Raw genomic sequence first — 115,343 nt, forward strand, 5'->3', positions numbered from 1 at the left:
TTAAAAAACGCCTCGAAGTTATAATCTTTTGGGACAAATAGTTTTGAGACATTTCTACAGCCTAAACCGTAGTATCTAAACATATCATCGGATAAAGCTTCTAATTGCTCATGAGTTTCATTGCCTGTAAGTACTGCAACCGAATTTCGGTTCTTTCTTACAATAGAAGGCTTGTCCTTGAAGTAATATTCAAAATAGCGTGCCGTGTTATCACTACCTGTGGCGATAACAGCATCAAAATTCTCTAGCTTGCCTTCAGTGAATGTGATTTTATCTTTAAAGCCAGGTTCAACAACTTCTAGATACTTTGCCAAAAACGGCAGAAGATGCTTATCGTTAGATGACTGTTTTACTAAAACCTTATGCCCAGAAATTAGCACGGAAAGGAAATCATGAAAGCCAACTAATGGAATATTACCAGCCATAATTATGCCGATGGTTTTTGGTTCCGATAGATTGAAGTTATACTTTGATATCCATTGCTTAATATTATTATCTGTCAATGCCTTACACCAAGACTCCAAACTAAACAAGATGTTCGCTTCGGTAAACCAGCCATTGTGTTCTTTTGCTAATTTAATTTGATGTTTAAAACCCTCAAAAAACAAATCGTTTGATGTAACAGTGTCATCTTTTGTGATACCATCGGTTTTAAATTGACATAAAAACCGTCCTAATTTTGCGAAAGCGTTAATTCTTTGTTGTAAATCCATGTAGTGTTTGGTAAACCGCCATTTTGGCTCTATTTTTGCACTTCGTATTTTGTAGCGAGCTACAAGAGACTGCAAAATTAAGCAATAAAAAGAAGAATTAAATTATGGCAATAATAATCACAGACGAATGTATTAATTGTGGAGCTTGTGAGCCAGAATGCCCAAATACTGCTATTTACGAAGGTGCCGACGATTGGCGCTATTCTGACGGTACAAGCCTAACAGGAAAAGTAGTTTTACCCAATGGAAAAGCAGTAGATGCTGAGGAAACACAAGAACCTATAAGTGATGAAATTTATTACATTGCACCAGATAAATGTACGGAATGTATGGGCTTCCATGAAGAGCCTCAGTGTGCTGCGGTTTGCCCAGTGGATTGCTGTGTGCCAGATGAAGATGTGGTAGAGTCGGAGGCAGAACTGTTAGCTAAGCAGAGCTTTATGCATCCTGATGAGTAAAAGGTTAATCACAAACGATAAATGAATATTAATCCTGAGCCTTTGGCTTGGGATTTTTTGTTTTTGGTAATTAATGGTTCTTGCTAATGTAAATGTTGTACTTTGCAAGTGGCTATTAATCAAATATTTATAAATTATGAAAACAAAATTCTCAATTGCACTTTTTATGGTCTTTGGACTTCTAATAATTGGATGTAAACAACAAGAAGAAAAAATTGAAGTCAAAGAAGTTGAAGTTGATCATTTAAACGATCAGTTTCCAGATGCACAACGAGAGGTTAAACTGACCATGGATAGTATTGCCCAAAGTGCAAGAGAAGGAGATTTAGATAAACTTATTTCATTTCATGCCTATGGGCCAAAATTTACAGAATTTAAGAATGGTGAAGTTAGAAACGGAGGAGAAGAGAGCGAAAAATTTGAACGTGGTACGTTTGGAGCCGTCACAGAAGTTGTAAAATTCGATTTAAATGATATGAAAATTGCTGTTTACGGAAAGGTAGCAAATGTGACGCTTCATACAGATTTTCATTTAAAATTCGGTGAAAACTTAGCTGTTGTTAACGAGCAAATGACATTACTATTTCTTAAAACTAAAAAAGGCTGGAGAATTGTGCATGAGCATCATTCTACCTTAAACCAAGAATAAAAAAGTAAAATAATTGTTTAATTAATCCTGAGTCTTTGGCTTGGGATTTGTTAATAAAATCTTGTTGAGAAACAACTATAATACTAACTTTACAACATGAAAAAAGGAAATAAGCTACCAATTGGCATAGGTGTGGGAGTTGCTATAGGAACAGCAATTGGAGTTGCAACTGGTAATCTTGGATTATGGCTGGCAATAGGTGTTGCTATTGGTGCAGGTTTGGGTTCCGCCATGCAGGCTAAGGATACCAATGATAACGAAGATAACTCTTAAGGTATTTGTACAGCTTTATTGAAACTTCCCTCAACACTTCGCTTCAAACTTTCAGTTTCAATAATATCTGCACAGTACATAAAGTTTATATATCATCTTGGAAACCAATCTTCATTAAATGACATAAACGTTATTCTTTAATGGTAATAAATGTAGTTTGCTTACATTAAAAAAAACTTTTTTTTGTTAAACGTTATTTAAATGTCTAGACAACCTATAATAATAACAATGAAATCATGACATCTGCGACAGTCATAGGTTGTGGCATTATTGGCCTAACCACTGCGGTTAAACTGCAGGAAAGCGGATTTAAGGTTGCCATAGTAGCCAAAGAAGGTTTTGAGAATACCCTATCTAATAAAGTAGGTGCTATATGGTTTCCTTTTGAGATACAGCCAAAAGAAAAGGCCAATCGCTGGGCAACACTTGCTTACAGGGAATATCAAAAAGACATAACAAAGGATAATGGAGTGACGTTTATTCCTTTTATAACTGCTTATAATGATGATAGTAATATGGATTGGATCCAACAGTTGCCCAAAGGATCTGTTAGAGAAGCATTGCCAAATGAGTTGCCAATAGGTATGGAAAAAGGATTGATGTCAACCGTTCCGTTAGCCGAACCACAATTGTATCTGCCTTATTTGTTTTCGCGTTTTAAACATTCTGGAGGCATTTTTAAAAAAGGTGCTGTTTCAAGTCTAAAGGAAGCATCAACTTTAGACAGATTTGTGGTTAATTGTACAGGTTTGGGAGCTAGGCAACTATGCAATGATGTGGACTTACTGCCAATGCGAGGCCAGATTTTACGTTGCCATAAGATGAATATACCGTCTTACGCAGATTCTACCCAAAAAGGGGCACTGAGCTATGTTATTAATCGTAGTGAAGACTGTGTTATAGGTGGTACAGACTACGATAACGACTGGAACACCAATGTAGAACCCAACGATACACGCTTAATTGTTGAACGTCTCTTAAATGGTGGTTCATCTCAAAACGCACCAGATATTATCGAAGAAATTGTCGGTTTAAGACCTAAAAGGCATGCCGTGCGTTTTGAATTTGACATAAACTTCCCTAATGTTTTTCATAACTACGGCCATGGAGGTGCGGGATTTACCGTGGCTTGGGGCTGTGCTATTGAGGTTGTTGAGCAGGTAAATAACCAATGACCTAAGATACAATTTAACATCAAATTATTTCAAATTCTTTTACATAAAACTATTCCACTAATTAACTACATTTGCACTCGAAAATTAAAAATACATGAAAGCCGGAATAGTAGGATTACCAAACGTAGGAAAATCAACCTTATTCAATTGTTTATCTAATGCCAAAGCGCAAAGTGCCAACTTTCCGTTTTGTACCATTGAGCCTAATATTGGCGTGGTCAACGTGCCAGATCCAAGGTTGGCAAAATTAGAAGAATTGGTAAACCCTGAGAAGGTAGTACCTGCAACCGTAGAGATTGTAGATATTGCTGGTTTGGTAAAAGGAGCAAGTAAAGGTGAAGGTTTGGGTAATCAGTTCTTGGCGAATATTAGAGAAACGGATGCGATACTTCATGTGTTGCGTTGTTTTGATAATGATAATATTGTACATGTAGATGGTTCCATAGATCCTATACGTGATAAGGAAACCATTGATATGGAGCTGCAGCTTAAGGATTTGGAAACTGCAGAGAAAAAGCTGGACAAAGTCAAACGTGCCGCTAAAACTGGGAACAAGGAAGCGCAAGCTGAAGAAGCTGTTCTGCTTAAAATAAAAGCAGGCTTAGAAGCTGGGATTTCAGTTAGAGCTTTAGAGTTTTCAGATGAAGATTATGTAGAGTATGTAAAGCCATTGCAGTTTATTACTGATAAACCCGTAATGTACGTTTGCAACGTAGATGAAGGTGCTGCAACAACTGGCAACGCATATGTTGAGCAAGTTCGTGAAGCCGTTAAAGACGAAAATGCAGAAGTTTTGGTTTTAGCGGTTGGTACAGAAGCAGATATAAATGAGCTCGACGATTATGAAGAGCGCCAAATGTTCCTTGAAGACATTGGACTCGATGAACCTGGCTCTGCCAAGTTAATAAGATCTGCTTATAAATTATTGAATCAACAGACCTATTTTACGGCTGGCGTAAAAGAAGTAAGAGCTTGGACGGTTGCGATTGGTGCTACTGCACCACAGGCAGCAGGAGTCATTCACACTGATTTTGAAAAAGGCTTTATTAGAGCAGAGGTGATTGCTTACAATGACTATGTGTCTTATGGAAGTGAAGCCAAAGTAAAGGAAGCTGGTAAAATGCGTGTGGAAGGAAAAAACTACATCGTTAAGGATGGAGATGTAATGCATTTCCTTTTCAACGTCTAGATTGATGTTTAGTTGTTTCAATTAGTTAGATTGTTAGGTTCTGGGGAATAAACCTTAATACTTTTTTATGCCAACAATTGAAATCAAAACGTTAATTAAAGCAGACTTAAAAACCTGTTTTGATTTATCTCGCAATATTGATTTCCATCAACAATCTTTAAAACATTCAAAAGAAAAAGCAATTGCAGGTAAAACATCTGGTTTAATTGAACTTGGTGAATCAGTAACTTGGGAAGCTACTCATTTTGGAATTAAGCAACGTTTAACTTCAAAGATCACTGATTTTCAGAGCCCTAATTATTTTGTGGACGAAATGGTTTCAGGATCTTTCAAATCATTTAGGCATGAACACATATTCACTAATTTAGGAAATAATAAAACTGAAATGATAGACAAGTTTCATTTTAAATCGCCATTTGGTATTTTGGGTAAGGTTGCAGAAGCCCTATTTTTGAGTCGATATATGACTAATTTGTTAATCACTAGAAACACACTTTTAAAACAAAAAGCTGAAGAATTGTCTGGCAATGAATAAAAAGTCAATGTTCTCAACAATATTGGGCTTTTATTGTTAATTACTTTACACCAACCATATTTCATTTTTTAAGCTATAGTCTTATATTAGCGTTCTATCAAAAATTTCGTCCTAATTCTATGGCAGAACAGACTAACTATACTGAAGATAACATACGCTCACTCGATTGGAAGGAACACATCCGAATGCGTCCTGGTATGTATATCGGAAAATTAGGTGATGGTTCTTCACCAGATGATGGTATTTATATTCTCCTTAAAGAAGTTCTCGATAACTCTATCGATGAGTTTGTAATGGGAGCTGGTAAAACCATTGAAATCTCAATACAAGGAGAACGTGTCATTGTGCGCGATTATGGTCGTGGTATTCCGCTTGGTAAGGTGGTCGATGTAGTATCTAAAATGAATACTGGTGGTAAGTACGATTCCAAAGCCTTTAAAAAATCTGTCGGGTTGAATGGTGTCGGTACCAAAGCGGTTAATGCGTTATCCACTTATTTTAGGGTAGAATCTACACGAGATGGGAAATCTGCTTCAGCAGAGTTTGAATTGGGAGAGCTAAGAGACGAAGAGTTTTTAGATGATACGTCTCGTAGAAAAGGAACTAAGGTGACATTTGTTCCGGATGATAGCATTTTTAAAAATTACAAATACCGAAATGAGTACGTTATAAAAATGCTGAAGAACTATGTGTATCTCAATCCTGGGTTAACCATAGTTTTTAATGGAGAGAAGTACTATAGTGAGAATGGACTAAAAGACCTCTTGTCTGAAAATATAAATGAATCTGATTTGCTCTATCCAATAATTCACCTTCGAGGTGATGATATTGAAGTGGCTTTAACTCATAGTAAAACGCAGTACAGTGAAGAATATCATTCGTTTGTTAACGGACAAAACACAACTCAGGGTGGTACACATTTAGCAGCTTTTCGCGAAGCGCTTGTTAAAACCATTAGAGAGTTTTTCGGTAAGAACTATGACGCTTCCGATGTTAGGAAATCTGTCGTTACGGCTATTGCCATAAAAGTAATGGAACCTGTTTTTGAAAGTCAGACAAAAACAAAACTAGGCTCTACAGATATGGGTGGAGACTTACCTACGGTAAGAACTTATATCAATGACTTTGTTAAAACCAATCTCGATAATTTTTTACATAAGAATCCTGATACTGCTGAAAAGATTCAGCGTAAGATTCTTCAGGCAGAACGGGAAAGAAAGGAATTGTCCGGTATTAGAAAGTTGGCAAAAGAGCGTGCTAAAAAAGCAAGTCTTCACAATAAAAAATTGCGCGATTGCCGTGTTCACTTTGGTGATACTAAAAATGAAAGAAATCTAGAAACCACGTTGTTTATTACAGAGGGAGATTCTGCTTCTGGTAGTATTACAAAATCAAGGGATGTCAATACCCAAGCCGTTTTTAGCCTTAAAGGGAAGCCCTTAAACTGTTATGGCTTAAGTAAAAAGATTGTTTATGAGAATGAAGAATTTAATCTCTTACAAGCGGCTTTAAATATTGAAGAATCTTTAGAGGACTTAAGGTACAATAATGTAGTAATAGCAACTGATGCCGACGTTGATGGTATGCATATTCGTTTGTTGCTTATTACCTTCTTTTTACAATTTTTTCCTGAGGTGATCAAAGAAGGTCATTTGTACATTTTGCAAACACCATTGTTTAGAGTTAGAAACAAGAAAGAAACAATATATTGTTATTCTGAAGAAGAGCGTGTTGAAGCCATAGAGAAACTAAAGCCGAAACCAGAAATAACGAGATTTAAAGGTTTGGGTGAAATTTCTCCTGATGAGTTCAAACACTTTATTGGTGACGATATAAGGTTAGATCCTGTAATGTTAGATAAAGAAATGTCTATCGAAGAGTTATTGTCCTTTTATATGGGAAAAAACACACCATCTAGACAAGAATTCATAATCGAAAACCTCAAGGTAGAACTTGATGTGGTTGAGGATACGGTATGAGAACTGACAATAGAAAAGTAAAAAATACAGTTGTTTCAATATATTTTATATTGATAGTTTTTGCAATATTGTTTCTAACGGTGTTTAAATCCCTTGATTTTTTAAAGGATGAAATATTCTTTGTGCTCATAGGGTTATTTATAGTTTTGGTAGTTTTTCATTCCATTGCAGGTTATTTTGAATACGATAGCGATGGGAGTAAAATAATTGTACTCAATAAAGGATTACTTTTGACGGAATACATCAATTATAGGGAGCGAAAGCTAGAATTTGACCGTTCTGAACTAGCGGGTTATAAAATAAAAAACTTCATTATTTATAAATCTCTGGTATTACTTGTAAAAAAATCTAATGGTAAATCCATTAAAGAACGGTTTAATGTAACCCTTGTAAAAAAAAGAAAATTAAAGTATGTGAAGCAGTCACTTAGAAAAAACTTAAAAGAAAACCTAAAGCGAAAACAAGGATAGATGGCAGAAGAACATGACGAATTGTTAAATGAAGATAATAGTAACCAGGAGACGATTACCAAGGTTACCGGAATGTACAAAGATTGGTTTTTGGATTACGCCTCTTATGTAATTTTAGAGCGTGCTGTACCAGCCATAGAAGATGGCTTTAAGCCTGTGCAACGACGTATAATGCACTCCATGAAAGATTTGGACGACGGTCGTTATAATAAAGTGGCTAATATTGTTGGTCATACCATGCAGTACCATCCACATGGTGATGCCAGTATAGCAGATGCCATGGTGCAGATAGGCCAAAAAGATTTATTGATAGATACCCAAGGAAACTGGGGAAATATTCTCACGGGTGATAGGGCTGCAGCTTCGCGTTATATCGAAGCAAGGCTGTCTAAGTTTGCCCTTGATGTGGTTTATAATCCAAAAATAACAGAATGGCAGGCCTCTTATGATGGAAGACGTAAGGAGCCTATCAACCTACCAGTGATGTTTCCTTTGCTCTTGGCGCAAGGAGGAGAAGGAATTGCTGTAGGCTTATCAACCAAGATTTTGCCACATAACTTTATAGAGCTCATTGATGCGTCTATTAAACATTTAAAAGGAAAACGCTTTACTATATTACCAGACTTTCCAACTGCAGGTATTGCAGACATTACCAATTATAATGATGGTTTGCGTGGCGGAAAAGTAAGGGTGAGAGCAAAAATTGCCCAGCACGATAAAAATACTTTAGCAATTACAGAGATTCCGTTTGGCACAACCACATCATCGTTGATAGACTCTATCTTAAAAGCTAATGATAAGGGTAAGATTAAAATAAAAAAGATAGAGGATAATACTGCTGCAGAAGTAGAAATATTAGTTCACTTGCCTTCAGGATTGTCGCCAGATAAAACTATTGACGCCTTATACGCCTTTACAAATTGTGAAACCTCAATTTCGCCACTGGGCTGTGTTATTGAAGATAACAAGCCTTATTTTGTTGGTGTAACGGAAATGCTACGTCGTTCTACTGATAATACGGTTCAGCTTTTAAAGCAAGAGCTAGAAATTAAATTAGGTGAATTTGAAGAACAATGGCACTTCGCCTCACTAGAGCGTATTTTTATTGAAAACAGAATTTACCGCGATATTGAAGAGGAAGAGACTTGGGAAGGGGTTATCAGTGCTATAGATAAAGGGCTTCAGCCATATATTAAACACTTAAAGCGCAAGGTTACTGAGGAAGATATCGTAAGGTTAACCGAAATTAGAATTAAGCGTATATCCAAGTTTGATATTGATAAAGCGCAGCAAAAAATTGATGCTTTAGAAGATCAGATTGCTGAAATGAAGCATCATTTGGCAAATCTTATCGATTATTCTATAGCGTATTTTGAAAGATTAAAGAAAGATTACGGTGAAGGCAAGGAGCGTAAAACCGAATTGCGTGTCTTTGATGATGTTGATGCTACTAAGGTTGTAATTAGAAACACAAAGCTTTATGTCAATAGAGAAGAAGGTTTTGTTGGTACCTCATTGCGTAGAGATGAATATGTTTGTGATTGTAGCGATATTGATGATATTATTGTCTTTACACAAGAGGGAAAGATGATGGTGACCAAAGTAGATTCTAAAACCTTCATTGGTAAAAATATTATCCATGTTGCTGTATTTAAGAAAAAAGACAAGCGTACCATTTACAATATGATTTATCGTGATGGCAAAAAAGGGCCTTCGTATGTCAAACGCTTTGCGGTTACTAGTATGACAAGGGATAGAGAATACGACCTAACCAACGGTAATAAAGGTTCTCTGGTATGGTACTTCTCTGCAAATCCTAATGGAGAGGCCGAAGTCGTTACCGTTTTATTGCGCCAGGTCGGAAGCATTAAAAAACTAAAATGGGACTTAGACTTTGCTGATATCCTTATAAAAGGACGTTCGTCTAAAGGTAATTTGGTAACCAAACATTCAGTAAAGCGTGTAGAGCTAAAGGAGAAAGGTGTTTCTACGCTCAAGCCTCGTAAAATTTGGTTTGATGATGCTGTACAGCGCCTCAATGTAGATGAAAGAGGTGAGCTCATTGGCGAGTTTAGAGGCGAAGACCGTTTATTGGTCATTACACAATCTGGAATTGCGAAAACGATTATACCAGAATTGACGACTCACTTTGATAGTGATATGATAGTGTTAGAAAAATGGGTGCCTAAAAAACCGATTTCAGCTATCTATTACGATGGTGAAAAAGAACGTTACTACGTTAAGCGCTTTTTAATAGAACAAGAAGGTAAAGAGGAATCCTTTATTTCTGATCATCAGGATTCGCGTTTAGAATTGGTTTTTACGGATTGGAGACCAATGGCAGAGGTTGAGTTTACAAAAGAACGTGGCAAAGACCGAAAACCTAATATGGAAGTCAACCTTGAAGAATTTATTGCTATAAAAGGCATTACTGCACTTGGAAATCAATTAACTAAAGACAAGGTGAACCAAATAAATAGGTTGGCTCCGTTGCCTTACGAAGCACCAGAAGAAGTACATGCAGATGAACTCGAAGTTGTTGACGAGGAAACAGTTTCAGTAGACTTAGAGGTTACCAACACTTCTAAAAACACGGAAAAACCTAAGGAAAGTCTTTCTTCAAAAGATGATGAAGGTAAGGGTCCTGATATTGACGATAAAGGCCAAGCGACATTGTTTTAAACTCAAGTTTTCTTTTTAACCGTTTTAAAGTTTAGGAATTCTACAAAAAGTGAGAAGGCAATTGCAAAATAAAGGTAGCCTTTTGGTATGGCGCCTACTGAGTTTCCAAAGAATTCTGTGTGCGATAAGTGTGCCGCTTCGGTAATTAACATAAAGCCGATGAGAATTAGAAATGCCAAACCAAGAACCTGCATACTTGGATTGCGATCAATAAACTTACGTATTGGGTTGGCAAAACCAATCATCACTGCAATAGAAATCATCACAGCAATTATCATTAATACAAGGGTATAGTTATGGTTTGGGTGTAAACCATTGGTCATACCTACGGCCGTAAGAATAGAGTCGACTGAGAAAATAAAGTCAATAATTAGTATTTGAGTAATGGCTTGATTTAAAGACTTTATGACCTTAGACTTTACGGCTTTTTCATCATGAGCTGGCGTCTCAACTTTTTCACGTATTTCCTTTGTGCTCTTATAGATAAGAAATAACCCACCAGCAAATAGTATAATGGCTTGCCAGCTTATTGATATGGACAGCCAGCTAGACTCATGTATATAGAAAGGCTCACTGAGACCAATAAGGAACGATACAAAGAAAAGCAATATTATACGCTGAGCCATTGCTAGAACAAGACCTATATTGGTTGCCTTGCTTCTTTGTTCTTCCGGTAGTTTGTTTGCGGCAATAGATATAAAAACAATATTGTCTATACCTAAAATAATTTCTAGGAAAGTGAGTGTTAATAAAGCTATTATGGCATCAGAGGTCAATAAAAAGTCTAGCATATTCCTTAATTAATTTTTGTGGCAACTCCTTTCTCTACATACATTGGTTTATTGGGCTTTTTTACGGCCAGCTTATATTCAAAAGTGTATGAATTATTGGTAGTTGACAATATTTTCATGTGAATCTCATCTTTCTCTGAATTGGTTTTTGGATTTAATTTTTTGAGTACAAACTCGCAGTCGTTAATCCAACGGACAGAAGATGTGTCTACTTTTCCTTCGTAATAATCTATATTGAGTGTTTCGGTTCTAATAAATCTACCTGTTTTTTCAATACCATCAATAGTATAGTTAAATTCAAACTCACCAGTTTTAAACTCATCACAGTTACGTTCTACAGAATAACATCCTGTTAGTAGCAAAAGTGGAAGAAATACGCGCAGAAGTTTCATTGTAAAGTTTTGTACAAAGGTAAAGAATAACGAAGTTAATTTTATGGCTTATAACTTTTAAAAGTACCGTCTTTGTAAAAAATCACAATTTTTTCAATATCTGAATTGCTAACTGGTTTTTCTTGCGAATCTTCACTTTGAATTTGAAGATTGGAATTTGGAGTCTCAGAGATTGTATTAGTTTTTGGGAAACTGCCTTTTCCATTCAGCAACCAATACAATTCTACATCCGGATAGGAGTGAAGCACTTTCATTACAAAATCTAAACTCGGCTTATTTCTACCAGAGAGAATATGGGAAATACTAGAGCGCTGCACACCAATTTTTTCGGCGAAACTTGAAGCAGTTTCATCGTAAAAATCCATGACTTTTTGAAGCCTAACAGTGAATTTACTAGAGTTTATCATTGTAAACAGTAATTGTTATTAAATAACGGCACAAATGTAAACATTAGTATTTCAAAAATCAATATCTAACAAAATAAATGATTAAAAAACTTAAACCTTAACTTTGAATTTTTATATTAAATTACTGAAAACAAATAAAATAAGATTTAAAAATAATAATCATTAAATTATTCTCAATCTATGTGGTTGGTCTTAGTCAATCATTATGTTTATTTGTATAACATTGTAACATTTTTAAATAAATTTATTGTTTACAATTGTAAAAACACAAATGATTACATTTGTAACCCAGAAGTTTCTCTAATGAAATTAAATCATCTTAATAGTCTTTATTCTCTAGTTAAAAATCCAGAACTATTTGGTCGCTACATCACAAATTCACATATAGAAAAGTGTTTAAAAAAGCTTCCTAAATCTTTTACTTCAGTTGTCGGATATTCAGTTTTAAACAAACCCATTTATAGTTTAACTTTTGGTACGGGATCAAAAAAAGTGTTATTGTGGTCTCAAATGCACGGCAACGAATCAACAACCACCAAAGCGCTGTTCGATACTTTTAACCTCTTTTTAACCAATAATGAGATCTCTAATACAATTTTAGACTCATGCGCTTTAATGGTTATTCCTATTTTAAATCCCGATGGTGCCGAGCGATATACACGATTAAATGCCAATGATGTTGACTTAAATAGAGATGCTCAAAGCTTATCACAGCCAGAAAGTAAAGTGCTGAGAAAGGTTTTTAATGAGTTTAAACCCGATTATTGCTTCAACCTTCATGGCCAAAGGACCATATATAATGTAGGCAATACCAGTAACTCCTCTATATTATCGTTCTCATCGCCATCTCAGGATGCTCAACGTACCTTAACCGAAAATAGAAAGCTTGCAATGGGCATCATCTCCGAGATTAATCAGTTGCTGCAAGAGGAAATCCCTAATGGTGTTGCACGCTATGATGATGGCTTTAATTTAGACTGTGTTGGTGATACATTTCAAAACTTTGGTGTGCCAACAATTTTATATGAAGCTGGTCATTTTCCTAATGATTACAGTAGGGAAGAGGTAAGGCGTTTGGTTTTTATAGCCATACTGAAAGGATTAGACGTCATTGCATCTGGTGCCAAAGACCTGAACTGTGAGGATTATTTCAACATACCCGAAAATGGGAAACAGTTTTATGACGTCATTATCAGAAATGCTTGTCTAACAAATGATTCTTCTAATTTAAACGATATAGCCATACAGTATAATGAGAAATTGATTGACGAAAAAGTTGAATTTATACCAACTATAGAGAAAATTTCTAAGTTAGATGATTTTTTTGGGCATAAGGAAATTGATGCCGAAGGATCTATGATAAAAAATGTAAATGATTTGGAAATAAAAGTGGGTTACGAAAACGATTTCGTTTTGATAAATAATGAAAAAATCTCATTAAAACCTTAAAAAAACTGTTTTTAGATACGTATTTGTTAATGAAAATCCTTTATTTTTGCATAAAGTTTAAAGATTTACAATTATGGCGAAGTTTAAATTAGACGAAGTTGACCACCAAATTCTCGATATGCTTATCGATAATACACGTATCCCATTTACTGATATTGCTAAAAAATTATTGATATCTGCAGGTACTGTTCATGTCCGTGTAAAGAAAATGGAAGAAGCAGGAATTATAAGAGGGTCTTCATTAACTTTGGATTATAAAAAATTAGGATATTCATTTATCGCCTATGTTGGTGTTTTTCTGCAAAACACCTCTCAAACCAAGTTTGTTCTAGAACGTGTGGAAACCATACCTTATGTTACAGTTGCACACATAACTACAGGAAAGTTTAATATCTTTTGCAAGATAAGAGCTAAGGATACTATGCATGCTAAGGAAATTATCTTCATGATAGATGATATAGATGGTGTTTACAGGACTGAGACTATGATTTCTTTAGAGGAAAGTATTAACGATAAAAAACGATTAATGCATACCATATTTAACGAATTATAATAAGCCTATTAATTTTATAGAGAAGCCCTTAGTATATTTGCTAAGGGCTTTTTGTTTAAAAACTTTTGATGATGATTTCAGAAACTATAAGTATTAAAGAATACAATCCATACTACAAGGCTTATATTGATAAGGCTTCTGATGTTGATATATTAAAAGGCTTAAAATCAAGTTTTGATAACGCTATGGATTTTTATTCGAAGCTGCCTTATGAAAAACATGATTATGCTTATGCGGAAGATAAATGGACAATAAAAGATATTTTGCTTCACGTTATTGATACCGAAAGGGTCTTTTCATATAGAGCTCTACGTATTGCAAGGGGAGATAAGACACCTTTAGCTGGCTTTGAACAAGATGGTTATGTAGTGAGTGGTAATGCTAAAAAGCGTTCTTTAGAAAGCCTCATAGAAGAATATAAAAGCGTAAGACTTGCTACCATATCTCTTTTTCAAAGCTTTGATCGTGAAACACTTTTAAAAATGGGTGAGGCCAGTGGCTTTCCAATTTCAGTAAGAGCACTGGGTTACATAATTGTGGGTCATGAAAATCACCATATACAGGTGATAAAGCAAAGATACCTTTAGGAATTATAATCTTTAAAAGCTTCGAGAATAAGGTCGTTATTTGCTTCGCAATCAATTTTTGGTTTTCCGATAGATTCTAAGAGCACAAAATTAACCTTTCCATGACTGTTCTTTTTGTCGTGCTTCAAGAAGTCAATAATAACGTCCTGATCTCTTTTTTCAATATTGACTTTTGAGAATGTTTTTAAAATGCCTTCCTTTATTTTTTTAAATTCATCAGTCGATAAACCACAGACCTTTGTTGATAGGTATGACTCTAGTACCATTCCTATGGCAATGGCTTCACCGTGTAATAATGGTGTTTTGTCTGCGTTGCCTAAAAAATAACTTTCAATGGCGTGTCCCAAGGTGTGTCCAAAGTTTAATGTTTTTCTTAGGCCTTGTTCTTTTATGTCTTGAGAAACTATGGTGTTTTTAATAATTACAGAATCATATATCAATTTGTCTAATTCTGAAATGTCCATATTTTCAAAATTCACCAAATTTTCCCAATAGCCTTTATCAAAAATTAACCCATGCTTTAGCATTTCTGCATAGCCGGACACCATGTGGTTAGGAGGTAAGGTCTCTAAATAAGATGTGTCAATTAAAACCATGCTACCTTCACTGATAATGCCTATTTGGTTTTTTAACACACCAAGATCAACACCTGTTTTTCCTCCAACAGAAGCATCAACCATGGCCAGCAAAGATGTAGGAACATTTATATAGTCTATACCTCTCATATATGTACTTGCCACAAAACCTCCAAGGTCTGTAACAACTCCACCACCTAGATTAATTAGTAGACTCTTACGATCAGCTTCGTATTCTGACAGAGCTTCCCAAACACCTGTGCAGATATCTATGGTTTTATGATCTTCTCCTTCTGGCATTTCCATAACCTCTACAACAATATCTTCGGATTCTAATTGAGATAAAAATTTTGGCAGACAATATTCATGAGTATTAGTATCAACAAGAATGAATATTTTAGAAGGCTTAGAAGATTTTATATATGAGCTTAATTCTGAGTAAACCTTTGAATTAAAGTGTACTATAGCATTTTTTGTAGTGATGGATTTCATACCAAAAAAGTTCCTAAATTATCGCTGTGAAAATACTCCCTTTTTTTAGAAAAAAATAAGCTTTGGTTTAAATATATTTGCATTAATATTCTATAGCCTATGATAGATCGGTCATTATTTGAAGACACAGCTACGGCCTTTGCGTTAAAATCTGATTCTGAATTAGAACGCGCTTACTTTTTATTTAAAATGATTTCCTCGCAACCTTTGGTGCGTATAGGTACTGCTGCAACTAATTTTGCTCTTAAAGCCAATTTGCCCGTTGAAGGCTTAATTCGTTCTACGGTTTTTGATCATTTTTGTGGAGGTGTAAATGAGGAAGATTGTTTGCCAGTTATAGATAAACTCTACACTAAAAGTGTGAGTTCTGTTTTGGATTATTCAGTAGAGGGAAAGGAGGCTGAAGCACAATTTGATAACGCTGTAGAAAAGATATTGAAAATCATTAATTTCTGTGACGAAAGAGAGGCTATGCCAATAGTCGTTTTTAAGCCCACTGGTTTTGGAAGGTTTTATCTTTATCAGAAAAAAACAGAAGGAAAAGATTTGACAACAGACGAACAAGCCGAATGGGATAGAATAGTTGCTAGGTTTGATGCGGTTTGTAAACTCGCCAAGGAAAAAGATGTTGAAGTATTGATTGATGGTGAAGAAAGCTGGATGCAAGATGCAGCAGATGATTTGGTTGAGGATATGATGCGTATTTACAATACTGAAAACACCATTGTTTATAATACTTTGCAGTGTTACCGTTGGGATAGATTGGATTATCTTAAGGGTTTGCATCAACGTGCTAAAGAAAATGGATTTAAAGTAGGCATGAAAATTGTCCGTGGTGCCTACATGGAGAAAGAACGTGCTAGAGCAGAAGAAAAGGGTTATGAATCTCCAATCTGTGAAAACAAAAAAGCCACAGACGACAACTTCAATACTACCCTTGTTTATATTTTAGAAAACTTAAAAGACATCTCGGTATTTATTGGTACTCATAACGAAGAAAGTTGTTACCTCTCTATGGAACTTATGGAAAAGTACAATATCAATAAAGAAGATAATAACGTTTGGTTTGGCCAATTATATGGCATGAGTGATCATATTAGTTACAACTTGGCGGCTAAAGGCTATAATGTTGCAAAATACATCCCTTTTGGACCAGTTAAGGACGTTATGCCTTATTTAATAAGAAGGGCAGAGGAGAACACTTCTGTGGCTGGGCAAACTAACAGAGAATTATCTTTATTAAAAACTGAAAAGAAAAGGCGTAAACTATAAATGCCTCATCATAAGACGAGGCATTTTGTATTTGAAAAGTTATTTGCGCTTAAAAATCTTCTGGTACCATTTCTTTTTGTTATCAGGATTATCTCCATAACCATAGCCATAACCGTACCCTTTAGCTCCTGGTTTAACTCCGTTTAACAGCATCGTCATATTTGGTAAACGTTTTTCTTCATATAATGTTTTTGCAACATGTACTAGATGTCTTTTGTCAACACCATCAGCACTTACAACATAGATAAACATATCTGCAAAATTTGAGATTAATAAAGTGTCGCTTACCAACCCAACAGCAGAAGTATCTGCTATTATATAATCATATTTTTTCTCAAAGTGCTTAAAAAGTTCTTCAACTCTGTCACTCATCAATAACTCTGATGGATTTGGTGGGATTGTGCCAGAAGGAATTATATCTAAGTAGGGATTATCTTTATGTTTTAAAACTATGTCTTGTGCTTTTACAGAAGAGTCAGCCAAATAATCTGTTAATCCTTTTTTAGGTTTTTCTTTTATATAGAGATAATCTAAGATTTTTGGTACCCTAATGTCCATTTCAACTAATAAAACAGATTTTTGTGAAAAAGAAATAGAAGTCGCTAAATTGGTACTGGTGTGCGACTTACCTTCTTGAGCTTTAGTTGACGTAACAAAAATCTTTTTAGCCCTACCATTGATACCTTTAAGCATGAAATCTACATTAGATCTAACAATTCTGAACGCTTCTGCTTTTGGTGAATAATCAGCTTTTTTAACAAGTCTAACATTTTTAGAGGACTGAGGTATGTCGCCTAAATATGGAATGTCTAAAATACTTACTAAGTCATTTTTTTGATAGAGTTTAGTATCTAACATATCAGATACATATATCAATCCGAGCGGAATCATAAGACCAAATATTAATGCTGCTAAATACGTAAGGGTTGGATTTGGCGCGACAGGCCTGTATGATGAATAAGCATCATCAACAATTTTAGCATTAGGTTGGTACATGCCTAATCTAATTGCAGATTCTTCACGCTTTTCTAATAAATATAAATAAAGTGACTCCTTTATATCTTGTTGCCTCTGTACTCCTCTCAAAGTTCTGGCTTTTGATGGCGCTACATAGAGTTGACCACTAATTCTATTGCTTTCAGAATTCAAATTATTAAGTGTAAGCTCAGACGTTTTTTTCATACTGTTCAATGAACTTTCAAGATTGTTTTTTAATTGATCAATCTGATTGTTCAACTGAACCACAACAGGGTTTTTCTCTGTGGAATTTTTTAAAACCCTATCTCTTTGGGCAACTAATTCATTATGACTTTTAATGATTTGAGATGTATTAGAATCTCCAATACCTACATTTGCGGGCAACATGTCACTAAACTTACTTTCATCATTCAATTCTTCTTGTAAATAAGAGATCATTTGAATATTTGTAGCAGTTGTAGAAATCTGTTGATCTAATTGTTTCTTTGCTTGTAGATTGAGATTGGTTTGTGAGCCAAGGTCAGTAAGGTTGTTCTTTTGTTGTACCTGTTCTGCAGTAGATTCTACCTGGCCTAATTCCTCCTGTACTTGTTCTAGACGTTTATTGATAAACTCTGAAGTTACTTTAACAACTTCTTCTTTATCGTGTAATACATCGTTGTTATATTCTTTAATAAGTTGATTTAGAAAGTCAACTGCTTTTTGGGCTACTGTTTCTTTTAATTCTAACGTAATAACACTAGAGCCTTTTTCCGTATATGCACTGACACTTTTTTGAAAGTAACTAACAAGCCTAGATACTGGTGTGATGGTTATTTTTAAATTTCTTCCTATTATAAATGAGTCTGATTCTAAGTTAGGAACTAGAACGATGCCTCCATAATTGGTGTCAATTTTATCACCAAATGCATATAGTTTTCCTTCAGATTCATTTCTATCTATGAAAGACTTTCCATCATCTTTAAAAAGTATAAATTCTGAATCTGATTTTACTTTAATAAATATATTAGCTTTTACATTATTAATGATAGAATCGCTTTCAAAGAAACTGAGACTTATAGGTGGGTCTTCATATAGTTCTTTTTCTTTTATTTTACCTTGATTAAAAATGCGAATATTGAGGTTAAGCGTTTTAATGATGTTCTCCATCAAAGTACGCGATTTTATGATCTGAATTTCGTCCTTTATTTTATCTGTACCACCTGAGAACAAGCCCTCGCTGCTAATCTCTTCGATGCTCGGCAACTTGGTTGCTTGTTTTTCATCTCGTATTTTAATTGTTGCAGAGGCTTGGTACTCATAAGTTGTGTAACGCAAATAGGTATAGCCTATAGCAATGGCTATAATAACAGAAAGAGCAATCCATTTCCAATAAGAAAGGAAGAGCTCTACTTTTTGTTTTATATCTGCTGTTACTGAATTTGTTTTAGATTCCATAAAGAATTTAAAGGTAATATGTTATTTTACTAAGAATACTGCTACAATGGTAGTAAGTGTACCGATAGCAGAAATTAATACTGAATTATTTTGGTTATATGTAGATGAACGAATTTTTGCATTGTTTGGTTCTACATAAATAACATCGTTTTGCTGAAGGTAATACACAGGTGAGTTAACTACATTAACTGTAGTAAGATCAATTTTAGCATATTTCTTTTTTCCATCAACTTCTCTTACTAAAAGCACATTTTTACGCTTGCCAAAAATTGTTAAATCATCAGCCAAACCTAGAGCTTCAAGTATTGTTATTCTTTCGTCTTGTATGGTAAACGTGCCTGGATTCCTAACTTCACCTAAAATGGTTACGGTAAAATTAGCCAATCTTACATTTACGATTGGGTCAGTTACATATTCGCTTATTCTTTCGGTTAACATGTCCGTTAACTCTGTTCTTGTTAAGCCTGCTATTTTTAAAGTTCCCAATACAGGAAACTCAATATTGCCATCATAATCTACAAGATACGTTTGTTGTTGTAGCCCACCTCTAGCATTAACAATATCAGAGGTTCCTCCAGAAACTAATGAAAGATTAAAAGGTCTTACGGTGTCTGGGTCTAAAGCAGCGACGTTAATAGTTAAAATATCGTCTGGCTTATAGATTAATTGCTTAGGTTCGGACATTGTTACATCTCCCTCTAAGGGCTCGTCTTGAAAGTAAATAATGTTTTTGCGTGAACCACAAGAGGACAACATTAAAAAGGCTAATATTGGAATAATAAGATTACGAGTTTTCATTTTTTGTTTTTTAGGTATAGTTTATAATTTGGCTTATTTCTTTGTGTCCAATACTTCATAAGTTGAATTATTGGATATATATTCTGGTATTAAATGTTTTATCAATGATACTATTTCCAACGGTTGTGTTAGAGTCTTAATAGTTGTGAGCTTATTGATTTGTTTTTCAACCTCATCAATATCTACACGTCTAGACTTAGCAATCATTATTTTTTCATGATAAGTTTTCTTTGTGTTTTCACCATCGGCCAAAAGCTCCTCATAGATTTTTTCGCCAGGTCTAAGTCCTGTGATTTTTATATCTATATCTTCAGGATAACGTAACCCTGATAGGATAATCATATTTGTGGCCAAGCTAAATATCTTTATTGGTTCACCCATATCAAAGACAAAGATCTCGCCACCATTACCCATTGCGGCTGCTTCCAATACCAATTGACAAGCTTCTGGTATGGTCATAAAGTAACGTGTTATATCTTTATGTGTAACAGTTAATGGACCGCCTTTTTCAATTTGTTTTTTAAATAGAGGTATAACAGAGCCATTTGAACCTAGCACATTGCCAAATCTTGTAGTTATAAACTTAGTGTGTCCTTTACCTTTAAGACATGTTACATAAAGCTCAGCAATTCGCTTTGTTGCACCCATAACGTTAGTAGGGTTTACAGCTTTATCTGTAGAAATTAAAACAAACTTATCTACACTATGTTTAACTGCTATATCAGCTACGTTTTTTGTACCTCCAATATTAACGCTTACAGCTTCATATGGATTGTTCTCCATAAGAGGAACATGCTTGTAGGCAGCTGCGTGAAACACCATTTTTGGTTTGTACTGGTTAAATATTTGGTCTATTCTAGATTTATTTCTTACGTCTGCAACTATAGCATCAATATTTGTAAGACCTTGTTGTCTAAACTCTTGTTGAATATCATATAGTGCAGATTCTGCATTGTCAACAAGTATTAATTTTTTATAATTATACAGGCTTATTTTTCTGCATATTTCACTACCTATTGATCCTGCAGCACCAGTAATCAATATAACTTTATTGTCGTACTGCTCTTCTAAATCTGGATTTTTAATATTGATAGGGTCTCTACCTAGCAAGTCTTCAATTTTAACCTCTTTTATCTGACCAACACTTAAGTCACCATCTATCCAGCTCTGTACTGGTGGAACAATCTTTACTTTAAGCCCTAAAGCAAATAAGTTTCCGGTTATTTGTAAAAGCCTTGTAGGATCAATATTTTGAATAGAGATAATTACATCTTCAACTTTATGTTTTTTTATAAACTTCTCGTCAATCTCATTGATGTTGTGAACCTTAAGAAGGTTTATTTTCTTTCCTATTTTACGCTCATCGTCATCAATAAAACCAACAACTTCCAAACCGCTTTTGGTATCATTCTGAATGGCGTCATAGGTAAGCATCCCTGAATTACCAGCGCCAAAAATCAATACGTTTGAAATAGTCTTAAAATCTTGAGTTATTTGATTGTAAAGAGATTTTATAAATAATTTGGCTCCAATTAAAAACAGGATATTTAACAATAAATGAATATAAATAACTGAACCAGAAATATTAAATAGAGTGTCATCCCCTAAAAATTTTCTACTTAAAAAAGTAAAGCAAATAAGTATAGTTGCCAATATATTGGCGCCTATAATAACATTGACAATATCTTTAAAGCCAGTAAACCTTACTACTCCTTTATGGGATCCCACAGCTATTAAACTAATGGCAGCAACAACAGCAACATAAGGTATCTGTTGCAAAATCAATAGTATATCAAAATCAAACTGAAAGTTGTACCGTATTACATATGCCAAGAAAAACATTGCCACAACAATTGACACATCAAATAATAGCACTAGCCATTTTGAGGCATATCGCTGTGAGATTTTATGTAAGAAATCAACTAACATACTGCAAAATACGTATTTATGGCAGAAATTACTCTATCCAATTCTTCATTAGTAAGATTTGAGCCACTTGGTAAACATAGCCCTCTATCAAATAATTCATCAGCAACACCATTTATATAGCTAGGTGAATCTTTAAAAATAGGTTGTTGGTGCATAGGTTTCCATAATGGTCTAGACTCTATATTTTCTTTTTCAAGCGCAAGCCTTAAGTCCTCTCTAGTTTCTTTAGAATCTAATAAGACAGCTGTTAACCAACGGTTAGAAAAATGACCTTCTGGCTCTTGTAAAAATGTTATGTTATTATTGTCTTTAAACGAATTAAGATATAACTCGTGATTAGAGCGACGTTTTGCCACGTGGCTATCTAAGATTGTCATTTGACCTCTGCCTATACCAGCTACAATATTTGACATTCTGTAATTATAACCTATATGAGAATGTTGGTAATGCGGTGCATTATCTCTGGCCTGAGTCGCTAGGAAAACTGCTTTTTGTTTTTGCTCTTTTGTTTTTGTTACCAAAGCACCACCACCAGAAGTAGTAATAATTTTATTTCCGTTAAAAGATAAAATTGATAAATCACCAAAGGTCCCACAATTTTGACCTTTATATTGACTGCCTAGGGATTCTGCACTATCTTCAACTACTGGAATATTATATTCTTTAGCTATTTTGTGTATTTCTTCAACTTTATAAGGCATACCATACAAATGCACAGGGATTATGGCTTTAGGCTTTTTTCCTTTAGTCATTCTGTCTTTAATGGCAATTTCTAATTGTTCAGGGCACATGTTCCATGTATCCCTTTCGCTGTCAATAAAGACTGGTGTTGCACCTTGATAAGCTATAGGATTAGCTGAAGCCGAAAACGTTTTGCTTTGGCAGATTACTTCATCTCCTGAAGAAACTCCTAATAAAATGAGACTTAAATGTAAAGCAGATGTGCCTGATGCTAATGCTGCAACATGGCAATCTTCATTAAGATAAGATTGTAAGTCATTTTCAAAGCCATTTACATTTGGACCCAAAGGCGCAACCCAATTAGTGTCAAAGGCTTCTTTTATGTAAGTCTGTTCGGCACCACTCATGTGAGGTGACGACAACCATATTTTAGGTTTCATAAGCAAGAATTGTTAAGTAATTTGCATTACTATCTCAATTTCATGTCTTAGAGGGATTTGGGACACGATTTAAAATCGGTTTAAATATGCGTTAATAATGTGTCACACCCCAAATAAAGACGATAAAAAGCAAATATTTACGTTGTTACATAAAGCTACTATTCTTCACTTAATTATTTTGAAATAAATGACTTAAATTATGGTTAAAACATTTATTTTGTGCTTTTGTAAGTTATAGTTTTTGTTAAAAATCGGACCAATTGTAAGTATAAACTTTACCGAATTTTTAAGTTATTCATAGCTGCTATTCTCAATAAATCCTAAATGAAAGTATATTTGAATTGTATTATTTTTTGCCATAAATCGATAGAATGAATATCTTAATTACTTCAGTTGGTAGGCGAGTATCTTTAGTGAGGGCATTTCAAAAAGAACTTAAAGGTTTTTTTTCTGAAGCTAAAGTTTATGCGTCTGATGTTAGTCCTTTACTGTCAGCCGGCTGTCAGGTGGCGGATGAATATTTTGAAGTGCCAGCTTTAGACGAATCTTCCTATATTGAGTTCTTATTGAATTTATGTGACGAGAATGGCATTAAGCTAATCATTCCTACAATAGATACAGAATTACTTCTTCTTGCTAGTAAAAATCACCTGTTTGAAGCCATAGGTATAAAGGTGCTCATTTCTTCACCAGAGTTTGTAAAAAAATGTAGGGATAAAAGAATTATTCATAAATTTTTTAAATCTAACGGTATCACTATCGCTAGAGAATATGAAAAGGATAATTACGAATTGCCACTTTTTATAAAACCAATTGATGGCAGTAGAAGTGTAAATACATTTATTATTAGTACCGAAGAGGATTTAACAGCGGAGCATTTTTCTAACGAAAAACTCATGTTTTTAGAATATCTGGATCATGATATTTATGACGAGTTTACTTGCGACTTATATTATGATAGGCACAGTAATTTAAAGTGTGTTGTGCCTAGAAAGAGGATAGAAGTAAGGGAAGGCGAGGTTTACAAGGCTGTTGCCAAGAATAATGCTCTTGTGGGTTACATAAAAGAAAGATTGAATTATATTGAAGGAGCGACGGGCTGTATTACTGCTCAGTTTTTTCTCCATAAAGAGGATGATGATAAAATCTATGGGATAGAAATCAATCCAAGATTTGGAGGTGGTTATCCTCTGTCTTACTTAGCTGGTGCTAATTTTCCAAAATGGATTATTGAAGAGTATTTGTTAGGTAAAACCATTGAAGACAAGTTTGACAGTTGGGAGAATGATTTATTAATGATTAGATATGATGATGAAGTTTTAGTCCATGGATATAAAGGTTGATAAGCATACAGTTATAGTTTTTGATTTAGATGATACGCTATATAACGAAATAGAATATTTAAAATCCGCGTATAAGTTTATTGCCAATGACTTAGATCCTGCAAACAGAAAATCCCTGTATAGAAACATGTTTGCTAAGTATAGAAAAGGTGATAATATTTTTCAGTACCTGGCTAATAATTATAAAGTTGAAGTAAAGGATCTAATAGAAGCTTACCGTAATCACAATCCTAAGATTTCCTTATTCGACGACGCATACCAAACCCTTACGGACATAAAGCGTAAAGGAGGAAATCTCGCAATCATTACAGATGGTAGAGTAAAAACCCAAATGGCAAAGATTGAAGCTTTAGGGATTAAGGGCTTGTTTAGTGAAATTATTATATCTGAAGCCTTGGGAACAGAAAAACCAAATGAGCAAAACTTTAAGGTTGTAGAAGAGGCCATGCCTGCTAGAATATACTACTACATTGGAGATAACATTAGTAAGGATTTTGTCTCCCCTAATGCAATGGGATGGAAAACAATTGGTTTAATGGATAATGGTTTAAACATTCATTGTCAGGTAGATGAAAATTTAAAAGAAGAGTTTTTTCCAAAATTCCTTATCGATTCTTATAAAGAACTCAATATAGTTTGAAACTAATTTTTATGCTTGGGAAGGTTCACTTTTGGTTCCAGTAAACCTAGGCATATCTACCTCATCAGAATTGTTTATATCCTTACGATTAATTACTTTGTCTATAGTCTTGAACAGAATCTTCAAGTCAAGTAAAAATGACTGGTTTTCAACATAATAGACATCAAAATCAAACTTTTGTTCCCAACTTATAGCATTTCTACCATTGACTTGTGCCCATCCGGTTATGCCTGGTAAAACATCTTGCCTCTTTGCTTGCTCTTCATTATATAGATCTAAATATAAAATCAATAACGGTCTAGGGCCAATAAGACTCATATCGCCTTTAATAACATTAATCAACTGAGGGATCTCATCTAATGAATATTTTCTGCAGAAATTACCAATTTTTGTTACTCTCTCTACGGCTGGCAAAAGATTTCCCTCACTGTCTACAGCATCAGTCATGGTTTTCAATTTTATAATTGTAAAAGGTTTGCCATTTATACCAGCTCTAGGCTGATAAAAGAAAGGTTTTCCATTATTAACAATAGCGAGGATTACAACTAGAGTTATTAATAACGGTGATATTAATATAAGGCCGATGAGGCAAGCGATAAAATCTGCAATTCGCTTAATAAAAAGTCTATATATTTTTTTCATCTTAGTAGGATTTTTGTTGTTATGTAAGTTCAATTAATATGGGGCGCAATTCAGTTTAATTTAAACTCTCGTTTATAATAGCTATTAAATCGTTATTGATAATATTTACGTCAAACCGTTCTTCAGCATATTTTCTACTGTTAATACCCATTTCCTTTATTTTGTGGGGATTTGTAATAAAATATTCCATTGGCTTTATAAGTGCATCCAGATTTTGTGGTTCAATTAAAAATCCATTTACACCTTCTTTTACAGATTCTCTACAGCCTACAGAGTCAGTAGTAATTATAGGGTTTCCACATGCACAAGCCTCTAACGAAGTTCTCGGCAGTCCTTCTCTGTAATAACTTGGTAATACAAAAATATCTTTTTCATGTAAGTGCTCTTCAATATTTCGTTGTTTGCCATGAAAACTAATTATGCCTTCTTTATGCAATTGTTTAAGTTCTTCTTCACTAATTGCAGATGGTGATATTTCTGGAGCGCCAATTAAGTGAAACTCTGCTTTAGGATATTTTGCCTTTAAAGCTTTTGCGGCTTCCATATACAACGCAACTCCTTTTTCTTTTATAAGTCTTGCTATAAATAGAAAGCTGACTTTATCTGAAGGACTTTTTTCCTTAAATCTAAATTTGTCTAGGTTAATGCCCGAGCCACTAACAAAACCTGCTTTTTGCTTTTTTGAAATTACATTTCTATCTAATAAAAGTTGATGATCATCAGTATTCTGAAAAACGATGCATTTATTTTTTCTAATTGATAATTTATACAATGTTTCATTAAAACGTTGGAGTAGTCTGGCTTTAGAGGATAGGCCCGTAAACGTATACCCTAAACCAGTAATTAATGATACTACAGGTACATTACACATATTAGCAGCCATAGAGCCGTAAATTACGGGCTTAACGGTATAAGGAAAGACTAAGTCTATTTTATTTTCTTTTATGATGGACTTTAATTCTCGTATAGATTTAAAATCTTTTATGGGATTAAGACCTGTACGCTGTAAGTTAAACTGAACTGGAGTAGCGCCAAGCTCCTTAATGCGTTCACTGTTTTTCTCTGCAAAGCTCGGAGCAGCAGCAAACACCTCAAAACCGTAATCTACAAGGCTTTTGATGAAATCCCCTCTAAATCTAATGAGTGATCCGTCAAATGAAGCTATAAGTAATATTCTTTTTTTCTCCATTATGTATTAGCTTTTTTTAAGAAAATTAAATTTATACCATTTTTGAAAACAGTAGAAAGACCAAACTCTAAACGTACTATCTTTTTTACTTTCTAAGTGATCTTTTACGAGGTTGGTTATTACCTCTACGTTGAAAAGACCTTGTTCTTTAAGAAAATTAGGATCTATGTAACTCTCTAGTTCCTTTCTTAAGCTTTGTCTTAACCAATCGCCCGTTGGACTACCGAATCCACTTTTGCCTTTTTCTAAAAACTCATCAGGGAACTGATCTCTGAAAGCTTCTTTTAGAATATACTTTTTATTCCACCCTTTCATTAAATAACCTTCTGGCAACGTATTGGTAAATTCCCAAATCTCTCTATTTAAGAACGGTGCTCTACATTCTAAAGAAGTCATCATACTTGTTCTGTCTACTTTAGCCAACATGCCGCCTTCTAAGCTTAAAATTTTATCTACCAACCTAAAATCGGTTAATGACTCAATTATTTGTTTCCCAAGAACGTCTTTATATTCTTGAAAAAGATTGCTCTCAAAATGCTCTGGCTTTAAAATTTCTTTTAAAAGATTACTGGTGTTTGCTAAGGAAATTATATCCCAATAAAAATCACCTTCATAATCAATAGCATTTAATAATTTGTTGATTTTAAAATTTCTACCACGCTTATCATCTTTATCTACAAGGTATTTGTTGCTTAACTTTGATACAACTTTGTGAAGTCCTTTTGGCATAACACCTGTGTATCGTTTGTTCATTTTACCTATATAGTATTTGTTGTAACCGCCAAATACTTCGTCACCACCATCACCAGTTAGTGCTACTGTAACGTGTTCTCTAGTTTTTTCTGAGAGTAGGTGTGTGGGTAAAGCTGCAGTATCTGAAAATGGCTCATCAAAATTCACTAAAATTTCGTGGATATTATTTTTAAGGTCGTCTTCATCAATGATAAACTCATGATGGTTACTATTAATCATTTTGGCAACGACTCTAGACTTGTCAGTTTCATCATAAGATGCTTTCTTAAAGCCAATAGAGAAAGTGTCAATCTTTTTTTCTGTGGTTTGCGATAAGCATAATGAAATAATTGATGAATCCACACCACCAGACAAAAATGTACCTAACCCTACATCTGCAATAGATCTGCTGTCTACACTATTATAAACCAAGTCTTTAGTTTTTGCTTTGGCATCTTCAAATGATATGTCAGATGTTTTTGGCTTTGGTTCTGAGTTTATTTTGTGAATACTCGTTTGGTGCGATGCTAAATCGTATTCGATATAATGATTGGCTTCTAACTTGTGAATATTTTCATAAATAGTATGTGGAGCAGGAATATAGGTTAACCTAAAATAGAGATTCAATCCTTTTTTTGAAATATTAGGTTGAAAATCAATTGTATTGATTATGGATTTTAATTCTGATGCCCAAATAAATTCCTTGTCCGTATGTGTGTAATACAACGGTTTTTCACCAAAGAAATCTCTGGCAATAAACAGTTTGTTAATTTTTTTATCATAAATGCTGAAGCCATACATGCCATCTAGCCATTGGAAGGATTCAACACCATATTTTTCGTAGGCTTTTAAAATCACTTCAGTATCACTAGAAGTGTTGAAAGTAACTCCTTCAGCCTCGAGCCTGGCTCTTATTTCTCTATAGTTGTAGATTTCGCCATTAAAAACAATTACAATCTGCTTATCATCTGTAAAAATAGGCTGTTGCCCAGAGGATAAATCTATAATGGACAGTCTACGCATTGCCATACCAACGGAGAAGTTATTGTTTTCTTCCGAAAACAAACCATCTTCATCAGGACCTCTATGAATGATAAGATCATTCATATTATTAAGAATGGAAGTTAACTCATTCTTGTCTCGGTTGGTCTTGGCTATAATGCCATTAATTCCACACATATCTTTGGTTAATTAACTTTCTATAAATCTTTTAAATTTAGAATAAATATTCTCTAAATTATATTGCGTAGCGCGCTCTAAACTAAGCTTACTGTATTTCTCTCTTTCTTGCGGGTTTTGATGAAAATAATCCATGGCTTTGCTTAAACCTATATGGTCATCATTGTTGACGAGCAGCCCATATTTTCCAATATAAAATTCGCCATCATTAATTGAGATATCCTCGTTTTCATTCAATAACTCTAAAGGGCCAGACAGGCAATTAGAAGAAATACATGGTAACCCAATAGCCATAGCTTCTAACAACGCATTAGGAAATCCTTCTGTAAATGAACATAGCACAAAACACTGACTAGATAATAAATGTTCGTTGACATTCTTTACGCGACCAACTAGATTTACACTATTTTCGAGATTGGCTTTAACGATTTCTTCCGAAAGATAATCTCGTAAATCTCCACCACCTAAAATTGTAAAGTTATAGTCTAAACTAGAATTTTGAATGGCTCTAATAATCATTATCTGATTTTTTCGCTTATTCAGTGTGCCGGCGGTAATTGCTTTTAATGTTTCTGTTTTTGTATTGAGACTGCTTGGGTCAATGGTTTGTTCAGGCAGTTCAATAGGGTTATAAATAACCTCCATTGGTATTTTTACACGAAAATTATCTCTTAAATCATTGTTGATGTGTACTGAGTTAGAAAACAATTTAGTACATCTATTATAAAAAACAGGGTAGAATAATTTTGAAATGTAAAACGACAACTTACTTGTTACATTATCGGAAGGAAAACCTCTCTCGCTGATAATGGTTTTTACTTTTTTATTAAAGGTAGAAACAATTCCATTAATTAAATTCGGAAACGCGAGAAATGATATGGAAATGTCAATTTCATTACGCTTTACGAAACGATAATATTTTATAATATATCTAAAAGTATCTATGAATTTTAAATAAAATGCTCTGTCTGGTGGGTTGTCAGATAGTATTTTGGTAGTTACTCCATCTGGAATAGGAAAATGAATAGTATTATGAAAAAGCACCAAAGTAACATTGTAGTCCTTCCTCAATTCTTTTAGAAGAAGACTTATTACTTTCTCAGCACCTCCGCTACCTAGAGTAATACTAAGTATGGCTATATTTTTTTTGGTCTTTGGGGCCATTATTTATTCTAATTACCTATTTTGAAACAAATGTAATTGCTTATTAACTAATGATTTAAATCAACAATTCTTAAATCTTGTAGGTTGTCTTGTTGATGTTAAAAAAACAATTCGCTTTGTTTCTCGGTCAAATATAACAGTTAATGGCAGTTTATTTTCATTTCTTCGATTTGTTGAGCATTTTTCGTGATTAATAGCCAAAAAGCTACAATTTTCAGGATGTAATAAGGGTTTTGTATCGCGCTATGTGGTTGCATCTATAAAGAGTTGCTCAAAATCTCCTATAATTTTTTCTTTGTTAAACTTTTTGTTTACATACTTACTGATTTCCTTTGGGTCCCAGTCCTTGGTTTCTTGGAGCTTTTCTAAAAATTCATCTTCAGTTTCAACCAAATATCCATTAACACCATTGGTTACAATTTCCTTGGTACCACCAGGAGCGTTAAATGCAATAACAGGAACACCAACGGTACAACTTTCTAGCAAAGCATTTGGGAAACCTTCAGAATAAGAGCCTTGTAGAAACATATCGTGTTTTATGAGGTGGCTAAAGACATCGTCAGAGTGCTCAATATGTGTTACTTTGTCATTGAGCTGAAGCTCTTCAATTTTGTTTAAGATGTCTTCCTTATTTCTCCCATCACCAATTATGGTAAATTCAAATGGAATTGTTAACCTGCTAAGTACATCCAAAAGCCTAGCCTGGCCTTTTACTTTGGTCATTCTACCAACAGTAATAAACTTTTTAATGCTGTTGATTGACTTCCCTTTTTGTTTTAAAACATCGACTTGGGTAACAGGATTGTGAATAATTTTCACCCGATTTTCGTCTATGTTGTAAATTTTGAGGAAATCATCCTTCATGTCGGTGGATTGACAGATAATATAGTCGAGACTTTTAATGCCAATTTGATCAAATTTAATAAATGATGAAATGAATGATTTCTTTCTGGGTTTTTTATATTTCTTGGCAACGTTGGTAATTGTGGCATGCCTTCCTATGAATTTAATTTTAGGGAATAGCTTGGAAATTAAACCCATTATTATATTTAGATGGGAAATAGAGCTTACTACTACTTGAGGTCTGTGCTTTGCCAGTAATCTTATAATTCCTTTAACTCCTGAAAGTACTCTGGGCTTCTCTAAGTAAATGACTGATATTTCTGAAACATCATATTTAGTGTCCTTTTCAAAACCTATAACAACTAAAGTGACATCAAACTTTTTTTTGTCTAAGTGTTTTGCTACAAAAGTTATAACGCGTTCTGCACCACCTGCAAAAAGTGTTGGTAAAACAAAGAATACTTTTATTTTATTATCCATGGACTATGGGAATGTTTAGCTGTTGTCCGAATCTGTAATCCCATTCTTCTTGAAGAAATTTCTGAAACCCGGAAGCATGATGAAATGTTAGCTCACCAAAATATGTAGCTCCTTCAACAGAATAAAAATCTACACGAACATATGTAAAATCTTTTGATATTTTTTCTGCAAGCATTATCATTTCTTCAAGGTTCGCAGGTTTTTCAATATCATTACCATTTGGTCTGCCCCAATTACACGGTAATAAATTCCAATCTTTATCATATAGGTTTCGGCATCTTTCATTTGAATGTCTGCCAATATCTACCATTGTAAAAGCAACTTTGCCATTAAAACAATGTAATTTATAGTCATCTGGTATGCTACCATCATTATAAGTCAATAATTTTTCTACTATAATTCTTGGTTCAATATTTTTATATTGCCACTCTCGTGTAGAATAATAATAGTTTTGTTTCATTAAACGCCTTAGCTTCTTTCTTATCTTTTTCCATTTAACTTCAGACTTATCCCTTACTATTATGCCACCAGAGCTATCATGATTTGTTTTTATAATAAACTCTGTATCAGGCATACTTTTTTTTCTTATCTCTTTAGGGTCTTTTGTATGGAATAATAAAGGGATTAAGTATTGTTTTCCGATGGTTTTTTCAATGTAATCCCTTACTTTGTATTTATCGGCTACTTTTGTTTGAAGCGCCTTTCTTTCATATAATTTAAGCCAATTGATTTTTTCATTTAGTGTTAGTGGATTGTCAAGATCAATTGAATATCCCATGTGCTTCTTAAAGCTTCTTTCTATAATAAATCTATCTGGTACTAGTTTTAATCCCTCTTCGTAAATTTTATAAAAAGGGTTTAAAATAAAATATCCCAAATCTGTTTCTCTGTAAACGCCAGAAATCATTTCTCTTAAATTTTTCATATCTACCACTATTTTGTTTGTATCGTAAATACAACAATATAGTTTGCATAGATATTAAGCCTTCATTACTGTTTTATTAATTATTAGCTCTCACGGTCGCTCTATATTAACTCTTGGTTAAACGACTATTAATTAAATGTTCTATGTTGAGCTTTTGTCCAAATTTTTCATCACATTCTTGCTGCCAAAATTTTCTAAAACCTGAGGATTGGTGCAATGTTAATTCACCAAAATAGGTTTTGCCCTTAACGGAATAAAAATCGACTCTCAGGTAAATAAAGTCCTTGGCTAATTTTTCTGCTAATGCAATCATTTCTTCTAAGTTTTTTGGTCTTGGTAGATCCCTGCCATTTGGTCTTCCCCAATTACAAGGTAAGAGATTCCAATTGGTGTCGTATAGATTTCTGCCACGTGTAGGTAAGTGTCTATCTACATCTACCCCAAAAAACTGTACTTTGCCATTAAAGCAGTGAATTTTATAATCATCAGGTAAGTTTCCATCTTCGGTTGTCAACAGTTTTTCTACCACAATCCTTGGTTCAATATTTTTATATTGCCATTCTCTAGTAGCGTAATAGTGGTTTTGTTTTAAAAGTCTTTTAAAGCGTTTTCTGGTTTTCTTCCAATCTATTGTAGATTTATCCTTTACCACAACACCACCAGAACTATCGTGATTGCATTTTATAATATGATCTACATCTGGAAGGTTTTCTGGTCTAATATCTTCTGGGTTTTTCGTATGAAAGAGTAATGGGATTAAATATTCTTCGCCAATTTTCTCTTTAATATATTCCCGTACTTTGTACTTATCTGCAATTATGGTATGGATATCCTTTCTGTTATAAACCTTTAACCAGTTAATTTTTTCGTTTAGGGTTTTGGGGTTTTTTAAATCCAACGAGTAACCCATGTGCTTTTTAAAACTGTTCTTTACTAAGACGTCACTAGGTATCATTTTGAGAATAAACTCGTATACCTTGTAAACTGGTCTTACCGCATAATAACCAAGATCAGATTTGTAAATATCCGATACCTTCTTTCTGAAACCTTTTTTTCTTAAATCAGTACTCATTGATTTGGGCTAAATGTGTTTTATTATTTTTTTTATATCAACACTACCAATAGGTTTTGCCGGTACTCCAGCGAGAGCAACATTTTCTTGCTCACAAGATTTGTTGACTACTGCATTTGCACCTATTGCAATGTTATTTACAATTTTTATATCTCCATAAATTTTAGCACCAGGTGCGATGTAGACATTATCTCCAATCTGTGGTGCACCTTTCTCACCACCAGAAGCACCAATATTAACACAAGCATGTATTCTGCAATTGCTTCCTACCTTTGTGTTTCTATTAATTACTATAGTTCCATAATGCACAATAGATAAACCTGGACCAAAAACATTAATAGGGATAGAGAAGCCAAGTTTTACGGATATTTTCTTAAACTTATACTTTAAATACGCAACATATAGTTTATAAATACCACTGTTCTTACAATTGTTATAATACTCTAATTTACGCATGGTCTTTTGAAACTGCCATATGTAGTTAGGTGAGAGGTAGGTCATAATTTTACTACCAAAACCTTTGGACTTAATACCAAGGGCTCTTTTGTCTTGACTGATATATTTGTTATAGTCTTTTTTAGAACGTATCATGCTTCTATTAATTTTTCCTCTTCCAATTCCTCCTCTTCATTATCTATTTTATATATCTGATATTGAATCCACATCGCGGCAAAAGTCATATAGTAAAAAGTGAAAAAGTTATGATTTGCCAGTAAAAATACTGCTAAGGATATGGTCATCATTATAAGATAAGGGGCTTTTTTAAAATGCATAAAACTTTTAAAGAAGAGCCTAGCCATATAAACTAAAAATAATAAAAAAGGTATTATACCTGCTTCGCCAATAATCATTAGGTATGAGTTATGAACTCCCATAGAATTAATTTTACCTGAAAATGTACCATAGCCACTACCAATTATTGGTGCCTCAAAAATCTGGTCATAAAATTGCGCCCAAGTCTCTGTTCTAGAATCTTCGCTTATTTCCTCACTTGATACTTTTTGGTCATCACTTACAAGACTCTTTAATTGTTCAAATCTTGGATTGTTAAGACCTACGACCTGATCGATAAATAAAAGTGTTGAGAAAATTAAAAAGGCGATTCCGAATATCCTGACATTCTTTATACTTACTTTAAGAGAGATAAGATTAAGCAATACCCAAATAACAATAAATGTCCTTGAAAATGTCAACAATCCCATTAAGGTAAATACAAATTGACCTAGTAATTTTAGCGTACTGCTTTTAAGCCCGTAAATTATTGAATATCCATAAATACATATAAATCCGGCAACGTTTGCATTGAGGTAAAAACCGGCATAACGACCATAGTCGTTGGTAAAGGACATGGCTTCAACACCTATACTTAATGCACCTATAAGAAAGAATACAAATAATTCTAACGTACTGGTATTCTTTGCCAATTCATATCCGCCAATAACAAAAATGAAATACTTAATAAGCTCCATAATAAAAGCCATAGGAGCACCTTCATATTGCAACGCACCAATCATAAAATACAATAAGGCGATAATGATAATCCACCAGTTTGGTGTTGTTTTCTTTTCTAAAGCATAGTAAACCACCAACATAAAAATTGTAGCATAACTAAGCATTGCACCTACACCACCACCATAGGTAAAGAGCCCTATTGATGGAAGGTTTAGCAAAACAAGTGCTAAGGTTATGTACTTTATAATTTTCATCTCGTCAAACTATATGCTCCTTTATTAGTTTTTATTTAAATATGCGAATTTATCAATGCTTCCCATTGTGAGACTACATTTTCACTCTTGTATTGTTCTGTGGTCTGCTTTGCATTTTCTGAAAACTTATGTTGTAAATTTTCGTCACTAATCAAATCAGATAATTTATTTGTTAATGCTTCTTGATCATTAACTGGAATTAGATAACCATTTTCTCCATCATTTATTAAATCTGAGGGTCCAAAATTGCAATCCGTCGAAATACACGGTAAACCAAAGTGCATGGCCTCCATGAGGGCATTAGGGAAACCTTCGGTCTTTGATGTGAACACAAAAATTGAGGCTTCATTATAATACTTGTCTATGTTCTTAACTTTTGATATGATTTCAATTTTCTCGGATAAATCATAGCTTTCGATGAGTTTGGTCAACATTTCTTTTTTGTTACCATCACCAATAATTTTTACTTTCCAGCCTTCGGGTTTTAGAGTATGGAAAGCTGTTATCAATTCATCATGACATTTGTTTTTATCCAAGCGTCCTACCGATAGAATTATTTTTTCCTGTTTTGTATTAGACCTTCTCAACTCAGACAATTCTGAAGAAATTGGATTAGGCAATATAGTAATTTTGTGTGCCTTAATTTTTTTCTCGTATAGCTTTTTTATGCCTTTGGTCTGAAGCACCAATGTATCTGCCATTGGGTATACATAACGTCTTAATATTTCCCAAAGCTTTGGAACATCCTCAACCAAGGGGTTGTTTCGTTCACTGATTATTGAAGGAATACCATTACGTTTTGCCGCAAGTACGGTTAGGATATTTGCTGATGTTATAAACCCAATTAGAATATCTATTTGCTCTTGTTTTGAAATCTTGGCTATGCGATTTACCAAAGTATAATTCAACTTTAGAGAGTCTATCATTGACTTTGGCTTCTCTGCTTTTTCAAGACAAGGTATAACGTTGATTCTGTCATCTAAAGCATAAAAAGGTGTTGCTTTTGAAAATGTGATAATGGTAATATCGAAGCGTTCAATGAGTTCGTTACTCAAAGTAGATATAACACGTTCTGCACCTCCTGAAGAAAGTTTACCGATTACAAACCCTATTTTCTTTTTACGAGCCAATATCTTTTATTTTCGAATTAATTTTTTAGCGACTAAGTCCCTCATTCTGTAAACAAATACTTTAAAACCATTGTTGAAAACAAAGAGAGTTCCTCCGTAAATAACCGATACAATGGCTGTTATTTTGGTGGCATAAAGTGTCCAATCCAAAAAGTTTGAAGCTTCCCTGTCATAAGGCATATAACTAATGATATAATTTACCAACATTGCAGATGTGGAAAATATAACAACGAGCGGTAAAACACCTTTCCAGTATAGCCATACACTTTTATGGAATCCGTTTTTGTATAAAAAATATGGTTTCCAGATCACCACCATCAATATAAGGCTCACTAGAGTACCAGTGATTACACCATCTATTCCCCAAATACTTCCGCAAACGAATGAAATTCCAAGATTTAAAATTGCTTCAGAAGCTGCAGCCCAAGTATCTTGATAAAGTCCGTAGGCGTTTTTAAAACGCTCTACTGTAGAACTGATTTGATATATAAAGAAGTTAGCGATCAATAACAGAAGCGTGGTTTTTGCCATAATATATTTTGCTCCTAACCATAGCAATATAAATGGTTCCATGGTAAAGTATAATATCATACTAAAAAAGCCTGCTATAAAAAACTGAATAGCCATGAGTTCCCAAAACACCTTTTTAATATTTTGTTGATTGTCTTCGGCAATTAGGTTGCCCACAGCAGAGCCTGTACCAGCAAAAGCCATCTTTACCAAGCCTCCCAATTTAGTTAGAATCAGTTGGTAGTTACCAAAGAATGCCACACTCTCTAGAGTCACCAATACAGCTATAAGGATATTGTCGGTACCATTCTTTACAAACGAGCCCATTTTATGAACAAATACCTGCTTTATCTTTTTAATGATGTCTGGATACTCTTTAATAATCTCTGCTTTTTCAGTAGAGTTTATAATGAGCCAAGGATATTCCTTTTTTACTTTCTTTCGTAATAAAACACTATAAATAATGCTGAAAATCAACTCTAATACGATATACACATAAAACTCCTTGAGATATATAGCCACAATTGCTTGTAGTATGACTCTAACTATAATCAGGGTTTGTACATAACCTTGAATGATGTACCCTTTTTGATCGGCTCCCAATAAACTTTGATGATAGTTGGCAAAATAACTCAGTAGAGTAGAGAACAAGAGGGTGTAAAAAACAAAATAGATTAAAACTAATGTAAATGAAGTATCATTAAATATTAATGGAAAAAACAGTGAAGTAATTACGCCTACACCAATAATGATATAGCCTATTCTTTTATACAAAACACCGAGTAATGCGATAATTTTGTTTATTTCCTTATGGTTTTTATCAAAAATTGGTTTGTAAAGTGTAAAACCTATTGCTGTACCTATACCAAGTTCTGCCAAATTGAGAAACCCTAATACACTTCGTAATGTAGTCTCTAAACCAATAAATTCGTCACCAAGATTATCGAGGAAAATTTTTCTAGAGAAAAACTGAACGAATATCGATACAATAAAGAAGAATACACCAACTTTCGCGTTTTTTAAAGATTTACTTACTCTAGACATTTACAAGCATTTCGCTATTAAAGCATTACTAGCTACAAGGATATAAATTTTACTTAACTAATAAAACTTATGTGCCTTCTTAATTGTTACTCAATTCTAGAAAATATCGGTATAAAATATTAAGGGAATTCTTTTAGTTTTTGTTTCCGTCGTTATAGCTCTGTTTTTTTGAGAGTTGAATTTCGTAAAAAACAAATAGGTTGAAAACATTTTTTCAGGAACAATCTGCACCTTAAAATAAGACTGTGGTTGAAACTTAAATCACTTATAATTAGATTGTTACTTTGATTCCACAATTCATAAATAACGATATGTCTAGTAAATTTGGTTAAAGCAAAGATGAAAAAAACAATCTTTCTGAAACACTTTTTTTGATGAAAAACATTATTTTACGTCTAAAATCAATTCATGCGATTAAAAGTATATAACTTAGGTGTAAGACCACGATTTTTGCGGATTGTGGAAAAATTCCTTCAATCCAAAGGAATGTTGATTGTGTTCCTGATTTCAGCTTCACTGATGTCTTTTGGACAAACCGTAAAAGTTTCGGATTTTGGGTTTAACACGGACGATAATAAACCTGCGTTTTACAAAGCAATAAGAACTAATGACACCATAATAATTGATAAACAAAATAGTGAATGGTTGGTGTCTCCACTAACATTAAGGAACCTAGAAAACAAGACGATTATTTTTGAAAAAGATGTAATCTTTAGAGCAAAGCCTGGAGCTTATACCTCTACAAGCGACTGCTTATTAAAATTTGTTGACTGTAAGAACGTTTCTATTATTGGCAATGGGGCTCTTCTTACCATGAATAAACAAGAATATGTTGATGGTGAGTGGAGGATGGGTCTAAGCTTTATGGGTTGTAGCAATATCTCTGTAAGTAATTTAACCATTTCGAGCTCTGGTGGAGATGGGATATATATAGATGGTTATAAAGACAAGCTATATTCTGAAAATATTAGGATTGACAGCATTATCTCTACCAATAACAAAAGACAAGGTATTAGTATTATCAGTGCTAAGGACGTTTGGGTGAAAAATTCAGTATTCACCAAAACAAAGGGTACGTTGCCAGAAGCTGGTTTGGATATTGAGCCTGATAAAGAAACGGATGTTGTTATCAACGTCAACTTTGACCATTGTTCTTTTACCAACAATAATCATTCTGGTATCGTTTTGGGATTGGACAATTTAACGGGTCAATCCAAGCCTGTAAGTATAAATTTCACCGACTGCTATTTGAGCATGAATCACGATGAATCCAACCGTTATCCTGCCGCTGAAATTATTGTGTCCTCAAATGCGTTTAATCCTGTGAGGGGAAAAGTCACTTTTAAAGATATTGTTGTGGATAGCAGCAAATGGGGATTGATCTATTCTAGAAAACCAAGCAAGGCCTACCAAGTGTCATTTAAAAATCTTAGCGCCAAGAATATTTGTCAGCAAAAAGATGGCATGAGTGTTATTTATTTGGAAGTTCCGGATTATTATAAGTCTTCAGGTCCATTAGGTGGTTTTTCTTTTGAAGATGTTTATGTAAGTTTTAATACAAAATCTTCATTCTTCACCATTAGAGGGTCGAGTTTGGGAACGCTCAATGGTGTTAAAAATGTTACGGGAAATATTACGGTTAAAAGCCCGAACCTTGTGGAATTGATAGAATATATTAAATATGACCCGAATAAGAACAGTAATTTTGATGTTGAGTTTACGGTAAAGGGTGGTGATTAATCACCATTAAATTAAATCTTAGTTAAACCCAAACTCATCATACCATTTACTCAGTACAAAAAGCTTCCAAATATTAGGTGTATGCTTTGCCTTACCGCTCATGTGTTCGTCTAAAAGCGTTTTGAATTTTTCAACATTAAGGTTCGGTACCTTGTTTAAGAAATCGTCATTAAGTGCGGTAAGAAATTCATCTTTAAGTTCCTTACGCATCCAATTGCCAATTGGTACGGCGAAACCTCTTTTGGGTTGGTTAAAAACTTCTTCAGGAATGTATTCTTTCAGCAAATCCCTTAGTATTTTTTTCTGACGGCCTTTTTCATATCTAAAGTGCATCGGAAGCGTTCTGGCATATTCCACAACTCTATAATCCAAGAAAGGACTACGCACTTCAACCGAATAGGCCATGCTCGCTCTATCCACTTTAACATTACTGTCATTTTCCAGCCACAATTTTATATTAAGGTCAGCTGCCTTTTGAAGAAATATATCAGACCATTTTTTATAGCCTTGGTAATGCTTCATGTAATCTTGGTTTTTTTTCTTTAGAAGCAAACCTTTTCTCGAAAAAATGTTTTCGATAAAATCGTTTCTGGTTTTAGTGCTCAGGGCATTTCTAACTCTATGCGAATTCATACCAAAAAGCTTTAGCAACGTAGGATTTGACAAAAACTTTCTAATTGGATAAGGAATATCAATGATTTTTTTGTTTCTCACCAATGAATCAAAATAGGGATAGCCAATAAAACTCTCATCACCACCATCACCAGATAATGCAACGGTTACATATTGCTTGGTAACTTTATTGAGTAATAAGGACGGTAGGGCAGAACTATCTGCGAAAGGCTCGTCATAAACTTCTGTGAGTTTTGGGATGAGTTCTAAAATATCATCAGGACTACAAATCGTAGTCGTATGATTAGAGTTTATAATTTCAGCATACTGCTCCGCGATTTTACTTTCGTCATATTTTGGATCTTTAAAACCTATGGAAAACGTATTGATTTGTGTTGGCGATACTTTTGAAGCAATACTAGAAACCAATGCAGAATCTATACCACCTGAGAGAAATGATCCAATAGGGACATCGGACTGTAATCGAATTTTAACGGCATCCTTCAACAGTTCGTGCAATTCTTTTTTGGCCTCTTCATAAGGAATATCCTTGATCTTAACCGGTTTTAAATTCCAATACTCTTCAACCCTCAGTTCATTGGTATTAAAGTTAACCTCCATGTAACAGCCAGGAGGCAATTTGTAAATGTCTTTTGCTATAGTATACGGGCTTGGAACGAACATACAATCCAAAAACATGGATATGGCTTCTTCATTGATTTGTTTTCCTTTTAACATTGGACGTATCTGACTGCATATTTCCAATTCACTACCATTCCAGTAGTAGTAAAAGGGCTTAACTCCCATTCGGTCTCTGGCAGAAAAAAGCGTATTGGTAGTAGAGTTGTATATACTAAAAGCAAACATACCATTGGTCTTATCTAAAACAGACTTTCCCCAATGTTTAAAACCAATTAAAAGGACTTCGGTATCACTTTCTGTTTTAAACTCATAGCCTAACTCTATAAGCTCAATTTTTATATCCTTATAGTTATATATTTCACCATTAAATACAAGAGCAAGATCCTCATAAAACATCGGTTGATTAGATCTTGTATCTAAATCCAATATAGCCAAACGAAGGTGACCAAAAGTAATATCACCGACTTTGTCTATACCAGTAAAATCGGGACCTCTAAAAGAAATTGATTCAAGCTTTTCTTTGACGACATTGTCTTCAAAAGGAATATTGGTTAAATATATACCACACATGTAGTTTAGTTTTTTGTAAAACAAAACAATTTTCATTTAATACCAATATGTTTTTTTCAAAAAACGTTTAAATGGCTATGAAAACGTATGATGTGCGATTAACTTCTATATGTATTTAATATTCTGTGTCCAAATTCGTATGATTCTGTCTTTTTTTGTAATAATCTTCTTCAGGTTGTTAAAGTTGAATTTTGAACGTCTAAAAGGTGTATTTCACCGTATATAAGTCATATTTTAACGAAAGCGATTATGATTGTATTAAAATACCTACAAAACATTGCTTTATATCGAATAATAACGTATTTAAACTTGGCTACGTAATTTATTTATATATATTGCCTGCCCTTAATGAAAACTAAAAAATAGTTATGAGTACCCCAAACTATCTAACTAGGCTCTTGCTTAGTATTACCTTTTTATGCTTAACCTCAATACATTTATCCGCTCAAATACCCGCATTTCCAGGAGCTGAAGGCTATGGAAAATATACTGTTGGTGGAAGAGGGGGACAAGTTATTAGAGTAACAAACCTTAATGATTCCGGTCCTGGTAGTTTTCGGGCTGCCTGCGAAGCCAGTGGCCCAAGAACCGTAATTTTTGATGTTGGTGGTAGAATTAATTTATCTAGTACCATAAGTATAGATAATCCTTACATAACCATAGCAGGACAGCATTCTGTTGGTGATGGTATTACATTAAGTATGGAGGGTACTCCAAATGCATTCGTAATGCGTATAAATACTGATGAAGTTATAATGCGCTATATAACGATTAGACGTTCTTCTGAAAAAGTATCATCTCAAAACTCAGATTGCCTATATATTCAAAAAGGACATAATATTGTTATAGATCACTGTTCTTTATCTTGGGCTTCCGATGAAAACCTAGCAATCGCAGATTACACAACAGATAGTGATACTGTAGGAACTCAAAATATTACCATTCAATATAACATGATAACAAATGCCTATGGAGGCAATAATAAAGGTACATTGGTTTCTGACGGGCCAACAAGACTTTCATTTTTTAGAAATGCATGGATAAGTAGTAAAACTAGAAATCCCGCAATTTCCACTCCAACTAATAGTGCAGCAAATTATGACTGTTATTTTGAGTTGGCGAATAACATTATGTACGACTACTCAACTTGCGTTAGCTTTAATGTTAATAAACCTAATTCTGGTGTTTTTTATGGAAACTTTTTAAATAATAGAGGGCTACAGGAAGCTGGCGGAGGAGTATCGAGAAAGTGGTTAGTATTTAAAACAGATAATGTTGAAAAAGCATGGATGAGTGGAAATATAACACCACTCAGACCAGATAACACATTAGATGAATGGCTTGCTGCTCAGCACTATAATGGTTTAGTAAACATTAATAACCCTGTACCTGCATACAAAAGATTGGATGCTCCAGCACCAACACCAATAGTGACAGAAAATGTAGCCTTATGGGATGCCAATGATGTTTGGGCTAACCTTAGGGATCATGTAGGTGCATCTTTGCCTACAAGGGATTCTGAAGATGCTAGAGCTGTAAGTGATGTAGATAATTTAACTCAGACTTATAATAACGTTAGTAATACCTTTCCTATCATAAATAATGGTACACCTTTGCCAGATTCTGACAATGATGGTATGCCAGATTTTTGGGAAGTAGCTGAATATGGCGATATAAGTACAAGTAATAACGACGATACTGATGGCGATGGTTATACGAATTTAGAAGAATATCTTAACCAAACAGCTAATGGACAAATACCTGATGTACCTGCAGAGAGTGTATCAATTGCACCTGAAACTGCAACTTTAAACGTTCCTGAAACGCTTACATTAACTAAGAGTTTTACGCCTGTTAATACTACAAATCAAAATGGTACTTGGGAATCTAGTGATCCTTCTATAGCAACCGTAGATTCTAACGGTTTAGTAACTTCAGTTTCTGAAGGAATAGCTACTATAACTTTTACATCCACAGATGGAGGATTTACAGATCAATCAATAATTACGGTAACTAATATCGTTATTCCGTTGGTATCTGTAACGGTTACACCAGAAACTGCCACTTTAGATGTAGGCGAAGCTGTACAATTAACCAAAGAGCTATTGCCTGAAGACACCACTGATACTTTAGGGACATGGACTAGTAGTGATGAGTCCGTGGCAACAGTAGACGATACTGGTCTTGTAACCGCAATAAGTGAAGGAGAAGCAGTTATAACCTATACTGCTAGTGATTCAGGTATGACTGATAGTTCAGCAATTACAGTTATTGACACATTTTACGGAACCTATGAACTTTACAATGCAACAACAGATCAATTGATTCAGAATATTGTAGGTGATACTGATGTTAATCTAGGTAATGAATCTAACGAAATAAACTTTAGAAGTATTCCTCAAGGAGGAGATGATAGCCCTGATGTAGAAAGTGTACAAGTAGTTTGGACAGGTCCTACAAGCGGAACCTGGGTAGAAAGTGGACCAATATATGCTGGTCTTCCTGGAGGTCATGTAGATTTTGATTTTGAACCTTATGTTGTTGAAGCTGGCACGTATACGTTTACAGTAACTTATTATAGTCAGGATGGTGCCTCTGGTAACGTCGTAGCGGTTGATAATTTTGCCCTAACGTTCTATTTTAGTACGCTACCAGTTGCAAATGCAGGACCAGACCAAGAGATTTGCGATGGAGATGCAGCAACATTAACAGCATCTGGCGGACCAAACTTTTTATGGGACAATGGTGAAACTACGGCTACAATAGTTGTAAATCCATTAGTAACTACAACATATACAGTTTCAGTTTTTGATAACGAAGGGAATATTGATGAAGATAGTGTTACCGTTACTGTCAATCCTGTTCCTGTTGCAGATGCAGGCGCAGATGTAACAATTTGTGAAGGTGAAACAACAACTTTAACAGCTAATGGTGGAACCACATATTTATGGAGCACAGGTGAAACTACAGCTACAATAGATGTAAGCCCAACTTCAGATACTACATATACAGTAGAGGTTACTAACAATAACTGTACAAGCACGGATGATGTTACTGTATTTGTTAATAATGCACCAGATATTACTGTTAGTGATGACATAGTTATTGTTGAAGGAGAATCTTCAACACTAACAGCCAATGGTGGAGATAATTATACTTGGAGTACTGGAGAGACAACGCCTTTCATTAATGTAACTCCAACTGCCACTACTACATATTCAGTGACATCACTTGGTGTAAATGGTTGTTCAACTACTGTAGAGGTTACAGTAACAGTTGTACCAGAAGTGATTGCAGATGCAGGTGAAGATATGGTAATTTGTAGTGGAGAGAGTGTAACATTAGATGCATCAGGTGGTGTTACCTATACTTGGAATACAGGAGGAACAGGAGCTAACCCAACGGTAAGCCCAACTGTTACTACAACTTATACAGTAACAGTAGAAGACGCTTATGGCTATACTGATACAGATAGTGTAACGGTAACGGTAAACCAAACACCTAACCTTACGGTTACTAATGATATAACTATTATTGAAGGTGAGACTATAGAATTAGTTGCAAATGGTGCAGCTGAATATTTATGGAATACAGGTGATGTTTCAAGTTCTATTACCGTAAGTCCGTCACAAACCACTACCTATACAGTTACAGGGACAACAGGAACATGTTCTGCTGAAGCACAGGTAACTGTAACCGTTGAAGGGCTTTTTGAAGCTTCAGCTGGTGAAGACAGACGTGTATGTGAAAATGACACTTATGAAGTTGTTTTAACAGCTAATACAGGTGACAGTTATTTATGGAGTACGGGAGAAACTACTCAAAGCATAACTGTAAGCCCATTGTCAACTACTACTTACACGGTAACAGTTACAGAAGGCTCTCAAGAAGATACTGATGACGTAACGGTTTTTGTAGATCCAAATCCAAATGTTGTAATTGTAAATGGTAATAGCGTTAATATTATGAATGGTGATTTTGTTACCCTATCAGCAACAGGTGCTAATACCTATCAATGGAACAATGGTGCAACACAGCCAAATATTGCAGTAAGTCCATCACAAACAACAACTTACGAAGTACGAGGATATATTGGTGATTGTTATGACGAAAAACAAGTTGTAGTCAATGTTATTCCTGAGGTTGAAGCTGATGCTGGAGAGGATGTAGAAATTTGTTTAGGAGAAACAGTAACCTTAACAGCTACGGGAGGTGATGAGTACGAATGGAGTACTGGTGAATCGACACAATCAATTCAGGTGTCACCAAATACTACAACAGAATATACAGTTACGGTATTTAATGCTTTAGATTTTGACGAAGACTCTGTAATGGTTTTTGTTGATGATGATTGTGATGAAGAAGGAGGCGAAACAGAAGTCCCTGAGGATCCTCAAAATTTTTCTTTTGATGTGTTTCCTAATCCAGCTAAAAACTATGTAAATGTTAAACTATCTGGCTCAGTAGCTTTAAGTAGAGTTCATTTATATGATATTACAGGTAAGCTTATTCATTCAGAAATTATTTCAAATGACAATTTGAGTATGTCAACAACAACGAGAATAGACGTAACCATGTTGCGACCAGGCATGTATATTATTAAGATGAATGATATAGATAGGGAAATAACAAAAAGATTGATAATAAGATAAAAAGAAATAAAAGTTAGTTTTTATTATAGTGAAACGGCGCTAAATTCATAATTGAAATGAGGTTTTAGCGCCGTTATTTTTTAATACTGTTTTCTTTACTGTCCTATTGAAGAATATTCAAAACCAATGGTGTTCATTTCAGCCTTATCCAAGATGTTTCTACCATCAAAAATAAATGCTGGTTTCTTCATACTTGAATAAATCTTTTCCCAATCGTAGGTTTTAAACTCGTCCCATTCTGTCATAATAGCAATGGCATGCGCATCTTTAACAGCTTCATAAGGATCGCTGAAAGTAGCCACAAGATTTTTGTTTTCTTCTTCCGAACGGGTTTCTAAATAATTTAAATCAGAATATACCTTTTTAGAAGGCACTTTAGGGTCATAAACCGCAATATTAGCCTGCTCACTCAAAAGATGGTCAGCAACGTAGATAGCGGCAGACTCACGTGTATCATTGGTATCTTTCTTAAAAGCCCAACCAAGCATTGCTATTTTTTTACCTGAAACGGTATTGTATAATGTACTGATTAAATTATCTGAAAAACGTCTTTTTTGATGATCGTTTAAAATAATAACCTGCTCCCAGTAATCTGCTACAGCGTTTAAACCATAACTTCTAGCAATATAGACAAGATTGAGTATATCTTTTTGAAAACAAGACCCACCAAAACCAATTGAAGCATTTAAAAACTTTGGACCAATTCTAGAATCCATACCTATAGCTCTTGCCACTTCATTAACGTTAGCTTCAGTATGTTCGCATAATTCTGAGATTGCATTAATGGAAGAAATACGCTGAGCTAAAAATGCATTGGCTGTAAGTTTTGATAATTCTGAAGACCAAACATTGGTTCTTAAGATTTTCTCTTGTGGTACCCAACTTGCATATATGTTGGCCAAACTTTCTATAGCTGATTCTGATTCTCCACCAATCAACACTCGATCTGGGTGTAATAAATCTTGTATTGCAGTACCTTCTGCTAAGAATTCTGGGTTAGAAAGAATTTCAAACTTAACGTCGCTACCAGTATTGTGTAAGATACTTTTTATCGCTTGTGCAGTTCTTACAGGTAACGTAGACTTTTCAACCACAATCTTATCTGTAGTGGCAACTTCAGCAATGTTTCTTGCACAAAGCTCCACATATTTTAAATCGGCTGCCATGCCTTTTCCTTTACCATAAGTTTTTGTTGGAGTGTTGACTGAAATAAAAATCATTTCAGACTCTTTAATGGCTTTATCGATTTCAGTTGAGAAAAATAAATTCTTGCCTCTGGTTTCGGCAACGATTTCCGCAAGTCCAGGTTCGTAGATAGGTAACTTTGATACGTCTTCATCATTCCAAGCGGCAATACGCTCTTCATTAATATCAACAATAGTTACCTGTATATTAGGATTTTTCTTTGCAATTACTGCCATTGTTGGACCACCAACATATCCGGCACCAATGCAACATATCTTATTTATCTTCATAGTTTTAAGTTTATTTGACTTGGGTTAAATCCTTTTAGGATGACAAATTTGTAGGAAGAATTTTAATTCTTCTAAATTAATATACCAACGACCTTTTTTAACGATAAACACCTCTTCTTATTTATAACGAACAGAAACTATCGATATAATGTACCTTAACTGTAATAGCCTTTGTACCAATCAACAAAAGATTTTACACCTTGTTTTATGGACGTGTTAGGTCTGTAATCATAGTCCTCAATCAACTGATCTACATCTGCCCAGGTGCGTTCAACATCTCCAGGTTGTATAGGTAACATATTTTTTTCGGCAGTCTTATCTAAATTGACTTCAATTTCCTTAATAAAATCCAAAAGCTTTACAGAGTTATTATTACCTATGTTGTAAACCTTGTAAAGTTCATTATTATTGACTCTTTCCGTTACTGGCTTTTCAATGATTCTAACTACACCTTCTACAATGTCATCTATATAGGTAAAATCACGTTCCATTTTACCATGGTTAAATACCTTTATGGGTCTGTCATTTACAATAGCATCTGTAAATAAGAACATAGCCATATCGGGTCTTCCCCAAGGTCCATAAACCGTAAAGAATCGTAAACCAGTTGTTGGAATGTTGAACAAGTGGCTATAAGTATGTCCCATTAATTCATTGCTCTTTTTTGTAGCTGCATATAAGCTAATAGGATGGTCTACATTATCATCTGTAGAAAACGGTATTTTCTTATTAAGGCCATAAACACTAGAGCTACTGGCATATACTAAGTGCTTAATATCATTATGCCTGCAACATTCGAGTATATTTAAAAAACCAACAAGGTTAGAATCAATATAAGTTTCAGGATTTTCTAGACTATATCTTACTCCAGCTTGTGCGGCCAGGTTACAAACGATATCAAACTTTTCATTATTAAATAAATTTGGTAGCGCTTCTCGATCTTCTAAATTCATTCTAACAAAAGTGAAATTAGAATTGGTACTACTTTTACAAATGTTATTAAATTCTTCAGCATCATCTCTATCTATACCTAATTCCTTTAATCTGGAAAACTTTAAATTAACATCATAATAATCGTTGATGTTATCCAATCCAACAACCTCATGACCTTTCTCTAACAGTACTTTGGAAGTGAAAAAACCAATAAAACCGGCAGCTCCAGTTACTAATACTTTCATATTTTAGAATTTGCTAATATAATTTTGACATCAAAGATGTGGATTTTACGCGAAGCCTCTAAATTTTCACCCATAAAATCACAGATTAATCGTTAAGGTAATTGATTTTTAGAATTTTGGCGAGGGAATCACAGTTTTGCACAGTCAGTTCTAAATCTTGCTCTTTATAACTATTATCGATATGGTAAACCTTACAAGAGTCTAATTTTGTCTTACTTTTTGAAAAATCCACACTACCGTATTTAATTAAATTAACTACAGTAATAGAGTCTAAAGAATTTTCATCTATAAAACTTGAGGCTTCGTTTGAATAAGACATAGGCTTAGAGCTTATATTCTTAACTGTTCTCGCATTTGGCCCATAATCACAAGAGGCATCTTTTCCGTTTAGAAAAAACATTAATATAATAAGGCCTATAGCAAAGCCGCCAAGGTAATACCCTAAGCGATGTATAAATTTCATATTCAGAGGTAATTAAAAGATCAATAGGTTGGCATCATTATAATCTAAACCAAACCATTCTGCAACGGATTTGTTAGTTAAAATGCCGTGGTAAAAATACAACCCATTTTTTAATCCTCTATCAAAACGCAATGCATTTTCTATACCACCATGTTCGCCAATTTCCAATAGGTAAGGTGTAAAAATATTACTGATGGAAACAGAAGCGGTTCTAGAGTATCTAGCCGGAATATTGGGAACACAATAATGTGTTACTCCGTTATAATCAAAAGTTGGATGATCGTGAGTAGTAACTTCACTGGTTTCAAAACAACCACCCATATCTATACTAACGTCTATAATTACCGAGCCACGCTTCATATGGTTCACCATATCTTCGGAAACCACAATCGGAGCTCTATTGTTTCCTCTTACAGCACCAATAGCTACATCGCAGCGTTTTAAAGCTTTCACTAAATTTTTAGGCTGCATGGTTGAGGTATAAACCGTTCTTCCTAAGTTATTCTGAATACATCTGAGTTTTGTGATGGAACTATCAAACACTTTTACATTGGCACCAAGGCCAATGGCAGAGCGCGCTGCAAATTCACCTACAGTTCCTGCACCTAGGATTAAAACTTCTGTGGGAGGTACACCATTGATGTTGCCCATCATTAATCCGTTACCACCATTAACATTAGAGAGTAACTCAGAAGCTATTAAAATAGAGGCTGTACCTGCAATTTCACTTAGAGAGCGTACTGCTGGATAGGCGCCATCTTCATCCTTTATATACTCAAAAGCCAATGCGGTAATGCGCTTTTTTGCCAAAGCTTCAAAATAAGTTTTGTCTTGTGTTTTTATCTGGAGAGCAGAAATTAATATCGTTTGTGGATTGATAAGTGATATCTCATCCAATGAAGGTGGTTCAACCTTAAGAATAATCGGGCAGGAGTACACCTTTGCTTTATCCTTGGTGACTTCAGCACCTGCTTCGCTATAATCTTTGTCCTTAAAATTGGCTCCTTTACCTGCGCCAGACTCAAATAGCACTCTGTGTCCATTGGCGGTCAATGCCGACACAGCATCTGGTGTTAGGCATACACGTTTTTCTTGAAAATGGGTTTCCTTTGGGATACCAATAAAGAGTTCACCTTTTTGTTTAAGAATCTCTAGAGTTTCTTCTTGCGGTAATAGTTGGGCTTTGGTAAATGGCGATAGAGATTTACTCATTAAGTCAGTTAATTGATATAGTTATTGCAAGATAGTAAAAACACCATCAAGCTCAGTAACAAATTAATCTAACTTCAAATTACGAATAATATCTTAATGTATAAAATAAGGTGGTTTAAAAATATTGTTTCACTTTGTCCCAAATACCTTTAGGTTTGATCATAAACTCTTCCTCAAGTTCTTCCATAGTCTTATCAGCATCGTTTATTTTATTAAACATTTTAGCCCTAATTAAATAAATTGAAGGAAAAATTATCGCCATTAATGGAAGAAGCCAGACAATATCAAATTCATCCATATATCTAGTGTCATTATTTAAAGCACTAATACACTGGAAAGAAAACATTGCAATTGGTACTAATAACGCATGATACCACCAATGTCTGCAAGTAAAGAACCAAATAAGTGATAATAATAAAGGTATTACTTTCATGGCAAATACCCACATGGCTACGTTAGCGCTTCCATATTCCATACTAACATAGGTTCCAAAAATCGTATCCCAGTTGGTTGTGTCTGGAACATATTCATATAGATAAAACAAAAAGGGAGTCGCTGCAACAAAAGATGCAACAATACTCCCTATAAGAATCTTTTTATTATAAGATTTTTTATCCGTGTGGCGGAACTTTAAGTTTTCTTTTGTCAACTTGTGTTGTAGTCTGTCCATCTAAGTCAATAATGTTAGTTGCCTGTACAGTAAATAACATTCCTCCGAAGATCGCAATTGCTAGTACTAGTTTTTTAGCTTTCATAATTTAAGGGATTTAATTAATTAATACTACAAATGTATAGTGCACACATCGCCTGCAAAAATCAAATTATGTTAAAATCCAATAAATCTTGAGTTTTTAGTTACGGTTTTCCCGTAACTGTAATACTCTTTCGGTAGAATGTAGGTGAAATTTTAGTCTAAAATTTCTGTTTCTGTCATAGCATTATGTTCGGTTAAAAGTTTATTATCTATAGTTAATTTGAGGGATCTAATATTATCGTCTATACTAGTTATAGTAATGTTTTGAGCATCTTCTGGTAATAATTCTTCAATACGCTCTGGCCATTCTAAAAACAACCAATGGTCACTAGCTAAATAGTCTTCAATACCAAAATTATAAGCTTCGTCCAAAGATTCTATTCTGTAAAAATCAAAATGATAAACTTTATCATTTGGTATGCTGTATTCATTTACAATAGAAAATGTAGGGCTTGTGGCTACATCATCACTATCCATAGCTTTTAGCATGGCATTAATAAACGTAGTCTTACCAGAACCCATTGTACCATCAAACAAGATGGTCTTGGATTTTAAATGTTCCAAGATACTAGCGGCAATGGCATCTATATCCTTTAAATGGTATGTAAGCTCAATGGTATTCACTACAATCTATTATATTATAGACTACAATGTTAGCAATAAAAAATTGGAAATCCTAGGAAAAAGTGCATTTCGTCGGATTTTTGTGCCTTTAACGGATTTATTTCGGATCCATAACCACAAAAGGAATAATCATTTCCTCTAAGGAAACACCACCATGCTGATAGGTGTTTCTGTAATAGCTTACGTAGTGATTAAAGTTATTAGGATAAGCCAAAAACAAGTCTCCTTTTGCAAAAATGAAAGAGCTACTCATAGTTAGTGCTGGTAAATGCACAGACTTTGGATCTTTTACTGCCAAAACATCTTTATCTTGGTAGGTTAGGCTTCGCCCTGTTTTATAGCGCAAATTTAAACTCGTATCTCTATCACCTATAACTTTAGATGGTGCTTTTACATTTATGGTGCCATGGTCTGTGGTCAATATCAATTTAAAACCGAGTTGCTGTGATAGTTGAATCATTTCCAATAAGGGTGAATTCTTAAACCAACTTTGGGTTAAGGATCTATAGGCCTTATCATTTGAAGCTAATTCTTTAACCACCTCCATTTCGGTTTTGGAGTGGGAGAGCATATCCACAAAATTATAGACAATAACATTTAAGTCGTTATCTTTTAAGGTTTTAAAATTCTCAACTAATCTTTTGCCAGATTTAAGATTGGTAATTTTATGATACTCATATTTAATATGGTTGAGTCCCAAGCGCTTTAACTGTTCTCTTAGAAAATCATCTTCATGCATATTTTTACCGCCTTCATCCGTATCGTTTTTCCAATATTTAGGAAATAGTTTTTCCATATCTGCAGGCATCAAGCCAGAGAATATAGCATTTCGAGCATATTGTGTTGCTGTTGGTAGAATACTGTAGAAGGATAACTCTGAAGCCTTTTTATAATAATTATTTACAGTCGGCTCAAAAGCTTTCCATTGATCATAACGCAAATTATCTATTACCACTAAAAGTGTTGGTTGCTTATCACTGAGTTCCGGCACTACTTTATCTTTAAACAAGGTATGCGACATTACTGGTGCATCTGCATTGGGTTGAAACCAGTCTTGATAATTTTTCTCTATAAATTTTCCAAACTGTAAATTGGCTTCTGTTTTTTGGGACTCCAGAATGTCGGTCATGCCAACATCTTCGATATCTTCTAGTTGAAGTTCCCAATAAATAAGCTTATGATACAAATCCGCCCATTCTTCATAAGAATTTACCATAGATAAATCCATGGCAATTTTTCTAAATTCCTGTTGATAGTTAGAAGTGGTTTTTTCTGAAACCAAACGTGAGTGGTCCAGATTCTTTTTCAAGCTCAATAAAATCTGATTAGGGTTTACAGGTTTTATCAAGTAATCGGCAATCTTGTTACCAATAGCTTCCTCCATAATATATTCCTCTTCACTTTTGGTAATCATCACTACTGGCAGGTTGGCACGACGTTCTTTAATTTCATTTAATGTTTCAAGACCTGTAAGGCCTGGCATATTTTCGTCCAAGAACACGATATCAAAGTTAGTGTCATTGATAATCTCTAGTGCTTCAGTACCGCTTTGGCAGGGAGTTACCTTGTATTGTTTCTGTTCTAAAAAGAGAATATGTGGTTTTAATAAATCAATTTCATCGTCAACCCAGAGAATATTTATGTTGTTCATGTATATTTGTTTTCTAATTAGTGAATTTTTCAGTTTGAAGTCTAATAATAAACTTAAAATCTTTAACGATCCAATTTACGGATTTATTACCATTCCAAATTCGTTAATTTTCGACCTTATTCAGCATAAATATTTTCAAAGGCTACGTAGAATTACGCAAATGGGCTTGTCTTATTTGGTATATCCAGGTGCGCACCACACACGTTTTCACCATGCACTGGGAAGTATGCACTTAATGCAAAAAGCTATCAATGTGCTTCGTTTTAAGGAAGTTACGATTTCTAAAGATGAAGAAAACGGTTTGTTAATTGCCATTTTGTTGCATGATATTGGTCATGGTCCATTTTCACATGCCATGGAACATAGTCTTGTAAATGACATTTCTCATGAAGAAATTTCGTTGCGTTTTATGGAAGAACTCAATAAAGAGTTTAACGGAAGTTTAACGTTAGCCATTTCAATCTTTAAGGGTGAGTACCCAAGAAAATTTATGTGTGAGCTTATCTCTAGCCAATTGGATATGGATAGGGCAGATTATTTAAAACGCGATAGTTTCTATACTGGTGTTGCTGAAGGTAACATTAATAGTGAGCGTTTAATTACCATGCTCAATGTGGTTGAAGATCAATTGGTTGTAGAAGAAAAAGGAATCTATAGTGTCGAGAAATTTCTTGTGGCAAGACGTTTTATGTACTGGCAAGTTTATCTACATAAAACAGGCTTAGTTGCGGAGCAATTACTCACTCGAATTTTAAAACGTGCCAAGGAATTGGTTCAAGAAGGAGTTAGGCTAAACTGTAGCGACCCATTATTCTATTTTCTAAGCTCTGAAATAAACTTTAAGAGTTTTAAATCTGAAACTCTAGATGTTTTCGCTAAACTAGATGATTATGACATCGTTGCTGCCATGAAAGAGTGGCAATACCATGAGGATTTTGTGCTTAGAAATTTGTGCGAAATGATTATAAATAGAGATTTGCTTAAGATTAAAATAAAGAAGAACCCAATTAAAACTTCAGATCTTATTGCCCATTCAAACGCGCTTATGGAGAAGTATAATATATCAAAAGTTCAGGCAGATTATTTTGTGTTTAGTGGCGAGATTACCAATATTGCTTATCAGAATAAAAAACAGCATATCAATATTTTGCTAAAGTCTGGGAAAATAAAGGATATTGTAAAAGCTTCTGACCAATTAAACCTAAAAGCTTTGAGTAAACCTGTGACTAAATATTATATGTGTTATCCTAAGAAGAAAATGTGATGTATTTTTTCTATTTTTGCGGATAGCAACCATAACCTTAAACCCAATTAGTTGAAACATTTGTATTTAGAAAATATTATTAATGCTAACAATAATGTGGAATGTTCCATGTGACCGTTGAAAAACAATAGATTTAAACACATGAAATTCACAGCAGAACAAATCGCAGGCATTTTAGAAGGTACAGTTATAGGTGATCCTAATATAGAAGTTTCTAAACTTGCCAAGATTGAAGAGGGAATTAAGGGTTCATTGACTTTTTTAGCAAATCCAAAGTATAAATCTTATATCTATACGACCCAAGCGTCTATTACAATTGTTAATTCAGATTTTGAACCAGAGGAAGAATTAAGTACTACCTTAATTAAGGTAGAAGATGCTTATGGTGCATTTACTAAGTTGCTAGAATATTATAACCAGATTAAACTCAATAAATCTGGAGTGGAGCAACCAAGTTTTGTTTCAGATTCTGCTAAAATAGGAAATGATATATACATAGGTGCATTCACCTACATAGGTGATAATGTGAAGATTGGTGATAATGTAAAGATTTTCCCAAATTCTTATGTAGGCGATAATGTAAGTATTGGCGATAATACTATAGTGTTTTCTGGTGGTAAGATTTATTCCGATTGCGTAATTGGTAATAACTGTGTCATTAATTCTGGTGCCATTATTGGAGCAGACGGTTTTGGTTTTGCACCAAATGAAAAAGGAGAGTATTCTAAAGTACCACAAATTGGTAATGTAATTTTAGAGGATTTTGTAGATATTGGTGCAGGCACTACAATAGATAGAGCAACTTTGGGCTCAACTGTTATTAGACGAGGTGTAAAATTAGATAACCAGATACAGATTGCCCATAATGTAGAAATTGGAAAAAATACGGTTATTGCTGCCCAGACAGGTATTGCTGGTTCTACCAAAATTGGTGAAAACTGCCAAATTGGTGGGCAAGTAGGTATTGTTGGTCATATTACTATTGGTAATAATGTTAAGATACAAGCACAGTCTGGGATAGGGAGACATGTTAAGGACAATGAAGTACTACAGGGCTCACCTGCATTGACTTATGGTGATTATAATAAGTCTTATGTGTACTTTAAAAACCTACCTAAGATTGTTAAAAATATAAATGAGATTGAAAAGAAAGTAGATGGCTATAATTAAAACTGAAACAAAGCAAAAGACCATTGAAAAAGAAGTTACTCTAAAAGGAGTAGGACTTCATACAGGCGCTGATGTAACATTGGTTTTTAAACCAGGAGCAGAAAACACAGGTTTCCTATTTGAACGTGTAGACCTAGAAGGTAACCCTAAAATTGAAGCCGATGCTAATTATGTTACAAATACGCAACGTGGTACATGTTTAGAGAAAAACGGTGTAACTATTCAAACATGCGAGCATGTCCTTGCGGCTCTAGTAGGTCAAGATATTGACAATGCTATTATAGAACTAAATGCCTCAGAGCCACCAATCATGGATGGATCTTCAAAGTTTTTTGTAGAAGCACTAGAGAAAGCCGGAATTGTTGAGCAAGATGCTGTAAGGGAAGAATATGTTGTTAAGGAAGTGATTTCCTATACCGATGAAAACTCTGGGAGCGAAATTATCCTAATGCCTTCAAACTCTTACCAAGTTACAACTATGGTAGATTTTGGAACCAAAGTATTGGGTACTCAGAATGCTACGATGAATTCGGTATCAGACTTTAAAGAAGAAATTGCAGAAGCTAGAACATTTAGTTTTTTGCACGAAATTGAAATGCTTCTCGAAAACGGTTTAATAAAAGGTGGTGATCTTAATAATGCCATTGTATATGTGGATAAGGAGTTATCTCCAGAAACCATGGAAAAGCTAAGAGTAGCGTTTAATAAAGATAATATTGCTGTTAAACCAAACGGTATTTTAGACAATTTAACCTTGCACCATCCTAATGAAGCTGCGCGTCATAAACTATTGGATGTTGTTGGCGATTTGGCACTAATAGGCACACGTATTAGAGGTAAGGTCATTGCAAATAAACCTGGGCATTTTGTCAATACTCAGTTTGCAAAGAAAATGTCAAAGATTATTAAGAACGAAAGACGTAACAACGTACCTCAAGTAGATTTGAATTCACCTCCTTTAATGGACGTGAATCAAATTATGAATATGTTGCCGCACAGACAGCCGTTTTTATTATTGGATAAAGTTTATGAGTTGACTGATAATCACGTAATAGGATTAAAAAATGTCACCATGAACGAAGAATTTTTCAAGGGACATTTTCCAGGAGCACCAGTAATGCCAGGCGTTTTAATTATTGAGGCGATGGCACAAACAGGAGGTATTCTTGTACTTAGCACAGTGCCAGACCCAGAAAATTACTTAACCTTTTTCATGAAAATGGACAACGTTAAGTTTAAGCAAAAAGTTGTTCCTGGTGATACCTTAATATTTAAATGCTCATTAATCACACCAATAAGAAGAGGTATATGTCATATGCAAGGTTATGCTTATGCCAATGGTAAATTGTGTGCAGAAGCCGAATTGATGGCTCAAATTTCAAAAGTTAAGTAAAAATGAACCAACCACTAGCATACGTACATCCTGGAGCAAAAATTGCTAAGAATGTCGTAATAGAGCCTTTTACTACAATTCACAACAATGTAATAATTGGAGAAGGTACATGGATAGGAAGCAACGTTACCATTATGGAAGGTGCGCGTATAGGTAAAAATTGTAATATCTTTCCTGGATCAGTGATCTCAGCAGTACCACAGGATTTAAAATATAATGATGAGGATACTACGGTAGAAATAGGAGACAACGTTACTATCAGAGAATGTGTTACCATAAACAGAGGTACAACGGATAAAATGAAAACTGTTATTGGCAACAACTGTCTAATCATGGCCTACTGCCATATTGCTCACGACTGTATTGTTGGCGATAATTGTATTTTTTCAAATAACAGTACGTTAGCAGGACATATTACTGTAGGTGATTATGTGGTTTTGGCAGGTATGACTGCTGTACACCAATTTTGTTCAATAGGAAACCATGCCTTTGTAACTGGCGGTTCTTTGGTACGTAAAGATGTGCCACCTTTTGTAAAAGCTGCAAGAGAACCATTATCCTACGTAGGTATTAACTCTGTTGGCTTGCGGCGAAGAGGGTTCACTACTGAAAAAATAAGGGAAATACAGAATATATTCAGAATACTATATCAAAAAAATTATAACAATACACAGGCTTCAGAAATTATTGAAGCCGAAATGGAAGCCACACCGGAGCGTGATGAAATTCTTCAATTTATTAAGAATTCGCACAGAGGAATTATGAAAGGCTACTTTAAATCAAATTAATTTTAATCTTCCAAAGCTTCAGCTGCGGAGGGAACGACTAAACAACATTATGGCAAGTACATCAGATATCAGAAATGGATTATGCATTAGATATAACAACGATATTTATAAAATCATAGAATTTCTTCATGTAAAACCAGGCAAAGGGCCAGCGTTTGTAAGAACAAAATTAAAAAGTGTTACAACAGGGAAAGTATTAGACAATACCTTTTCGGCAGGACATAAGATTGATGATGTAAGGGTAGAAACGCATAAGTTTCAGTATTTGTATACTGACGGAGAATTCTATCATTTTATGAACGAAGCTGATTACACACAAATCCGATTACTGGAGTCTGCTTTAGATCGACCAGACTTAATGAAAGAAGGAGAAATAGTTACCATTCAAATTAACACGGAAGACAACATGCCTTTGTCTGTAGAAATGCCAGCAACGGTAATTTTGGAAGTAACCCATACTGAACCTGGCGTTAAAGGTAATACGGCTACAAATGCCACTAAACCTGCAAAGGTTGAAACTGGTGCTGAAGTAAATGTGCCATTGTTTATCAATGAAGGAGACAAGATTAAGATAGAAACTGAAAAAGGCACTTACAAAGAGCGTATAAAGGAATAATAATGGTCATTGAGGCTCTCTAAATGAGCATTTTATTATGAAATTTCCAAAACAACACACCTTAAAAGAAATAGCAAATCTCATCTCCACGAGCTATGTTGGTGCTGATGATTTTCCTGTTTTGGGTATGAATGAGATTCACGTTGTTGAACCTGGAGATATTGTTTTTGTAGATCACCCAAAATATTATGATAAAGCTCTTGAGTCTGCAGCAACTATAGTTTTAATAAATAAAGAAGTAGATTGCCCAGAAGGAAAAGCGCTTTTAATTTCCGATGACCCTTTCCGAGATTTCAACAAATTAACAGAACATTTCAAACCTTTTAAATCATCAAATATAGCTGTTGCATCAGATGCAATAATTGGTGAGGGCACTGTGATTCAACCCAACTGTTTTATTGGTAATAACGTTGTAATTGGTAAGAACTGTGTTATTCATTCTAACGTCAGTATCTATGATGATACCGTCATAGGAAATAATGTTACAATTCATGCAGGAACCGTTTTGGGAGCAAGTGCATTTTATTACAAAAACAGACCAGAAGGTTATGATCAGTTAAAATCTGGTGGCCGTGTTATTATCGAGGATAATGTAGATATTGGTGCAGCATGCACCATAGATAGAGGTGTAACAGGTGATACAACTATAAAAAAAGGAGCAAAAATTGATAACCAAGTACAGATTGGACACGATACAGTAATTGGTGAAAAATGTCTAATTGCTTCTCAAGTTGGGATTGCTGGATGTACAATTATTGAAGACGAAGTAACGATTTGGGGACAAGTAGGGATAACAAGTGGTGTGACTATCGGCAAAAAGGCGGTTATATCTGCCAAGGCAGGTGTGAGCAAATCATTAGAAGGTAACAAAAGTTATTTTGGTATCCCTGCTGATGACTTTAGATCAAAATACAAAGAGATTGCCTCAATAAGAAAAATTCCAGAGATACTTAAAAAATTAAAAGATTTATAAATGTCACCAAAAGAGACTGTTTTAGCATTTTACAATTCAGATTTGGCAAACGATTCAAGCGTTGTTCCAAAATTTTTTCACAAAGAATGTGAACTGCATTGGAGCAGCAGTCAAGGATTTATGCTGCTAAAATATGATGATCTTTTAGATTTTTTTGAAGGTACAAGACAATCTTATAACAGTATTCGATTTGAATTTACGCATGTATTAGAAATAGAATCAACAGTAGTTACAAGACACACCTTATTTGCCCATACTATTGAAAACCCTGATACTGAAATTGTATTAGCGCGCTTTTCAACAATTTGGGAAATTAAGGACGGAAAACTTTTTAGAGCCTACGAAATAAGCCAGTTAGCAAATGAGGATAATGCTCAAAGTATGGCTTCCTATTCAGAAAGAAAAATATAGAAAGTGCACGAGTTTAAATATCAAAACTCTTATTTTTGCACAACAAATAATACTCAAAACTTTAAACAATAATATCTAATGAGCGTTTTAGTTAACAAGAATTCTAAAATCATTGTACAAGGATTTACAGGAAGTGAAGGTACATTCCATGCCGAACAAATGATTGAATATGGTACTAATGTTGTTGGTGGTGTAACACCAGGAAAAGGTGGGCAAACCCATTTAGACAAACCCGTATTTAATACAGTTGCAGAGGCTGTAGAAAAAGTTGGTGCTGACACTACGATTATTTTCGTTCCACCTGCATTTGCTGCAGATGCTATTATGGAAGCTGCTGATGCTGGAATCAAAGTGATAATTACTATTACTGAAGGAATTCCTGTTGCAGACATGATTAAAGCTGCTGATTATATAAAAGGCAGGGACTGCCGTTTGGTAGGGCCTAACTGCCCAGGTGTTATTACACCAGGTGAAGCTAAAGTTGGTATTATGCCAGGCTTTGTGTTTAAGCAGGGTAAAGTTGGTATTGTATCTAAATCCGGTACCTTAACTTATGAAGCTGCTGATCAAGTAGTAAAGCAAGGCTTAGGGATTACAACAGCGATTGGTATTGGTGGTGACCCAATCATCGGAACTACAACTAAAGAAGCGGTAGAATTATTAATTAATGATTCTGAAACTGAAGCTGTGGTTATGATCGGTGAGATTGGTGGTCAGTTAGAGGCTGATGCTGCAAACTGGTATAAGGAAAGTGGAAGTAAAAAGCCTATCGTAGGATTCATCGCTGGTGAAACGGCTCCTGCTGGTCGTACAATGGGACACGCTGGTGCAATCGTTGGTGGAAGTGATGATACAGCACAGGCTAAAAAGAAAATTATGAGAGAATGTGGAATTCATGTTGTAGATTCACCTGCTGAAATAGGAAAGAAAGTTGCCGAAGTATTGGGCTAACAATATTATATATTTGTTGTCACTCTGAACTTGATTCAGAGTCTAATTACAATTAGGGTAATAGATGCTGAAACTAGTTCAGCATGACAATAGTTGAGTTTTAAATATAAGTTTAAATATCTCAGAAAACTGTTAAAAACCTTACAAAATCTTGTGAGGTTTTTTTATTTCTTGCAACTTGTATTTGGTATATTTGAATATAGATTATTAAAAGAAAATCCAATGTCAGGTTGAGCGCAGTCGAAACCTATTTAAATATAATTTTAAAACATCTCGACTACGCTCAATGTGACAGACTCTAACCAAAATATTATGAAACTATTAGAAGGAAAAACCGCAATCATAACAGGTGCAAGTCGTGGCATCGGAAAAGGTATAGCTGAAGTATTTGCAGATCATGGAGCCAATGTAGCCTTTACGTACAGCTCATCTGTAGAAGCAGCAAACGAGTTAGAAAAGGAACTCAACGGTAAAGGTATTAAAGCTAAAGGTTACCAAAGTAATGCAGCTAGCTTTGATGAAGCTCAGCAATTGGCTGAAGATGTTTTAGCAGAATTTGGCTCTATTGATGTTCTAGTTAATAATGCTGGTATTACTAAAGATAACTTGTTGATGCGAATGGGAGAAGAGGATTTTGATAAGGTGATAGAAGTGAACCTAAAGTCTGTATTCAACATGACCAAGGCCGTACAGCGGACTATGCTAAAACAGCGTAAAGGTTCAATCATTAATATGAGTTCTGTTGTCGGAGTAAAAGGTAATGCAGGTCAAACCAATTATGCAGCATCTAAAGCTGGTATCATTGGTTTTTCAAAATCCGTGGCACTAGAGCTTGGTTCTAGAAATATTAGAAGCAACGTGATTGCTCCTGGTTTTATTGAAACCGAAATGACTGCAAAACTCGATGAAGAAACCGTAAAAGGTTGGAGAAATGCCATTCCATTAAAACGTGGTGGTACTCCTGAAGATATTGCCAACGCTTGTGTTTATTTGGCAAGTGACTTAAGTGCTTATGTTACTGGTCAGACCTTGAACGTGGATGGTGGAATGCTTACATAATTTACGGTTTTAGATTTTTGATTGTCGAGTAAACCAAATCGTAAATCATAAATCGTAAATCTAAAATCAATTAATGCAAACAGAAACGATTGTATATATTATTATTGCTGGAATAGCAGCGCTTTTATTAGCGCTGTTTCAGTATATGTATAAATCGAAAGTTAAATCTAACTTAAAATATAGTCTAACGGCACTTAGAACAATCGCAATCTTTGGGATATTACTATTGCTTATCAACCCAAAGTTTGAATCCAATACCTATTTTGATGAAAAACCGACTTTAGTCGTAGCTGTGGATAATTCTGAATCCGTTTCGTATTTAGAACAAACTGATAACGTGAGTTCAGTATTAGAAACGATTGATAATAATTCAGAATTAAATGAGCGTTTTAATATTCAAAAATACAGCTTCGGAAAGGAGGTCAATAGCTTGGATAGTTTAAATTTTAATGAGCGTCAGTCCAATATTTCAGAAGCCTTAAAACAATTTGGCGAAGTTTATGCCAATCAAACCGCTCCTATAGTTTTGTTAAGTGATGGTAATCAAACTTTTGGTTCTGATTATAGTTACATTTCAAAATCCGTAAAACAGCCCATATATCCTACGGTTTTAGGTGATTCAACTGTATATTCCGATTTAAATATTAAGCAGCTTAACGTTAACCGTTATGTCTATTTAAAAAATCAATTTCCTGTAGAAATTATAGCAAACTATAATGGCTCCGAAACCGTTAACACTGAACTTAAAATATGGTCAGGTAATTCGGTTGTATTCAGAAAATCGATACAGTTTAATGAGAATAAGACTTCAGAAATCATTTCTACAACTTTAAATGCAAGTAGTGTAGGCGTAAAAACATATCGTGTAGAGCTGACTCCACTTACTAATGAAAAGAACACCGTCAATAACTCAAAGAATTTTGGTGTAGAAGTCATTGATCAAAAAACAAATATTGCTCTAGTCTACGATAGACTGCATCCAGACTTAGGTACTTTAAAAAAATCTATAGAAAGCAATGAACAGCGCAGTGTTTCAATTTTAAAACCAAAAGATTATCTGAGTACAATCAATGATTTTCAGCTAGTTATTTTATATCAGCCAAATAATAGCTTTAATTCAGTTTTAAGTGAGATTACTAAGCAAAAATTGAATTCTTTTATTGTTACAGGAACAACAACCAATTGGAGTTTATTAAATAATACCCAAACCTATTTTAAACAAACCATTACCAATCAAACAGAAGATTTTCAGCCCAACTTAAATAGAAATTATAGTACATTTATCATTGACAATCTAACATTTGATGACTTTCCACCGTTAAAATCAGAATTTGGAAATCTCAAATTTTTGGTGCCACATGATGTTATTCTTACTAAATCAGTCAATGGTATAGATACTTCTCAACCAATGTTGTCAACTTTTGAAGTCGATAACACTAAACATGCTTTATTAGCTGGAGAAGGTATCTGGAGGTGGCGTTCACAGACTTTTCTAAACTCTGAAAGCTTTAATGATTTTGATAATTTTATTGGTAAACTGATTCAGTATTTAGGTTCAAATAAGAAACGTAACCGAATCAACATTGACTATAAATCATTTTATAACGGAAGTGATGATGTTATTATATCTGCACAGTACTTTAATAAAAATTTTGAGTTCGATAATAGTGCAGTGCTAACAATAGTGATAAAGAATAAAACTGACGATAGCGTTCGGGAAGTGCCACTATTATTAAATGACGGAAATTATAGAGTGGACCTAAGCGGTATTGAATCTGGCGCTTACGATTTCACCATAAAACACAATACTGAATCTGTTTCTGCTTCAGGTAGTTTTGAGGTTTTGGAATATAACGTAGAGCAACAGTTCTTAAATGCAGATATTGATAAGCTTGAATCATTGGCAACTGCCAGCTCCGGAAGAGCATTTTTCAGTACTGATATTAATGGTTTGATAACAGATTTACTTTCAGATAATAGGTATGCAACCATTCAAAAAAGCACTAAAAATATCGTACCTTTGATCGATTGGAAATATCTACTCGCATTAATAGCATTGAGCTTGTTTATTGAGTGGTTTATTAGAAAATATAACGGATTAATTTAAAATAACTATAATGGAAAAATTACCAAAAATTGGATTACCGATTTTAATCGGAATCATAGTAATAATAATAGTCATAGCTAAGTCAGCAGTCACTATAGACTCGGGTGAAGCAGGAGTGCTTTTTAGGACTTTCGGTGAAGGTGTTGTAATAGACGAGCCACCAATGGGAGAGGGATTTCATATTGTTGCACCTTGGAACAAGGTTTTTGTTTATGAAACAAGAAGACAGGAAATCTTTGAAAAAATGAAGGTGTTATCTTCTAATGGATTAGATATTCAATTAGATGCTTCGGCTTGGTACCAGCCAGATGAGAAAAATCTTGGAAGATTGCACCAAGAAATAGGTGAAAATTATTTACAGCGAATTATTCTACCTACAATTCGATCAGCAGCGAGAAGTGTGGTCGGTCGCTATACACCTGAACAATTGTATTCAAGTAAACGAGATGCAATTCAAAAAGAAATTTTTGAGGAGACCAAAAAAATTGTTGACGGACAGTACATTGTTTTAGACGAAATTTTAGTGAGAGATGTAACACTACCACCTACAATCAAACAGGCTATTGAGCGCAAGTTAAAGCAAGAGCAAGAGTCGCTAGAGTATGAATTTAGACTGGTTACAGCAGAAAAAGAAGCTCAGAAAGTTAGAATTGAAGCTCAGGGTAAAGCTGATGCCAATAGGATTTTAAGCGCTTCATTAACTGATAAGATTTTGCAAGATAAAGGTATAGATGCTACTAACAGATTGGCAGAGTCACCAAATAGTAAAGTGGTTATCATTGGCTCAGGTGAAAGCGGAATGCCAATTATTTTGGGAAATCAATAAATTACCTTTTGAAATATTAAATATTTGCTAAAAATTTAATTTCTATCATTTTTTATTAGGATTAATAAATTTTATTTAGCAATATTTGTAGCAACAAAACAAAACATGACACTTATTCAATTACATCATTATTTTCATATTATCGCTCAAGCGAGGTGAAAATGTATTGAATAAAATCAACATATATTTTAATAACCCGTTTGAGAATTCAAGCGGGTTTTTTAGTTCTAAAATACTCATGAATTCTTAGACCATACTAAAATTAAAAATGAATAAATTAAAAATTGCAGTTCAAAAATCGGGTCGTCTTCACGATGATTCCATGAAAATTTTAAAAGAAATAGGAATTTCCGTTGATAATGGAAAAGATCAGCTAAAAGCTTCTGCACGTAACTTTCCTTTGGAAATTTTTTATCTAAGAAATGGTGATATACCACAATATTTAAGAGATGGAGTAGTGGATGCAGCAATTATTGGAGAAAATGTTTTGGTAGAAAAAGGTGATGATATTTCTATTATAGAACGTTTAGGGTTTTCAAAATGTAAAGTATCCATTGCTGTTCCTAAATCTTCAAATGCCAAAAGTTTGAAGGATTTAGACGGAAAGCGTATTGCAACGTCGTATCCAAATACAGTAAATCAATTTTTAGATAAAGATGGTATAAAGGCTAATCTACACATCATTAATGGCTCTGTTGAGATTGCACCCAATATTGGACTGGCGGATGGTATATGTGATATCGTATCCAGTGGAAGTACTTTATTCAAAAACGGACTTAAAGAGATTGAAGTGCTATTAAAATCTGAAGCGGTTTTGGCAACGTCTCCTAGAATATCTACTGAGAATCAAACTTTAATAGATAAAATTCAATTTAGATTTCAGTCTGTTATAAAGGGAAGAGAAAGCAAATATGTGCTTTTGAATGCGCCTAACGAGAAGTTAAATGACATTATAAATCTGCTACCAGGCATGAAGAGCCCAACAGTATTACCATTGGCTACAGAAGGTTGGAGCTCAGTACACTCCGTTATCAATAAAAATGATTTTTGGAATGTGATTGATGAATTAAAGGCAAATGGCGCTGAGGGAATTTTAGTTTGTCCAATTGAGAATATGGTCTTGTAATATGAAGTTGATAGAAAATCCAAAGAAAGAGAATTGGTCAGAGATTCTAAAGCGTCCTACACAGACTGTTGACGATATTGAAAAAACGGTGAATGAAGTTTTTACGGATGTCCGCAAAAATGGTGATAAAGCTATAAGTAAATTCACCTCAAAATTTGATGGAGTAAAATTAGAATCTCAAGTCGTTAGCAAAGCTGAAATTAACGAAGCCGTAAAATCAGTTTCTAATAATTTAAAGGAAGCTATACAATTAGCAAAAACCAATATTGAGAAATTTCACAAAGCACAAAAAACAGATAAGGTTTGTGTTGAAACTATGAATGGAGTGGAGTGCTGGCAGGAAAAACGACAAATTCAAAAAGTTGGTTTGTATATTCCTGGCGGTACGGCACCTTTATTTTCAACCGTTTTAATGTTGGCCATTCCAGCGAATATCGCAGGTTGTAAAGAGATAGTGTTATGTTCTCCACCGAACAAAAACGGCAAATTGGCTGATGAGATTTTATATGCAGCCCAACTTTGTGGTGTTACAAAAATTATAAAGGTTGGTGGCATACAAGCTATTGCAGGTTTAACTTTTGGAACCGAAAGTATTCCGCAAGTCTATAAAATATTCGGTCCAGGAAATCAATATGTAACTCTGGCAAAGCAGTTGGCGACTAAATACGGTGTAGCAATAGATATGCCTGCTGGCCCAAGTGAATTATTGGTTTTAGCAGATGATTCTGCAAATCCGGCTTATGTGGCTTCAGATTTATTGAGTCAGGCAGAACATGGCACTGATAGCCAGGTTATTTTGGTATCGGATTCAAAAAAATTAATAGAGGAAATTAACAAAGAAATTGAAGAACAACTTAAGCAGCTGCCAAGAAAAGCTATTGCTGAAGAGGCATTACAAAATTCAAGAGCATTTTTAATTGAAGATGTGGATGATGCTTTAGAACTTGTAAATGAGTATGGACCAGAACACTTGATCATTTCAACAAAGAATAATGATTTTTTTATTGATAACATAATTAATGCAGGCTCTGTATTTATAGGTAATTACACACCTGAAAGTGCTGGTGATTATGCGTCAGGTACCAATCATACCTTACCAACAAATGGATTTTCAAAAGCTTATTCTGGAGTCAACTTGGATAGTTTTCAAAAGAGTGTGACCTTTCAAAGAATATCAAAAGATGGAATTCAGAATATAGGTAAAGCAATAGAATTAATGGCTGAAGCCGAAGGATTGCATGCACACAAGAATGCCGTAACCTCAAGACTGAATGATTTAAAGAATAACTAAACCTCACTTTGAGTGATTTCGAAACCGAAAGCTTTTGGTAGAGAAATTGTATCGAGAATTTATAAAATGAAAGACTTCAATTTAAATAATCTCATTAGAGAAAATATAAATAACATTAAACCTTATTCATCCGCTCGCGATGAATATAAGGAAGCAACTGCAGATATGGTTTTTATTGATGCCAATGAGAATCCATTTCAGACAAATGTCAACAGGTATCCAGACCCACAACAATCGAAAGTTAAGAAGCGTTTAGCAGAAATTAAAGGGGTAAATCCATCTCAAATATTATTAGGAAATGGAAGCGATGAAGTATTGGATTTATTGTTTAGAGCGTTTTGTGAACCAAAGCAAGACAACGTTATCACATTGCCACCAACCTATGGAATGTATTCTGTATTGGCGGATTTAAATGCTGTGGATGTTATTTCTATAGAATTAGATGACAATTTTGAACCCAAAGTATCCGAAATTTTATCTTCTCAAAATAGCAATTCAAAACTTCTATTCTTATGCTCGCCTAATAATCCTACAGCTAATAGTTTTAATGCTAGTAAGGTTGAAGAATTAATTGAAGGATTTAATGGATTAGTAGTTATAGATGAAGCCTATATTGATTTTTCATCCCAAGAAAGCTGGTTAAGTAAGCTTGACGAATTTCCGAATTTAATTATAACACAAACCTTGTCAAAAGCCTATGGTTTAGCAGGTATACGATTAGGAATATGCTACGCTTCAGTAGAAATTATTTCAGTTTTAAATAAAATAAAGCCACCTTATAATGTCAATCAATTAACTCAGGATAAGGCTTTAGAAAGATTAACAAGTTTAGATGAAGTAAATAAAGAAGTCAATTCTATATTGAATGAACGGGAACTACTTGTGACACAATTATCAGAAATATCAGTCATTAAAAATATATATCCCTCAGATGCGAATTTCATTTTAGTCAAAGTAGATAATGCCAACTTGCGTTATAATCAATTGATTGAAAAAGGCATTGTAGTAAGAAATAGAACAACACAACCATTATGTGAGAACTGTCTAAGATTCACTATTGGTACCGAAGAAGAAAACAATACATTAATTAAGACATTAAACCAACTATCATGAAGCCTGTATTATTCATAGACAGAGACGGAACTCTAATAAAAGAGCCAGCTGACGAACAAATCGATTCGTTTGAAAAGTTGGAATTCTACCCTAAAGTATTTCAATACTTAAGTAAAATTGCAAAGGAATTGAATTTTGAAATCGTAATGATTACCAATCAAGATGGTTTGGGCACAGAGGTATATCCTGAAAACACTTTTTGGCCAGTTCATAATTTCATTTTAAAATCCTTTGAACAAGAAGGTGTTGTGTTTAAAGAGCAATTTATCGACAGAACATTCGCGAAAGATAATGCACCAACTCGCAAACCTAATACAGGGTTGTTAACCAAGTATTTTTCCAATGACTATGATTTAGCCAATTCATTTGTTATTGGTGATCGGCTTACTGACGTTGAATTAGCAAAGAACCTAGGGGCAAAAGGGATATTCATAAATGATAACACCAACCTGGGAACAGATGAAGTCACTGTTAGCAATAAGGAATTAGAAAACTATATTGCTTTAGAAACCAACGACTGGGAACAAATATATGAGTTCTTAAAATCTACCGAACGCATTGGAAGTATAGAACGAAACACCAATGAAACCAAAATTAAAATTGATTTAAATCTAGACGGCATTGGAAAAAGCAAAATCGATACCGGAATTGCATTTTTCGATCATATGCTAGACCAAATCGCACGGCATGGACAGATTGATTTAAACATTAAAGTTGATGGAGATTTAGAGGTCGACGAACATCATACTATTGAAGATACAGCCATAGCTTTAGGTGAAGTGTTCGCAACCACACTAGGAAACAAGTTGGGTATAGAGCGCTATGGTTTCTGTTTACCCATGGATGATTGCTTAGCACAGGTAGCAATTGATTTTGGTGGGAGAAATTGGTTGGTTTGGGAAGCAGATTTTAAACGCGAAATGATTGGTAAAATGCCAACGGAAATGTTTTATCATTTCTTTAAGTCCTTTACGGATGGTGCAAAGTGCAATTTAAATATCAAAGCTGAAGGCACAAATGAACATCATAAAATTGAAGCAATTTTTAAAGCCTTTGCAAAAGCAATAAAAATGGCGGTAAAACGCGATGTAGAAAAAATGATTTTACCATCAACAAAAGGTGTATTGTAAAAACACCTTTTGTAAATAACAAATTTCAAATAATTAAAATTTAAAGAGAAATACACATTTTGAACATTATAATTATCAATTACGGTGCAGGAAACATCAAGAGTATTCAATTCGCTTTTCAGCGTTTGGGTATAGATGCCATATTATCTCATAATCCAGATGAAATAATAAAAGCAGATAAAGTCATTTTTCCTGGTGTTGGTGAGGCAAGTTCAGCAATGAAAATGCTTAAGGAAAGTGGTTTGGATAAATTAATTCCACAATTAAAACAACCAGTTTTAGGGATTTGCTTGGGCATGCAATTGATGTGTAATTATACAGAAGAAGGTGATACCAAAGGACTTGGTATTTTCAATACAAATGTAAAACGCTTTTCAAATAATGTTAAGGTGCCTCAAATGGGTTGGAATACCGTTAAGAATCTAAAGTCAGATTTGTTTAAAAACATAAGTGAAGGGGATTATATGTATTTAGTACATAGTTATTATGCTGAGAATTGCGACGAATCAATAGCAACTTCAGATTATGAATTGGAATATGCTTCAGCATTAGAGAATGACAATTTTTTTGGAGTACAGTTTCATCCAGAGAAATCCTCTAAAGCAGGAGAGCAATTGCTTAAAAATTTCCTGAATCTTTAATTTCAAGATTATCCCCTTAAGGGGACTTTAAGGGTGTTTAGAAAATAAAAAGAAATATTAACTAAAATAAGATTTCTGCCTTTGCAGAAAGTAGACATGAGAATAATACCAGCAATAGATATCATAGATGGCAAATGTGTTCGTCTTACCAAAGGAGATTTCGACACAAAGAAGATATACAATGAAAACCCTCTAGAAGTGGCCAAGGCTTTTGAAGCTTCGGGTATTGAATATTTGCATCTAGTTGATTTAGATGGAGCTAAAGCTAAGCATATAGTAAACTATAAGGTTCTAGAACAAATTGCTTCTAAAACAACACTAAAGATTGATTTTGGCGGTGGTTTAAAATCTAATGAAGACTTAAATATAGCTTTTAATTGTGGTGCTAGACAGATTACAGGTGGCAGTATTGCTGTAGATGATAGAGAAACTTTTGAAGGCTGGTTGTCTAAATACGGACCGCAAAAAATAATTTTGGGAGCAGATAGTAATGACGGTAAAATTGCCATTAATGGTTGGCAAGATAATAGTAAAGAGGAAGTTGTTTCGTTTATAAAAGATTATCAGAGAAAACGTATTAAGTACGTAATATGTACAGATATTTCAAAAGATGGAATGTTAGAAGGTCCTTCTCTTAATTTGTATAAGACTATAATAACAGAATGTAGTAATAGTAGTGGAGCTCAATCCATAAAACTTATAGCATCTGGTGGAGTTTCTGGCATTAAAGATTTAGAAGATTTAGAAGCTATTGGTTGTGAAGGTGTGATTATAGGAAAAGCCATTTACGAAAATAGAATTAGTTTAAAAGAATTAGAGAATTTTATAATTAATAATTAAAATATTCCTTCCCTTTGGGAAGGCTAGGATAGGCTTATGCTTACAAAACGAATAGTACCTTGCTTAGACATTAAAAATGGTAGAACCGTAAAAGGAGTCAATTTTGTTGATTTGCGTGATGCTGGTGACCCAGTAGTTCTGGCAAAACAATATGCCGATTTAGGTGCAGACGAACTGGTGTTTTTAGATATTTCTGCAACTCAAGAAAAACGCAAAACCATGCACGATATGGTGTTAAAAGTCGCAGAGCAAGTTAATATACCATTTACGGTTGGAGGTGGAATTTCATCTGTTGAAGATGTAGATGACTTATTGCATTGTGGTGCAGATAAGGTGTCAATAAACTCGTCGGCAGTAAAGCGTCCGGAATTAATCAATGAGCTTTCTGATAAATTTGGAAGTCAGTGTATAGTCGTAGCAATTGATGCCAAGAAAATAGGAGAGGAGTGGATTGTTCATTTAGCTGGAGGAACTATTCCGACAGACCTAAATCTCTTCGACTGGGCAAAAGAGGTTGAAGAACGAGGTGCTGGGGAAATCCTGTTTACTTCAATGAATCACGACGGAACAAAAGCAGGATTCGCAAATGAGGCATTGGACAAACTATCAGAATTGGTAAATATTCCGATTATTGCATCAGGAGGAGCAGGAACGATTCAGCATTTTGCAGATACATTTATAGAGGGAAAAGCTGATGCTGCATTAGCCGCAAGTGTGTTTCATTTTGGTGAAATACCAATAATAGAGTTAAAAGAAGAATTAAAGAAACAGGGTATTCCTGTAAGAATATAAACACTGACAAACAAGTTTGTAATGAACATAGATTTCAATAAAAATCCAGACGGATTAGTACCAGCAATCATTCAAGATGCTAAAACCAAAAATGTACTTATGTTGGGCTACATGAATGCTGAAGCATTTGAAAAAACAAAAGCTTCTGGCTTAGTTACGTTCTTTAGCAGAACTAAGAATAGACTTTGGACAAAAGGCGAGGAAAGTGGTAATGTATTAAATCTCGTAGATATTAAATTAGACTGCGATAACGATACGCTTCTTGTATTAGTAAATCCAAACGGACCGACATGCCACAAAGGATCTGACACCTGCTGGAATGAAGAAAATAAACAGTCTTATGGATTCCTTACGACATTAGAAAATACAATCACCTCAAGAATTAAAAATGCCGATTCCCAAAAATCTTATGTAGCATCACTATTTGCAAAAGGCATTAATAAAGTCGCTCAAAAAGTAGGAGAGGAAGCAGTGGAAGTAGTAATTGAAGCTAAAGACAATAATGATGAATTGTTTTTAGAGGAAAGTGCCGACTTGTTATTTCACTATTTAATATTGTTACAAGCAAAAGGATTTAAGCTTAATGATGTTATTAAAGTACTTAAAGAAAGGCACAAATAAAAACTGCCGTTAAATATATTCAACGGCAGTTATTCTAAAGATTTGTAGAAAGTTTAATCAATAGAATCATATCAAGATTTATTTTGGTCGTTATTAATTAGGTTGAGTGTTTGTTCAATCCAGTCTTTATCAAAATCTAGTGTAATATCTGGTGCGATTCCAAAGCCCTCATATTTATAGTACTCATTATGAAAATCCATATCTGTTGGATAGAAAGAGAAATATCCGGATGGTGTTGTGTAAAGATTTCCATAATTAGATCCATAGGCTAAAGCGCCAAAAGTGGTTTGCCCTAAGTGAACTGAATTGGTTTCGTCCTTTAATTTTAAAACGAATTGCTCTCCGTTACTTATTGTAAAGCTATTAGTGAGGATATAAATTTTGGATTTCGACTTTTTTAGCAATTTTAAAAACGGATCTGAAATCTTGCTTGCACCACCACCATTACTTCTTAAATCTACGATAATATAGGGTGCTTTGAGTTTATTTTTTATTTGCTTATATAAACCTTTGGACGCTTTTTTATTGACATCATTTCTATTAAAACTACCCATGTAAAGATATTGCACATCCTTGCTAAGTTGTTTAAATTCCCAATTGCTTGTTTTATCGTTTTTAAATTCTTCGTTCGATGAGTTCCCTGTTTTTTTAAGGCTCAATAGTCGTTCATTGTCTAAGGTGATGTTATTTAACATCTGTAATTTCTTGTTGTTTGGCTTGTAGTAGATGAGATTGTATTTTCCGAATTTATTCATTGTGCCAACCAAAAAGGCTTCACCTTTTTGCCAGAGCGAATCGTTGTCTGAAAGAACAACGCCTTCAATATTATTTTGGTTTTTAAGTATAATGCCAACTAATCTTTCTGTCTTACCCAATTTATAAATACCTTCAACTGAATTTCGGTCAACTTGTTTTAAGTATGCTTTTAATAAAGAAACTTCATTTTCAGAATATCGTCCTAAATATGATTTCTCATCCTCATAGTTAAAATAAAGGTTAAAATGGAAATCATTAACAGTAGTTATTAGTTGTTGCATCTTTTTATAACAATCGAGAATTGATATTAGACCGTCTATATCTCTTGTTAGACGTTGATAGGCTCTATTGAATTTCTCTAAGGCCTCATCTTTCATCTGATTTTTGTAAGATGGTGTTTTCTTTAATTTTTCAACAATAAAATCTAAATCTGCTTTACAGTCGCAAGTTTTGCTTTGCGCTTGTATGGATGATGATACAACTAAAAAAAATGCTAATAATAGAACTAAGTTTTTCATAATTCGTATTTTTTTGATTAAACTTTCTTGAAACAAACTTAATTATGAAATCGTTAATAATTCAATAATAATGAGCCTTTGGGGCGAAATGCCATTAGTTTGTGGCAGAATTAATCAGTGATTTTGAACTACTTAAGTAAGTTTTGGAAACTGGAACTTCGATATTGAACGCAAGGACTAGAAAATGTTTGCCGTTTTCGGTTTTCCATTGTTGAAAATGGAACGGATTTATTAAATGTGAGCGATGCGTTCTTAAAAGTTCTTCAATTTCATCATCAATAACTGATAATTTATTTCTTATTAGGGTTTTCTTTAAATCGTTACCAGAAATATGAAATACTTCTATATAGTTGTCTGATGATTGTATACTTACTATATTCTTTAGTTGTAATCGCAACCCTTCATAGTTGCCTTCCCCTTTAATTTCAATTTTTTGATCTTCTAACTGTTTCTCTTGGTATTTACCAAAAGCAAATCTGGCCACGATGATAATAGGTAAAATAGTTGCGAGTGCTGGTAGAAAAATAGCTAGTAACATATAGCTAAACGAATATGGGTTTTGTTCACCCACCATAACCACATATAAATAATAACTTCGGGCTATAATGATTGATATTATAGAAAAGCTTAGCAACAACAAAATCTCATTGAGTAAAAACCATTGTTTATCACTTTTTTTGAACAGAAAGTTTTGTAAAGGAAGGAATAAGAAATAGCACAATCCACCAACTAAGCCATAACCTGGTAGATAAATAAGTTTTTCAGCATTACTAAACTCACTAACGTCCAAAGGTTCAGTAAAATACAGGAATATAAAAATCCATAAGGCAAGTAACAAACCAATAAGAATGTGGTGTTTTAGCTTAGGGTCAAATGGGTAATTTTGTTTCAATAGTATTTCCTTTTCAGCATAAAAATAAACAATGCTTTTGGATATTTCAATAAAATAGTTTTCTTGCCATCATGTTTAACAAACGTTTCTATTACCTCATAAAAATACAATACTTAGGCTATCGTTTTCATGGTTGGCAAAAACAACCCGATGTAAAAACGATTCATCTAATGATAGATAGAACCTTGAAGTATATTCTTGGTGAAACGCGATTTAAAACTTTAGGTGCAGGTAGAACGGATGCCATGGTTTCGGCAAATGAAGCGGCTTTAGAACTTTTTATTTACAATGAACCTATTGAAGATTTTGATGAATTCTTGGAGCTCTTCAATCACAATTTACCTCAAGACATAAGAGCATTGTTTATTGAAGAAGTTAATAAGGACTTTAATGTTATTCAAGATTCTAAAGTAAAGGAATACCATTATGTTTTTTCAGAAGGCCAAAAAAACCATCCATTCTGTGCTCCAATATTAACGACAATTTTAGAGCCTCTAGATGTTGAGCTGATGCAACAAGGTGCTAAATTGTTTGAAGGCACCCACAATTTTAAAACCTATTGCTACAAAGCCACAAATAAGGGTGAATATACAAGGACAATAGAGTCTTCAATTATTGTAGATAACGAAATCTACGTTGCAAATTTTTTCCCAAAGAAGTCATATGTATTCAAAATTAAAGGAAAGGGTTTTATGCGCAATCAAATCAGACTGATGTTTGGTTGTCTTATAAAATTGGGTAGAGGAGAGGTAACTCTAGACTTTATTAAAAGTACTTTGCAAAATGACAGTACTGAAGTGATGGATTATATTGCTCCCGCATCTGGTCTAATTCTACATTCCATCAATTTTGAATAAAAAAAGGAACTAGTAAAAACTAATTCCTTTTTAATTTGGTTGGTTATTTTTCTAATTGATCCAACGCTTACTAGCGGAATGCTTCGCAAACCAAACCAGAAAAGCAGCAAAAACAATTATTATGTAAGCCATTATCTTGTTCGCACTGAAGTCTACTCCATTTAAGTCGGCGATAAATAAGAAATAGATCATCTGTATAGTTGCAGCTATAAATGAAAGTATTAAGAATAACTTTGCTGTTTTTTTTCTAATTAACAATAATAAACAACCTAAGGCGCCAGAGAAAACTGCTATAGCAAATAGGGCTGTGTACCAGGCAGGTAAATTATTCATAACTTCAAGCTGATCAGTGGTATAAGTATCTGTGTAAGCTGCTGTTTCGTATGCTTGACTTAAGTAACCATGTACACCCATTCCATTCCAGATAAGTGCAATAACACTGACAATCCAAAACCAAATTGGAGGTTTGTTAACTAATGTTGTCATAATAATATTGATTTAATTTAGTTAGTTTTTAGCAGAATTATCTACCATTAAGAATAACAATTTATGAAAAATTTTTAGAACGTTATTTGTTAATCCAACTTCAATAAACAAAAAAAAGGGTGAAATAAAATTTCCACCCTTCTTTAAATACCATTTATATATAGTTAATCTACTACATGTAATTTTGGTTCCTTGTCAACAAATTTGCCGTTGACAGATTCTCCGAGAATTATAACTTCTTTTGATCGTTCGTACATCTTTATAGCACGATGCATCTGTAATTTGGTGCCACTGTAAAGCTTAACACCTGATTTTGAACCTTTGTTGCGGATTTCAATATAATATCCGTCTTTTAACTTTGTTGGTCTTGTTGCTGGTCTACCCATAAAATAAATGTGTGTTTTAAAAGTTGTGCATAATACTGAAAATTCTTTCAACATACAAGTTTATTTTTAACTATTCCAAACTGAGATATTAACATGTTAAATAACTTTAACAATTAGTGCTTTCATTAACAAAACTTTAAGTTAATAAAACAGGCACATCGTTAAACCTTGTTAAGTCGCTTGACAGGCTCTACTGTAACCATATATTAATATTGAGCAAATATTGAGCATATAAGTTTAACCAAAAACAAAATTCATATATGAACTATTTAAATATAAAAGACGAAAAAATATTACCAACAGTTGTAGAGCTTAATACATTATTGGCGGATTATCACATTTACTATCAAAACCTTAGAAATTTTCATTGGAATATTTTAGGTGAGAATTTCTTTGAACTGCATGATAAATTCGAAGAATTATATACAGATGCAAGAGTAAAAATAGATGAAATAGCAGAACGTATATTAACGTTGCGCTACCATCCAATGAGTAAACTTAAGGATTACTTAAAATCAGCATCAATTGAAGAGGCAACTTCAAAATTAACAGATAAAGAAATGGTAACAACAATTTTAGACAATCATGCCACATTATTATCACAGATGTCTAAAGTCATAGACAAAGCGGAAAATGCTAAAGACGAAGGAACCATAGATCTAATAGGAGCTTACATTAGAGAATTAGAAAAAAGTAGTTGGATGCTAGATGCCTTTACAAAAGAAACCGCATCACAATTAAATGAGAGCGTTTTAGAAGCATAAGAGTTAAGGCTTTCTAAAAAAAAGTAGTTAATTGAATAAAATATTAACAAACAAATGAAAGAACAATTTAATGAAGCCCTCGGTAATCTTATTGAAAAGTTACAAGGCTGGTTTAATACAACGATAGAATACATACCTAATTTTATTTTAGCAATTTTAGTAATGGTAGCAGCTTTTTTTGCTGCTAGATATATAAGCAAAATTGTAGGTAAATTGGTATCTAAGAAAATTGAACAAGATTCAATTAAAAATGCCATAGCAAGAGTATCTGCTGTTGTAGTTGTGGCCTTAGGTTTATTTATAGCCCTAGGAGTAATGAACTTAGGTAAAGCATTAACCTCATTGCTTGCTGGTGCTGGTGTTGTAGGTTTAGCTATAGGTTTAGCATTACAAGGCACTTTGGCCAATACATTTGCAGGGCTAATACTGTCTTTTAGAAAGAAAATTCGTATCGGTGACTGGGTAGAAACTACGGGATATTCTGGTGAAGTAATGGATATCAATTTAAAAGATTTTACTCTAAAAGAATCAGATAACAATATCGTTGTCATTCCTAATAAGACCATTTTAGATAACCCTCTTAAAAACTACTCACTAACTACAAAGATGAGAGTCTTTTTAGAATGTGGTGTAGGGTATGAGTCCGACCTTGAAAAAGTAGAGCAGTTGACAAAGGAGGTAATTGCAAATACTTTTGACCAGGTTGAAAAACCTGAGGACGTAGAGTTTTACTACACTGAATTCGGTGGTAGTTCTATAAACTATCTTTGCAGATTTTGGATTGATGCCGAAAGTATGCTAGAGAAGCTAAAAGCTAAGACCAAAGCTATAATTGAGATTAAAAAAGCTTACGATAAGGAAGATATTAATGTCCCTTTCCCTATAAGAACACTACAGTTTGACAATCAACTAAATATTGAGACTCCAAATAATAAAGGGGATTTTAACAAAAATTAAAGAATTAACGATTTGTTCTTAGAAATAAGCTAAAACTAATTTGATAAGAGCAAACGCATTCGCTATATCATTACGATATTAGCTACGTAAGGTTCTGAAAATCAGAACAAATTAAAATACTAATCATTTAAAGCTATAATAATATGTTACGTTGGACAATCACATTTGTAATTATTGCAATCATCGCCGGAATTCTAGGATTTGGCGGCATAGCAGGAGCATCTGCAGGAATTGCGAAAATCTTATTTTTTGTATTTCTAGTACTATTTATAATTTCACTTTTAAGAGGCTCCACTAAAAAAGTCTAGAGAAAATCTTTCTGGAATAATTATTAGTTTAACTAAAAATAAAATAAAACATGAAATTTAAAATATTTGCATTGGCACTTGTTGCTTTCGTTGGCATGCAAGCCCAAGAAAAAAAAGAAGAAACAGACAAAACGAACAAAGATAAAATGGTTGTAACTAAAACCAAAATCATCAACGTTATGGAAAATGGTGAGATGGTGCAGAAAAAAGTTATGATCAAAACTACTAAAGAGCAAAAAATAAAGACTGATCCAAGTTATGAGGGTACTATTAATGCACCGAGAGTTTTTCCTGCAACTAAGGTATCAAAAGTAATTTATATTGATAATGATGAAGATCCATTTTATGATAGTCAATCAGAATTAACTTTTTACCAGCACGATGGAAAAACCTACGCGTTCAATCCGACCGATACAGGTTTCGAAATTAGTGAAAAGGAGTCTAATGAGACTTTAGCAAATGCTAGATTCTCTAATAATGCCGACGTATATCTCTTAGAAACAGGAGATTATTCAGGGATAGGATACTTTAGAAACGGTATGTTCGTAATAGAATATTACGACGATGATGGAACGTTGATCGTTAAAAAATTTAACGATAGTAAGCTGTAGTCAGCACCATATATAAATTTTTAAAGCCATCAAGTTGATGGCTTTTTCTTATTTTTATGCAAACCGAAAAATCCATGAGTACAACTATACCAAAAGAAACCCTTACATTTTTTAAAAAGCTAGCTAAGAACAATGATAGAGACTGGTTTAATGAGCACAAACCAGAGTTTAAAGCCATTGAGACTAAGGTGAAAGCGGCTTATAACTATTTGGGTGAGTTGATGAATTCGCATGATCAGATTGAAAAAATAAAAATCTTTAGAATCTATAGAGACGTACGGTTTTCTAAAAACAAATTACCTTATAAAACCCATTTTGGTGGTTCGTTCGCAAGGAAAAAACCAGAATTAAGAGGTGGTTATTATTTACATATTCAGCCCAATGACGAGTCGTTTATAGCTACAGGTTTTTGGGAGCCAAATAAGGAAGACCTATTGCGCATTAGAAAGGAATTTGAAATGGATGATAGCGAGATGCGAGCTATCCTAAATGATAAAGCTTTTAAAGAAACTTGGGGCGGATTTGTTGGCGATGAACTAAAGACAGCACCAAAGGGATTTGATAAAGAGCATCCAGCGATAGATTTAATCCGTAGAAAGCAATTCATCTTTACAAAGAAATATAAAGACAAAGACGTTATTGCTGAAGGTTTTTTAGAAGAGGTCAATGACGATTTTAAAAAAATACGACCTTACTTTGATTATATGAGCGATGTGCTAACCACTAATCTTAATGGTGAATCTTTGCTTTAAACAGCCTGTAAAACTTCTGGCTTTGTAAAAAGCTGAACGCTGTCAATAAGGCGTTCTTTTACAATATTCATCATGCGCTTGTTCAATGCAGATGAATTTTCAATGTACAACGCATATTCCTCTGTGGTAAATTGACCTATAATCATTCCTTTTACAGAGTTTCTAAACTTCATATCCTTATGTATGGTATTGTCAATATAAGCCAACTGTTTCTGCAGTGTTAAATCGTAAAATACATTCTTGCGCTTAACAATATAATTGTTAAATACGGCAACGATCAAATCGTGCTGCATTTTAATAATCGGACGCAGTGTTTTATTCTGAAATAACTCTTCAGAACTCATGGAATCATAAATTTTTGCAGAAAGAATAACAGGTCTAATGGCCAGTAGATTTTCAGTTCGGGTTGACATGGTTAAGTAATTTATTTAATTCGGAATTAAATTTAAGTATTAACTTACAGCTATAGCTTTAAGGTCATTTATGTTGTTAACGGTGTTATTAACATTGGTGATTTTAGAATAGGAAAATCCTATATCTTTTAATTCATAAATAGCCTTTTAACTTTATCTTTGAGTAAAACTTTTAAATATGAAATTCGGAAGTGTTGATAATCCAGGTGATATTGATTTTACCTTACCTCCAGACCATCCTGACACCTTAAAGACCTTGCGGAAAAACCCATCGGACAAGTTCAATGTGTTTGTTGGTTGTGCTAAATGGAACAAGGCAGACTTAAAGGGCTTTTATCCAAGAGGTACAAAAGATGAACTGGAGTACTATTCGCGTCAATTCAATTCCATCGAACTCAATGCTACATTTTATAGAATATTTCCGCCAGAACAGTTTGAAAAGTGGTACGATAAAACACCAGATAATTTTAAGTTTTTTCCAAAACTGAGCCAGGAAATCAGCCATTGGAAACGTCTCAACGAGGACATCAACCCAGTTGTAGACAACTATCTTAACAGTGCCATCAATTTAAAAGAAAAGTTAGGCTGTATATTTTTACAAATGCACAGCAACTTTGCACCTAAGGATTTTGATCGTGTGGTGAATTTTGCTGAAAGTTGGCCAAAAGAAGTACCATTGGCTATTGAGTTTAGACACACAGATTGGTACAATGACAAGACCATTGCTAAAGATTTATATCAATTGCTTGAAAAAAACAATATTTCCAACGTAATTGTAGATAGTGCAGGCAGAAGAGATTTAATGCATATGCGATTAACCAACTCTAGAGCATTTATACGCTACGTAGGTGCCAATCATAAAAGCGATTACACCAGATTAGATGATTGGGTAGAACGTTTAAAAATTTGGAAAGACAATGGCATTGAAGAAATCGATTTCTTTGTCCACCAAAATATTGAAAAAGAATCACCTTTGCTTTCAGCTTATTTTATAAAACAACTTAATGACAATTTAGGAACTGAGTTAAAAATACCAAATGATGATTCTGATTCACAACAAACACTACTTTAAATAGGTTACTTTAAACTAACTACTTAATACTAATTACTATTAATGAGATTCCATACCAGAAAATGGGTAAAACCCGAAGACCTAAATCCCAATGGCACCTTGTTCGGAGGGCAATTGTTAGCTTGGATAGACGAAGAAGCTGCTTTATACACAATTATTCAATTAGAAAACTCCAAGATTGTCACCAAGTATATTTCAGAAATCAACTTTATGGCATCAGCCAAAAAAGGAGATATCGTTGAGATTGGTATCGAGGTGACTAAATTTGGCAAAACATCTATTACCATGAAATGTGAAGCCAGAAATAAGATGACAAGAGAAACCATCTTAACTGTAGATAACATTATTATGGTTAACCTTGGTGAAGACGGCAAACCTGTACCACATGGTAAAACGGAAATTGAGTTTGTTAAGGATCGATTAAAAGACTAAAACTATTTCCCCAATTTAAGAATTCGAAGTGCACCTTGAAATACCAAGATAAATACAATTGTTCCAACGATTAAGTCAGGCTTATTTGAATTGAGCCAATGCACAGAAACAGCAGCTACAATAACACCAATATTGATAATAATATCATTGGATGTAAAAATCATACTTGCTTTTATATGGGCTTCGTTCTTTCCTTTTGATTTTTGTAAGAGGTAAAGACAAATAGCATTCGCAATCAATGCCAATAATGAAATTATAATCATCATCTTAAAATCAGGCAGTTTTTCCTGGTCAAAAAATCGTCTCAACACTTCTACGAATCCAATCACTGCAAGCAATATCTGAAACCAACCTGCTAGTGTGGCAATACGCTTTTTCTTTGTAAGCGTTCCACCAACCGCTAATAAGCTTATACCATAAACAAAAGAATCAGCCAGCATATCTAAACTATCTGCCACCAATCCCATAGATTTTGAAATGATGCCTGTGGTCATTTCAAGAATAAAAAACACAAAGTTTATGACGAGGACAGACCAAAGCAACTTTTTTTGATTGTTGTTGGTTTCAAACTCCGTATTAGCTATAGTTTCATTTGATATAAGCTTAGAGCTCAGTTTTAATTCGTAAAGAGTATTGGCTATGGCTTCTTTATTTTCATTGTGGAAAACAGTCAACCTTCTATTTGTAATATCAAAATCAAGATGTTTAATGTTTTGATACTGATTAAGTTTCATTCTAATGAGTTGCTCTTCAGAAGGGCAATCCATTTTCTGTATTTCAAAGAGTGTCTTTTCCAAGTAATCAGATAAATTTTAGCTATTATGACCTAAAGATAGTTCATAAATTTCCAAATCAAAATACTTAACCGAAGCTAAAACATGATCAAAAATATCTCCGATAATATATTCATAATTCACCCAGCGCTGGTCTTTACTAAAGGCATAAATTTCCATTGGGATACCTTGTGGAGTAGGCTCTAACTGTCGTACCATAAAAGTCATATCCTTGTTAATGGCAGAATGATTTTCAATATAGGTCTGTAGATACTTTCTAAACACACCAAAATTGGTGAGATTTACACCATTGATAAGCAAAGATTTGTCGGCACCACTTTCCTTATTTTGAGCTTCTATTTTTGTAGAAATGGAATTTAGATAATCGGTTACCAATTGAATCTTCTTCAATTCCTCGACATCCTCCGCAGTTAAAAATCTAATGGTTGAAACCTTAACAATTACGGAACGTTTAATACGTCGTCCACCAGAAGCCATCATTCCTCTCCAGTTCTTAAACGAATCCGAAATTAAGGCATAGGTCGGTATGGTTGTAATGGTCATATCCCAATTCTGCACTTTTACTGTTGCCAAATTGATTTCTGTAACATCACCATCAGCGCCATATTTTTCAAAAGTGATCCAATCGCCAATACGCACCATATCGTTAATGGAGACTTGGATGCTTGCCACAAAACCAAGGATGGTATCCTTAAAGATCAAAATAATAACAGCGGATGCAGCACCAAGAGACGCAGCAAATTTTAGGAATGAAATCCCTGTGACTATGGCTATAATGGAAAATAGTCCCAATAACCATGCAAAAATCATAAAGACCTGTATATAACTATCAACAGGTTTGTCCCTATATTGTGGTAAGGTTTTTAAATAGTCTCTAATAGAGTGAAGAAGTCTTCTAATGATTTGTAGCGCCAGCACTATCGCGATAACTTTCAATGTGTTTTCCACTATTGATTCTGTAAATTCAAAATCGAAAAAAACCTGAGGCACAAATTCAATTAAAATGATGAGCGGAATAATATGTGCAACCGCTCTTGGAAGCTTATTTCGGATTAAGATATCATCAAAATCGGTTTTGGTACGCTTAGCGACTCCTGAAGAAAATTTCCAGAGTAATCGCTTGGTGACGTAATCCACAACAAATGCTATTAACAAAAGTGCCAATAATAAACCCAGCATATTAAGATAGATGGCTGTGGTTTCAGAAAAACCCTTGTCTATCAAAAAATCGTAGATAAAATGTTTAATGTTTTGCATTTGATTTCCTTAAGAATTTCTTTTCTACATAAAATGTGGCAAAAGGAATAATAGAAGCCAGTAATACAGTGCGCAATGTTCTATTGTTCCATTTCATATCCTTACTGATGAGAATCGCTAATATGATGTAAGCAATAAACAATAAGCCATGTGGCATACCCAATAATTTTACATACTGCGGATCATTGCCAAAATATTTTATAGGTGTTGCTACAAATAATAAAAGGATATAAGAAACCCCTTCGAGTAAGGTAACAATTCTAAAAACAGGAAGTAGCTTTAACATAATTTCATTTTATGCAAAAGTACTTTAGAATGGAGGAATAACCATAGTATTTTAACAGCTTTTAAGAAATAAATTGCAACTACGATTCAATTATTTATCTTTAAAGTCTCAACTAAAAAACACTTATCCCAATATGAAAAATTTCTTCGCCATAACGCTTTGCACATTAGTCGTTTTTTCATGTGCTACAACTGAAAAAGCATCTAAATCAAAAACACCACAAGCAGCAACGGCAAATGCACAAACACCAAAAAAGAAAAACGGAAAGATTAAGGATTATGATAAGGTGATTACCAAAGATGCCAAAACTGACGAAGGATTATTCGATGTGCATTTGGTAGGGGAGAAGTACTATTACGAAATACCAATGGAATACCTTAATACGGATATGCTATTGGTGAGTAGACTAGCAAAATTGCCTTCAAATTTAGGTGGAGGCTATGTAAATGCTGGTACAAAAATTAATACCCGAATGATCAATTGGGAGCGGTTTAAGGACAAAATACTAATAAAGGAAAAATCATCTAGCGCTGTAGCTGCAGATAGTTTGCCAATTAATGTGTCGGTTAGGGCTAATAATTATGAGCCAACATTATATGCGTTTGATATCGCGGCATTTTCTAAAGACTCATCTGCTATAGTGATTGATGTTACTAAATTTTACGACTCAGACGTTAAAGCAATTAGCGGCTTGCCTTCGTCCTTTAGAAAACAGTATAAGGTGCGAAGTCTTGATAAATCCAGAAGTTTCATTAATTCCGTGAGGAGCTATCCTGAAAATATCGAAGTCGTTCAGGATTTTACCTATAATGCAGCCGAACCACCAAGTAACTCTACTGCTGAGACCATAAGTATGCAAATTAATCAGTCCATGATTTTATTGCCAGAAGAACCAATGCAACCGCGTTATTTTGATGAGAGAGTAGGTTGGTTTACACTCAGTCAATACGATTATGGAAGTGACGAACTTAAAGCAGATAGAAAAACTTACTTAAGACGTTGGAAATTAATTCCAAAAGACATTGAAGCTTATAAAAGAGGTGAGCTTGTGGAGCCTGTAAAACCGATTGTGTATTATTTGGATCCTGCGACTCCTGAAAAATTTCGTTCATACATGAAGGAAGGTATAGAACTATGGCAAACAGCATTTGAAGCAGCAGGCTTTAAAAATGCCATCATCGCCAAAGATCCGCCAACCAAAGAAGAAGACCCAGAGTTTAGTCCAGAAGACATTCGTTACTCGGTAGTACGTTACGTAGCAAGTACGACGCGTAATGCCACAGGACCAAGTGTCTCTGACCCTCGAAGTGGTGAAATCATAGAAAGTGATATTATTTGGTATCACAACCATTTACGCTCTTACAGAAACCGTTATTTATTAGAAACTGGTGCAGCAAATCCATCTGCAAGAACACTGAATACTCCAGATGATGAAATCGGTGAAATGATGAAAATGGTAATTGCGCACGAAGTTGGGCATACCTTAGGTTTACCACACAACATGAGTGCCAGTTATGCCTATGATGTTGAGAGTTATAGAGATGGTGACTTTACCCAAAAAAATGGTATCGCAGCAACCATCATGGATTACGCACGCTATAATTACATTGCACAACCAGGTGATGAAAATATTAGATTTGTGAGACAATTGGGACCTTATGATGATTATGCCATCAATTTTGGTTACCGCTATATCCCAGAAGCAAATTCAGCTGACGATGAAAAAGAAACCTTGAATCGTTGGATTATGGAAAAAGCTGGTGATCCAAAATATAAATTTGGCAAACAAAGTAGCCGTTTTGACCCAACTGCACAAACTGAGGATATTGGCAATAACAGTATAAAAGCCAGTACATACGGCTTGAAGAATCTAAAATATGTTGCTAAAAATTTACCAAGCTGGACAAGTGATCAAACCGATAATTATGAAGATTTAGAGGAACTTTACGGAGAGCTACTTGGAGTATGGAGTCGCTATGTTGGCCATGTGGTTGCCCATGTCGGTGGAGTAGTGGAAGACACTAAGAATCCATCTCAAGAAGGTATGGTATATAATCCTGTAGATAAAGCCTATCAAAAGGATGCGATTCAATGGTTGCACAAAAATGCATTTGAAACACCTGAGTGGTTAATCGATAGATCAATTCTTCAAAATATAAACTATGCAGGATATACTGAGCAACTAAGACGCTTGCAAAGCCGTCACCTGAATAATTTATTGAATTTTGAGCGCATTGGCAGACTTATTGATCATCATACCATGGATAGTGATAATTATTCTGCTTTAAATATGCTTAAAGATATACGTTTAGGCTTATGGAAAGAGACACGCTCTGGTGCTAACGTATCAGTTTTTAGACGTAACTTACAGCGCGTTTATTTGGATAGAATGGAGTACCTAATGACAGAAAAATTAGATCCTAGACGTAGCAGACAGTATTTTGATGTGAATCAGTCTGATGTAAGGGCTTTGGTAAGAGGAGAGCTTAACCAATTGAAACAAGTATTAAATTCAGCAGTTAGAGCATCGGTTAACACGGAAACCAAATACCATTATAGAGATTGTATAGAAAGAATTAATAACCTTTTTGAACCAAAATAAAATGAAAAAATATTTATTCATACTAACACTATTGTTCGGATTTACGGCGACAAGCCTAAGTTGTGCCCAATCTAAAACAACACAAAAAGAAAAGTTTCAATCTACATACAATGAGATGAAAGCTTTGGTACAGTCCAAAGATTATAAGTTTGTCGGAGATTTTGTGTACAATAATAAAAAGAGAGAGAAATTAGATAGTGCTACGAATAATATAGCTGTAAACCAAAGTGAAGTTTCAGGATTTGCATCTGCTTTATATGCTAAAGATGAAGTAATTAATGTTAATGGAAAAATTACAAATTACAACGTTAACTTTGATGATGATGCGCAAGAAATAGCGATTGAATTTACTGTAGATGATATAAAAGTTTATATAGACATAAAACCAAATGGTAATGCATTTTTAGCCATAAAGTCTAGTGTTAATAACATTACGCAGGTCGGTAAAGTACAAAGTAGATAAAATTGTATATTTGCCACAAGTTTATTGAAGATACCACACCACACTAGTAACATTTTCTACGTTATCTTTTCTGGTTTTTAATACGATTCATTGTTAAGTAAATTAACTTGTTTGCATTATATATTTTCATAAGCAAGCATATATTAATTTTTAAAACAACGAATGGGTAGATCACAACAGACATTTAGTAAAAGCGAAAAAGAAAAAAAACGATTAAAAAAGCGAGAGGAAAAGCGTAAGAAGATGGAAGCGCGCAAACTCGAAAAAGAAGAAAGCGGAACCACAGGTATTCCTTTGGCATATGTGGACCACAACGGAAACCTTACGGATACTCCACCAGATCCTTCAATGAAAATCAAGGTAAAAGCCAAAAACATTGTTCTTGGTGTACCTCAAAAAGAAGATTCTGACGAAGAATTTGACCCAGTTAGAAATGGTAAAGTGTCATTTTATGATAGCTCTAAAGGGTTCGGATTTATAATCGATACAGAAACTAACGAAAAGCATTTTACGCACGTCAGTAATATTATAGACGAAATTGCTGAGAACGATAAAGTCACTTTTGAACTTGAAAAAGGACAACGTGGCATGAATGCCGTGAAAGTAAAAAAAGCATAACAATACACTTTGAAAATAACATAAAGCCATTATCTTAGATAGTGGCTTTTTTACATCCAACAAGTTTATGAATCCAAGAATAGTTACCATACAAGAAAAAAGGCTCATTGGCATGAAAAGTCATATGCTAAGGCATCAGATGGAAAGTATTATTGCGCTTTGGAAACAATTTATGCCTCGAAAAGAAGAAGTTGGTAATTGGGTAAATGATGAGTTAATTGCTATGCAAGAGTATAAGGATTTTGGTAATTTTAACCAGCCTTTTGATATATGGGCATGTGCCGAAGTTTCAGAAATTAAGAATATTCCAGAAGGTATGATGTCTAAGCTCATTCCCAGCGGTTTGTACGCTGTGTTTCTTCATAAAGGCATGGATGCTGGAGCAACGTACCAACGTATAATGAGCGAATGGCTACCGAATTCTGGGTATCAAATCGATGATAGACCACATTTTCAAATAATGGGATCAAAGTACAAAAACGGAAGCCCAGACTCAGAAGAGGATTTTTATGTGCCTATCAAAAAAATTTAATAAATATGAATAAGTAGAATATTTATTCCTTTTTATCTACTAAAGAATTTACCATATTTTCCAGGTCAGATTTAACAGATTTTAAATCGGGAAAATGATTTGTTGGATTTTCATAACAACGAGCGATATAATAACTTTTATCAAAATTTAAGCCTTTTTTTTTATATGTGTTTCTTAATTTCATTCCTTCACTTCTTAATGAGTTGTTGTAATAGTTTATAATTTCTTCATTTACCTCTGTTATAGACTTTTCATAATTAATGTTTTTTTTATCCATAACGGAAACTATTTTCTCTCTCGCAACTTTTAACAAATCACCTATCTTATGGATAAAGATATTAGTTTTCTTTATTAATTCTTTATTAGAAATATCTTTATAATAAGCAGAGTTTGATTTTTTAATACGTTCAGTTTCTTCGGATTTATTTTGTTTTCTTATAACACTATAATTACTTCTTTTTCCAAGGTAATTGGCACCTACATGCTCGAATAATCTGTTTATTTGGAAAGCTCTCTCACTAAATTCACGATTAAAATCGTCTGACTCATACCCTATAATAAATATGCCATAATCATTATATATATAAACTTGTTCTGCACCATAATGAATACCCTTAAAAGTTAATTCGTTTAAGATTAATTCAACCTGAAATACAACGAAACCTTTATTGTCTATTATTTCCAATGCTTGGTCGTCATAATTAATAGAGAAATTATTGCTTTTATTCAGTGCCCAATTACCATCTTTTAATTCGATTATTCTGTTGCCATATTTATCATTTAAGATTGTTGAAATAAGAACGCTCTCTTTTGAAAGTTTAACCAATATATCTAAAGTAAAATTGGAAAATATCTTAGACATATTTACACCTTTTTCTAAGTGTGTGGAAGGTAGGATAACAGAATTACTGGCTAAATAACACTTAAACTCACTAGAATTAGGTCTTTTAAGTTTGACCGTTCCCTTTTGCCTTTGTTCAATTTCTATAATTTCTGCTACTTGGTTGGTCTTTGAAGTAATTTCAGATATTTCATTGGTTAATTCAGAAATTTTATCTGTATTGGTATTGATGTTCTTAGAAAAATTTAAAACATCATTTGCTAACTTTTCTATACTATCTGATTTATCTTTCAACTCAATTTGTTTCTCTTCTAATTTTTCATTTGATTTATTCAAAGATGTCTTCAAATTAATAATCTCTATTTTTTGAGATTCTATAATATCTTTTTTATCAGCCTCAGAATCAAATATTTGTTTTATTGCATAAATGAAACCACTAATACCTCCTAATGCAATAAATAAAAAAAGTACTTTAGTAAAAGTATCCATATTTTTAATTTTGCTATACATATAGATAAAATTAAGAATAAAAGTTTGGTAGATATTATCCTTGCTTAAAGAGTTGTAAACAATATTGTTTTAAGAGTTAAAAACTAACTCTAAATTCACAACCAACTTTATAATTACTACAGCCAAAAGCGGTTTTACCTTTTAATATTTTACCTGTTTTGCATTTTGGGCATGTATCACCAGCTTTTACAACTGCTTTCTTAGTGGTTTGTTTGGGCTCTAGCTTTAGTTTAAAAGCATCATCAAAGCGCAATAAACCTTCAACGGATTCACCATTTATTTTAAACCCTTTTAAGTTTACAGTAGAACCCTTGCTCAATAACCGTATGTACTGATTTTCAGAAATGGTTTTCTCGCCAAACTTAAAAGGCAATGTAAAATCACAAGACTTACCATATAGATTACAACCGTAAGCCGATTTTCCTTTTATAAGCTGACCAGATTTGCACTTTGGACATTTACTGCCCACTAAATTTTTAGCTTTTGTTTTTCCTTTCGATTTCGACTTCGATTTTCCTACGGGTTTATTATTTACTGCAGAAATCCGTGTTTGCACTTTCTCACTTCTCACTTCATAGACCAAGGCATCAACCATCCGTTTCATCCCTTTAATAAAGGCATTGGCGCTAATTTTACCTTTTTCAATATCCTTTAGTTGCTTTTCCCAGGTTCCGGTTAGTTCGGCAGATTTTAGCAATTCATTTTGTATGGTATCAATAAGTTGAACACCAGTTACCGTAGGTAATATCTGCTTTTTGTTGCGTTTTATGTACTTACGTTTAAACAGCGTTTCAATGATATTAGCACGCGTGGATGGTCTGCCAATCCCGTTTTCTTTCATTAAATCTCGTAGCTCATCATCATCCACTTGCTTGCCAGCGGTTTCCATGGCGCGCAGGAGAGAGGCTTCCGTGTATTGTTTTGGTGGCTTGGTCTGCTTTTCTAAGAATGAAGGCTCGTGTGGTCCTTTTTCGCCTTTTGCAAATGTTGGTAAAATGGATTCCCCTTTGTTTTTAGAAGTGTCTGATTCAAAAACAACGCGCCAACCTTTGGATAAAATCTCTTTGCCAGTGGTTTTAAAATTGACATCAGCTGCTTTTCCAATGACTGTAGTATTAGAAACTTTACAATCGTCATAAAAAACCGCTATAAAACGCTTAACAATAATATCATAAACTTGCTGCTCGTTGTATTGCAAATGGGTCTGTATTCCTGTTGGAATTATAGCATGGTGATCGGTTACTTTTTTATCGTTAAACACCTTAGCGGATTTCTTTATTTTTTTAGTCAATAAAGGTGCTGTAAGATTAGAGTAATCAGTAAGTTTAGTTAAAATACCTTTTACTTTTGGATACACATCATTTGGTAAAAACGTGGTATCAACTCTTGGGTAAGTCACAGCCTTTTTTTCATATAGCTTTTGCGCAATTTTTAAGGTGTCATCTGCCGAAAACCCAAACTTAGTATTACAATACACCTGTAAACCTGTAAGGTCAAATAGCTTAGGAGCATATTCAGTACCTTTCTTTTTGGTGATGGAAACAATTTCAAACTCGTGCTCTTTTACCTTGTTGGCTAAAATCTCTCCATCTTCCATCTTAAGAAAACGACCTTCCTCATAACTAAACAAGGTGTCTCTATATAAGGTTTGTAGTTCCCAATAAGGCTGTGGTACGAAGTTTTCAATCTCTTTAAAACGATTGACTAACATGGCAAGCGTAGGAGTCTGTACACGTCCTACCGAAAGCACCTGTTTGTAACCACCATGTTTTACGGTATAAAGTCGTGTAGCATTAATACCAAGAAGCCAATCACCAATAGATCTAGAAAAGCCAGCATAGTAGAGGTTATCATAATCTTTTGAGGATTTGAGATTTTTAAAACCTTCTTTTATAGCCTCAGTGGTTAATGACGAAATCCATAAACGCTGCACTTTACCCTTATAGTTAGCTTCATTGATCACCCAACGCTGAATCAATTCTCCTTCCTGGCCAGCATCACCACAGTTTATAACCACTTCGGCTTTATCAAAAAGTGATTTTACAATATTGAATTGCTTTTTTATGCCCTCATTATCAGCAACCTTAACCTGAAATTTTTCAGGAAGCATCGGCAAGTTGTTTAAGTCCCAACTTTTCCAATACGGTTTGTAATCTGCAGGTTCATATAAAGTGCAGAGATGCCCAAACGTGTAAGTTACCGCATAGCCATTGCCTTCAAAGTAACCATCACGCTTGGTGTTGGCTCCTAATACTGCTGCAATTTCTCTCGCTACACTTGGTTTTTCGGCTATACAAACTTTCAAAAGGAAGCTAATTTAATGAAGCCACAAAATAAAGAAAATTAAAGCTCTAAAATCAATTTCTGACCGATTTTAAGCGTCGATGTACTTCGAATTTTATTTGTCCTACAAATCGCCGCAATACTGGTATGGTTACGTTTAGAAATACGCGATAAGGTATCACCTGGTCTTACCACATAAACTTTGCGCTCTTTTTCTAAACTCGCTAAAGCCTCTTCTTTGGTTGTAAAAAGCGTAAGCTTTGCTAAACCTCTTGAGCTATGGTAAAATGGTCTGGTCCATTTTCGGGTGACCCAAATGTCTTGGGATCGTATGGCATTGGTGTCATCAAATTTGAACAAGTATTCCGGATGAATATATTCTCCCTTGTAATTTGCTACAAAGTGTAAATGACTTCCGGTAGAACGGCCTGTATTTCCTCCTTTGCCAATATATTCGCCTTTAAACACGGTATCATTTGCTTTTACTGCAATATGTGATAAATGGGCATAAGTCGTTTCTAATCCATTAAAATGTCGTACCACAACAGTTTTGCCATGCCCACGACTATATCTTGCAAATCGCACAATGCCATCGAGTACAGAAACTACCGTGTCACCTGTAATTAAATCGATATCAATACCTTTATGCGGACGTCCTCTGCGCCAACCATAACGAGAGGTTATTACTTTTTTACGCTGAATAGGCGAGGCGTAAGTAGAATCGTTAAACGTCAACTGAATAGGGAATTCTTCAACTTTATCTTTATAAGGATTATAAACTGTGGTGTCCCAATATTCTGCTTTTATGTCAATATTAGCCTCAGAATTGCTCTCCTCAACAATCGGAATTTCAATATTGGGTGTTGCTAAACCTTTACTGAAATCAGCTACAGGTAAACTTAACTTTATGGTTTGTGGATTGGTTTTTTCTTGTGCTTTAGCGGTTATAACGCCTAGTATTAGGGTAATACAGAAAAATAAATGCTTCATTAATAAAAAATAATATTGTAATCGAGAACGTAAAAATACTATAAATAGTATTTACTTTTTTTGGTAGATAAATACGTTATCAACAATGGCGTAGATGTTAAGAATTGCTAAGTTCTTGTTAAAGTATTGTAATTGTCTTATGATATGGCTATATTAATTTCTTAATAAAATTTAAAAGTAGATGATTTTAAAGCGATTGATTTTAATAGCTATAGTAGTATTATTTAGTTGTAGCCATACAGTAAAGGGCCAGGCTCCTGATGCTGTAAAGAAAACGTTTCAGGCTAAATACCCAGAAGAGAACGATCCAGATTGGCATAAGGACGACCATGGTTATTACGAGGCTAATTTCAAAATAGATGGTATTAAATATAGAGCCGATTTTAACGCTGATGGTACTTGGGTAGAAACCGAAACTAGTATTGATGAAGATGATCTGCCAGATGCCATAAAAAAAGTCATTAAGGAGAAGTTTGATGATGAAAAAATCACCGAAGTAGAAAAAGTAGAAAGTGCTACCAAAGGCTTGTTCTATGATGTAGAGTTTAAGCGAAAAGGAAAAAACAAAGATGTTGAGTTTAGAGCAGACGGCACCATTTTGAACTAATTCTCAATAACACGTTGGGCATTATGAGTGAATTTCGTTAAAAACAATTGAAATTTCAAGCTTTTTGCCTCTTGTCCTAAAGGATGAACTTGAAATTTCATCGATATTCCCTTAAGGGATAGGGCAAAAATCAATGAAATGTTAATAACGCACAACGGGTTCCCAATAGTATAATTTTAAAAGCATCAGAGTATGATGCTTTTTTTATGCCTCAAACTATTGTAGATTTGCAACTCCAAAAAAGCAATAATATATAGCATGTCCGAAACCAAGCCAGTCATTCAAGAAAAGAAAACCGATAAGGAACTTTACGAATATCAACAAGGAGCCATTCAGCAGATATTCGATAAGTTTGACAACGCACCAGACGATTACCACTTACTTTATCAATTGCCAACTGGTGGTGGTAAAACTGTGATCTTTTCCGAAATGGTACGCCAATATCTTAAAAATCACGATAAGAAAGTGTTGGTGATGACGCATAGGATAGAGCTCTGCAACCAGACCTCTAAAATGTTGACCAGTTTTGGCGTGACCAATAAAGTGGTGAACAGTAAGGCGAATTTAGATGACCAAGCTGAGTACTCGTGTTTTGTGGCTATGGTAGAAACGCTCAATAACCGTTTGAATGACAATATGCTGGATATCTCGGATGTCGGATTGGTAATTATTGATGAAGCACACTATAACTCATTTACCAAGTTATTTAAGTTTTTTGACAAGTCCTTTATTCTTGGTGTTACGGCAACTCCTTTAAGTTCTAATAAGGAACTGCCTATGAAGGATAATTACCAGGAACTTATCGCTGGTGAAACTATAGAAAACCTTATCGAAAATGAGTTTTTGGCACGTTGCGAAACGTATGCTTATGATATGGGATTGACATCATTAGAAGTAGGCTCCAATGGTGATTATACCGTAAAATCCTCGGAAGATTTATATACGAGTCCGGCAATGCTTCAAAAAACGGTCGATGCTTACAAAAAACATTCGCTAGGGAAGAAGGCCTTGATTTTCAACAATGGTATTAATACTTCAATTAGTGTGTACTACGCCTTTAGAGAAGCAGGATTGCCAATAATGCACTTGGACAATACAGCGACCAAGAAACAACGTAAGCAAATATTGCAGTGGTTTCATGAAACACCAAATGCCATATTGACGTCGGTTAGTATTTTAACCACAGGTTTTGACGAGCCTACCATCGATACCATCATCTTAAATAGAGCGACTAAATCCCTGACGTTGTACTATCAAATGATTGGTAGAGGCTCACGTATTTTGAACAATAAATCCAAATTTACGGTTATTGACCTTGGGAATAACCTCTATAGATTCGGGCCTTGGGGAGCGGATTTGGATTGGCAACTGATTTTTAAATCTCCGAATTGGTATGCCGACCGCATTAAGAGTGATGAAGCCATTGAAGCTAACTTTAAGCACGAATTGGATGATGAGATCAAAGAAGAGTTTTCCAAATCTGAAGATACCTATTTTGATATCAAGCAAACCTATAAAGATGCTGTAGATGCTGGCGAATCTTCTAAAGTGGTTTTAGAACGTTCCATTGAGCAACATGCAAAAATTTGCATTGAGAATAGCGAGGATGTTTATGACGCCTTAGGTTTAGCTAAAATGCTTAAGGACGATATTAATATGCGTATTGAAATTTACGCTAAATGTATTAGTAAAAGCACACACAATTTCCTGAAATGGTTAAAGGACGATTATAAGAAAAAACTCAATTCCTATTTACGTGCCAACTTTGATGAGAAATTTGAAGAAATCCATGGGCGCCCACCTGAAGATTAATATTTTAAGATACTAATATTTAAATAGTTAAATAATTTAACATAAAGTATTAATTCATTGTTAAATCGATGGATTCAACGTTAAGGTTTCTTAATTTATTTGACTTCATGCGCCATGTCTGTTATATTATAGTATAACCATAAACCATAAAACTTTAAGACACATGAAGACACTAATATACATCTTAGCTTTAGCATTCACCATACAATTATCTGCACAAGACCCGATAATGCAAAAGGACAGTGAAGCCTTAGAAAGTGTAGCGACTAGCATCACAAAAAAATATGATGATCAGCTAGGCTTGGACGGCAAGCAATTCACCTTATTTCAAAAGAAAATAGAGGAATTCTTAATAAGGGAAGAAAAGCTTCACGAAATTTATACTGGAAAAGAAAAATTAGACATGATCTACAATCTGCGTAAAGCAGAGACTATGGAAATGCGTAATATCCTTACACAACCACAATTTGATTTGTATAGACGTATTAAACCGCAGATACAACCTATAGCGATTACCGAAACTGAAACTGAAGTAGATGATGACAGCATGGAAGATGATGACAACAAGTAAGCATCTTGCCTAAATAAAATTACTTTGATTGACGATGGAATCTGAACCCATCGTCTTTTTGCATTTACGTTAAAACTTGTAGTAAAACTATTAAACTAAAAATTTATTATCCTTTAATTTTAGGGGAACATTAAAAAAATAACTATGAGTATATTCGAATCATACCAACTCGGTAATATAGAACTAAAAAATAGAATTGTAATGGCACCGATGACGCGTAATCGTGCCATTAATAATATCCCAAACGATTTAATGGAGACCTATTACGGCCAAAGGGCAGGAGCAGGACTCATCATTAGCGAAGGAACGTCACCATCCATAAACGGAATAGGCTATCCAAGGATACCAGGTGCATATTCACCAGCTCAGATCGAGGGCTGGGCGCAAATTGCCAAAACCATACATGACAAAGGAGGTAAGTTTTTTGTGCAACTAATGCACTGCGGTCGTATTGCTGCAGAAGAAAATCTACCAGATGGAGGAGAGGTACTAGCACCAAGTCCCGTAAAAGCTGCTGGCGAAATGTTCACAGACAGTAAAGGACTTGTGCCACATCCTACACCAAGGGAAATGACTCTAAAAGACATTGAACATGCCCAACAGGAATATACCGATAGTGCAGAAATGCTGGTTGAAAGGGCAGGAGTGGACGGAGTAGAACTGCACTCGGCAAATGGGTATTTAATGGATCAGTTTCTCAATCCAAGATCTAACGTAAGGGAAGACGGTTACGGAGGCGATTTTACCAATAGGGCGCGTTTTGTCATAGAAACCGCAGAAAAAGTGGCCAATGTCATTGGTGCAAAACGTCTCGGTATAAGAGTGTCACCTTATGGAGCCTTTAATGATATGGAGCATAACTATGATGATCTGGTAGAGCTCTATTCTTATTTAGCACAAGAAATGCGTCGAATAGGTTTAGCGTATATACATATTGTGGACCACAGGGATTCTATGGACGCACCAGAGTTTAAAACCGATATTAAGGACACCATAAAACTCAATTTTGGTGGTACCATAATTACAGGCGGAGGCATTCATAGCGTTGAAGATGCAGAACAAGTATTAAAAGATGGTTTTGACTTGGCATACATTGCAAGATCGTATATCAGTAATCCAGACTTGGTGAAGAAGTTTTTAAATAGGGATGAGATAAAAGAGCCTAATCCTGATTTATTCTACACGCCAGGTGCAGAGGGTTATACGGATTATTAAAATTTAAAACAAAGATAAATTGAGCCTGACCTTTGCGTCAGGCTTTTTTGTTTCATTACCCTAAATAAAATTCCGTTAAACTTATATATTAGGATAATAAGAAATAAATTCCTACTTTTAAAATTACCTCACGTTACAGAACTTTATCACATCTTATTGTTATCCCTAATTTACTCTTGAGCTCTATAGAGCAATTCTATTGTGTACATCTCAATATGCGTTCTACTTATTAAGTGGTGCTATACGCACTAATATGATAAAGTATATTTTATGTTTTAAGGAAAAATCTTTGGCTATGGAATACCAATAGTCTAGAAACTTCACATACACATAATTCATAATTCCCTTCCTCCTTAGAATCATTTATTAATCAATTAAATATAAAATTATGAGTGCAAAAGACACAAATGTTACTGTAACAGTAGATACAGAGGCAATTAACAGTAGTAATACTAATACTACAGTAGTATTCTCAGACGATTTAGGCGATCCATCAAGTCCAGGTGATCCAGCTAATTACGTTTCAACCATTTATAGAAATAAGAAAATTACATGGACAGCGGTGGCTAAAAATGGAGTAACACCAATATTCTTTCAGAATATAAAAAAAGATGGTGGCTCTACCCTCCTTAAGGATATTCGTAGGGGAGATGGAGCCAATAAATACACAGCTAAAATAAAAGGAGATAATTCAATAAATGATGGAGATGAAGAAAGCTATAGCATCACTATAGGATTGGCTGGTTATGAAGGCATTGCTGGCAATAACGAACATGGACCTATCGCTTACCTAGGCAAAAAAGTAGCCTATATGAACAGTTATGCAAATAATGTATGGCAAGTCGTTTCGGATGCGCCTTTCGAAATTGAAGGTATTGCAGGTGAAAATACTCATGGAGCAATTGTTTATTCAGGTAATCAGGTGGCTATTATGAACAGTTATCGAAATAATGTTTGGCAAAATCTTGCACAAGCACCTTTTGAAATAGAAGGTATAGCTGGTGATAATGCACATGGAGTCATAGCATACTCTGGTAATCGTGTAGCCTATATGAATAGCTATGCCGATAATGTTTGGCATGAGGTTGCTAATGCACCGTTTAATATAGAAGGTATTGCTGGCGAAAATACAGCTGGAGCCATTGTTTATTCAGGAAATCAAGTCGCATACATGAACAGTTATAGAAATAATGTATGGCAAACGGTTTCTCCAGCTCCATTTAATATTGAAGGCATTGCAGGTAATAATTCCCACGGTGTTGTTGCTTATGCTGGCTCACAAGTCGCATATATGAATAGTTATGCCAATAATACTTGGAATTCTGTGGCAAATGCACCATTTGTTATTGAAGGTATTGCTGGAAACAACACTCAAGGGCCAATTGTTTTTTATGGTTCACAAGTAAAATATATGAATAGTTATGCCAATAATACTTGGACAGATGTGGCTCCTATGCCATTTGATACACAAACCTTTACTATTGATCCAAAACTTCAAATACGAAAAAACTAATTAGTTATGAGTGATCATTCGATAGATATTTTATTATCAGTAAATGCAGAGGCACTGCATAAAGATCAAAAAAATCCATTAAATTATATTGATTTTACGGATAATCAACCAAGCGATCATTATGATGATCCAAGGGACAAAAGTACGTTTGATAGTATTGCTGACCCTAATACATTGGTGAGTTGGAGAGCTAGAGACACTAGTAATATGGGACATTTAGCTCTAATTACCAATATAGAATTTCAAAATGTTCCCGAAGGATTTTTTTCAAAACCTCCATATGATGTTGGTGATGGTTCTTGGGTAGCAGTTTTAGGCAATAATACCACAGACCATAATTTAGAAGCAAAATATACTATAACTTTTGACAGTGGTTATCGCGGAGATCCATTATATGTTATCGATCCTAAATTACAAATTAGAAAAAATTAGTAATTTTTATCATTCGATATGACAACCAAAGAATTTTATGTTCAGTAAATCAACTATTAAAAAGCATGCAATTTTTATTGTATGCTTTTTATCATTATTTTTTTTAAGTTTTGTATATGCTCAAAACGAAGAGGACAACATATATAAATGGGAAGATCAAGAAACTGTAGACCGACTTAAAATAGAATATGATGATAGTTTCTCATTCGGAGAAAGCAAAATTATACTGCTTATAAAGATTGTACAAAATGAGACAAATCCTGATGAAAAGCTCTATTATTCAAACTTATTGATAGAAGAGACGACAGACGAAGACTTAAATCACTATGCTGCAGTAGGGTATTTGCAAAAGGGCAATGCATTACAGTTAATAGGAGAATTTCATGAGGCTATTGAAGCGTACTTTAAATCTAAAGAATTGCTCAATAAAGTTGAGGATGACGATTTTGAAGAACTTTCAAGTGCCATACTGGTATCAATAGCTGACACATATTCAATGTTAGGCAATTCTGAAAGAGCTGAATTATACTATGATGAAGCTATTACATTACTACGAGAGCTTGATGATCCCGTATCCCTAGCGTCAGCACTATTAAATGCGGGAGATGAGTACTATAAAACTAATCAATATAATAAGGCTCTAGCTTATTTTGCAGAGTCCGGAAAAATATTTGAAGATGTAGATTATCAGATAGGCAAAGCTTATAATAAGGGAAATATAGGAATGGTATATGCTAAACAAGGCAAAGATGCCTTGGCACAAAACTATATGAATGAAGCTATAAATATTTTAGAAGCCAATGAAGAATATTACCCAATCGCAGAATTCTTAAATTATATGTCAGAACTGTATCAAGATGAAAATGATATTGAGAATGCCACTAGTTATGCCTATAGAAGTTTAGATATAGCAGAAGAACATCACTTAAAAGATCAGATAAGTAATGCTAATTTACAAATCTCAGAGTTGCTAGAATCCTCAGGAAACATTCCTAAAGCCTTTGAACATTACAAAAAACATATAGTGTATAGAGATAGTCTAATGAATTTAGAGAATATCGAAAAAATTGCTAATTATGAAATTGCGCAAAATGAAGCAGAAGTTGAACTATTAACCCAAAAACGTAAAAACCAGCGCATTGTTTTTTGGTCAACCATTGGTGTTCTGTTTTTAACTTCATTACTAGCTTATGGCTTATTCAAACGTCACAAATTCGTAAAGGCCACCAATAAAATCATAGCCGCCGAAAAACAACGCTCAGACGATCTATTATTAAACATCCTGCCAGAAGACACCGCCAAAGAACTTAAGGACAAGGGTAGAGTGGAAGCCAAAAAATATCCTCAGGTTACGGTGTTGTTTTCAGACTTTAAAGGGTTTACTAAATATGCCGAAAATCTCTCTCCAGAGGTGTTGGTACAAACCATTGACCATTATTTTTCTAAGTTCGATTTAATTATGGAAAAATACGACCTGGAAAAAATTAAAACCATAGGTGATGCCTACATGGCTGCTGGTGGACTAAATTTCGACAATGAAAAACATGCCGAGCACATGGTATTAGCAGCAAAAGAAATGAACGATTTTGTGGCTACAGCAAAACTAGACGATATTACCGATGCCACATTCGATATTAGAATAGGCATCAATACAGGGCCTGTGGTTGCTGGAGTAGTGGGCACCAAAAAATTTGCTTACGATATTTGGGGAGATACCGTAAATATTGCGGCGCGTATGGAAAGCAGTTCTGAAGCAGGACGTATCAATATTTCTGAAGACACCTATAGATTGGTGAAAGATGCGTTTGATTGCGAATATAGAGGTAAACTCGCTGTAAAAAACCGAGGCGAATTGAATATGTATTTTGTAAATTCATAGCATAAAACTTTACTATGGCACAAGACCCTAACAATTATTGGGAACAATTAGAACGTCTGGAAAAGCTCATTAGAGCCTCTGAACTTAAAGCAGGCGTGGTATTTTCGTTTCACAGTTTAATCCTTGGGCTCTTTGTAGATCGCCTAGAGCGCTTTAAGGATGTATTTATGGAAAACACCGTACTTCTGGTATTATTAATCAGTTGGTTTGTGCTCGTGGGTATTTCCATATATTTCTGTTTTAGATGTTTTAGACCAGCCATGCATTTGCATTATGATAAAAATGTGTTCTTCTTTAAGGACGCTGCACATCGTTTCGGTAGTCAGGATGAATACACTGAAGAATTAATAAAAATCTGTGGGTCTGAAGATGAGCTTTATAAAGTTTTGGCAGAACAGATTCATGCCGAAAGCACAATAATTGATGAGAAATTTAATAATGTAAAACGTTCCATTACGTTTTTTGCTTTGAGTTTTCTGTTTGTCATCATCATAGTACTGTATTGGGTAATGTTTGTGTAAACCTCTTAAATCCACCAAGATTTAGTATATTGGATTTAAACCCCTTATAGCTAAATAAATAGAATTAGGGAAGCTATAAACCGTATTTCCCACTTAAATTAAATACATATAAACATATGGCATCGTCACCTTTAGACTTTAATGCAGAATTAGTTAGTTTCTCCATCCTTTCCAATGGAAAAGAAATACCTGATGTAGTAGAAATTATAAGTATAGAAATACTGCAAAATGCCAATGCTGTTGATGAAGCCCTGATTATATTAAGAGAAGACAGCACCATAGGTGATGAAATTAAAGTCACGGATTCTAAAACTTTTGAATTTAATGCTCAAATTGAAATAAAACTCGGTTATGAGCATAAAAATGATAGCGCTTTTAAAGCCAAAGTTGTACAGCAAAAACTCATTGTAGGCAGGGATAACGAGCCACAACTACATGTTAGTTGTTTGCATCATGACCATACAGGATATGTAAAACGTAAACAAGATTTTGATATAAATAAAAAACCTGTTATCAGTGTTACCAACGGAATTGATATCATGGATTCCGAACTTATAATTTCAAATTCTGACAAAGCACAACTTTCCGGAAACCTTACAATATCAGGCAACACCAAAGCCAAAGTGAATGATACCATTGGCATCAACGGATTTGGTAAACGGTTTAGTAAAAAAGCTATAATTTCTGTTTTGATGCATCAACTGCAGGAAGGCCAATGGAGAACAAAGGTTTTGCTTAATGACCATACGGATTAAAATTAATAGCTCAATTGATAAAACTTGATTAAGAGCGATAGCCCAGTTTTAGAGTAGAAGGTTTAGCATTACAATAATTCTATTTTACATAACATAAATTATAGGACAAAACATAACAATTAGCGTAATAGCGCTTTTGGGCGATATTTGACATAATCATAGTTCTAGCATCGTGCAGTGTGCTATAACGTCAATGATTATGTTGAGCTAATTGTGGGATTGGAATTAGATTAAATTCGTTTTAAAATGAAAACATCCTCAGGATCTTCTCATTTTAAAAGTATTATATATCGTTTATGATTATGTTGAGCTAATTGTGGGATTAAAACTAAAAGATAAAATAAACCTCATAAACAATTGAAACTTCATTGCGAACCTGATTTTTATCAGGTGAAGCAATCTCACCAAACCATACGCTTTCTAAATTCCGTTATACGACCAAATACACGATAAATTTTCAAATACGCGATTACTCACGTCTTTAATATTGTTTTAGACGTGTTCGTGAATGCTGCGCATTTCTCAGAGCATAATTATTCTTGCATCCTATTTGAATAGTTAATACAAACTATCTTGATATTATGTAAAACAGAACTGTTAATAGAATTTCATGAAATTTATTATCTTAATGCTATGGATAAGCTATCACAATTAACAAGTGATGATTATAAAACTATTCTATTTGTATTTATAGCAATTCTTATTCTAGTTATAAGTTCTTGGTATAAACGATATACATGGAAACGCAAAAGAGAATCACGACGTGATTATTATAGAAATGTATATTTAAAATCTGATGCTTGGAAACGTAAACGCTATGTGGTTTTAAAACGCGACAATTGGAAATGTGTCCATTGTGGTGCGCGTGCCACACAGGTGCATCACAAACGTTATGCACCAAAAAATATAGGTACAGAACCCATTAAGTGGTTAGAATCTGTTTGTGAATTTTGCCATGATGATTTACATTAATCTATAATAAAATCTTACGTTCCACTCGCCTACCTGTCCACCGAAGTTCTACGAAGGTGGATTGTTTTGCCAAAATGATATGAGGTCGTTTTGCCAACGCTTCATCTGGGTAAAAACTCCTTAGCACAAAAGAATAAGAATTTACTATTTTTTCACGATAATCAATCACTTATCGTTCTTACAACAAGTGTAATGTGTTTTTTCGCCAGCCTCATCTTTATCGTTTTTCATTTCTTCATAACCTACTAAAAGCCTGAAACCTAATCTTGCAAATAGAATTACTGCAATGATTGTTATTATACTTAAATTATCCATATTTTCAATATATTTTATTACATCGTTAAGGCATCAACACTTATTCCATCTAAAAAACAAAAGTTAAATTTTAATAACTTATAATTTTATTGATGTACCGTTAATACGGTATTGCTGTTTAGCTTTTTTAAGGTTGAAATCACCTTTGATTTTCCAATACCAATTCTTCTAAACAAATCGGGTTTATTATCTACTACACACATAATTTCGTCATTGTGATTAGAAGCGTAATCCTTTAATCTATATGCTGGCTTTAAAAATTCTAAAGCAATAGACTTGCTTGAAAGTTGCTTGAGACATTCTAATAATATTTCTAAATTTGACACTGCTTTGTCCGAAAGAGTATTCTGTTCTTTTAGTACCAATATACCGATTTGAGTGTTCGTGTTTTCTAGTGCCTTGATAAAACGCTCTATTTCCCTTGTATTGATTTTGTGTTGAAAATCAGAAGCAATAGTCAAAGTAATACCTTTGCATGCTGTGGCATGTGGTGGCACAATTAAAACCGGACAAGACCTTACCCTTTCTAATATACTCTCAGTCGTTGAGCTTAATTGAGCAGTACCATTACCTGTTAATACCACAACATCAACACCTATTGTATCAACATTTTCTTTTACACCATCTACAATATCCCTATGTTCTGAAATTGCATGGAATGAATGTTTATCATTATTAGATTTTAAGGTGTATCGTGTTACTAATTTACCGAGTTTTTTTAGGGATTCTTCTTTTGGTTTGTCGAACCATTCGTCGTCAGCCTGAAGCATTTCAATAGCACTTAAACCAGAATTTTCATATCTATAGGTATTCAAAAAATAAAACTCACAATTTACCTTTTTGAAGAGACTGGTGATATAGTCAACCGTCTGATAACTATTCAGCGAAAAATCTGTTGGAATCAATATTTTTTTCATCATTTTGAATTTTAAATTAGTATTTTATTTGAATGCTGCGTATTTAAACTTGATTGTTCTCACCATTACCTGCGTTGATACTTTTTTAGTATCGTGTAAAATTGAATTTTAAATTTCTGATGCTCTTCTACCAATTTTAAATAGGTATCGCGTTTATGCTCATGCACCTTTAGCCTAGTGGCATCATATTCCGTTTTTCCGTATTCGTATTCTGTTTTCAGCTCTTGCTCGTACTTACAAAGATTAGCCATTGTGAGCACAATTTTTCTGCGTATGGCCTGGATGTTTTGTGCTACCGAAATCACTTTTACCAACTGTTTTTCAATGATGGCAAAATGGTCTAATTCGATATTAAAATCTTCTAGCATAGTCGTCCATAGATTTAACTCGTTTAAATCTTTTTTTATACACAAGCGTCTATGGACGTCTATTTTATATGCAGAAATTGTACTCAAATTTTTATATTATTTATAAAGGTTAATCAATTTTTGAAAGTGAAAATTTACCATGCACTTTATCAAAAAAAGCATCTTTTAACCTTCGGTATTTATCTAAATGATAGAGGTAGCTTCTGCGGTAACTCTCGTGCTCTGTGATGTACACCATATCACATTGCGTGTCTTCGCATTCGGCAATATCTGTTCTAGAATTTAAATACGTCAGAAGCGCACTAAGCAATGTTTCATTTTCAATTTGTTTTTTTTCAAAACGCTCAACGATATCGTGCGCTTCAAGATTATTTTTTAAATCCTTGTTACAGATACTTAAAAGATTTTTAAGCTCTTTTTTTATGTATTTTAGGTGATTGATCCAATTATCCAACTCCATGGTATTGATCTTGTGTGTCACATCAATATTGGTATCGTGATCAAAAATGTCTGTATTTAAAGTTTTCATGATTTTAAATTTTATATGACTATACCTATACCACTGTAGGTTTCTTGCTGCTCAACCTTTGATATGGTAATTTGCTGTGTACCATTTGGGAAGTCCCAAATAATAGAATCTCCTTCTGAGTAGCCAATCAATGCAGATCCCATTGGTGTTAAAACTGAAATCCTACTATTTTGAAAATCTTTATCCATAGGAATAACCAATTGCAGTGTTTTTTCTACACCATTATTAAATGTTACCGTTACTGTTGAGTTAAAACGGATAACATCTTTTGGCATATCTTCCTCGTCAACAATATGTGCTGTTTTTAGCTCTTCGGATAAATTTATTAAACACCTTTGTGTTTCATGGTCTTCAGCATAGCCTGATATATTGAGTATGCGCTTAAGGTAGACATACTCTTTCTTTTCTAAAATTAAACTTCCGTACTTCATGTTTTTATTCTTTTAAATTATTAAGGAAAAATCCCTCTTTGTATGTATGCTTTTTCAATGCGTTCTATAGCGATACAAAATGCTGCTGTTCGCATATCAACACCTTCATTTTTAGAATAGTCAAAAACTTTATCAAAAGATTCTTTCATCTTTTTATCTAGTTTTTCCATAACCTCATTTAACTGCCAAAGCTCTCCGTTTCTATTTTGAAGCCATTCAAAATAACTACCTACTACTCCACCGGAATTGCATAAGATATCTGGAATGATAGTGATACCTCTATCCAACAATATTTTTTCTCCTTCTACATTTGTTGGTCCATTGGCACCTTCTGCGATAAGTCTTGCCTTAATATTTGGTGCATTATCTGCAGTAATCTGGTTGCCTAAAGCTGCAGGTATACAGATATCACAATCTAAAGTGAAAAATTGATTCTTGTCAACAGGCTTGGCATTAGGGAAATCCACAATGCTTCCATCATTGATTTTACTGTATTTAAACAAATCTTCAACCTTAATCCCTTTTTGGTTCTGAATACTTCCATAAGCATCTTGTACAGCGACTAATTTTGCACCATCTTTCTCCAAGAAATGTGCCGCCCAATAACCAACATTACCAAAACCTTGCACGATAAACTTTTTGCCATTAAGACTCTTGTTATTTTTTTCTGCCCAAAACTTAATCGATAGATATACACCATAACCAGTAGCTCTATCACGACCTTCCAGTCCGCCACTTCCATCTGGCTTACCTGTTACCACATGTTGATTTGCTGTACGTTCTGCTGGTGGACGCGTACTCATATACGTATCTGCAATCCAGGCCATGGTTTGGCTATTGGTGTTGACATCTGGTGCAGGTATATCGTGTTCTGGCCCAATATTATCTGCCAAAGCAAACGTAAAACGTCTTGTAATACGTTCTAACTCTCCTTTAGAATATTTTGTTGGGTCTAACTTAATACCTCCTTTTCCGCCTCCATAAGGCAAACCTGCCAATGAAGTTTTCCAGGTCATCCACATTGCTAATGCTCTTGCTGCATCTATATCTACCGTTGGATGATAGCGTAAACCACCTTTATATGGTCCTAATGCGTTATTATGTTGCACTCTATAACCTGTAAATATTTCCACTTCCCCATTATCCATTTTTACTGGAAAATTCACAATGATTTCATTGTTGGTAATACTTAAAATTTTTCTGATGTTTGGATGAAGGTTAATTTGATCTGCAGCACTATTAAACTGCTCCATAACATTATCCATCATACCTCTTACAAGTGCTTTTTTAGATTTTTTTGATGGTTTTTTTAATTCTGCTGTTATTGTTGTCATTTCTGATATGTTTTAGGTTGTTGCTTAATTGATTTTAGAATTTTCTTCTATTTGCAAATCTGTAAGGACTTGTTTTAATAGTATCAAATCTCAATTTATTTTGTTTTGTCTTTCGATTTATGAATTCGTATATAATTGCTTTAATTTCCATTATTTTTTGTTTTTGTATTTGTTTTTTTAAAGTCACATTAAGCACAATCGAATTGCTATTAATTGCCCAACTATAATACTGTTAGTTTTAACTGTGCCCAAAGTGACCATTTTTTAATTTTCCAATAATGTTCTCGCTGAATAGACTTTTTTAATTAAATTCTATTTACAATAGATCTCTCATTGTATTTTTGAGTAATGTATTTGTTTCGTGATGCTTTATCAGATTTTTTAGTTCTTGAATTTTTACATCTTACTGCTGATATTATTGCGTTAAAAATCATAATCTTTAGTATTACATTGTTAAACTAATTGTAGCTTTCTTTTTTCATTCTCTTTTGGTTCTTGCACTGTCTCTAGGGTGGTTAAATCCTCAACCTCTTCGTCATACTCACTACACGACCAAACCTTATCTTTTTGCATCGTTAGTGCGCAGTTATTGCGATGTATGCAACTCGGACAGATATTAATGTGGTTCATAATTAAATGTATTAATGTTATTCACATACCTAAAGGCAATGCTTGTGCCAATTGCATTACCTTAATCAACCAAAAACCTCAAAACCCTTTTGCATAAAGGGTTTTGAGGTTATTAACTATTGTTCTATTAAATTTTATACCGATACTTATTTACCCACCTGCGTAAAAAGGTATCAGCATGCAATGACTAATCCGCTAATTTTTGGCGGATGGTTTTACGGTCTATTTGAAGAATTTCTGCTGCTTTAGTTTTATTATTTCCTGTAGCTCGTAATACTTTTTCTATATATTGTTTTTCAACCACCTTAAGTGGCACCAAAGCGTCCGCAGAAAAAGCTATGGTATGTTTTAAGTGGTCTGGTAGATGCTCAACATCTACAACCTTGTCGCACATGATCACAGCACGCTGAACGATATTTTCTAATTCCCTAATATTTCCTGGCCAATTATAACGATTTAAAATATCCAAAGCCTCAGGTGTGATTTTTAAGAATCGGTCTTTATACTCAATGCCATATTTAAACAGAAATTTATCGACCAACAAAGCAATATCATCCTTTCGTTCACGCAATGGCGCAATATGAATTTCCACCACTGTTAATCTATAATACAAATCTTCCCTAAAGGTTTGCTTCTGTATCATATCTTGCAAATCGCTATTTGTAGCTGCTATGATGCGAACATCAACTTTTTCGGCTTTTGTTGAACCTACACGAACTACTTCTTTTTCTTGAAGTACGCGTAATAATCGTGATTGAACCGTAAGTGAAGCATTACCTATTTCATCCAAAAATATAGTGCCACCATTTGCAGCTTGGAAAAAACCTTCTCTATTAGTTTCAGCACCTGTAAACGCGCCTTTTACATAACCGAACAGCTCTGCTTCCAACAAGTTCTCTGGAATACCACCACAGTTTACCGCAATAAATGGTGCTCTCGAAAATTTACCTTGATAATGGATGGCACGAGCCACCAATTCTTTACCTGTACCGCTTTCTCCTTTAATAAAAACAGTTGCCTTGTTATCTTTTACACGCTCTATAACCTGTATAACGTCGTTTATTTTTTCTGAATTGCCAATGATTTCTCCATAAGGTTCAGTTCTATGGTCGGAAGTGTTTTTAGGTTGTATTGCCTTTCCTTCTGAATCAACTAAAGACTTGTCTAATGCAGATTTCAATTCATCTTTTGTGAAAGGTTTGGTTAAATAATCCACCACTCCAGACTTAATAGCTTCCAAAGACCCTTGAACGGATGGATAACCAGTAACTACCAATTTTGGTAATTTAGGATAGTGCTCTGACACAAATTTTATGAGCTCAAAACCATCAACCTCCGGCATTTTTAAATCGGTAATCAATAAATCTATTTGTGTGTCTCGCAAAATTGTGACCGCTTCTTTTACCGAAATTGCTTTAAAAACATGATAATTCCATGATTGTAAGTGACGCTGCAAAAGCTCTAAAATGTTTACGTCATCATCAACAATAAGTATATTTTCCTTTCGTAATTGCATAATCAATTTAGTCTTTTGGAAGTGTAATTGTAAAGGTAGCACCTTTTTTTGTGTTATTTTCGGCTGCTATTGTGCCTTTGTGTGAGGCGACAATGCCATGCACAACACTTAATCCCAAGCCTGATCCATCTCCCATAGGTTTAGTTGTGAAAAAGGGTTGAAAAACCTTACTTAAATTGTCTTTTTTAAAACCAGGTCCTTCATCGGAAATTTTCAAGACAATATTGTTTTTTGAGCTAAATGTATTAATGGTTATTAGACCGTTTTTAGGTGAAAAATAAATGGCATTCATCAATAAGTTGAAAATAATCTGTGTTAATTGTATAGGGTCTGCTCTCAACCATAATTCATCTTCTTCAGTTTTCACGATATACTTTACCTGCTCTTTCTTAAATGTGGCATCTAATAGTTTAATCGCATTTTTTATGTGTACTATGATGTTGACACGCTTCATTTCTTGTGGCATCTCACAAGCAAAAAACATTAGTTTTTTAACCACTTCCCTAGAGAATATAGCATTCTTAATTATTTTATCTATATCTGAAATTGCTTTGGAATTTGATTTTAAGTCGTCTTTGAGCAATTCTGAAAAGCCAAGAATATTTGCTAAAGGTGTATTTAGCTCATGAGCAATACCTGCAGTAATTTCGCCCAAAATACTTAAACGGTCTGCATGCTCCATTTGACGTTTAAGTGATGCTTCGTTTTTTTGGATTTCGATGCGCTCAAAAAGGTTTCCTACTTTAAGTGAAACATTATCCAACAGCAATTGTTCTTCTTTTAGAAAATTGATTTTTTTTGATTCCGAAGTATTCAAATGCACCATAATAGCGCCTTTTTCTGTATTAAATATTTTGATACTGGAAGCAATAGTTAAATTATCTCTTGAAAAGGAATTCGTTGTAATTGAGACCGTATCACATTCAATCAATATATCTGTTTTTTCAGGATACTGAAACGCTTTTTTTAGACTAAAAGCAATTGCTTTTAAAGTATCTTCAATAAGTTCAAAATTGGTATTAGCAATAATAGAAGATACCTCATAGAGGCAAGTTAGCTCTTTGATTCGTTCTTTTAATGCATTTTTGGTGGTATCCATTTTGCTGTTATAGACGTGTTGATTGTTCTGCTTTTGCATAGCTAGATTTTCTTATCCTGTAAAATACGACAAGCTGAACAATGATACCCATAAAAACTAAAAAACCAATTTCAAGATTAGACATTAGATTATTAGTATCCAAGCTCTTTTGTGCAATACCGACTTTAAGTTTACTTTCTGAAACTTGAATGAGTGCCAGGTTATTTAAATCTGTTTCAATAGTGCTTATATTATCGATTAACTTTTTGTTGATTAAATGGTCTTCGGTTTTTTTCTCATTACGTTTTAATATTTCAAAATTCTGCTTTAAATCATTAAACGTTTTTGACTCCTTAGGTGTAAGTTTGGTTGTTGAAAATACATCAATCAAGGTAGCAAATTCTTTATTAAGATTATTTTGATTTTCAGTAGTATTTGAATCGAGAAGCTGCAATCGTTTTTTGTGCATAATATTGTTCATTTTATACACATAATCCTGTGCGACCACTCTATCATTATAAACTGTAGTCAATGTATCTTGAACAGTTTCAAAATGTCTTTGGTCAATTCTATTTGTGGCGAGAACCAATAAAAAAACTGTGGCTAGTGCAAAACCAATATTTACACGGTTTGAAGCAGATGTTTTTTTAGTCATAACTACTTATTTTTAGTCATTAGAAAATAAATGTAAATGGTATAATCATAATTTGTGCCTTTAAAAATCATATAATATAAATAATTGATTATTAACATTTTAAACTATTGCGCCTAAAATACTATCGGGTAATATTTACCCAATTGCGTAAATATTACCCAAAATAAACCTGAATCATAAATATAAAAATCTCATATGAACACTCTTAATATGATATTTTAAAAGGTATATTATTGTTGAGCAACGCTAATTGCTATCATAAAACTTATTGTGAATCTTGTTTCATGACAACAGTTCTATGTGGAAATGGTATTTCAATTCCTTCTTTATCAAACCGCTTTTTAATACTTTCTAAAACATCAATTTTTAGTTGGAAGCTATCGCTGAAATTTCTTCCCCAAGTCCATGCTCTAATTGTCATTGAGGAATCATTTAACGCTATAAGAGCTGTTCTAACTATTGGTTTGCCATCTTGTATGTCTTGTTCTGTACGGTTGTCTAATATAAGTGGATGTTTTTCACATTCTTCTTGCATGATTTTTTTTGCCAAATCTATATTGCTATCATATGAGATTCCAATCTCAATACGCTCGCAAGTTTTTAGTTCTCCCATATCAAAATTAATGAGTTTTTCTTTATTGATTATAGCGTTTGGAATGACAATCATCTTATTTTCAAAATTACGAATTACTGTATGACGTAGCGTTATATCACTAACCCTACCAATCATTGTATCTGTGACTTTTATGAGGTCACCAACCCTGAAAGGTTTAAATGAAATTATGAATATACCACCTATAACGTTAGATAAAGCTTCTTGCGATGCAAAACCAGCAATTAATGCCAAAACACCTGCTCCACCCAAAGCTGTTTGAGTTAAACCTTTTAACGAGGGGAAGGCTAAAAGACAAAGTATAATTCCTGTAAAATAAATACCAAAAAGAACAATGTATCTTAGAAACTGAAAACTGGTTGAATCTTGCTCCGTTTCCTTCTTTTTTTTAATATCGTGCTTAAACCACATATTGGAAGTTGTAGCAGCAATAATGGTTAGTGACAAAACAACACCTATATAAAGCGCTATTTTGAAATTATCCGCCAAGGTACCTTGTTTACTTTCATCTACAACAAGATAGGTTAAAGCTATTAAGCCTAATACAATCCATAAAGTATTAAGTATACGTTTTAATAATTTTAACGGCTTTGATATTTCTCCTGGAAACTTTTCCTGTTGCTCATTAGCGAGCCAACGGTGTAATTTATTGGTTAAAAACCGTAAAATAAAAATTACAGCTATGACTATTATCCCAAAAATAATATCTAGTTGATGTGTTTCTAAAAAATCTGTCATAGTTTATAATTTTAAAAAACTAAATACTTCTATATTTTTATTGAAGATTCTTATTCCTTAATTGAAAACATTCACATAATAAAATACTCGATGTTTGTATAAATAAAAGAACCAATAAGTATTCCTATTTTAGCCAAATCTATCTGGTCTATTTAGTTTTTGAACTAACTTAAAAGATGCGTAATCGGCATAAATACCATAAGCATTTACTAATAGACCTTTTACAGAACCATCTGTTGATGAAATGGCATATAAAACACTTTCATTATCTACATCTGACATTTCTTGAAAACGGTGTTTTTCATCGATTTCAAACTCGTCTGGTTGCAATTGACATTGATTTTCAGGGCACTCTATAAAATTTTCTTTCATATTAAAGTTATAGATATAGCCTTTATTTGTAAGGTCGTTTATTGCTTCAGATAAACTTGTATATTTTCCCATTTTATGTTTGCTTTATTTGATGGTTTCACTATTTTAAATAAGAATTAAACATCCAAAGTGTTTTTTCCGTTTCTGAAATGTAGTCACTCATTAAACTTACTGTGCCTTCATCATCTACATCTGCTGCAATAGCAAGTATTTCGCGCTCTTTTTCCACTAAAGTTTTAAAATTATTTATTACTACCTGTACTCCTTTTGTACCATCCGATACGTTTTTTTCTTCTTTAATCTGTGTGGTTTTTAGATAGTCTGAGTATATATGTAATGGTACAGCTTCTAGCGTTAGAATTCGTTCTGCGATTTCGTCAATTTTAACGAAGGCATCTTTGTATAATTCCTCAAACTTATCGTGTAACTCAAAAAACTCTTTTCCTTTTATATTCCAGTGAAGTCCTCTAAGATTTTGATAGAAAATTTCATAATCTGCCAATAAAATATTGAGCTCTTCCGCTAGTTTCTCAGCTTTGTTACTGTCTAATCCTACTAAATTTTTCATTTATTTAAGTTTTTATCCGTTAAAAAATTTTACGCTATTGCTAACTTTTTATTGTTATTATATGATATTAGCAATGCCTGTACCTAAATATTATCAAGACATATCATAAAACTGTTAAACACTAAATATCAAGTGTTTACGTAAATCGCAATGATAATTTTAATAATAAAAATTGGGTAATAAATACTCGATTGGGTGATAATTACCCGATTTATATATATAATTCTATGACATTGACCATATTCGTTAATTATTGTATCTAAAAATCCATTCCACACACATTTTCCTCCACTTCTCTGCCCTTGCTTAAAAAGAGTGTTTCATTAACCGATTAGAGAATTATTTGAGAAGAAAAAAATAAAGAAAAGTATTATTTAACATGCGCTTTTAACCAAAGCCCATGTTGTACATAACGCAAGTACATTATAGGACAAATGCTATTGTTGATTATTTAATGATAGTGTACCATTTGTCAACTATAATGATATTATGTAAAATATCCCAGAAGCTTTAGTATTATTGGTTTTAATGTGCAGTACTTGGGCATTAAACTAGAAACGGTTTGCTTCGCAGAGTTAAAAAAGCACATGTCCTATAATTTGCCGTTATGTCAAATGTCCGCTGTCAAACGCTCATTGCGTTGATAAAATCAAATTACTATTGTAATTTATTTTATATGCAATTTCCAGCCGCTTGCCAGCCGCACAATAAAAGCTAACTTTTGATTACTATTTAAAAATCACGTAAATGATAAAAATGTACGTGATAAAAAATTTTAGACGATTCTCGTGGATTGCCACAAGAGCATAAATTTTAAAAAAATAAAATTCTATGCACTTGTTATATTTTGAATTCCAAATTGACTTTTTTTAAGTTTCTAATATCTTTTGTCTTGAAACAAAAGAAACAAAAATTCAAGGCTGCATATAATTTTGGAAACAATTAACGGCTCATTCACTATATTTTAGGAAACTTTTGAACTAGCTAAGATTGCTTTGAAGTTCCATTTATAGTTAGACTTCTTTACGTTATGTATTACTAAACCCCTAAAATATGTACGCTCATTTCACCTATTGTTTTAACCAAAATTTTATGAGGCCGAGCTAAATATTGAAATTCTATTTTACATAATAATACTAAATAGCAACTTTCTGCTTATTGGATATATCAATTGGCAAATCTATATCTTCATGATTGTTTTCCTCAACTTCAATAATCAAATTAGAAGCAATTAATTCAACAACATGAGCATTAACCGCATTACCAAGAGCTGCAAAACAGCTACCAAGATTTTCTGGTAATGATATTCCATTTAAAGATTGTATTCTTGCGCCTTCAATTGGTGTAATATACCTATTTTCCCAGCCAATAACAGGTATTTGAGTACTAACAGTTACCAAAGAAGGAAAAAAATCAGTTTTTTTAACTCTAACTCCAGAACCTCTAAATTGTAATATATATTTAGATAAATCTCTCTCTCCTCCTTGAACATTCCATTCAAATTTTTGCCAACTAGACACACCTAAATCTTTAATTTTTTTCACAATTGGCTCCAACTCCACTTTATACTTTTCATAAAAAGCTCTATTGCTTCTTATGTAGTGCTTTTTCCAATTTGGAAATTGAATTGGTTCTTTTGTCTCCTTATGCAATTGATTTTTCTTTGCATAATTCGGTAAATTTTCAAATTTTTCTTTTCTAGTCATTCCTTTCAAAGGAATTCCAAACTTGCCTTTACATCTCCCTAAGGCATTAGAAGAACTTCTATATGGTATTTCATTTTCAAAAGGATAGGTTGCTCCAAATTCCATACTCCAAATTGGGAAACTAGGTAAGCTATCTTCTAAAGGAATTTTATTAATAAACTCTTGCCATAGCTTGATTACTGATATTTTTTCATTTTCAAGTTTAGTTGCTTCTTTAGGGTTTACGTCTAAAAATTCTAAAATTGATTCTGTGGATTTTGAAGGTTCTGGCCAATTAAAATGTTGTAAACCATTTTTAGAGCCAATTATAAATATTCTTTCTCTATGTTGAGGAATACCAAAATTATGAGGAGATAGAATTTCATCATCAATGAAATAACCTAATTTATTTTCAAGTTTATCTTTAATATACTTCCAGGTATTAAAATTATCATGACTTTTTAAATTTCGAACATTTTCTAAAATGAAGAACTCAGGTTCATGGTATTCAATAATGTCCACTAATTTATCAAAAAGATTACCATTTTTTTTATCATTAAGTCCAAACTGGTCACCTGCTTTCGAAAATGGCTGGCAAGGAAATCCTGCACATAAAATATCAAATTTAGGTATTTCACAAATGTCAACTTTTGTTATATCTCTATTTACAGAAATATTAAAATTCTTTTCATAAAGTAAAGCTAAATTTTCTTTTTTCTCACTTGCAAAAACACACTCATGACCAAGAT

The 115,343-nt window shown here is 34.0% G+C and carries 110 protein-coding genes (2 of these 110 running past the window's edge); 58 read left to right on the forward strand and 52 right to left on the reverse strand.

Translation table 11 applies throughout. The features are described from left to right. Nucleotides 1-713, reverse strand: the 5' portion of a protein-coding gene (locus F1003_RS01335) for an acyl-CoA reductase (protein ID WP_155087401.1). 346 nt of this gene lie to the left of the window's left edge; the window shows 713 of its 1,059 coding nt (coding positions 1-713); the start codon lies at nucleotides 711-713; its stop codon lies beyond the left edge, outside the window. Nucleotides 714-817: 104 nt separating this feature from the next. Here F1003_RS01335 and F1003_RS01340 point away from each other — a divergent pair, with 104 nt between their 5' ends. The 9 genes from F1003_RS01340 (at nucleotide 818) to F1003_RS01375 (ending at nucleotide 10,123) form a co-directional block, all read left to right on the forward strand. Beyond that, nucleotides 818-1,171, forward strand: a complete 354-nt coding sequence (locus F1003_RS01340; protein WP_155087402.1) for a 4Fe-4S dicluster domain-containing protein — start codon at nucleotides 818-820, stop codon at nucleotides 1,169-1,171. A gap of 136 nt (nucleotides 1,172-1,307) precedes the next feature. Then, nucleotides 1,308-1,820, forward strand: coding sequence for a nuclear transport factor 2 family protein (locus F1003_RS01345; protein WP_155087403.1), 513 nt, complete (start codon nucleotides 1,308-1,310; stop codon nucleotides 1,818-1,820). Between the two features lie 96 nt (nucleotides 1,821-1,916). Then, entirely contained in the window at nucleotides 1,917-2,093 is a 177-nt protein-coding gene (locus tag F1003_RS16785; RefSeq protein WP_202913869.1) for a glycine zipper domain-containing protein, read from the forward strand. A gap of 236 nt (nucleotides 2,094-2,329) precedes the next feature. Further along, the gene (locus F1003_RS01350; protein WP_155087404.1) at nucleotides 2,330-3,268 is read left to right on the forward strand and encodes an FAD-dependent oxidoreductase; all 939 of its coding nucleotides are present in this window, start codon (nucleotides 2,330-2,332) and stop codon (nucleotides 3,266-3,268) included. Nucleotides 3,269-3,362: 94 nt separating this feature from the next. Continuing rightward, nucleotides 3,363-4,457 carry a redox-regulated ATPase YchF gene (gene ychF, locus F1003_RS01355; RefSeq protein ID WP_155087405.1) on the forward strand — a complete coding sequence of 365 codons (1,095 nt, stop codon included), beginning with the start codon at nucleotides 3,363-3,365 and terminating at the stop codon, nucleotides 4,455-4,457. Between the two features lie 67 nt (nucleotides 4,458-4,524). After that, nucleotides 4,525-4,992, forward strand: coding sequence for an SRPBCC family protein (locus F1003_RS01360; protein ID WP_155087406.1), 468 nt, complete (start codon nucleotides 4,525-4,527; stop codon nucleotides 4,990-4,992). A gap of 119 nt (nucleotides 4,993-5,111) precedes the next feature. After that, nucleotides 5,112-6,971, forward strand: coding sequence for a DNA topoisomerase IV subunit B (locus tag F1003_RS01365; RefSeq protein ID WP_155087407.1), 1,860 nt, complete (start codon nucleotides 5,112-5,114; stop codon nucleotides 6,969-6,971). 80 nt (nucleotides 6,972-7,051) lie between these two features. Further along, nucleotides 7,052-7,441 (forward strand): hypothetical protein, encoded by a 390-nt coding sequence (locus F1003_RS01370; protein ID WP_273290822.1) that lies wholly within the window; start codon nucleotides 7,052-7,054, stop codon nucleotides 7,439-7,441. Next, complete coding sequence (locus F1003_RS01375) at nucleotides 7,442-10,123, forward strand: DNA gyrase/topoisomerase IV subunit A (protein WP_155087409.1); 2,682 nt, start codon at nucleotides 7,442-7,444, stop codon at nucleotides 10,121-10,123. It begins immediately after the preceding gene. 2 nt (nucleotides 10,124-10,125) lie between these two features. Here F1003_RS01375 and F1003_RS01380 read toward each other — a convergent pair whose 3' ends face one another. From F1003_RS01380 to F1003_RS01390, 3 genes are read right to left on the reverse strand one after another with little or no spacing between them, the layout of a single operon-like run. Next, a complete protein-coding gene (locus F1003_RS01380; protein ID WP_155087410.1) occupies nucleotides 10,126-10,914 on the reverse strand; it encodes a TerC family protein in 789 nt (262 codons plus the stop codon). A gap of 5 nt (nucleotides 10,915-10,919) precedes the next feature. Continuing rightward, nucleotides 10,920-11,306, reverse strand: a complete 387-nt coding sequence (locus tag F1003_RS01385) for a hypothetical protein (protein ID WP_155087411.1) — start codon at nucleotides 11,304-11,306, stop codon at nucleotides 10,920-10,922. Nucleotides 11,307-11,347: 41 nt separating this feature from the next. After that, a complete protein-coding gene (locus tag F1003_RS01390; protein WP_155087412.1) occupies nucleotides 11,348-11,713 on the reverse strand; it encodes a helix-turn-helix domain-containing protein in 366 nt (121 codons plus the stop codon). A 303-nt stretch (nucleotides 11,714-12,016) separates the two neighbouring features. Between F1003_RS01390 and F1003_RS01395 the strand changes: the two genes are divergently transcribed. The 3 genes from F1003_RS01395 to F1003_RS01405 all read left to right on the forward strand — a co-directional run bounded on the left by F1003_RS01395 (nucleotide 12,017) and on the right by F1003_RS01405 (nucleotide 14,302). Continuing rightward, the gene (locus F1003_RS01395; protein ID WP_155087413.1) at nucleotides 12,017-13,162 is read left to right on the forward strand and encodes a M14 family zinc carboxypeptidase; all 1,146 of its coding nucleotides are present in this window, start codon (nucleotides 12,017-12,019) and stop codon (nucleotides 13,160-13,162) included. Nucleotides 13,163-13,235: 73 nt separating this feature from the next. Continuing rightward, on the forward strand, nucleotides 13,236-13,715 hold the full coding sequence (locus F1003_RS01400) for an Lrp/AsnC family transcriptional regulator (RefSeq protein WP_155087414.1): 480 nt from the start codon (nucleotides 13,236-13,238) through the stop codon (nucleotides 13,713-13,715). Nucleotides 13,716-13,783: 68 nt separating this feature from the next. Next, nucleotides 13,784-14,302 (forward strand): DinB family protein, encoded by a 519-nt coding sequence (locus F1003_RS01405; RefSeq protein WP_202913870.1) that lies wholly within the window; start codon nucleotides 13,784-13,786, stop codon nucleotides 14,300-14,302. Here F1003_RS01405 and aroB read toward each other — a convergent pair. Further along, nucleotides 14,299-15,369 (reverse strand): 3-dehydroquinate synthase, encoded by a 1,071-nt coding sequence (gene aroB, locus F1003_RS01410; protein WP_155087415.1) that lies wholly within the window; start codon nucleotides 15,367-15,369, stop codon nucleotides 14,299-14,301. The genes F1003_RS01405 and aroB overlap by 4 nt on opposite strands. 99 nt (nucleotides 15,370-15,468) lie before the next feature. Here aroB and F1003_RS01415 point away from each other — a divergent pair, with 99 nt between their 5' ends. After that, nucleotides 15,469-16,641 (forward strand): proline dehydrogenase family protein, encoded by a 1,173-nt coding sequence (locus tag F1003_RS01415; protein ID WP_155087416.1) that lies wholly within the window; start codon nucleotides 15,469-15,471, stop codon nucleotides 16,639-16,641. 39 nt (nucleotides 16,642-16,680) lie between these two features. Here the strand turns inward: F1003_RS01415 and F1003_RS01420 are convergent, their stop codons facing one another. Genes F1003_RS01420 through F1003_RS01435 form a run of 4 tightly spaced genes read right to left on the reverse strand, consistent with a single transcriptional unit; the run spans nucleotide 16,681 to nucleotide 22,904 of the window. Next, complete coding sequence (locus tag F1003_RS01420) at nucleotides 16,681-19,056, reverse strand: GumC family protein (protein ID WP_155087417.1); 2,376 nt, start codon at nucleotides 19,054-19,056, stop codon at nucleotides 16,681-16,683. A 21-nt stretch (nucleotides 19,057-19,077) separates the two neighbouring features. Beyond that, entirely contained in the window at nucleotides 19,078-19,854 is a 777-nt protein-coding gene (locus F1003_RS01425) for a polysaccharide biosynthesis/export family protein (protein ID WP_155087418.1), read from the reverse strand. Nucleotides 19,855-19,887: 33 nt separating this feature from the next. After that, entirely contained in the window at nucleotides 19,888-21,783 is a 1,896-nt protein-coding gene (locus tag F1003_RS01430; RefSeq protein ID WP_155087419.1) for a polysaccharide biosynthesis protein, read from the reverse strand. Continuing rightward, nucleotides 21,777-22,904, reverse strand: coding sequence for a DegT/DnrJ/EryC1/StrS family aminotransferase (locus F1003_RS01435; RefSeq protein ID WP_155087420.1), 1,128 nt, complete (start codon nucleotides 22,902-22,904; stop codon nucleotides 21,777-21,779). The genes F1003_RS01430 and F1003_RS01435 overlap by 7 nt, the downstream gene beginning before the upstream one ends. Before the next feature lie 371 nt (nucleotides 22,905-23,275). Here F1003_RS01435 and F1003_RS01440 point away from each other — a divergent pair, with 371 nt between their 5' ends. Next, nucleotides 23,276-24,247, forward strand: a complete 972-nt coding sequence (locus F1003_RS01440) for an ATP-grasp domain-containing protein (protein WP_155087421.1) — start codon at nucleotides 23,276-23,278, stop codon at nucleotides 24,245-24,247. After that, nucleotides 24,231-24,887, forward strand: coding sequence for an HAD family hydrolase (locus F1003_RS01445; protein WP_155087422.1), 657 nt, complete (start codon nucleotides 24,231-24,233; stop codon nucleotides 24,885-24,887). Before F1003_RS01440 ends, F1003_RS01445 begins: the two co-directional genes overlap by 17 nt. Before the next feature lie 9 nt (nucleotides 24,888-24,896). Here the strand turns inward: F1003_RS01445 and F1003_RS01450 are convergent, their stop codons facing one another. The 11 genes from F1003_RS01450 to F1003_RS01500 all read right to left on the reverse strand — a co-directional run bounded on the left by F1003_RS01450 (nucleotide 24,897) and on the right by F1003_RS01500 (nucleotide 37,503). Beyond that, nucleotides 24,897-25,520, reverse strand: a complete 624-nt coding sequence (locus F1003_RS01450) for a sugar transferase (protein WP_368732349.1) — start codon at nucleotides 25,518-25,520, stop codon at nucleotides 24,897-24,899. 64 nt (nucleotides 25,521-25,584) lie between these two features. Beyond that, complete coding sequence (locus F1003_RS01455) at nucleotides 25,585-26,718, reverse strand: glycosyltransferase family 4 protein (protein ID WP_155087424.1); 1,134 nt, start codon at nucleotides 26,716-26,718, stop codon at nucleotides 25,585-25,587. A gap of 6 nt (nucleotides 26,719-26,724) precedes the next feature. Next, the gene (gene asnB, locus F1003_RS01460) at nucleotides 26,725-28,629 is read right to left on the reverse strand and encodes an asparagine synthase (glutamine-hydrolyzing) (protein WP_155087425.1); all 1,905 of its coding nucleotides are present in this window, start codon (nucleotides 28,627-28,629) and stop codon (nucleotides 26,725-26,727) included. Between the two features lie 12 nt (nucleotides 28,630-28,641). Beyond that, entirely contained in the window at nucleotides 28,642-29,793 is a 1,152-nt protein-coding gene (locus tag F1003_RS01465) for a glycosyltransferase (protein WP_155087426.1), read from the reverse strand. Nucleotides 29,794-30,036: 243 nt separating this feature from the next. Next, on the reverse strand, nucleotides 30,037-31,116 hold the full coding sequence (locus F1003_RS01470) for a glycosyltransferase (RefSeq protein ID WP_155087427.1): 1,080 nt from the start codon (nucleotides 31,114-31,116) through the stop codon (nucleotides 30,037-30,039). After that, the gene (locus tag F1003_RS01475; RefSeq protein WP_155087428.1) at nucleotides 31,109-32,041 is read right to left on the reverse strand and encodes an ATP-grasp fold amidoligase family protein; all 933 of its coding nucleotides are present in this window, start codon (nucleotides 32,039-32,041) and stop codon (nucleotides 31,109-31,111) included. Before F1003_RS01475 ends, F1003_RS01470 begins: the two co-directional genes overlap by 8 nt. Before the next feature lie 106 nt (nucleotides 32,042-32,147). Beyond that, nucleotides 32,148-33,113: an ATP-grasp fold amidoligase family protein gene (locus F1003_RS01480; protein ID WP_155087429.1), complete on the reverse strand. Its 966-nt coding sequence runs from the start codon at nucleotides 33,111-33,113 to the stop codon at nucleotides 32,148-32,150. Between the two features lie 9 nt (nucleotides 33,114-33,122). Next, on the reverse strand, nucleotides 33,123-33,704 hold the full coding sequence (locus F1003_RS01485; protein WP_155087430.1) for a serine O-acetyltransferase: 582 nt from the start codon (nucleotides 33,702-33,704) through the stop codon (nucleotides 33,123-33,125). Then, nucleotides 33,701-34,819 carry an O-antigen ligase family protein gene (locus F1003_RS01490; protein WP_155087431.1) on the reverse strand — a complete coding sequence of 373 codons (1,119 nt, stop codon included), beginning with the start codon at nucleotides 34,817-34,819 and terminating at the stop codon, nucleotides 33,701-33,703. Before F1003_RS01490 ends, F1003_RS01485 begins: the two co-directional genes overlap by 4 nt. 35 nt (nucleotides 34,820-34,854) lie before the next feature. After that, nucleotides 34,855-35,949, reverse strand: a complete 1,095-nt coding sequence (locus tag F1003_RS01495) for a glycosyltransferase family 4 protein (protein ID WP_155087432.1) — start codon at nucleotides 35,947-35,949, stop codon at nucleotides 34,855-34,857. 6 nt (nucleotides 35,950-35,955) lie between these two features. Further along, nucleotides 35,956-37,503, reverse strand: a complete 1,548-nt coding sequence (locus F1003_RS01500) for a lipopolysaccharide biosynthesis protein (protein ID WP_155087433.1) — start codon at nucleotides 37,501-37,503, stop codon at nucleotides 35,956-35,958. A 408-nt stretch (nucleotides 37,504-37,911) separates the two neighbouring features. Between F1003_RS01500 and F1003_RS01505 the strand changes: the two genes are divergently transcribed. Next, on the forward strand, nucleotides 37,912-39,243 hold the full coding sequence (locus F1003_RS01505) for a right-handed parallel beta-helix repeat-containing protein (RefSeq protein WP_155087434.1): 1,332 nt from the start codon (nucleotides 37,912-37,914) through the stop codon (nucleotides 39,241-39,243). A gap of 18 nt (nucleotides 39,244-39,261) precedes the next feature. Here F1003_RS01505 and asnB (F1003_RS01510) read toward each other — a convergent pair whose 3' ends face one another. Continuing rightward, the gene (asnB, locus tag F1003_RS01510; protein WP_155087435.1) at nucleotides 39,262-41,067 is read right to left on the reverse strand and encodes an asparagine synthase (glutamine-hydrolyzing); all 1,806 of its coding nucleotides are present in this window, start codon (nucleotides 41,065-41,067) and stop codon (nucleotides 39,262-39,264) included. 368 nt (nucleotides 41,068-41,435) lie between these two features. On the opposite strand from asnB (F1003_RS01510), the gene F1003_RS01515 reads away from it, so the two are divergent. Then, nucleotides 41,436-45,719 (forward strand): T9SS type A sorting domain-containing protein, encoded by a 4,284-nt coding sequence (locus F1003_RS01515; RefSeq protein WP_155087436.1) that lies wholly within the window; start codon nucleotides 41,436-41,438, stop codon nucleotides 45,717-45,719. A 95-nt stretch (nucleotides 45,720-45,814) separates the two neighbouring features. Here the strand turns inward: F1003_RS01515 and F1003_RS01520 are convergent, their stop codons facing one another. From F1003_RS01520 to porX, 7 genes are all read right to left on the reverse strand, one after another. Further along, on the reverse strand, nucleotides 45,815-47,194 hold the full coding sequence (locus F1003_RS01520) for a nucleotide sugar dehydrogenase (RefSeq protein WP_155087437.1): 1,380 nt from the start codon (nucleotides 47,192-47,194) through the stop codon (nucleotides 45,815-45,817). Between the two features lie 155 nt (nucleotides 47,195-47,349). Next, nucleotides 47,350-48,372 carry an NAD-dependent epimerase gene (locus F1003_RS01525; protein ID WP_155087438.1) on the reverse strand — a complete coding sequence of 341 codons (1,023 nt, stop codon included), beginning with the start codon at nucleotides 48,370-48,372 and terminating at the stop codon, nucleotides 47,350-47,352. Nucleotides 48,373-48,457: 85 nt separating this feature from the next. Further along, entirely contained in the window at nucleotides 48,458-48,835 is a 378-nt protein-coding gene (locus tag F1003_RS01530) for a hypothetical protein (protein WP_155087439.1), read from the reverse strand. Between the two features lie 12 nt (nucleotides 48,836-48,847). Further along, complete coding sequence (locus tag F1003_RS01535) at nucleotides 48,848-50,047, reverse strand: alanine dehydrogenase (RefSeq protein WP_155087440.1); 1,200 nt, start codon at nucleotides 50,045-50,047, stop codon at nucleotides 48,848-48,850. Nucleotides 50,048-50,162: 115 nt separating this feature from the next. Then, the gene (locus tag F1003_RS01540; RefSeq protein ID WP_235898260.1) at nucleotides 50,163-50,717 is read right to left on the reverse strand and encodes a hypothetical protein; all 555 of its coding nucleotides are present in this window, start codon (nucleotides 50,715-50,717) and stop codon (nucleotides 50,163-50,165) included. A gap of 237 nt (nucleotides 50,718-50,954) precedes the next feature. Further along, the gene (gene tsaE / locus F1003_RS01545) at nucleotides 50,955-51,425 is read right to left on the reverse strand and encodes a tRNA (adenosine(37)-N6)-threonylcarbamoyltransferase complex ATPase subunit type 1 TsaE (protein ID WP_273290343.1); all 471 of its coding nucleotides are present in this window, start codon (nucleotides 51,423-51,425) and stop codon (nucleotides 50,955-50,957) included. Between the two features lie 97 nt (nucleotides 51,426-51,522). Continuing rightward, on the reverse strand, nucleotides 51,523-53,076 hold the full coding sequence (gene porX / locus F1003_RS01550; RefSeq protein WP_155087441.1) for a T9SS response regulator signal transducer PorX: 1,554 nt from the start codon (nucleotides 53,074-53,076) through the stop codon (nucleotides 51,523-51,525). Between the two features lie 34 nt (nucleotides 53,077-53,110). On the opposite strand from porX, the gene F1003_RS01555 reads away from it, so the two are divergent. The 19 genes from F1003_RS01555 (at nucleotide 53,111) to hisIE (ending at nucleotide 72,188) form a co-directional block, all read left to right on the forward strand. Next, nucleotides 53,111-54,340 carry an HD domain-containing protein gene (locus tag F1003_RS01555; protein WP_202913871.1) on the forward strand — a complete coding sequence of 410 codons (1,230 nt, stop codon included), beginning with the start codon at nucleotides 53,111-53,113 and terminating at the stop codon, nucleotides 54,338-54,340. Between the two features lie 141 nt (nucleotides 54,341-54,481). Continuing rightward, a complete protein-coding gene (gene lpxD, locus F1003_RS01560) occupies nucleotides 54,482-55,510 on the forward strand; it encodes a UDP-3-O-(3-hydroxymyristoyl)glucosamine N-acyltransferase (RefSeq protein WP_155087442.1) in 1,029 nt (342 codons plus the stop codon). Next, nucleotides 55,497-56,903 carry a bifunctional UDP-3-O-[3-hydroxymyristoyl] N-acetylglucosamine deacetylase/3-hydroxyacyl-ACP dehydratase gene (locus F1003_RS01565; protein ID WP_155087443.1) on the forward strand — a complete coding sequence of 469 codons (1,407 nt, stop codon included), beginning with the start codon at nucleotides 55,497-55,499 and terminating at the stop codon, nucleotides 56,901-56,903. Before lpxD ends, F1003_RS01565 begins: the two co-directional genes overlap by 14 nt. Before the next feature lie 2 nt (nucleotides 56,904-56,905). After that, the gene (gene lpxA / locus F1003_RS01570) at nucleotides 56,906-57,691 is read left to right on the forward strand and encodes an acyl-ACP--UDP-N-acetylglucosamine O-acyltransferase (RefSeq protein WP_155087444.1); all 786 of its coding nucleotides are present in this window, start codon (nucleotides 56,906-56,908) and stop codon (nucleotides 57,689-57,691) included. 49 nt (nucleotides 57,692-57,740) lie between these two features. Next, nucleotides 57,741-58,307 (forward strand): elongation factor P, encoded by a 567-nt coding sequence (gene efp, locus F1003_RS01575; RefSeq protein WP_155087445.1) that lies wholly within the window; start codon nucleotides 57,741-57,743, stop codon nucleotides 58,305-58,307. 37 nt (nucleotides 58,308-58,344) lie between these two features. Next, nucleotides 58,345-59,280 (forward strand): UDP-3-O-(3-hydroxymyristoyl)glucosamine N-acyltransferase, encoded by a 936-nt coding sequence (locus tag F1003_RS01580; protein ID WP_155087446.1) that lies wholly within the window; start codon nucleotides 58,345-58,347, stop codon nucleotides 59,278-59,280. After that, the gene (locus F1003_RS01585) at nucleotides 59,281-59,691 is read left to right on the forward strand and encodes a nuclear transport factor 2 family protein (protein WP_155087447.1); all 411 of its coding nucleotides are present in this window, start codon (nucleotides 59,281-59,283) and stop codon (nucleotides 59,689-59,691) included. 78 nt (nucleotides 59,692-59,769) lie between these two features. Continuing rightward, nucleotides 59,770-60,642: a succinate--CoA ligase subunit alpha gene (sucD, locus tag F1003_RS01590; RefSeq protein ID WP_155087448.1), complete on the forward strand. Its 873-nt coding sequence runs from the start codon at nucleotides 59,770-59,772 to the stop codon at nucleotides 60,640-60,642. Nucleotides 60,643-60,954: 312 nt separating this feature from the next. Beyond that, nucleotides 60,955-61,701 carry a 3-oxoacyl-[acyl-carrier-protein] reductase gene (gene fabG / locus F1003_RS01595; protein ID WP_155087449.1) on the forward strand — a complete coding sequence of 249 codons (747 nt, stop codon included), beginning with the start codon at nucleotides 60,955-60,957 and terminating at the stop codon, nucleotides 61,699-61,701. Nucleotides 61,702-61,774: 73 nt separating this feature from the next. Continuing rightward, nucleotides 61,775-63,808 (forward strand): VWA domain-containing protein, encoded by a 2,034-nt coding sequence (locus F1003_RS01600; protein ID WP_155087450.1) that lies wholly within the window; start codon nucleotides 61,775-61,777, stop codon nucleotides 63,806-63,808. Between the two features lie 10 nt (nucleotides 63,809-63,818). After that, complete coding sequence (locus F1003_RS01605; RefSeq protein WP_155087451.1) at nucleotides 63,819-64,634, forward strand: prohibitin family protein; 816 nt, start codon at nucleotides 63,819-63,821, stop codon at nucleotides 64,632-64,634. 268 nt (nucleotides 64,635-64,902) lie between these two features. Then, nucleotides 64,903-65,760 (forward strand): ATP phosphoribosyltransferase, encoded by an 858-nt coding sequence (gene hisG, locus F1003_RS01610; RefSeq protein WP_155087452.1) that lies wholly within the window; start codon nucleotides 64,903-64,905, stop codon nucleotides 65,758-65,760. 1 nt (nucleotide 65,761) lies between these two features. Further along, entirely contained in the window at nucleotides 65,762-67,051 is a 1,290-nt protein-coding gene (gene hisD, locus F1003_RS01615) for a histidinol dehydrogenase (RefSeq protein ID WP_155087453.1), read from the forward strand. A gap of 66 nt (nucleotides 67,052-67,117) precedes the next feature. After that, nucleotides 67,118-68,164, forward strand: a complete 1,047-nt coding sequence (gene hisC / locus F1003_RS01620; protein ID WP_155087694.1) for a histidinol-phosphate transaminase — start codon at nucleotides 67,118-67,120, stop codon at nucleotides 68,162-68,164. Further along, a complete protein-coding gene (hisB, locus tag F1003_RS01625) occupies nucleotides 68,161-69,294 on the forward strand; it encodes a bifunctional histidinol-phosphatase/imidazoleglycerol-phosphate dehydratase HisB (RefSeq protein ID WP_155087454.1) in 1,134 nt (377 codons plus the stop codon). The genes hisC and hisB overlap by 4 nt, the downstream gene beginning before the upstream one ends. A 59-nt stretch (nucleotides 69,295-69,353) precedes the next feature. Beyond that, nucleotides 69,354-69,935 (forward strand): imidazole glycerol phosphate synthase subunit HisH, encoded by a 582-nt coding sequence (gene hisH / locus F1003_RS01630; protein WP_155087455.1) that lies wholly within the window; start codon nucleotides 69,354-69,356, stop codon nucleotides 69,933-69,935. A 96-nt stretch (nucleotides 69,936-70,031) separates the two neighbouring features. Continuing rightward, entirely contained in the window at nucleotides 70,032-70,775 is a 744-nt protein-coding gene (hisA, locus tag F1003_RS01635) for a 1-(5-phosphoribosyl)-5-[(5-phosphoribosylamino)methylideneamino]imidazole-4-carboxamide isomerase (RefSeq protein ID WP_155087695.1), read from the forward strand. A 36-nt stretch (nucleotides 70,776-70,811) separates the two neighbouring features. Beyond that, on the forward strand, nucleotides 70,812-71,567 hold the full coding sequence (gene hisF, locus F1003_RS01640; protein WP_155087456.1) for an imidazole glycerol phosphate synthase subunit HisF: 756 nt from the start codon (nucleotides 70,812-70,814) through the stop codon (nucleotides 71,565-71,567). A 3-nt stretch (nucleotides 71,568-71,570) separates the two neighbouring features. Next, complete coding sequence (gene hisIE / locus F1003_RS01645; RefSeq protein ID WP_306461422.1) at nucleotides 71,571-72,188, forward strand: bifunctional phosphoribosyl-AMP cyclohydrolase/phosphoribosyl-ATP diphosphatase HisIE; 618 nt, start codon at nucleotides 71,571-71,573, stop codon at nucleotides 72,186-72,188. A 71-nt stretch (nucleotides 72,189-72,259) separates the two neighbouring features. Here the strand turns inward: hisIE and F1003_RS01650 are convergent, their stop codons facing one another. Both F1003_RS01650 and F1003_RS01655 read right to left on the reverse strand, forming a co-directional pair. Further along, nucleotides 72,260-73,462, reverse strand: a complete 1,203-nt coding sequence (locus F1003_RS01650; RefSeq protein WP_155087458.1) for a S41 family peptidase — start codon at nucleotides 73,460-73,462, stop codon at nucleotides 72,260-72,262. A gap of 94 nt (nucleotides 73,463-73,556) precedes the next feature. Continuing rightward, a complete protein-coding gene (locus F1003_RS01655) occupies nucleotides 73,557-74,354 on the reverse strand; it encodes a LytTR family DNA-binding domain-containing protein (protein WP_155087459.1) in 798 nt (265 codons plus the stop codon). Nucleotides 74,355-74,425: 71 nt separating this feature from the next. Between F1003_RS01655 and truA the strand changes: the two genes are divergently transcribed. Then, nucleotides 74,426-75,211 (forward strand): tRNA pseudouridine(38-40) synthase TruA, encoded by a 786-nt coding sequence (truA, locus tag F1003_RS01660; RefSeq protein WP_155087460.1) that lies wholly within the window; start codon nucleotides 74,426-74,428, stop codon nucleotides 75,209-75,211. A 51-nt stretch (nucleotides 75,212-75,262) separates the two neighbouring features. On the opposite strand, the gene F1003_RS01665 is transcribed toward truA, so the two are convergent. After that, nucleotides 75,263-75,697: a hypothetical protein gene (locus F1003_RS01665; RefSeq protein WP_155087461.1), complete on the reverse strand. Its 435-nt coding sequence runs from the start codon at nucleotides 75,695-75,697 to the stop codon at nucleotides 75,263-75,265. A gap of 164 nt (nucleotides 75,698-75,861) precedes the next feature. Next, complete coding sequence (locus F1003_RS01670; RefSeq protein ID WP_155087696.1) at nucleotides 75,862-76,083, reverse strand: hypothetical protein; 222 nt, start codon at nucleotides 76,081-76,083, stop codon at nucleotides 75,862-75,864. A gap of 260 nt (nucleotides 76,084-76,343) precedes the next feature. Here F1003_RS01670 and F1003_RS01675 point away from each other — a divergent pair, with 260 nt between their 5' ends. From F1003_RS01675 to F1003_RS01695, 5 genes are all read left to right on the forward strand, one after another. Further along, on the forward strand, nucleotides 76,344-76,847 hold the full coding sequence (locus F1003_RS01675; RefSeq protein WP_155087462.1) for a Dps family protein: 504 nt from the start codon (nucleotides 76,344-76,346) through the stop codon (nucleotides 76,845-76,847). Between the two features lie 54 nt (nucleotides 76,848-76,901). After that, on the forward strand, nucleotides 76,902-77,804 hold the full coding sequence (locus F1003_RS01680) for a mechanosensitive ion channel family protein (protein ID WP_155087463.1): 903 nt from the start codon (nucleotides 76,902-76,904) through the stop codon (nucleotides 77,802-77,804). Between the two features lie 143 nt (nucleotides 77,805-77,947). Then, entirely contained in the window at nucleotides 77,948-78,112 is a 165-nt protein-coding gene (locus tag F1003_RS01685) for a DUF1328 domain-containing protein (protein WP_155087464.1), read from the forward strand. Between the two features lie 50 nt (nucleotides 78,113-78,162). Next, a complete protein-coding gene (locus F1003_RS01690; protein ID WP_155087465.1) occupies nucleotides 78,163-78,723 on the forward strand; it encodes a hypothetical protein in 561 nt (186 codons plus the stop codon). A gap of 74 nt (nucleotides 78,724-78,797) precedes the next feature. Continuing rightward, entirely contained in the window at nucleotides 78,798-79,475 is a 678-nt protein-coding gene (locus F1003_RS01695) for a DUF2461 domain-containing protein (protein WP_155087466.1), read from the forward strand. Here F1003_RS01695 and F1003_RS01700 read toward each other — a convergent pair. After that, nucleotides 79,472-79,888, reverse strand: coding sequence for a glyoxalase (locus F1003_RS01700; protein ID WP_155087467.1), 417 nt, complete (start codon nucleotides 79,886-79,888; stop codon nucleotides 79,472-79,474). The two genes, F1003_RS01695 and F1003_RS01700, sit on opposite strands and share 4 nt — an antisense overlap. A gap of 178 nt (nucleotides 79,889-80,066) precedes the next feature. On the opposite strand from F1003_RS01700, the gene F1003_RS01705 reads away from it, so the two are divergent. After that, nucleotides 80,067-80,960, forward strand: coding sequence for a DUF72 domain-containing protein (locus tag F1003_RS01705; protein WP_155087468.1), 894 nt, complete (start codon nucleotides 80,067-80,069; stop codon nucleotides 80,958-80,960). Between the two features lie 42 nt (nucleotides 80,961-81,002). Then, nucleotides 81,003-81,392, forward strand: a complete 390-nt coding sequence (locus F1003_RS01710; RefSeq protein WP_155087469.1) for an acyl-CoA thioesterase — start codon at nucleotides 81,003-81,005, stop codon at nucleotides 81,390-81,392. Nucleotides 81,393-81,394: 2 nt separating this feature from the next. On the opposite strand, the gene F1003_RS01715 is transcribed toward F1003_RS01710, so the two are convergent. Genes F1003_RS01715 through F1003_RS01725 form a run of 3 tightly spaced genes read right to left on the reverse strand, consistent with a single transcriptional unit; the run spans nucleotide 81,395 to nucleotide 83,729 of the window. Beyond that, complete coding sequence (locus F1003_RS01715; protein WP_155087470.1) at nucleotides 81,395-82,189, reverse strand: cation efflux transmembrane domain-containing protein; 795 nt, start codon at nucleotides 82,187-82,189, stop codon at nucleotides 81,395-81,397. A gap of 15 nt (nucleotides 82,190-82,204) precedes the next feature. Continuing rightward, nucleotides 82,205-83,443: a mechanosensitive ion channel family protein gene (locus F1003_RS01720; RefSeq protein WP_155087471.1), complete on the reverse strand. Its 1,239-nt coding sequence runs from the start codon at nucleotides 83,441-83,443 to the stop codon at nucleotides 82,205-82,207. Beyond that, nucleotides 83,430-83,729 (reverse strand): DUF3817 domain-containing protein, encoded by a 300-nt coding sequence (locus F1003_RS01725; RefSeq protein ID WP_155087472.1) that lies wholly within the window; start codon nucleotides 83,727-83,729, stop codon nucleotides 83,430-83,432. Before F1003_RS01725 ends, F1003_RS01720 begins: the two co-directional genes overlap by 14 nt. Nucleotides 83,730-83,862: 133 nt before the next feature. Here F1003_RS01725 and F1003_RS01730 point away from each other — a divergent pair, with 133 nt between their 5' ends. The 4 genes from F1003_RS01730 (at nucleotide 83,863) to F1003_RS01745 (ending at nucleotide 87,944) form a co-directional block, all read left to right on the forward strand. Continuing rightward, a complete protein-coding gene (locus F1003_RS01730) occupies nucleotides 83,863-86,331 on the forward strand; it encodes a zinc-dependent metalloprotease (protein ID WP_155087473.1) in 2,469 nt (822 codons plus the stop codon). Nucleotide 86,332: 1 nt separating this feature from the next. Further along, nucleotides 86,333-86,794: a DUF4251 domain-containing protein gene (locus F1003_RS01735; RefSeq protein WP_155087474.1), complete on the forward strand. Its 462-nt coding sequence runs from the start codon at nucleotides 86,333-86,335 to the stop codon at nucleotides 86,792-86,794. 162 nt (nucleotides 86,795-86,956) lie between these two features. Beyond that, the gene (locus tag F1003_RS01740) at nucleotides 86,957-87,412 is read left to right on the forward strand and encodes a cold-shock protein (protein ID WP_155087475.1); all 456 of its coding nucleotides are present in this window, start codon (nucleotides 86,957-86,959) and stop codon (nucleotides 87,410-87,412) included. Between the two features lie 67 nt (nucleotides 87,413-87,479). Beyond that, nucleotides 87,480-87,944, forward strand: coding sequence for a GyrI-like domain-containing protein (locus tag F1003_RS01745; protein WP_155087476.1), 465 nt, complete (start codon nucleotides 87,480-87,482; stop codon nucleotides 87,942-87,944). A gap of 22 nt (nucleotides 87,945-87,966) precedes the next feature. On the opposite strand, the gene F1003_RS01750 is transcribed toward F1003_RS01745, so the two are convergent. The 3 genes from F1003_RS01750 to F1003_RS01760 all read right to left on the reverse strand — a co-directional run bounded on the left by F1003_RS01750 (nucleotide 87,967) and on the right by F1003_RS01760 (nucleotide 92,568). Beyond that, nucleotides 87,967-89,274, reverse strand: a complete 1,308-nt coding sequence (locus F1003_RS01750) for a hypothetical protein (protein ID WP_155087477.1) — start codon at nucleotides 89,272-89,274, stop codon at nucleotides 87,967-87,969. Between the two features lie 97 nt (nucleotides 89,275-89,371). Then, a complete protein-coding gene (locus F1003_RS01755; protein WP_155087478.1) occupies nucleotides 89,372-91,600 on the reverse strand; it encodes a type IA DNA topoisomerase in 2,229 nt (742 codons plus the stop codon). Between the two features lie 38 nt (nucleotides 91,601-91,638). Beyond that, nucleotides 91,639-92,568, reverse strand: a complete 930-nt coding sequence (locus tag F1003_RS01760; RefSeq protein WP_155087479.1) for a M23 family metallopeptidase — start codon at nucleotides 92,566-92,568, stop codon at nucleotides 91,639-91,641. 181 nt (nucleotides 92,569-92,749) lie between these two features. On the opposite strand from F1003_RS01760, the gene F1003_RS01765 reads away from it, so the two are divergent. The 10 genes from F1003_RS01765 to F1003_RS01810 all read left to right on the forward strand — a co-directional run bounded on the left by F1003_RS01765 (nucleotide 92,750) and on the right by F1003_RS01810 (nucleotide 102,845). Further along, nucleotides 92,750-93,175 carry a PepSY-like domain-containing protein gene (locus tag F1003_RS01765; protein ID WP_155087480.1) on the forward strand — a complete coding sequence of 142 codons (426 nt, stop codon included), beginning with the start codon at nucleotides 92,750-92,752 and terminating at the stop codon, nucleotides 93,173-93,175. A 258-nt stretch (nucleotides 93,176-93,433) separates the two neighbouring features. Then, entirely contained in the window at nucleotides 93,434-94,987 is a 1,554-nt protein-coding gene (locus tag F1003_RS01770) for a DEAD/DEAH box helicase (RefSeq protein ID WP_155087481.1), read from the forward strand. A gap of 163 nt (nucleotides 94,988-95,150) precedes the next feature. Then, on the forward strand, nucleotides 95,151-95,558 hold the full coding sequence (locus F1003_RS01775; protein ID WP_155087482.1) for a hypothetical protein: 408 nt from the start codon (nucleotides 95,151-95,153) through the stop codon (nucleotides 95,556-95,558). Between the two features lie 144 nt (nucleotides 95,559-95,702). After that, nucleotides 95,703-96,773: an alkene reductase gene (locus F1003_RS01780; protein WP_155087483.1), complete on the forward strand. Its 1,071-nt coding sequence runs from the start codon at nucleotides 95,703-95,705 to the stop codon at nucleotides 96,771-96,773. 388 nt (nucleotides 96,774-97,161) lie between these two features. Beyond that, nucleotides 97,162-98,286 (forward strand): Kelch repeat-containing protein, encoded by a 1,125-nt coding sequence (locus tag F1003_RS01785; protein ID WP_155087484.1) that lies wholly within the window; start codon nucleotides 97,162-97,164, stop codon nucleotides 98,284-98,286. Between the two features lie 6 nt (nucleotides 98,287-98,292). Continuing rightward, on the forward strand, nucleotides 98,293-98,718 hold the full coding sequence (locus F1003_RS01790; RefSeq protein ID WP_155087485.1) for a hypothetical protein: 426 nt from the start codon (nucleotides 98,293-98,295) through the stop codon (nucleotides 98,716-98,718). 37 nt (nucleotides 98,719-98,755) lie between these two features. Continuing rightward, nucleotides 98,756-100,597: an adenylate/guanylate cyclase domain-containing protein gene (locus F1003_RS01795; RefSeq protein WP_155087486.1), complete on the forward strand. Its 1,842-nt coding sequence runs from the start codon at nucleotides 98,756-98,758 to the stop codon at nucleotides 100,595-100,597. A gap of 14 nt (nucleotides 100,598-100,611) precedes the next feature. Next, nucleotides 100,612-101,118, forward strand: a complete 507-nt coding sequence (locus tag F1003_RS01800) for a Pycsar system effector family protein (protein ID WP_155087487.1) — start codon at nucleotides 100,612-100,614, stop codon at nucleotides 101,116-101,118. Between the two features lie 116 nt (nucleotides 101,119-101,234). Continuing rightward, nucleotides 101,235-101,873 (forward strand): hypothetical protein, encoded by a 639-nt coding sequence (locus F1003_RS01805; RefSeq protein WP_155087488.1) that lies wholly within the window; start codon nucleotides 101,235-101,237, stop codon nucleotides 101,871-101,873. A gap of 633 nt (nucleotides 101,874-102,506) precedes the next feature. After that, entirely contained in the window at nucleotides 102,507-102,845 is a 339-nt protein-coding gene (locus tag F1003_RS01810) for an HNH endonuclease (RefSeq protein WP_155087489.1), read from the forward strand. Nucleotides 102,846-103,246: 401 nt separating this feature from the next. Here the strand turns inward: F1003_RS01810 and F1003_RS01815 are convergent, their stop codons facing one another. The 13 genes from F1003_RS01815 to F1003_RS01875 form a co-directional block, all read right to left on the reverse strand. Then, nucleotides 103,247-104,080, reverse strand: a complete 834-nt coding sequence (locus tag F1003_RS01815) for a universal stress protein (RefSeq protein WP_155087490.1) — start codon at nucleotides 104,078-104,080, stop codon at nucleotides 103,247-103,249. Nucleotides 104,081-104,142: 62 nt separating this feature from the next. Further along, nucleotides 104,143-104,532 carry a hypothetical protein gene (locus F1003_RS01820; RefSeq protein WP_155087491.1) on the reverse strand — a complete coding sequence of 130 codons (390 nt, stop codon included), beginning with the start codon at nucleotides 104,530-104,532 and terminating at the stop codon, nucleotides 104,143-104,145. Nucleotides 104,533-104,554: 22 nt separating this feature from the next. Beyond that, nucleotides 104,555-104,974 carry a hypothetical protein gene (locus F1003_RS01825; RefSeq protein WP_155087492.1) on the reverse strand — a complete coding sequence of 140 codons (420 nt, stop codon included), beginning with the start codon at nucleotides 104,972-104,974 and terminating at the stop codon, nucleotides 104,555-104,557. Nucleotides 104,975-104,985: 11 nt separating this feature from the next. Continuing rightward, nucleotides 104,986-105,405 carry a GreA/GreB family elongation factor gene (locus F1003_RS01830; RefSeq protein WP_155087493.1) on the reverse strand — a complete coding sequence of 140 codons (420 nt, stop codon included), beginning with the start codon at nucleotides 105,403-105,405 and terminating at the stop codon, nucleotides 104,986-104,988. Nucleotides 105,406-105,425: 20 nt separating this feature from the next. After that, nucleotides 105,426-106,739 (reverse strand): Glu/Leu/Phe/Val family dehydrogenase, encoded by a 1,314-nt coding sequence (locus tag F1003_RS01835; RefSeq protein WP_155087494.1) that lies wholly within the window; start codon nucleotides 106,737-106,739, stop codon nucleotides 105,426-105,428. 453 nt (nucleotides 106,740-107,192) lie between these two features. After that, nucleotides 107,193-107,369, reverse strand: a complete 177-nt coding sequence (locus F1003_RS01840) for a hypothetical protein (protein WP_155087495.1) — start codon at nucleotides 107,367-107,369, stop codon at nucleotides 107,193-107,195. Between the two features lie 187 nt (nucleotides 107,370-107,556). Then, nucleotides 107,557-108,885 carry a sigma-54-dependent transcriptional regulator gene (locus F1003_RS01845; RefSeq protein ID WP_155087496.1) on the reverse strand — a complete coding sequence of 443 codons (1,329 nt, stop codon included), beginning with the start codon at nucleotides 108,883-108,885 and terminating at the stop codon, nucleotides 107,557-107,559. Between the two features lie 7 nt (nucleotides 108,886-108,892). Continuing rightward, nucleotides 108,893-109,984, reverse strand: a complete 1,092-nt coding sequence (locus F1003_RS01850; protein WP_155087697.1) for a sensor histidine kinase — start codon at nucleotides 109,982-109,984, stop codon at nucleotides 108,893-108,895. 7 nt (nucleotides 109,985-109,991) lie between these two features. Continuing rightward, the gene (locus F1003_RS01855) at nucleotides 109,992-110,618 is read right to left on the reverse strand and encodes an MCP four helix bundle domain-containing protein (RefSeq protein ID WP_155087497.1); all 627 of its coding nucleotides are present in this window, start codon (nucleotides 110,616-110,618) and stop codon (nucleotides 109,992-109,994) included. Nucleotides 110,619-110,883: 265 nt separating this feature from the next. After that, the gene (locus F1003_RS01860; RefSeq protein WP_155087498.1) at nucleotides 110,884-111,969 is read right to left on the reverse strand and encodes a mechanosensitive ion channel family protein; all 1,086 of its coding nucleotides are present in this window, start codon (nucleotides 111,967-111,969) and stop codon (nucleotides 110,884-110,886) included. Nucleotides 111,970-112,098: 129 nt separating this feature from the next. Then, on the reverse strand, nucleotides 112,099-112,413 hold the full coding sequence (locus F1003_RS01865; RefSeq protein WP_155087499.1) for a phosphoribosylpyrophosphate synthetase: 315 nt from the start codon (nucleotides 112,411-112,413) through the stop codon (nucleotides 112,099-112,101). Between the two features lie 28 nt (nucleotides 112,414-112,441). After that, complete coding sequence (locus F1003_RS01870) at nucleotides 112,442-112,909, reverse strand: Dps family protein (protein WP_155087500.1); 468 nt, start codon at nucleotides 112,907-112,909, stop codon at nucleotides 112,442-112,444. A gap of 1,136 nt (nucleotides 112,910-114,045) precedes the next feature. Then, a protein-coding gene (locus tag F1003_RS01875; protein ID WP_155087501.1) for a DNA cytosine methyltransferase crosses the window boundary here: on the reverse strand, nucleotides 114,046-115,343 show its 3' portion. 55 nt of this gene lie beyond the right edge of the window; the window shows 1,298 of its 1,353 coding nt (coding positions 56-1,353); its start codon lies beyond the right edge, outside the window; it ends in the stop codon at nucleotides 114,046-114,048.

The organism is Winogradskyella ouciana (assembly GCF_009709615.1).
GTDB lineage: Bacteria > Bacteroidota > Bacteroidia > Flavobacteriales > Flavobacteriaceae > Winogradskyella > Winogradskyella ouciana.

Excerpts from the sequence above, each read along its gene's own strand:
- F1003_RS01340 (WP_155087402.1), top strand. The coding sequence starts at position 818 with ATGGCAATAATAATCACAGACGAATGTATTAATTGTGGAGCTTGTGAG.
- F1003_RS01345 (WP_155087403.1), top strand. The coding sequence starts at position 1,308 with ATGAAAACAAAATTCTCAATTGCACTTTTTATGGTCTTTGGACTTCTA.
- F1003_RS16785 (WP_202913869.1), top strand. The coding sequence starts at position 1,917 with ATGAAAAAAGGAAATAAGCTACCAATTGGCATAGGTGTGGGAGTTGCT.
- F1003_RS01350 (WP_155087404.1), top strand. The coding sequence starts at position 2,330 with ATGACATCTGCGACAGTCATAGGTTGTGGCATTATTGGCCTAACCACT.
- ychF (WP_155087405.1), top strand. The coding sequence starts at position 3,363 with ATGAAAGCCGGAATAGTAGGATTACCAAACGTAGGAAAATCAACCTTA.
- F1003_RS01360 (WP_155087406.1), top strand. The coding sequence starts at position 4,525 with ATGCCAACAATTGAAATCAAAACGTTAATTAAAGCAGACTTAAAAACC.
- F1003_RS01365 (WP_155087407.1), top strand. The coding sequence starts at position 5,112 with ATGGCAGAACAGACTAACTATACTGAAGATAACATACGCTCACTCGAT.
- F1003_RS01375 (WP_155087409.1), top strand. The coding sequence starts at position 7,442 with ATGGCAGAAGAACATGACGAATTGTTAAATGAAGATAATAGTAACCAG.
- F1003_RS01380 (WP_155087410.1), bottom strand. The coding sequence starts at position 10,914 with ATGCTAGACTTTTTATTGACCTCTGATGCCATAATAGCTTTATTAACA.
- F1003_RS01385 (WP_155087411.1), bottom strand. The coding sequence starts at position 11,306 with ATGAAACTTCTGCGCGTATTTCTTCCACTTTTGCTACTAACAGGATGT.
- F1003_RS01390 (WP_155087412.1), bottom strand. The coding sequence starts at position 11,713 with ATGATAAACTCTAGTAAATTCACTGTTAGGCTTCAAAAAGTCATGGAT.
- F1003_RS01395 (WP_155087413.1), top strand. The coding sequence starts at position 12,017 with ATGAAATTAAATCATCTTAATAGTCTTTATTCTCTAGTTAAAAATCCA.
- F1003_RS01400 (WP_155087414.1), top strand. The coding sequence starts at position 13,236 with ATGGCGAAGTTTAAATTAGACGAAGTTGACCACCAAATTCTCGATATG.
- F1003_RS01405 (WP_202913870.1), top strand. The coding sequence starts at position 13,784 with ATGATGATTTCAGAAACTATAAGTATTAAAGAATACAATCCATACTAC.
- aroB (WP_155087415.1), bottom strand. The coding sequence starts at position 15,369 with ATGAAATCCATCACTACAAAAAATGCTATAGTACACTTTAATTCAAAG.
- F1003_RS01415 (WP_155087416.1), top strand. The coding sequence starts at position 15,469 with ATGATAGATCGGTCATTATTTGAAGACACAGCTACGGCCTTTGCGTTA.
- F1003_RS01420 (WP_155087417.1), bottom strand. The coding sequence starts at position 19,056 with ATGGAATCTAAAACAAATTCAGTAACAGCAGATATAAAACAAAAAGTA.
- F1003_RS01425 (WP_155087418.1), bottom strand. The coding sequence starts at position 19,854 with ATGAAAACTCGTAATCTTATTATTCCAATATTAGCCTTTTTAATGTTG.
- F1003_RS01430 (WP_155087419.1), bottom strand. The coding sequence starts at position 21,783 with ATGTTAGTTGATTTCTTACATAAAATCTCACAGCGATATGCCTCAAAA.
- F1003_RS01435 (WP_155087420.1), bottom strand. The coding sequence starts at position 22,904 with ATGAAACCTAAAATATGGTTGTCGTCACCTCACATGAGTGGTGCCGAA.
- F1003_RS01440 (WP_155087421.1), top strand. The coding sequence starts at position 23,276 with ATGAATATCTTAATTACTTCAGTTGGTAGGCGAGTATCTTTAGTGAGG.
- F1003_RS01445 (WP_155087422.1), top strand. The coding sequence starts at position 24,231 with ATGGATATAAAGGTTGATAAGCATACAGTTATAGTTTTTGATTTAGAT.
- F1003_RS01455 (WP_155087424.1), bottom strand. The coding sequence starts at position 26,718 with ATGGAGAAAAAAAGAATATTACTTATAGCTTCATTTGACGGATCACTC.
- asnB (WP_155087425.1), bottom strand. The coding sequence starts at position 28,629 with ATGTGTGGAATTAATGGCATTATAGCCAAGACCAACCGAGACAAGAAT.
- F1003_RS01465 (WP_155087426.1), bottom strand. The coding sequence starts at position 29,793 with ATGGCCCCAAAGACCAAAAAAAATATAGCCATACTTAGTATTACTCTA.
- F1003_RS01470 (WP_155087427.1), bottom strand. The coding sequence starts at position 31,116 with ATGGATAATAAAATAAAAGTATTCTTTGTTTTACCAACACTTTTTGCA.
- F1003_RS01475 (WP_155087428.1), bottom strand. The coding sequence starts at position 32,041 with ATGAAAAATTTAAGAGAAATGATTTCTGGCGTTTACAGAGAAACAGAT.
- F1003_RS01480 (WP_155087429.1), bottom strand. The coding sequence starts at position 33,113 with ATGAGTACTGATTTAAGAAAAAAAGGTTTCAGAAAGAAGGTATCGGAT.
- F1003_RS01485 (WP_155087430.1), bottom strand. The coding sequence starts at position 33,704 with ATGATACGTTCTAAAAAAGACTATAACAAATATATCAGTCAAGACAAA.
- F1003_RS01490 (WP_155087431.1), bottom strand. The coding sequence starts at position 34,819 with ATGAAAATTATAAAGTACATAACCTTAGCACTTGTTTTGCTAAACCTT.
- F1003_RS01500 (WP_155087433.1), bottom strand. The coding sequence starts at position 37,503 with ATGTCTAGAGTAAGTAAATCTTTAAAAAACGCGAAAGTTGGTGTATTC.
- F1003_RS01505 (WP_155087434.1), top strand. The coding sequence starts at position 37,912 with ATGCGATTAAAAGTATATAACTTAGGTGTAAGACCACGATTTTTGCGG.
- asnB (WP_155087435.1), bottom strand. The coding sequence starts at position 41,067 with ATGTGTGGTATATATTTAACCAATATTCCTTTTGAAGACAATGTCGTC.
- F1003_RS01515 (WP_155087436.1), top strand. The coding sequence starts at position 41,436 with ATGAGTACCCCAAACTATCTAACTAGGCTCTTGCTTAGTATTACCTTT.
- F1003_RS01520 (WP_155087437.1), bottom strand. The coding sequence starts at position 47,194 with ATGAAGATAAATAAGATATGTTGCATTGGTGCCGGATATGTTGGTGGT.
- F1003_RS01525 (WP_155087438.1), bottom strand. The coding sequence starts at position 48,372 with ATGAAAGTATTAGTAACTGGAGCTGCCGGTTTTATTGGTTTTTTCACT.
- F1003_RS01530 (WP_155087439.1), bottom strand. The coding sequence starts at position 48,835 with ATGAAATTTATACATCGCTTAGGGTATTACCTTGGCGGCTTTGCTATA.
- F1003_RS01535 (WP_155087440.1), bottom strand. The coding sequence starts at position 50,047 with ATGAGTAAATCTCTATCGCCATTTACCAAAGCCCAACTATTACCGCAA.
- F1003_RS01540 (WP_235898260.1), bottom strand. The coding sequence starts at position 50,717 with ATGGACAGACTACAACACAAGTTGACAAAAGAAAACTTAAAGTTCCGC.
- porX (WP_155087441.1), bottom strand. The coding sequence starts at position 53,076 with ATGAACAACATAAATATTCTCTGGGTTGACGATGAAATTGATTTATTA.
- lpxD (WP_155087442.1), top strand. The coding sequence starts at position 54,482 with ATGAAATTCACAGCAGAACAAATCGCAGGCATTTTAGAAGGTACAGTT.
- F1003_RS01565 (WP_155087443.1), top strand. The coding sequence starts at position 55,497 with ATGGCTATAATTAAAACTGAAACAAAGCAAAAGACCATTGAAAAAGAA.
- lpxA (WP_155087444.1), top strand. The coding sequence starts at position 56,906 with ATGAACCAACCACTAGCATACGTACATCCTGGAGCAAAAATTGCTAAG.
- efp (WP_155087445.1), top strand. The coding sequence starts at position 57,741 with ATGGCAAGTACATCAGATATCAGAAATGGATTATGCATTAGATATAAC.
- F1003_RS01580 (WP_155087446.1), top strand. The coding sequence starts at position 58,345 with ATGAAATTTCCAAAACAACACACCTTAAAAGAAATAGCAAATCTCATC.
- F1003_RS01585 (WP_155087447.1), top strand. The coding sequence starts at position 59,281 with ATGTCACCAAAAGAGACTGTTTTAGCATTTTACAATTCAGATTTGGCA.
- sucD (WP_155087448.1), top strand. The coding sequence starts at position 59,770 with ATGAGCGTTTTAGTTAACAAGAATTCTAAAATCATTGTACAAGGATTT.
- fabG (WP_155087449.1), top strand. The coding sequence starts at position 60,955 with ATGAAACTATTAGAAGGAAAAACCGCAATCATAACAGGTGCAAGTCGT.
- F1003_RS01600 (WP_155087450.1), top strand. The coding sequence starts at position 61,775 with ATGCAAACAGAAACGATTGTATATATTATTATTGCTGGAATAGCAGCG.
- F1003_RS01605 (WP_155087451.1), top strand. The coding sequence starts at position 63,819 with ATGGAAAAATTACCAAAAATTGGATTACCGATTTTAATCGGAATCATA.
- hisG (WP_155087452.1), top strand. The coding sequence starts at position 64,903 with ATGAATAAATTAAAAATTGCAGTTCAAAAATCGGGTCGTCTTCACGAT.
- hisD (WP_155087453.1), top strand. The coding sequence starts at position 65,762 with ATGAAGTTGATAGAAAATCCAAAGAAAGAGAATTGGTCAGAGATTCTA.
- hisC (WP_155087694.1), top strand. The coding sequence starts at position 67,118 with ATGAAAGACTTCAATTTAAATAATCTCATTAGAGAAAATATAAATAAC.
- hisB (WP_155087454.1), top strand. The coding sequence starts at position 68,161 with ATGAAGCCTGTATTATTCATAGACAGAGACGGAACTCTAATAAAAGAG.
- hisA (WP_155087695.1), top strand. The coding sequence starts at position 70,032 with ATGAGAATAATACCAGCAATAGATATCATAGATGGCAAATGTGTTCGT.
- hisF (WP_155087456.1), top strand. The coding sequence starts at position 70,812 with ATGCTTACAAAACGAATAGTACCTTGCTTAGACATTAAAAATGGTAGA.
- F1003_RS01650 (WP_155087458.1), bottom strand. The coding sequence starts at position 73,462 with ATGAAAAACTTAGTTCTATTATTAGCATTTTTTTTAGTTGTATCATCA.
- truA (WP_155087460.1), top strand. The coding sequence starts at position 74,426 with ATGTTTAACAAACGTTTCTATTACCTCATAAAAATACAATACTTAGGC.
- F1003_RS01665 (WP_155087461.1), bottom strand. The coding sequence starts at position 75,697 with ATGACAACATTAGTTAACAAACCTCCAATTTGGTTTTGGATTGTCAGT.
- F1003_RS01670 (WP_155087696.1), bottom strand. The coding sequence starts at position 76,083 with ATGGGTAGACCAGCAACAAGACCAACAAAGTTAAAAGACGGATATTAT.
- F1003_RS01675 (WP_155087462.1), top strand. The coding sequence starts at position 76,344 with ATGAACTATTTAAATATAAAAGACGAAAAAATATTACCAACAGTTGTA.
- F1003_RS01680 (WP_155087463.1), top strand. The coding sequence starts at position 76,902 with ATGAAAGAACAATTTAATGAAGCCCTCGGTAATCTTATTGAAAAGTTA.
- F1003_RS01685 (WP_155087464.1), top strand. The coding sequence starts at position 77,948 with ATGTTACGTTGGACAATCACATTTGTAATTATTGCAATCATCGCCGGA.
- F1003_RS01690 (WP_155087465.1), top strand. The coding sequence starts at position 78,163 with ATGAAATTTAAAATATTTGCATTGGCACTTGTTGCTTTCGTTGGCATG.
- F1003_RS01695 (WP_155087466.1), top strand. The coding sequence starts at position 78,798 with ATGAGTACAACTATACCAAAAGAAACCCTTACATTTTTTAAAAAGCTA.
- F1003_RS01700 (WP_155087467.1), bottom strand. The coding sequence starts at position 79,888 with ATGTCAACCCGAACTGAAAATCTACTGGCCATTAGACCTGTTATTCTT.
- F1003_RS01705 (WP_155087468.1), top strand. The coding sequence starts at position 80,067 with ATGAAATTCGGAAGTGTTGATAATCCAGGTGATATTGATTTTACCTTA.
- F1003_RS01710 (WP_155087469.1), top strand. The coding sequence starts at position 81,003 with ATGAGATTCCATACCAGAAAATGGGTAAAACCCGAAGACCTAAATCCC.
- F1003_RS01720 (WP_155087471.1), bottom strand. The coding sequence starts at position 83,443 with ATGCAAAACATTAAACATTTTATCTACGATTTTTTGATAGACAAGGGT.
- F1003_RS01725 (WP_155087472.1), bottom strand. The coding sequence starts at position 83,729 with ATGTTAAAGCTACTTCCTGTTTTTAGAATTGTTACCTTACTCGAAGGG.
- F1003_RS01730 (WP_155087473.1), top strand. The coding sequence starts at position 83,863 with ATGAAAAATTTCTTCGCCATAACGCTTTGCACATTAGTCGTTTTTTCA.
- F1003_RS01735 (WP_155087474.1), top strand. The coding sequence starts at position 86,333 with ATGAAAAAATATTTATTCATACTAACACTATTGTTCGGATTTACGGCG.
- F1003_RS01740 (WP_155087475.1), top strand. The coding sequence starts at position 86,957 with ATGGGTAGATCACAACAGACATTTAGTAAAAGCGAAAAAGAAAAAAAA.
- F1003_RS01745 (WP_155087476.1), top strand. The coding sequence starts at position 87,480 with ATGAATCCAAGAATAGTTACCATACAAGAAAAAAGGCTCATTGGCATG.
- F1003_RS01750 (WP_155087477.1), bottom strand. The coding sequence starts at position 89,274 with ATGGATACTTTTACTAAAGTACTTTTTTTATTTATTGCATTAGGAGGT.
- F1003_RS01760 (WP_155087479.1), bottom strand. The coding sequence starts at position 92,568 with ATGAAGCATTTATTTTTCTGTATTACCCTAATACTAGGCGTTATAACC.
- F1003_RS01765 (WP_155087480.1), top strand. The coding sequence starts at position 92,750 with ATGATTTTAAAGCGATTGATTTTAATAGCTATAGTAGTATTATTTAGT.
- F1003_RS01770 (WP_155087481.1), top strand. The coding sequence starts at position 93,434 with ATGTCCGAAACCAAGCCAGTCATTCAAGAAAAGAAAACCGATAAGGAA.
- F1003_RS01775 (WP_155087482.1), top strand. The coding sequence starts at position 95,151 with ATGAAGACACTAATATACATCTTAGCTTTAGCATTCACCATACAATTA.
- F1003_RS01780 (WP_155087483.1), top strand. The coding sequence starts at position 95,703 with ATGAGTATATTCGAATCATACCAACTCGGTAATATAGAACTAAAAAAT.
- F1003_RS01785 (WP_155087484.1), top strand. The coding sequence starts at position 97,162 with ATGAGTGCAAAAGACACAAATGTTACTGTAACAGTAGATACAGAGGCA.
- F1003_RS01790 (WP_155087485.1), top strand. The coding sequence starts at position 98,293 with ATGAGTGATCATTCGATAGATATTTTATTATCAGTAAATGCAGAGGCA.
- F1003_RS01795 (WP_155087486.1), top strand. The coding sequence starts at position 98,756 with ATGTTCAGTAAATCAACTATTAAAAAGCATGCAATTTTTATTGTATGC.
- F1003_RS01800 (WP_155087487.1), top strand. The coding sequence starts at position 100,612 with ATGGCACAAGACCCTAACAATTATTGGGAACAATTAGAACGTCTGGAA.
- F1003_RS01805 (WP_155087488.1), top strand. The coding sequence starts at position 101,235 with ATGGCATCGTCACCTTTAGACTTTAATGCAGAATTAGTTAGTTTCTCC.
- F1003_RS01810 (WP_155087489.1), top strand. The coding sequence starts at position 102,507 with ATGGATAAGCTATCACAATTAACAAGTGATGATTATAAAACTATTCTA.
- F1003_RS01815 (WP_155087490.1), bottom strand. The coding sequence starts at position 104,080 with ATGATGAAAAAAATATTGATTCCAACAGATTTTTCGCTGAATAGTTAT.
- F1003_RS01825 (WP_155087492.1), bottom strand. The coding sequence starts at position 104,974 with ATGAAAACTTTAAATACAGACATTTTTGATCACGATACCAATATTGAT.
- F1003_RS01830 (WP_155087493.1), bottom strand. The coding sequence starts at position 105,405 with ATGAAGTACGGAAGTTTAATTTTAGAAAAGAAAGAGTATGTCTACCTT.
- F1003_RS01835 (WP_155087494.1), bottom strand. The coding sequence starts at position 106,739 with ATGACAACAATAACAGCAGAATTAAAAAAACCATCAAAAAAATCTAAA.
- F1003_RS01840 (WP_155087495.1), bottom strand. The coding sequence starts at position 107,369 with ATGAACCACATTAATATCTGTCCGAGTTGCATACATCGCAATAACTGC.
- F1003_RS01845 (WP_155087496.1), bottom strand. The coding sequence starts at position 108,885 with ATGCAATTACGAAAGGAAAATATACTTATTGTTGATGATGACGTAAAC.
- F1003_RS01850 (WP_155087697.1), bottom strand. The coding sequence starts at position 109,984 with ATGGATACCACCAAAAATGCATTAAAAGAACGAATCAAAGAGCTAACT.
- F1003_RS01855 (WP_155087497.1), bottom strand. The coding sequence starts at position 110,618 with ATGACTAAAAAAACATCTGCTTCAAACCGTGTAAATATTGGTTTTGCA.
- F1003_RS01860 (WP_155087498.1), bottom strand. The coding sequence starts at position 111,969 with ATGACAGATTTTTTAGAAACACATCAACTAGATATTATTTTTGGGATA.
- F1003_RS01865 (WP_155087499.1), bottom strand. The coding sequence starts at position 112,413 with ATGGGAAAATATACAAGTTTATCTGAAGCAATAAACGACCTTACAAAT.
- F1003_RS01870 (WP_155087500.1), bottom strand. The coding sequence starts at position 112,909 with ATGAAAAATTTAGTAGGATTAGACAGTAACAAAGCTGAGAAACTAGCG.